We start from the raw sequence: 98,466 nt of genomic DNA on the forward strand, positions 1-98,466 counted from the left end.
CCAGGCGATATCACGTTCATAGCCAAAGTCCTGTTCATTACGTAGTCCTCGAACCAGGACTGTCGCGTGGACGCTGGTCATGAAATCAACCGTTAACCCGGTCGCAGCCTGCACCTCCACGTTCGGCAAATCGCTGACTTCCGCACTGATCATGGCAACCTTTTCGGCCATCGTAAATAAGGGTTGTTTGCTGGTATTGACCATCACGGCAACGATTAAATGATCGACAAACCGACTCGCGCGCTGAATCATATCCAGATGTCCCCGGGTAATGGGATCAAAGCTTCCGGGAAAAACTGCTGTCACCATAACTAGACTTCCTCCGTTACTTTTTGATAAATAGTAATGACTGTAATGCCGTAATCCTGTTGCCGAACCAAGGCAAAGCCAGGCAAATCTGCGGGCAAATTGGCATTCGTATCAGTCTCACACACGATGTGGCAACCCGGATTCAACAAGCCCAGGGCCGCACAGCGTTGAATGTCCTTGACAATTTGTTGCTTAGCGTACGGCGGGTCTAAAAATACCCAGTCAAAACGCTCATTTTGTGTGGCTAGTCGGTCTAGAACTCGCTGAGCATCACCTTTAATGACTTCAAACCGTTCTGGGGCCTTAGTCACCGCAATATTATCCTTGATCGTTTTAATGGCCTGATACTGACGGTCAATCAAAACGGCGCGGTCGACACCACGCGAGACTGCCTCGATACTCAGCCCACCACTGCCGGCAAATAAATCTAGTGATTGGCCACCATCGAAGTACGGGCCAATAATATTAAACACCGCTTCTTTGACTTTATCCGTGGTCGGTCGCGTCTGCATCCCAGGGACCGCTTTTAAGCGCCGGCCACCAAAGTCACCTGCTACAATTCGCATCTCTTTTTCACCAACTTAATCTTCTTCATCATCATCGTCGTCAGGTGTACCGGTCGTCGTCGGCTTGAAAAAGCCCTGATCCACCCGTTCACCAAAGTTCATAGCAACGTCCGGCCGGTACGACGGTTCTACCTTGCGGACAAAATTTAATTTTTTAATTTTCGTCGTGGCTGCCGGAATCTGATGTTCATCCATGTACAGCACGACGTAATGTTGCTTACGTGATTGATATTGAATCAATCCAAAACGCTTCAGTTGACGCACCTGCTTCATCGAATAAAGATACACGATCAACGAACGACGCGGCTTAACTGTAAAATCCATCGAACCTCACCTCTTCTACATAAATTACTGTTACGCGTTGTGTTAGTTATTATTTAGCATTGAAGATAATCAAAACGTGCCAGTTAGTGGATTCCTGTTCGTCAGCCAGTGATCGGCTTAATCCGACTTCCGGGGCTGGCTGACAATTGCTGGAACGTAAGCCGACATCGATTTGAACTCACGCAGAAAACCACTGCGCAATTTCAAATACGAGTCTTATTCTAAGCCGGAAGCAGCCCACTTCCGACTAAGAATAATTTGGCTACTGAGCATTGTCAGCCAACCCCTACAGTCGGGAAGCCACTCGAATGGCGGATGAACGGCCACCTAACTTGGTGCAATTGACCCATAGCTATTTAGTTATGGTACCTTCAAGCAAACTTTGAATCAGCATTACACTGATTTGTCGCATTTAAATATTGGCATTTAAACATTGGTAACAGGGTATGAAAGTAATTGATAGACTTGCCTTTCACTTAACATAAAGCTTTTTCGTCTCAGGTGAGTAGACAAAATCTATACAACCTCCAGTAATTCTGAAAGCTCTCAGAATTGAAGTACAGAAAGAAAACCTAGAAGCTTCCTAATCTTACAGTGGAATGCCAACATGGCGTGTACCAAATATCAACGACCAGTTCATTTAAAATTGGGTCCGCAAATGTCCGCCCTTCGAATACCATCCCGGCTGGAAGGTATTCTGGGCAAGGCCAAGTGGTGAAATTTCACTTAGCAAGCGTCTTGTGCTTGGTTAGTGAAAGACCAGTATTTAAGACGTGATTTGTCGGCTTAAATCTGTGTCCACCACGTTCCGGCCATTGCCCAGAATGCCTGTAAGCCGGAGTAGGACGCAACCATAAAACAGGTTTACGCTAACTTGCCGTGTTTCCAGCGATCCTTAGCTGGCGGTTTTGAACTTCATAAATGGCACGTTTGGATTATGATTCATGACAAATTAACTCGCACAATGCGTAATACTGTTGTTTAAATGTTAGGCTAGATTCTGGATTTCGTCAACTAACTTCTGAATTCCCGGCCTAACCTGTTTCTAACGTCTAAACCTAAAAATCATCAACAGCCATAGCCATTGATGATTTTGAGTCTGTACTGTTTGTTCGAAACGGATTAATCGTAATCCGCTTGCACCTGCACCTAGTGCCAATTACTGTGGCGCAATTTCCAATAACAAGTCATCCGTCTGAATAACGTCGCCCGCACTGACATAGATGTGTTCGATCAGACCATCTTCAGGCGCTTGAATCGTCGTTTCCATCTTCATCGCTTCAGTAACCAGTAGAGGTTCGCCCTTCTTAACGGACTGGCCCTTCTTGACAAGCAGCTTCAATACGGAGCCGCTCATGGTTGCCCCAACTTCATTTTCATTAGTTGGTTCCGCCTTGCGCGTGCTGGTTGACGATTGATGAACCGAATTATCCTTGATCATAATTTCTTGGTTTTGCCCATTAATGCTAAAGTACAAGGTTCGTACCCCATCCACGTCTGGATCACTGATTTGGTTGAGTTTGACGATCATCGTCTTACCCTTTGCCAATTCAATATTGACCGTTTCACCTAAACGCATGCCTTGGAAGAAGGTCGGCGTGTCTAACAGCGAGACGTGCCCGTAACGTTTGTGGCTTGCATCATAATCCATGAAGACTTTCGGATACAGAATGTAACTCAAGACTTCTTGATGGTTGGCCTCGTGACCGAGTTTAGCTGACAATTCAGTCTTGACTGCCTCAAAATCAGCTGGTTTGGCCAAACTACCCGGGCGAACCGTTAATGCCGGATTCCCCTTCAAGATGATCTGTTGCAATTTCTTCGGAAAACCACCGACTGGTTGGCCGAGATTACCAGCAAAGAAATTAATCACTGATTCAGGGAAGTCGAGCTTGTCACCATGATCGTAGATGTCTTCTGGCGTTAAGTGATTTTCCATCATAAACAGCGCCATATCACCGACCACTTTAGAACTTGGCGTCACCTTGATGATATCGCCAAACATGTCATTGACCGTCGCATACATCGCCTTGACTTCTTCCCAACGATCACCGAGGCCCATTGCCTTGGCTTGTTGTTGTAAGTTAGAATACTGACCACCAGGCATCTGCGTTTGGTAAATGTCGGTTTGTGGCCCAGTCATTCCATTTGAGAAGTCTTGGTAGTATGGCCGTACGCCTTGCCAGTAACGGTTAATTGCTTCAACGTTATTAATATCGATATCTGGTTGCCGGTCGTTATGGGCTAACGCATAGTAAAGCGTACTCATCGAAGGTTGACTGGTTGTGCCAGACAAAGCGCTGGCGGCAACATCGACCACGTCGACACCCGCATCCACAGCACGAGCATAGGTAAAGATACCGTTTCCGGTGGTGTCGTGCGTGTGTAAGTGCACTGGAATCGTTAAGGCATCCTTCAAGGTTGACACTAACTCATAAGCGGCCTCTGGCTTCAAGACACCCGCCATATCTTTAATGGCGATGATATCGGCACCAGTCGATTGTAAGTCTAACGCTAATTGCCGGTAGTAAGCCAAGTCATACTTTTGCCGGTTCGGATCCATAATATCACCGGTATAACAAATGGTGGCTTCCGCAATTGTACCCGTTTCTTTGACCGCCTGAATACTCTTTTCCATCTGTGGAATCCAGTTCAAACTATCAAAAATCCGGAAAACATCGATACCACTCTTGGCCGCTTCCAAAATAAATTCACGAATAACGTTATCCGGATAATTTTGGTAACCAACCGCGTTAGACCCCCGGAACAACATCTGGAACAAGGTCCGTGGCATGGCTTGGCGTAGCTCTTTGAGACGATTCCATGGATTTTCATTTAAGAATCGGTATGCCACGTCAAAGGTCGCACCGCCCCACATTTCATATGAGAACAATTGTGGCATCGCTTTTTGTGACGCCGCAGCAACGGCCAACATGTCCTTGGTCCGCATTCGGGTCGCAAACAGGCTTTGGTGAGCATCGCGCATCGTCGTATCTGTCAGCAAGACCTGTTTCTGATCAAGCAGCCAGCTCTGTAGGCCGCTGACACCCTTCGAATCCAGCACATCTTTGGCCGTCACGATTTCGGGCGCAATCGGCTTAAAGTCATCCTGAAATTCGACGTCGGGGTAATACTTCTTAGAATGTTGTGCCACGTCAGCAAAGCCGTTGACCGTCACGTTCCCGATGTACTTCAACATCTTATCTTCACGTTGCGTGTCATCCGGGAACTTGAACAATGACGGTGTTTGATCAATAAACCGGGTCCCCGCTTCGCCCGCTTGGAACGTTGGATCATCAATCACATTGAGCATGAATGGAATGTTAGTCTTCACGCCTCGAATATCAAATTCGACCAGCACCCGCCGCATTTTGTGAACGGCAGCCTTAAAGGTACGCGCTGCCACACAAGCCTTAACCAGTAAAGAGTCAAAGTATGGCGTCACGATTGCGCCCGAATAGGTATTACCAGCATCCAAACGAACGCCGTTACCACCTGGTGACCGGTACGTTTCGATTCGGCCGGTATCTGGCATAAAGTCGTTCGCCGGGTCTTCGGTCGTGATACGGCACTGAATGGCGGCCCCTTTATAGGTCAACTCATCTTGGTGTGGTAACCGTAAGTCTTTGAACAAATCGCCACCCATCGCAATTTTCAACTGCGCATGAACAATGTCGATTTCGGTAATCATTTCAGTAACGGTATGTTCCACTTGAACCCGTGGATTGACTTCCATGAAGTAGAACTGGTCGCCTTCCACCAAAAATTCTACGGTGGCGGCGTTTAAATAGTGGACGCTCTTCATCAAGTCGACTGCCGCATTACAAATTCTTTGCCGCAATTCCATTGGCAGCGCAACGGCTGGTGCGAATTCAATCACCTTTTGATTACGCCGTTGCACAGAACAGTCCCGCTCGAACAGGTGCATCACATTACCGTGGGCATCCGCTAAAATCTGAACTTCGATGTGCTTGGGATTAGCAATGAATTTTTCCAAATAAATTTCATCATCGCCAAAGGACTGCATTGCTTCAGAACGTGCCCGGTCAAAGGCTTCTTGTAGTTCAGAAGCTTCATGGACGATTCGCATCCCGCGACCGCCACCACCCATGGCAGCTTTGATCATAATTGGATAACCGTATTGTTGCGTGAATTGGAGTGCTTCGTTCAAGCTCGTTACCGGGTGCAAGGTACTAGGAATCGTCTGTACACCTGCGTCCCGTGCCACCCGTTTGGCTGTAATCTTATCTCCAAACATCTCTAGGTGTTCCGGCTTAGGCCCAACAAAAATCATGCCTTCTTCGGCAATACGCCGAGCAAAGGTGGCATTTTCAGCTAGAAAGCCATAGCCTGGATGAATTGCATCAACGTGATTTTCCTTGGCAATTCGAATAATATCTTCGATGTCTAAATAGGCGGCAATGGGCGCCTTGCCTTCACCAACCAGATAGGCTTCGTCAGCTTTGAAACGGTGAACGGAGAACTCGTCTTCTTTGGCGTAAATTGCGACAGTCTGCAAGCCTAATTCATGACAAGCACGAATGACTCGCGTTGCGATTTCGCCACGGTTAGCAATTAATACTTTCTTCACCAAAATCCCTCATTTCCAAATAATATCCTAATTAATCAGCTTGTCGAACGGTATTAGCCCGTTCAATTTTTTCAAGGGCACTAATATTTAAAACTAATCCTAGTGACAACGTCAGCACCATCATACTGGAACCACCATAACTCATGAACGGGAACGTAACCCCGGTAATCGGAATCAACCCAACGATCCCACCTACGTTAATAAACGCTTGAATCGTCAGGTAGGCAGCCACCCCGTAACAGACCAACGCATTGAAAGCGTGATGCGACCGGACGCCAATATAGATGATTCGCATGACGATCACTAACAGTAAGCCCATCACGATTAAGATCCCAATCAAGCCAAGTTCTTCAGCCGTGATCGACATGATAAAATCGGTGTTCGGTTCAGGTAAATAACCGCGCTTTTGCAAACTATTCCCAATACCGACCCCCGTTAAGCCCCCATTAGAAATCGCATAATAGGAATTTACCAGTTGAGTCCCGGCACCTGAAGCGGTCTTGAACGGATTCAAGAAACCCAGGAATCGCCGTAATTGGTAGGAGTTCGCAAAGGCACTCTGCGGTAAGCGACTGACGATGGGCACGAGGATCCATTCAAAGGCCCCGACAGCACCCAGAAAAGCCCCGACCCCGATCAAGTACGAAATCCCACTCGCAAATAAAATCACCGCTGCAATCGCCAAGTTGATGGTCGCCCCACCTAAATCGGGTTGGACAAAAATCAGCAACAGCATGGCGAACAACATCACCAACTGTGGGCCTAATTCACGAAACCGGGCCACGCCTAAAACGTCTTCACGCTGAGCAATGATGGCGGCTAAGTAAATGATTAAATAAAACTTACAAAATTCAGCCGGTTGAATCGAAACTGGCCCCAAAATAATCCAGCCAGCCGCCCCATTGATCGATTTACCGACCAATCGGAGCCCGACTAACACAACTAACATGGCGAACCCTAGAATCCCAAGCCATTTGGTCTTCTTAAAGTAGTCAATCTTTAAGTTCATACAAAATAAGGTGATGATTAACCCCAAGACGACCCAGATCAGTTGCTTAATTAAATAACCGGTGGGTGTCGAGCCGTTTTGTGCGGCCACGTATGAACTCGATGAATAAACCATGACAACGCCGATCCCGCTAAGAATCAAATACGGGATAAACAGCACATAGTCCATATAGTGTAACTTTTTCCACATGAGCTTAAATCCCACCCTAATTAATCTAACAGTCCGATGATATTCCCCACGATTGCTCGAACTGCTTGCTTGCAACAATTATAGCATAAGTCAGTTTTAACACAGTAATTTCACAGATTAATTTGCTGTTTTTTAACCAAGTTACGCTTAACCGCTTACAAACAGGGCATTCACGAATTACGATTACTTGGCGTACTGTTCGTCTGCCGGTATCCTTCCTATTCCGACTTCCGGGGCCGCTCGAATGGCCGATGAACAGCCACCTAACTTGGTGCAATTGACTCCTGAATATTAGGAGACAGGTCCTTCGAGCAAACTTTAAATCGATATTGATGATGCTTTATGGTATTTTAACACTGGGAAGATTCTGACTGGTCCAGTAAAGTTACTTGTCCGAGGGTTGAAACATGGGTAAGGAAGTTTAGCGATTGTTAGAAACCAGTCTGACTGTTGAGTATCAAAATTTCTTTGTACCAAGAAACCAACGACTAATTCAACAAAAAGTTGGGGCCGTAAATGTCTGCCTTTCGAATACTGCCCCGGCTGGCAGGTATTCTGGACAAGGCCCAGTGGTGAAATTTCACTTAGCAAGCGTCTTTTGCTTGGTTAGTGAAAGACCAGTATTTAAGACGTGGTTTGTCGGCTTAAATCTGCGTCCACCACGTTCCGGCCATTGACCAGAATGCCTGGAAGCCGGCGTAGGGTGCGTCCACAACTGCAGGTCTACGCAAAACTCGCTCCATTTTCCAGCGGTCCTCAGCTGGCCGCTTTTGGCTTTAAGAACCGGCACTTTTCAATCATAATTCAGGATAAATACTGACGGGCACAACGGATGGTCCGAAACTATTACTGACATCACCTAAAAAACCACCTTCAGCACAGCAGCCAAAAGTGGTTAATAATCAATTCGATTTAAAGCAATCATGGTCAATCATCAGCTGTCGACTTCGCTTCATCTGCCGCGATGGCTTGGGCTAATTTGCGGTGATACCAATCAGCCACTCGCCGCACATTGATGACGGCACGTTCGAAAGAAAAACTACTTAGTAATAGTAAACATGGTAAGTATTGAATCAGGTAACGACTCCGACCACCTTCAAAGGCTAGTAGGAAAAGAAAGCCACCAATCAGCGATAACCGCAATAATTGCGTTAGCTGCCAGCGCGGCCCAGTTCCAATGGCAATAATGACTAGCAATGTGATCCACCACAACTGGGCGACGTAACGGAAATCCGCGATGTGACGGCCATAGAGATAAATAAAGTTTTTGAGCCAATTGCTAAAGCCACGGTTACTTGGTTTTTGATTCTCGCGGAAGAAGTTTCCTTCCTTGAGCCAACCAAACGTTCCATCGGCCGTGTTGTTGCGCTGCTTCTTGATTAAAAAGGACACATATCCCATCGGCCCTAATTGCTTCAGGCGCCGTGTGAGCATCCGGATCGAATAATCTGTTTTCTGTTGTTCAGTGGGTAGAACCGCCATCTGAATCGCTTGTTTTTCACTGTAGCCACCACTGCCGTAGACCCCCATCGCCATGAAATGAATCGCTGGAATGGCACGGGATTTATCGAGTTTGATATACGTCTGGTCTTGAATCGCACGGTTAGTGTAATGATAAGTGAAGCCTGCACTTTCGACCATTAGGATCAGCATGGCGACGACGATAAAGACGCGCGGCCCCTTGAGTGGACCATGCCGATGTAATGCACCCAATCCTTCGATAATCACGATGGCAATCACGGGAATAATCGAAGAGGGTTTCATGAAATACGTCAAAGTGACACTAATTCCAAAACCGACCGCCGCAATCAATCGCGGTAACGGTGACCAATCAGTCTGCCGCATCACAAAATAGCAGCATAAATAAAATGAAACCAGTGGTAATCCCCATGCATCGGTGTACGGCATGATGATACTTGGAAAGACGGCTAACCAAGCAGCGTGCAAATACAGCGCGATGCCTAGCGCTTGTCGCCGAACGACCCACACACTGACCAGATTGAAAATGGCGGATAAATCGACAAACAACAACGTCAAATAATCAAAAAATTGCCACGAAGTCTGCCCTGTCACTTCTGACAGCCAATGCATCAATAACATGATTGGCATGTTATTTTGGTTGAGACTATAATAGGCCGTCACCCCGACTTCTTGGACGTGTTTGGCGCTAGTCGCTGCATAGTGCAACATGCCGGCATCAAAACCACTGACGGGATGAACAAACGTGACGAAGATAATTTGTCCAATCACTACTAACGCGAGTAGTCCACTTGCTGTCCAGAGCTGGCGGGTCACGAAGCCCGTCACGAACCAACGGTGGATTCGGGGATAAGTGGCGTTTAAGATAACCACCGCCACGATTGCAATGATCAAACTAGTCGTTAGCATCGTTGTACTGGTCCCAAACGTCGCATTGTCGCCCAGAATGATATTGGGTGACGTCACCGCAAATACTAACGTCAAGCCAAATAGAATCCACCAAATCACGCTGATTGTCGTGTGACTAAACCGATAAAAGTAATTTTTCATGCAACACCACCCCCATTTCCATCTCGCTAAATATCATCCCCGGCCAGGTACCGACACGAGACGCCGTTACTTTTCTTTGCGGCGCTGCCGATAATAATCGCGAACCGTTTGCCGATCATCACGTAAAACCGCGATGAGTTGGTGCCACTCTTCAGAAAAACCTCGCATCCGCCAAGTCGCATGGGTCGTCATCGCATTGATAACGCCGACCAAACGGATCCAGCCGGTCAAAAACATGTATATGGGCAGCGTCAAAGTCAACCACCATAGACGTGAGTAAAAACGTCGTTCAGCCGGATACGGCTTCAAAAGAATCCCCGCGCTGATAAAGTTAATCACACCTACCAGCACGTATAGCCCATAGATGAGTAGGTAGGACAAGCCCACGACCAGCGTTGAATAACCAAACGCAATCAAGACAAGTGTCGCAAACGTCCAAATCATCCGTGGAAACGTAAACGTATGGTCAATCATGATCCGCCGTACCAGAAAATCCTTGAAAAAGCCTCTGAGACTCGCCGTTTGTGCCATGTAGTTTTGAGCCACTTCCAGTTCACCGCGTTGCCAGCGCTGACGTTGGGTATAGAGTTCCGCAAAGCCGGAAATTGGTTCCACGTAGAAAATGGCATTCGCACAAATCACGACTTTTTTGCCCAAACGAGTCCGAATCTGAAACGTCATATCGGTATCCTCACCAATCGTGTCGGTATCATACAGAAAAGTTTCCATCAAGACTTCCCGTCGAAACGCAGAGAACGCACCGGACATCGTAAATAATTGGTCCCGAAAAGATTCAATCGTCCGGCCAGATAAGAAGGCCTGCGCGTACTCGTAATACTCATTTTTAGCTAGCAGTCGGTGCCACCATCCGGACACTTGCTGCACGAGTTGGCGCTGAGGCAGTACGGCGCCTGTCATTGCCGCGATACTGTTGTCACTCTCAAAACGTAAGACCATATTTTTTACCGCGTTTGGTTCCAGCAGGCCGTCACTATCAATATTAATTACATAACTCCCAATACGCTCATAAATCGCCGCGTTCAGTGCCCGTGCCTTCCCCTTATCCGTATTAACATAGCGTAAAAATAAGTTAGGAAAGGCATCTTGGACCCGTGCATACGCGCCAAAACTATCGTCAGTACTCTGATTATTCGCTAAAATAATCTGCATCGCCTGTTTCGGATACGTCTGCCGATCAATCGAACGAATACAATCAAATAAAGTGTCCTCAGAATTATAAACCGGAACAATAATGGTCACCCAGGACCATTTTTGCGGTGCTTTAAGTTTCGGCATCCGGCGCTGACGATGCATCAATTTAGCAGTCGAAACGATTGACGGGATGATTTCGACAACGATGGGAATCAATGCCCACGTAATCCAAAATCCCATCCTGGTCAACGCCAAGTTTAGCCAATACATCACCGTAAACGATCCCTCCAATCAGCAACCTGTTGATACAATCCTCGTGCCAGTTGTGAATACGTGAAGACGTTGTAGTACAGCACGATCACCAACACGTAAAAAATTAAGCGGCCAATCACCGAATGTGCTAGGAAAAAGGCTTCCCCACCGCCGAAATGGACGATTGTAATCACCACATTTAAACGAAGCACGTTAATCAGGTAAATATAAAGCAGTCCAAATACGCCATAAAAGACCTTTTCACGTCGCTGGTAAGCCGGATAAAAGACCACCAACGAAACGAAAGCACACGTTTCAATGATGCCAGAGCACTCATAATCGATCGACATAATAACTGGATTACCAACGTTATTGATATAAATCAGTCCCATTTTGAACATAATCTGACCCCAGTTAGTCAATTCCGTAAAAAGGGCCACGCCGTGAATCACCGCGTGCGTAAAGAACCAGACCCAGTACGGGCGACTAATCGCCGTTAGAATAAAAAAGAGCCCGGCGCTTCCCACAATAAAGTAGAAAGCTGATAGCCGAGCTCTTTTGAGCACTGACAGTCCATATAACCATATTACTATTCCTAGGAGAATCTTAAGATTCATCGTATATCAGTCCTATTAATTCACTTCTCGACCACGATACAACACTAATGGTCGGCAGTTTCACTCGTGTCAGTAAACTCATTTGTTATGAACGCCTTATTTTTGAATCTTCGGCGTATCAGTTGGCTTGAGCTGATGCCGTTTCCGGAGCTTGAAGTAGCCCCAGGCGACGATGACGACGCCAACACCAGAAATCAAATAAGGGCCAGTTGAACCACCAGCCACCGTTACTTTCTTATCACCAATATTCAGATTATACATCGTAATCGTTTGGCCAGTCATTGTCGATAAGTTAAACTTACTCAAATCAACTTTGAATTCAGCAATGGAATGCGAGCCGTCTTGAGCCACGTAGCCATTGCCAACGGTGCCGTACTGGCTACCTTCGTTCCATTTACCACCTGTGAAGGAAACGGCCTTGACCGCCCCATCAGCTTGCGAACTTGGCATATCACCAGACCAAACGTAGTAATTTTGACCACTAATATCAAAATTATAATCGCCATACCCTGGTACCTGCCCGTATTTCATTTTCACGTAGACGTACACATATTTACCGTCGCTGACCATGGCGGTATAGCCGTTATAGCCTTCTGTCAAACTGACATTTTTCCAATCATTAAACTTGCCATCGATCGTGATGTTCAAATTATCGTTATCATTATTGGCATCATTGTTAGTCGTGGACGACGCCTTGGACGCTGACTCCGACTTATCACTGACGACACCGTTGGAACCGACCGCTGCCGAACTGCTAGTGGTGCTCGTGCTGCTCGTTGTGGTGCTACTCGAAGTAGAACTGCTTGCCGTACTTGAACTTGAGGCAGCACTCGATGAACTAGCTGATGACGTACTCGTCGAATCAGTGATGGTCCCCGCAGTCGTTGTGGCACTGTCAGAACCAATATTCGGGTTCGCCATGGTAATTTCCTTGCCGCTGGCCGTCGACGTTAGCCCTAACTTGGTCAAATCAACTTGAAACTCGGCATAATTATGGTGGCCATCATTCGTGACATAACCAGTACCGACCGTCCCATACTGGGTACCATCATTCCACTTGCCCCCAGTCAGCGTGAATGATTTGACACTTCCCGAACTAACGGAACTCGGGATATTACTTGACCAAACGTAGTAAGTCTTACCATCGATTTTGAAGTTATAGTCCCCATAACCCGGGACTTGACCATTCTTCATCTTGACGTACACATCGACGTACTTACCCTGACTGGCCAACGCGGTATAACCGTTATAGCCTTCTGTCAAATTGGCACTATCCCAATCACTCATCTTTCCATCGATGGTCACGCTGGTACTCGCTTTGGCGCTCACCGACTGATTGACAACGGCACCACCGGTCACACCTCCAAAGCACTGATTAGGTTCATCATCAATCCTAGTAATGATGACCTACAAACAGGTTTCATTCTATAAACCAATATTATACTCTCAATAACAAATAATCAATCATTTATTTCCATGTAAACGAACATAATCAAGGGACAGCGGCTTGTTGACGGTCACCAAAAAAACACCTAGACCAATTGATAGCCCATCCGAATTCTCTAACTGCACTTGACAAGGCGCCTAAATCACCCACGCTAGTCCGAATGCCGCGTCAGTCCCGCTTACCGCTGAACCCACATGACATGTTGAGCCGAAAAAACACGCTCCCCGATTTGGAGAGCGTGTTAGTTAGCTGAAAATTACTTGTTCATTTTCCGCTTCTTGGCTTCTTTTTCACGTGAGTTCGTGTTCAAGATACGTTTCCGTAAACGAACGTGTTCTGGCGTGATTTCGCAGAATTCGTCGCTGTTCAAGAATTCAAGTGATTCTTCCAACGTTAAATGAGTTGGCGTCTTGATTGTCGCCGTCAAGTCCTTGTTAGAAGAACGCACGTTGGTCATGTTCTTACCCTTGGTAATGTTAACCGAAATATCATTTTCACGGCTATTTTGACCAACAATCATCCCTTCATAGACTTCAGTACCTGGGTCGACAAAAATCGTTCCCCGGTCTTCAATCCCCATCGTTGCATACGTCGTCGTCTTACCTTGGTTGATTGAAACTAAGGCACCATTCCGACGACCTGGGTTCCAGTTAGGAATAACTGGCAAGTATTCAGAGAAGGTATGGTTCATGATCCCATATCCACGCGTCAATGAAAGGAATTCAGTGGAGTAACCGATCAAGCCCCGTGAAGGTGCTAAGAAGGTCAACCGAGTCTGGTTGTTACCAGTACTTTCCATGTTCTTCATTTCAGCTTTACGCTTCGATAAGGTATCGATAATTGAACCAGTGTATTCGTCTGGCGTATCGATTTGAACAGATTCAAATGGTTCGCAACGTTTGCCATCGATTTCGCGATAGATAACTTCTGGACGGGAAGCTTGTAATTCATAACCTTCACGCCGTAACGTTTCAATTAAGATTGACAAATGCAATTCACCACGACCTGAAACGACCCATGAACCGGGTTCGTCAGTGTCGTCGACCCGTAACGAAACATCAGTTTCAAGTTCGGCCTTCAACCGCATTTCAAGTTGACGCGCCGTCACAAACTTCCCTTCCTTACCAGCAAATGGTGAGGAGTTGGTTCCGAAAGTCATTTGTAAAGTTGGTTCATCAATCCGCAAGATCGGTAAAGCTTCAGGGTTTGCTGAATCAGCAACCGTTTCACCAACGTTGATGTCTTCCATCCCAGAAACTGCAACTAAGTCACCGGCATGGGCTTCGTCGATTTCCAACCGTTGTAATCCGAAGAACCCGAATAACTTAGTGACCCGGAAGTTCTTCTTACTACCGTCGAGCTTCATAACTGAAACGCTGTCGCCGACTTTGATCGTCCCACGGAAGACCCGACCAATTCCGACACGACCAACATAATCGTTGTAGTCCAATAGGGCCACTTGGAATTGTAATGGTTCGTCAGAGTTATCGATTGGTGATGGAATCGTCTTGATGATGGTATCAAAGATTGGTTTCATCGTGTGTTCCTGCTTAGCAGGATCTGATTCGTAACTAGAAGTCCCGTTCAAGGCTGAAACATAAACTACTGGGAAGTCTAATTGTGATTCGTCCGCGCCAAGTTCGATGAAGAGGTCAAGCACTTCGTCAACCACTTCTTCAGGACGGGCACCAGGACGGTCGATTTTGTTAATCACTACGATTGGTGTTAAGTGTTGTTCCAAAGCTTTCTTCAACACAAACCGAGTTTGGGGCATCGTTCCTTCAAACGCATCAACGACGAGTAACACCCCGTCAACCATGCGCATGATACGTTCAACTTCACCACCGAAGTCGGCATGTCCTGGGGTATCCAGGATGTTGATTTGCTTGTCGCCGTAACGTACGGCCGTGTTTTTCGAAAGGATCGTGATACCGCGTTCCTTTTCAATGGCATTAGTGTCCATCGCCCGATCATCAATCTGGACGTGTTCGTCAAGGGTATCCGATTGTTTAAGCATTTCGTTAACCAACGTCGTTTTACCGTGGTCAACGTGGGCAATAATGGCAATGTTGCGGATATCATCTCTAAATTTCAAAATTGATCTTCCTTTCATCCTTCAAAATTCTCACTATCCTCGATAGCAGAAATCTTACATATATTAATACAATCTGCCGTTACTATCAAGTCATGACTGCGACCTGAATCGGCCGTAACGGCGCTTTCAGTGGTTTTCATCCATTGACATAAAAAAACTGTGACATATGGGTCACAGTCCCACTACTTACTAGACGATTGCCAAAATTGAACGTTGTGCACGTTTTGTCGCTATCAGTACAGCACCCGATGATAACATATCAACCGGACTGCCGTCAAGAGTTGTGACCACCAACCCCAGTGTTTCCGCTAGTACGCGACCAGCCGCAAAATCCCATGGTCGCAAGTATGAAAGATAGGCAATCAATTCCCCTGCCAGCACTTGACTGATTTGAATACCGGCACTACCCATGATGCGTGGCCCTAAGGAAGCAGCCACGATTGCTTGCATATTAAACCGGTCTTGAATGAGCAGTGGTGCACTGGCACCAAACAGGCCATCTGCTAGGTCGGCATCAGCTGGCGACTTCATCGGCTCACCGTTCAGTGTCACACCGAGCTGCGGACCGCCAGCATAGAGTTTATTGGCCATCACATCGTAAATATAGCCCAAGGTTGGCTCACCATCAACATAGAACCCAACCATCATCGCAAAATGATTGCGTTGATGGACAAAATTCATCGTGCCATCAATGGGATCCACGATCCAGACGTGCCCGGCCATGCTAGTGACTCGGTCGCCAGTACCCTCTTCGGCCAAAATATGAGCTGTGGGATCTAGTTGACGAATTTGGCTGATCAAAAAATCTTCGTTACTATGATCAACATTGGTCACTAAATCTCGTCGGCTGGTTTTTTCCGCCACCGTTAACTTGTTCCCCATCTTAGCCAAGACCTGCTCACGTGCCGTTCGCATCACCGTCTGCATGGCATCATTCAACTGTTTCACAACATTCGTTTGCACATTGGTCACCTAGTCTCGGTATTGAAATCGTTGCTTATTGGTTGCTCGTGCGGCTTGCATCGTTTGATAGATCCGATAACCTGAAGCGGCTTCATAATCACGTGAGAGTCGCTTTTCTTCAGATTTCGCCGGAACGACCGTCTTGAAATCATCATACGCCGCTAATAACTCCGCCGTTGCAATCGAGCTTTCATTTGCCGCTTCAATTGCCTGGTAGAAAGTCGTCACCTTGATGATATCAGCCGTCGTCCACGTTTCATCAAGCGGATATTGATAATTATCACTGTGCTTTGGCATCTTCATCCAACTCCCCTGCCGTGACCCGGGCTAGCTCTTCACGAACCTGTCCCGCAATCTCAGCATATTCTTTTTGCTCCTCATCGGACAAGACCATATCTGCCATCCGTTTAAGACCATTGGCACTAATCAGCACGGGTGAGGACAGTCCAACCAGCTGGTCATCATCGCCACTCGCTTGAATATTAGTCACCGTCCCAATGAAGGGCGTCTGCGCATAAAACGCGTTGAGTATCTGTACTAATGCTAACACACTCAGAGTCTGATTAGTAATCATCGTCGCGTCATCGATTTGATCAGTCGCAGCCGTCATCTCATCCATCCCAAAACTAATATCTTGGTTGGCCAAGTAGGTCATCACTGGCGCCGGACCGATATACGAGCGGCTCCAAGAAATCAAGTGGGCAGCTGCAGTTCCAACAACAAACGCCCGGACATCAGCCGGCCCAACACTCAATTGTTGCCGAAGAAGCTGTTCCAACAAGCGACTCTGTGGCAAGGTACCAACACCAATGACTTTGGAGTGGTCAATGCCACTAAACTTGGCAGCGAGTACACTTAATACGGCGTCATTACTACCTGCCAACACAATTTTACCGTTAAAACCGGCACCCATTGCATCGTTAACAAACGACCGGAATAATGGCAAGGTCGCCTTTAAATCACCACTAGCATCACCATCGGCAGCCAGTGGCACTAAATTTCCAATAATTAAACTATCGGCTTGTGAATAGTCTGGTTTGAGCTGTGCATCTAAAGTAAACTGACGACAAGTCAAACTAGCCGTGATGAGCGCCTGATAACGTGGCGCTTCATCCGCTTGCGTCGCGACAACCAACTTAATTGGTAAATCCTTAGCAATCGCAACCAAGATCAATTGTTGTACGAACTCGAATAATCCCCGAATAATAACTGTATTGATCATTTTAATCCCTCCAACCTTCGCTAATAATTGTACCTGAGCTGTCAACGAATTCAAGTAAATGTTAACAAAAAGCTTACCATTTTGTAACATTAACGCTAGCCCAATCCGAGTTCAGGTCACATTCCCCGCTCGCTGCCGACCTACCACAGTGTAGACCATTTACTGATAAAAGTTTGGCCCGAATATCTAATAATTACGCAAAATCTTCCCAATAACGCGTGACTCATTTCACTTAATGACGCATTGTACTTCTTGATTTGTCATGAATAATGATTAAAACGTGCTATTTTCTGAGTTCAAATGCAGCCAGCTGAGGCCCGCTGGAAACAGTGCGAGTTACCGTAAACTTTCTGTGGTAGATGCTTCCTACGCCGGCTTCCAGGCATTCTGGGCAATGGCCGGAACGTGGTGGACGCAGATTTAAGCCGACAACCCACGTCTTAAATACTGGTCTTTCACTAACCAAGCCAAAAACGCTTGCTAAGTGAAATTTCACCACTTGGCCTTGCCCCGAATGCCTTCCGGCCGGGACACTATTCGAAAGGCGAACATTTGCGGACTCAACTTTTTATTGAATTAGTCGTTGGTTCTTAACCCACGGTCATTTTGATAGTCAACTGTAAGGCTGGTTTTAAACAATAGCTGACCATTTTGACCCATGCTTTAGAACTTCTAACCAGCAGTTTCACTGAAATTGTCAGAATTTTCTTTGGCCGTTTGAGATGGCAAAGTCAGAAACTATAAACGAAGGCAATTTTATCGACTAAATTCAAGACTAGCGGCCGTGGATTTTGTGAATCATATTCGGTAACCTTCTCAGTATTAAAGCGCCATAAAGTATCATCGAATATCGATCAAAAGTTTGCTCGAAGGATCTGTCTCCTAACATTCAGTGGTCAATTGCACCAAAGTAGGTGGTCGTTCATCTGCCATTCGAGCGGGTTCCCGACTGGAGGGGCCGGCTGACAATGCTCAAGGGCGAAATTCTTCTTGTCCGGGTGGGGTTCCCGGGCTAGAAGAAGACTCGTATTTGAAATTGCGCAGTGGGTTTCTGCGTGAGTTCAAATCGATGTCCGCCCTGTTCCAGCGTTGTCAGCCGGCCCCGGAAGTCGGACTAAGACGCGCATCGGATTACGAACAGTAAGCCAAACAATTGGCACGTTTGAATCATCATTCACACCAAATTGGCCAACGTCATACGAGCTTAATCGAATTATTCACTGTTCACGCATGGGTCCATCCGGTTGATGGATCTCCCATTTTATCACGATTCAGTCTGCAACACCTGCCAGGTTGTTCTGACGATAGTGTTCAGCCGCGACTAATGCTATGTAAAACAAAAGTTTGAGGCTTGCACCTCAAACTTTCAGTCATTATTTAGATATGCGTTGGGTAACCCATCGCTTCATCCGCGGCTTCTTGGACAACTTCACCTAAGGTTGGGTGTGGATGAATCGTCAAAGCAAGGTCTTCAACGTTCATACCACCATTGACCGCAACACTCAGTTCAGAAATCAAGTCACTTGCACCAGGACCGGCAATTTGAGCACCGACGATGGTTCCTTCATCCTTGGTACTTACCAAGCGGAAGAACCCATCCATCGAGTTCAATGAGATGGCCCGACCATTCCCAGCAAATGGGAATTTCGACGTTTTGACTTGTAAGCCAGCTGCTTCAGCATCCGCCTTCGTCATTCCGACCGTTGCCAATTCAGGATCTGTAAAGCAGACCGCTGGAATCGAAACGTAGTCATTGGCTGTCTTCTTGCCGCTAATGGCACCGGCAGCGACTTTTGCTTCTGCAAAGGCCTTGTGTGCTAAGGCAGCACCAGCAACGATGTCACCAATGGCATAAATGTCTTCAGCAGCAGTCCGGCCTTGTTCGTCGACTTCGATCAAGCCCCGTTTTGTGAGCTTAACATCCGTGTATTCCAAGCCCATGTCATCGGTATTTGGCCGCCGACCAACGGTAACCATCACGTAATCAGCGTGAATCTCAGTTTCCTTACCGTCGACAGCGTACGTCACCGTTACACCGCTATCATCTTGTTCAGAGTTCTTAGCCATCGCATTAGTGATGACGTCGACCCCTTTCTTCTTAAAGCTGTTCAAGACGAGCTTGACCATGTCTTTTTCGAAGTTTGGCAAGATTTGTGGGGTACCTTCAAGAATCGTCACATGGGCACCAAGGTTGGCATAAGCACCGGCTAATTCAGAGCCGATGTAGCCCCCACCGATAACAACTAATTCTTTTGGTACTTCTGGTAAGTTCAAACCGCCAGTAGAATCGACTACTCGACCACTGAATTTAAACCCAGGAATTTCAACTGGGCGTGAACCCGTTGCAATAATCAAATGTTTAAACTTGTACGTTTGTCCAGTATGGTCACCATTCATGACCCGCAACGTATGGTTATCGTGCATGTAAGCTTCACCACGGACAACTTCTACTTTGTGCTTTTTAAGCAACATTTCGACCCCACCGGTTAGACGGTCCACCACTTGATGGTCCTTCCAATCCTGAGTGACCTTGAAGTCCAAGATTGGGTCTTGGATGTTCTTGATTCCAAAAATCTTGCTATCCTTAGCTTCTTGGAACCGATGTCCAGCGCTGATCAAAGCCTTTGATGGAATACAGCCAACGTTAAGGCAGACACCACCGATATATTCCTTTTCAACCACGGTGACTTTTTGGCCGAGTTCCGCGGCCCGAATCGCAGCGACGTAACCCCCAGGGCCTGCGCCGATGATCATTGTATCGCGTTCTTCAGCAAAATCTCCTACAACCATTCTGACCTCATCCTTCCATCAAAAGTAATTCTGGATCATGTAGCAATTGTTTCAATAAGTTCATGGCCCGTTGTGCAGTCGCCCCATCAATCAAACGGTGGTCAAAACTGAGTGACAACTTTTGCATCTTACCAACCACGATTTCACCGTCGTCATTAACGTATGGTTCTTTACCAATCCGGCCGACCCCGAGGATTGCAACTTCTGGTTGGTTGATAACTGGCGTGAACCAGCCGCCACCAATTGACCCAATATTACTGATCGTAATTGAGCCACCGCTCATTTCGTTGGCCTTCAACTTACCGTCGTATGCTTTTTGCGTATTGTCGGTAATTTCCTTGGCAATTGCAAAGAGTCCTTTGCCTTCAGCATGCTTGATATTTGGTACTAACAAGCCACGGTCGGTGTCGGTCGCAATCCCAATGTTGAAGTAGTGCTTGTAAACGATTTCCTTATTAGCATCGTCAATTGATGCATTTAATTCTGGGAATTGTTGCAGCACTGCAACTAAGGCTTTAACGAAGTATGGCAAGAAGGTCAAATGAATATCGCGATCTAACGCAATTTGCTTGTACTTCTTCCGGTGAGCCATCAAGGCACTCACTTCGACTTCATCAAATAAGGTAACATGTGGCGCCGTATGCTTACTGTTGACCATCGCTTTAGAAATTGCTTTCCGAATTGGGGTCATCTTTTCGCGAGTTTCTAATTCTGGTGTATCTGAAACGTACGGTTTAACTGGCGTTGGTGCTGGTGCTGCTGATTCTGCGGGTGCAGTTTCGGCAGGAGCCGCTGCTGGCTTAGCACCAGTAGCCGTTGGTGCGCCAGTGTAATTATCAATATCTTGCTTCGTGATTTGACCGTGAGCACCAGTTGGGGTCACTAAGGTAATATCAATATCTTTATCACGCGCATATTGACGAACAGATGGCATTGCCAAGACCCGTTTGTTAGGATCTCCAGCAGCCGGGGTGCCAGTTGGTTGCGCTGGTGCTGCTGATTCAGCAGGGGCCGAACTAGTGTCTGCAGTAGGGGCAGCTTCAGCCGCTGCTGGTTCATCCGCTTTAGCAGCGGGTGCCGCATCGCCAGAACCGTCATCGATTGTTACGATAACGTCACCAATCTTGGCAGTTTCACCTTCTGGAACTAAAATATCGATCACTTTACCACTCACTGGAGAAGGTAATTCCTCCACTGATTTATCATTTTGAATTTCAACTAGAGAATCGTCTTCTTTGACTTCATCACCAGGTTTTACGAGCCATGATGCAATTTCGCCTTCTTCAAGGCCTTCACCAAGCTCTGGTAATTTAAACTCGTAAGCCATTGGATAACTTCCTTTCCTGACAGTCTCAGGTGACTGTTTTTCGATGTCGCGTCTTGCTTAGTAGTTCAAGATTTCGCGGGTCTTTGCTTCAATTTCGTCTTCAGCAGGTAGCCAATCGTCTTCAGCTAACCCGAATGGATAAACCGTATCAGGAGCGTAAACACGGCCGACTGGCGCACTCAAGTATAAGGCGCCCTTTTCAGCAATCAGCGAAGCAACGTTGGCTGCGATCCCAGCTTGACGTTGTGCTTCTTGAATGGCAACTGCGCGACCCGTCTTTTGAACGGATTTTAGAATCGTTTCTTCATCTAAAGGAGACAAAGTCCGTAAGTCGACCACTTCAACTGAAATACCTTCTTTTTCAAGCTTTTCAGCAACCTTGAGTGATTGATTAACTTGAGCACTGTAAGCAATTAAGGAAATGTCCGTTCCTTCACGAACAACATTAGCTTTATCTAACGGTACTGTGTAGGCTTCATCAGGAATATCCGCCTTCATTGACCGGTATAACTTCAAGTTTTCCAAGAAGAAGACGGGGTCATTGTTACGGATTGATGAAATCAATAAGCCCTTGGCATCATATGGATTAGATGGTGTGACCACCCGTAATCCTGGGATTTGAGCCAGGTAGCCTTCCAATGAATCCGCATGCATTTCTGGAGTGTGCGTCCCACCACCATATGGTGAACGGATGGTGATTGGCATGTGCCGAGTGCCGCCAGTCCGGAAACGTTCCCGTGACATCTGGCCGGCAATTGAATCTAAGGTTTCAAAAATGAACCCAAGGAATTGAATTTCAGGAATTGGCCGGAATCCTTCTAAGGCTAGCCCAATTGATAAGCCGCCAATACCAGATTCTGCTAAAGGAGTATCGAAAACCCGATCTTCGCCGAATTCGGCTTGGAGGCCATCGGTTGCCCGGAAAACCCCACCGTTTTTACCAACATCTTCACCAAAAACCAAGGTCTTTTCGTCCGACCCGAGTTCTAATCGAAGTGCATCGGTGATCGCTTGGATATACGTTTTCTTTGACATGTTACTTCGACTCCTTTGCTTGGAATTCCGTAATTTGTTGTTGAATGTTTTGTGGTTGTTCTTCAAAGACATTCCCCAAGAATTCGGTCATTTTTTGCTTTGGTGCTTCATCCGCTTGTTTTACAGCGGCTTTAATATCTTCTTTAACTTGTTCAACGTATTCGTTTTCTTGATCTTCAGACCAAACACCTTGATCGGTCAGATACTTGCGGTAACGAATCAATGGATCATTATCGAACCATGGTTGTTCTTCATCCTTAGTCCGGTAACGCTTAGGATCATCACCCGCGTTAGTATGTGGTCCGAAACGATAAGTCAAGGTTTCGATCATCACTGGGCCATTGCCGGCAGCGGCGTATTCACGTGCTGCTTTGGTGACTTCGTAAACTGCTAAAAAGTCCATCCCATCAACTTGAACGCTTGGGATACCCGCAGCAACCGCTTTTTGTGCCAAAGTCTTGGCAGCAGTTTGTTTGCGACGTGGCACTGAAATCGCGTAACCGTTATTTTGAACAATGAACACTGCAGGTGCTTGGAAGGCGCCGGCAAAGTTCATGCCTTCATAGAAGTCCCCTTGCGACGTCCCACCATCACCGGTGTATGTGTAGGCAACTTTGTCTTCCGTACTATTCTTCTTGATACCAAGCGCAACCCCAGCAGCTTGAACATACTGAGCACCAATGATGATCTGTGGTGGCATCGCATGGAAATCTTCTGGATATTCGTTGCCAAGTACGTGACCCCGTGACCATAAGAAGGCTTTGTATACGGGGAGCCCGTGTTGAATCAACTGTGGGATATCACGATAGGCTGGCATTAACACGTCAGTCTTCTTCATCGCAGAATTGCTACCCATTTCACTGGCTTCTTGACCTTCCGTTGGTGCATAGAAACCCAACCGGCCTTGCCGTGTCAAAGCATTCGAACGTTGGTGTAACGTCCGTTCCCATAACATTAGTTTAAAGAATTCAACAAGTTGCTCGTTTGAATATTTAGAGACAATTTCTGGTTTGATTACTTTAGCTTGACCATCCATCACCTGCACGGGTTCAAAGTCTTTCCCAAGTGCATCCCGGATCGCACCAAAATCAACAATTGGTTTTTCGTTGTCCATAAATGACACATCCCTTTCATGAACGTACGAACGAGCACGATATGCCGCGTTCGTAATCGTTTTCATAATTACAAGTCTAATTTACCATTGCATTTCATCTTTTGCAAGCCCTTCCAAAGAGCGTGGAACCGGCTTTTTTTCGCAAGATGATTGTGAACTATTTAATTTGTCAGTTTTTTTGTTTTCATTCTTTTCATAGGTGACGCTACTTTTTAATTGTCGTGTATGCTAAACTAAATACTAAGTGTAAATTGCGCGATCTTAATTTTGGAGGTAATTGAAATTGATTAAAATGCGCGACATTATCCGCGAAGGTAATCACACGTTACGCGCGGAAGCAAAACCCGTTAAATTCCCATTAAGTGAAGCTGACCAAAAGTTGGCGCGCGACATGATGGAATACTTAGAAAACAGCCAAGACCCTGAATTGGCCAAAAAATATGGTCTACGTGCCGGTGTTGGTTTAGCTGCGCCGCAAGTTGACGTCTCTGAACAAATGGCGGCAGTGCTTGTTCCTAGTGAAAACGAAGATGACGAACCAGTCTTCAAGGACGTCATCATCAACCCTGTCATCATTAGCCATTCAGTTCAACCCGGGGCGTTAACTGAGGGTGAAGGCTGCTTATCCGTTGACCGGGATATCTCCGGCTACGTGATTCGCCACGACCGGATCACACTTCGTTACTATAATATGGCCGGTGAGCAGAAGAAAATTCGCCTGAAGAACTATCCGGCAATCGTCTGCCAGCACGAAATCGACCATTTGCATGGGATTTTATTCTACGACCACATCAATGAAGCAAACCCCTTTGCAGCTGACGATGACTTAGTACTCATTTCTTAATGAGTGTGTTAAAAAAGCAGTCCTGAGTGTGATCAGGACTGCTTTTTTGCTGTACTCGGATCTAATCGGCGTAGATCCTCTAAATATTCTAATGTCGCTTCATTCATTAAATACGCAATGTCCAAGTGCAATTGACCACTGCGCAGCCAGGCATCCGTGACCCGTAACGCTGGCCCCGCATTTTGAAACGCCACCACTTGATTGCTCTTAGCATAAACTTGTAATTGATTATTAAACAACCGACGAACTTCTGGCAAATCGGCGGCAACCATCCCTGGTGCATCCAGTACGTACTCGAATGCCATCACGCCCCGGCCCCAGACATCTGCGACCGGTGTCGAATGGATTGCACCAGCCACCTCCTGCACAGTCATCGTATTTGCCAGCACCTTAAAAGCCGCTGCCATGGCCTGATCCGCGACGCGTTGACCACCCCGCCTGATTTTCAAAGCCGCACGTTTTAAGACTTGGCGGCGCAAGACTTCATAAACAATCACTGCAATCAGCACGCCACCAATAATTGTTAGCCACGTTTGCATCCCGACACCTCGATTCTTTTTTTGTATATTCGTTCACAATTTTAGGAATTTTCAATCTTTTTGCTTATGTTTAGCATAGCATGTTTCATAAAAAAATTTTCTTTTTGTCACTTCAATTTTGTAGAAAGTTAACATTGTATACACCCATCTGAAATTATGCTAAAATGTAAGATAATTGTTGTGTTTACACAACCTGGTGTACGGATCAAACTTTTATTTTTGCTATCTATTCAGATCACTTTGCATCTGAATAAATCTTGTTTATATTAAGGAGTTTTACGAATGATTTACAAAGTCTACTACCAAGAAACCAAAGAACGGAACCCACAACGGGAAACGACCAAATCTTTGTATCTCGAAGCTGAGACCGAAGTTCAGGCGCGGACCTTAGTGGAAGATAATACGGATCACAATATCGAATTTATCGAACCGTTAGAAGGTAACTTCTTGGATTACGAACAAAAAAATCCAGAGTATCACCTAACGGAGTTCAATAAATGAAACGTTTAAACGTCAAAAATAACGAAACCGCTGTTTTTGCAGTCGGCGGTTTAGGAGAAATTGGGAAAAATACTTATGGTATCCAATTTCAAGACGAGATTATTCTGATCGATGCCGGTATCAAATTCCCAGAAGACGAACTTCTCGGAATTGATTACGTCATTCCAGATTATTCTTATCTAGTTGCAAATCAGCAAAAAATAAAAGCTTTAGTGATTACGCACGGTCATGAAGATCACATTGGTGGGATTCCCTTCCTATTAAAGCAGATCAACGTGCCAATCTATGCCGGCCCCCTAGCCTTGGCCTTAATCAAGGGTAAACTAGAGGAACACGGGTTATTAAAGACAACGGAGCTCCATGAAATCAATGAGGACACGGTGCTTAAATTCCGCAAAACGCGGGTCTCGTTCTTCAGAACCACCCACTCAATTCCGGATACTTTGGGGATTGCAGTTCAAACCCCACCTGGCACGATTGTGGAAACTGGTGACTACAAGTTCGACTTAACACCAATCACCAACCAGCCACCGAACCTTCAAAAGATGGCTCATCTTGGCGAACGCGGTGTTCTGGCGTTAATGTCAGACAGTACCAACGCTGAACGGCCAATCTGGACGAAGTCTGAACGCTGGGTGGCGCAATCTATTCGGCACATTTTTGAACAAGTCGAAGGACGCATTATTTTCGCCACTTTTGCTTCCAACATCTCACGGATTCAGGAAGCAGCCCAAGTCGCCCTAGAACATCACCGTAAGATTGCAGTCTTTGGGCGTAGTATGGAAGCCGCCATCGTCAATGGTCGTGAGCTGGGCTATCTTTATATTCCGGATGACGCGATGGTCGATGCCAACGACTTGCGTTCCCTGCCAGCTAATAAAGTCATGATTTTGTGTACTGGCTCTCAAGGTGAACCGATGGCCGCCCTCTCACGGATTGCTAACGGGACCCACCGGCAGATTTCAATCGAACCTGGTGACACCGTTATCTTCTCCAGTTCGCCAATTCCTGGTAACACGCTCAGCGTTAACCACGTGATCAACGAACTTGAAGAAGCCGGGGCCAATGTTATCCATGGTAAAGTGAATAATATTCACACCTCTGGTCATGGTGGTCAAGAAGAACAAAAACTAATGTTGCGGTTGATGAAACCTAAATTCTTCATGCCAATTCATGGTGAATACCGGATGTTGAAGATTCACACGGAATTAGCCGAACAATGTGGTGTCCCGCTGGATCACAGTTTCATTCTCGAAAACGGTGACGTACTCGCCTTCACCAAAGACTCCGCACGCGTTGCGGGTCACTTTGGCGCTGGTGACGTTTATGTGGACGGGTCTGGGATTGGCGATATCGGCAACGTTGTTTTACGTGACCGTCAAGTCCTCTCTGAAGAAGGGCTGGTTGTGGTCGTTGCAACGATTAACTTAAAGAAGAAAGAGATCCAAGCTGGTCCAGATATTCTATCACGCGGGTTCGTTTATATGCGCGAATCTGGTGATTTGATCAACGAAGCTCGGCGGCACGTTTTCCGCACGATTAGACGGAAGATGAAGTCGGATAAAGCGACTGAAGCGACTATCCGGAATGCCATTATTGATGACTTACAAAGTTTCTTATTTGATAAGACTGAACGTCACCCAATGATTCTACCGATGTTGATTATGAACTAACTACTTGCCGGAACGATCCTGTTCCGGCTTTTTATGGTGTAAGACTGATACGAGGTGTAACTTTGATTGCTGAATACTACATTATTATTAATGAACTCGCTGGTTCCGGCCATGGAAAACAAGTTTGGGAAACCATCAAACCCATTCTGGAGCAACGCCAAATTCATTTTGAATACCGGATTTCTGAATATGCTGGCCATACGATCCGACTCGCAGCGGAATACGTCAAAACGATTCAGCGTCGACCGAACATCACCCCGGTCATTTTAGTTGTCGGTGGCGATGGCACCCTCAACGAAGCACTGAATGGTATCATGCAAGTCCCACAACAAGACCCGATTCCAATCGCCTACATTCCAGGTGGCTCTGGAAATGATTTTGCACGGGGCCTGGGCATGGCCACTGATCCTGAAATTGCCTTAGCACAAGTGCTCAATAACATGCGTCCACGGACATTAAATGTCGGCTACTATCATGAAACGCTCAAAAATGAGCATCGCTACTTTGTAAACAATGTTGGTCTGGGCTTCGACGCGCAAATCGTCGACGATACGAACCGTAGTAAGCAGAAAGGCCGTTTGGGACGCTGGTCCTATCTCAGCAATATGTTGACTGCCTACTCCCAACAGGAGGGCTTCCCGCTCACCGTGCACGTCAATCGGAAGCGTGACTATTATCGACACGCTTTTCTCTGCACTGTGTCCAATATCCCCTATTTCGGTGGTGGCGTCAAAATTCTTCCCCAGGCGAATCTACACGACGACCAACTAGAATTAATCGTCGTTGAAGAACCACACTGGTGGACAATTGTTTGGCTATTCCTGCTACTGCTGTTAGGAGGTCGCCACTTAAATTCACGCTTTGTTCACCACTACCGCAATGCCGACTTGCACTTAGGCGTAAATTCCGTCGAAATCGGCCAAATGGATGGACAAATCATCGGCAACCGTAACTATGATTTGTATTTCTCGACCCACCCTTATCCGTTCTGGATTGATACGAGTATTCACGATCATCATTAGCTACAACACATTGTTTTAAAGAACAGCCCCCAATTCGACCTTGAATTGGAGGCTGTTCTTTATTTGAACCATGTTTAATACTCATTCCTGTGCATATATCCACGTTGTACAGGTTTAATTGTCATGACTTATGATTAAAACGTGCCAATCCTTAAAGTCAAAAGCAGCCAGCTAAGACCCGCTGGAAATAGTGCGAGTTAGCGTAAACCTGCTGTTTGAGGGACGTCGTACGCCGGCTTCCAGGCATTCTGGGCAATGGCCGGAACGTGGTGGCACAGATTTAAGCAGACAAACCACGTCTTAAATACTGGTCTTTCACTAACCAAGCACAAAACGCTTGCTAAGTGAAATTTCACCACTTGGCCTTGCCCAGAATACCTGGAAGCCGGGATGGTATTCGAAAGGCAGACATTTGCGGACTTAATTTTCAATGAATTGGTCGTTGATTCTTAGTAAATAGTACTTTGGCACTAAACTGTAAGTCTAGTTTCTGATGAAAGCTGCCATACTCGTATTCGATTGCCGGAGACAACAGCTATACTGAACATTGTCAGTATTTTCGCTAATTGCCTGCGATAACAAAGTCTCAAATCATAAACAGAGATAATTTTATCGACTAATTTAAAGATTCGTTGCCATTGAAATTAGTGAATAACATTCAGGAAATTTTCGCAGTACTCAGATGCCATAAAGCATCATCGATGTCGAATACAAGCTAGCCTGATCGTACAGACACTTAAATATTCAGTGGTCAATTGTACCCAGATAGGTGGCCGTTCATCCGCCATTCGAGCGGCTTCCCGACTGGCCGGCCCGCCGGACAATGCTCAGTAGCCAAATTATTCTTAGTCGGAAGTGTCTTTCTTCCGGCTTAGAATAAGACTCGTATTTGAAATTGCGCAGTGGGTTTCTGCGTGAGTTCAAATCGACGTCGGCTACGCTCCAGCAATTGTCAGCCAGCCCTGGAGGTCGGAATTGGACGCGCATCGGCTGACGAACAGCAATCCAAACAATTGGCACGCTTTAATCATAATTTATGACAATTTGATGCCCACAATAAATGTCAAAATGATACGTTCCCACCCTGTGATATCTGCTGCATTATTGGCGTTGCTCCTTAGACAATGATGTCGCGATATCATTGTCTGACAACAGAATCGGTTCGCTAAAACCAATCAAAAAGACTGGCTAACGGGACAACCCCATTTAACCAGTCCAAATTTCAGTTTAGTCTTCAGAAGCGTTAATTGCCTCTAGTAGCATATCCAGCTGTTCACATTTGCGAGATAAGTGACCAACACGTTCCTTTAAATGCGGGTAAATCGTGACAACCCGTGAGCGTTCCTGCTGCCGCGCAGCTAACGCCTTTAAATGATCAAGTTCCGTATTAGCTTCTTGATATTCTTCAAGAATTTCAAAACGATTACTCACTGATAACACTTCCTTAGAACAAATTTATCCATCAAATTTTTAATCCTAAAAAAACGACAAGATTAATATACCACAATTGTTAGTAAGTTTAAATCATGAAATCAAAAAAATAATCCGGAGCACTCAGTCAACCAAGTGTCCGGATTATTCGTATTTAATAACTTATTTAACCGTTCCGGCGAAACTTGGCATGAAGTACGAACTGATCGTTTGAACTTGCACGTTTTCACCTTCAGTTGGCGCCGCCACGTATTGGTTGTTACCAATATAGATGGCATCGTGATAAGTGGCACCACGGCTTCCCCAGAAGAGGATATCGCCAGGTTGCGCATCGGCTACGGAATGAGTCGTCACGTATGATTCTTGAGCAACCGTACTATGTGGCAACGTAATCCCAGCTGCGTGTTGGTAAACATAGGAAACTAATCCAGAACAATCCATACCTGAGAGACTTGCGCCACCCCAAACATAAGGAATGTTAGCACTAGCCAGCTTCAAGGCTAAACCAGTCACAGAACCAGTTGCTAAATCGCTTGAAGTAGTGGTTGAAGTACTACTGCTGGTGTTGGTCGTGGTTGCCGTGCTACTGCTTGCACTACTCGTGGCAGCTGATGAACTACTCTGACTCGTAGTGCTTGATGAAGTTGCAGCTGATGAGCTTTCACTAGCCGCACTAGTCGTTGAACTTGCAGTTGCTTGATGACTGGTCGTACTTGAACTAGTGGCAGCGCTAGTGATTGCTGCAGCATTGTATGCTGTTGAGCTAGCAGCACTACTACTACTACTGGTCGAGCTCGTTGCACTTTGGCTACTTGCGGTTGAGCTAGCAGCTGATGAAGAACTCTGGCTGGCAGTTGACGAGCTTTGGCTGGCAGCTGAAGTGCTTGAAGACGTGCTCTGACTAGTTGTTGATGAGCTAGTAGCAGCACTTGATGCACTCGCACTGGTTGCAGTGGTCGTGTCAGTATCAACACTGGCACTCGTCGCAACCGCCTTTAAAGTAGCCGTGGCAGTCGTAGACGTCGATGAGCTTGATGCACTCGTTGCGCTAGTCGAACTAGCATCACTGGCAGTATCCTGACTTACTGTCGTGCTGTTGACACTGGTAGCTGAACTGGAAGCAGCGCTGGCTGTTGAACTTGAGCTAGCAGCGCTGCTGGCCGTCGTCGTGGACGTCGTTGCAGCAGCCGTCGCAGTTTTAGCGGTCGTCTTGGTCGTTGCTCCTGGTACTTGTAGCTTCTGACCAACCAAAATTAAATTACCAGAGAGGTTATTCAATTGTTGGAGGGCATGGACGGAAGTATTGTACTTGTCAGCTAGCGCCCAGAGACTATCACCTGCTTTAACGGTATATGTACCCTTAGTTGCGGTTTTAGTCGTCGCTGACTTAGTTGTCGCTTTTGACCCACTAATCTGTAAATTCTGACCCACATAGATTAAATCAATGTTGGAATCAGACCGAGTAATCGAATTCAATTTTTCAATACTTTGCACGGAAACGCCGTGCTTTTGAGCGAGGCTCCACACCGTGTCATTGGCCTTGACGGTGACTGAAGCAGCATTGGCAGCTTGGCCTGTAGCAAGCAATAAACCAACGGCACCAACCGTACCGGCTAGGACCTTGCCCGTTGTATGTGCTTGTGACATTTAATTCACTCCTTAGATTTCAAATGTTATCGTAACAAAAACGCCTGACAGCATAAGATTAATAAAATCTTAATTTGCTTTTACAAATCATAATTTTATTGTAGCACAATTTGAGAAAATACAAACTAGAATCACTCACTTTTTTACAAAACAATCCGGTTATTTTGAAAAATAGTTGTCAATGCCAACGTGAGCTTAACAATTGACACCGCCGCGTTTATGTGGATAAACATAAAGTTAGTTTTGATGCTCACAAGCAATCATTTGCCTCAGTCAACCGCCCCAGTCAGATCATTAATGGCCAATAAAAAAACGTTAACGTATCAAGACGTTAACGTTCGTTGAATTTTAAGATTAAATGCGTGGGTCAAATAAACGATCGACCGGTTGTTGCTCATGAATCAATCTAATTGCATCACCCAATAATGGACCAACAGATAACTGAACCAACTTATCAAACTGCTTCGACTCTGGAATCTGAATTGTATCCGTGACGATGACCTTTTCTAGCTTAGAAGCCTGCAGTTTCTGTACAGCATCTTGTGAGAAAATCGCATGGGTCGCACAGCCATAGACAGTCGCTGCACCGGCTTGCGATAAGGCATCCGCTGAAACGTCGAACCGCGTCCCAGTATCAATCATGTCATCGATCACGATGGCAATGCGGCCTTTGACATCACCGATAATACTGTTTGGCACGATTTCATCATCATCTGGATGCCGATTATCGATGATTGCAATCGGCGCACCGAGCAGTTCAGCCATCTTCCGCGCACGGGAAACACCGGCATGGTCCGGAGAAACCACGACCAAATTATCCGTGATCCCCCGGTCCTTAAAGTAGCTTGCCAGCAACGGTGCCGCGTATAAATGATCAACTGGAATATCGAAGAAGCCTTGAATTTGTGCAGCGTGTAAGTCGACTGTGATAACCCGACTGGCACGGTCCTTTTCCAACAACGTCGCAATTAACTTCGCAGTAATCGGTTCCCGCGACCGGGCTTTGCGGTCTTGACGCGAATACCCATAGTACGGAATGACGACATTAATTTGACTGGCACTCGCACGACGCAAGGCATCAATCATAATCAACAATTCCAGAATCGTATCATTGACTGGTTCTGAGATTGACTGAACAACGAAGACCTCCGCACCACGGATACTTTCTTCGATATTAATCTGAATTTCACCATCACTAAAGCGCTTGACAGAACTTTTACCGAGTGGAATTCCCACCCGCTGCGCAATTTTTTTAGCCAGCGGTAAATTGGAATTCAGGGCAAACAGTTTTAGTTTGGCATAAGATTCGTCTGTTGACATAGTGACCTCCATAAAAGTTGTTTGATGATTTGCTACTTTGATTATAGCAGTTACCCGCCCGAAAAACTGCTAGGAAAGCATATTTTTGACTGAAACAGCACAACTTTGGGCGACGGACCAGTTCGAAATTATTAAGCAAAGACTTTTTGAAAATAATTCTCTAAATATGCCACAATACCGTCCCTACCGAAATTTGTCTATAACAATCAACCACTAATTAGTTGCTTGTGGCATGAAATCTGTTGGCTTAATGCCAGCCATACCAATCATCGGGTCAATCTGCCGACTTAACACGAGCGTAGGCGTTAATACCGTGGGGCCCTGGGTAGGCTGCGCTGCCGTACTAGCCCCGGATTCACCATCATCTGCCGCCGTCTCAACCGATTGGGCTGAAGTCACATCATCATCGTTTTCCGACTTGGCTTGAGTTGGTTCACCTTCTGTGGTGGTCTCAGCATCACCAGCCGCTGCTTCCACATCAGTTGCAGGTTCAGCCGACGCTTCCGGTTCATCCGCTTCGTCCCTCGTTTCTATTCCCCAAACTTGACGGAGTCGTTTCGTTAAAGTTGTTTGGCGATTGACTGATTCATTTGTGACACTACGTTCGAAGGATTGAATATCCCCAAGCAAAATCAGCATCTGTTCCGCACGCGTCACGGCCGTATAGAGTAAATTGCGTTGCAGCATTCTGGAAAATTGTGGCACCATCGGCAGAATCACCATTTTGAACTGACTCCCCTGTGATTTATGAATCGACATACTATAAGCCAGAGTCAATCTATTCCAGTCGCTTCGTTGATAAGTCACTTCGTTTTGGTCAAACGCAATCGTGATTTGGTCCTTTTTGGACTCATTATGGGGATCACCAGCCAGGTCAATCCCCACGATCCGACCGATATCGCCATTAAAGACGTTATCTTCCGGTGAGTTGACCAGGTGCAAGACCTTATCACCGACTCGAAAGTCCTGGCCATTGTAGGTTAGATGTTTCTGCCGCGCAGATTTGAGCGGGTTAAAAATGTTTTGTACAGTCGTGTTGAGTTGGTCGATACCCGCCGTTCCACGATACATCGGCGCTAGAATCTGAACATCATCTGCACTAAACCCCTTCGCCTTGGCCTTACCGACCACCTGTTCAATAATGTGGTTAACTTGATAAGCGTTACAGCTAATAAACGAACGGTCTGGCTGATTAACGGTGAAATCAGCAGGTAACTGACCATCCTTAATGGCGTGTGCCAACGGAATAATGCTGGAATCGTTGCCTTGTCGATAAATGGTCGTTAGCTCGATCTGCGGCAATTCACTAAACTGTAGTAAGTCATGGAAGACTTGCCCGGCCCCAACTGATGGCAATTGATCCTTATCACCAACGAAAATCACTTGCATTTCACTCGGAATCGACGTCAGCAACTGCTGAAAGAGCACCGTATCTACCATCGACATTTCATCAATGATCAGTAAGCCACCCTGAAGTTCCTTGCTAGGTTCCTCTGGGCCATCTTCACGACCAGTCAATCCTAATAGGCGGTGAATCGTACTGGCGGGCAACCCGGTGGTTTCAGCCATCCGTTTGGCAGCTCGACCAGTTGGCGCCGCTAACGAAATCGGAAATGGTTCATCTTTATACTGGTTAACATCGAGCACCACATCATGCAGTTCAGCGTATAGCGCAACCAAGCCACGAATGATAGTCGTCTTTCCAGTCCCGGGGCCCCCGGTCAGTAAAAAGACGTGCGACGTGATAGCCGCTTTCAACGCTGCTGTTTGGGAGGCGTCATAAGTGATGTTGCTAGCACGACTGACGTGCTGGATGGCACTTTCGACGGCTTTATCCGTCAACGGGTGCTCATCTTCCTCGTCCAGTAACCGTTTCAGTTGTTCGGCGACCCGCCACTCCGCTTCATAGAGCCCTCGCAGATAAATTCGGTTCTCATCGCCAACAATCTTATTCTCTTTGGCTAAAACAACGAGTTGGTCGGCTAACTTATCCGGATCGATCCGCACATGCCGAGCATTCTCCAGCAACTGTAAGGTTTGATTCAAAAGTGGCTTAGCAGTCGTATAAGTATCGCCGTTCGCCACACACAACTCATCGATTTCAGTGAGCAGCGCTGCTTTTAAGCGTTCATCCGCTTGCGGGTCGATATTGAGTTGAGCGGCAATCTGGTCGGCCTTCTTAAAACCAACCCCCTTGATATCTTCGACCAAGCAGTATGGATTCTCTTGAATTCGCGCCAGCGTGTCGCCTTGATAACGCGCGTATATGGCAGCAGCCAGGCGACTCCCAAAACCATACGCATTGAGGCCAATAATCGTCTGTTCGAGCCCGTTATTGACTGTCAACGTATCGACCAAGGTCGCCTGGACGCCGGCGCGTAATCCAATCGGCTTGAGCACCTTGGGATCGGCCAAAATCTTATCGATTGCATCTTCACCCAACGTATCCACGATGCGCTCCGCCGTGCGTTTACCCAAGCCAGGAAAATCATTACCTGACAAATAAGCAATTAAGCCGCTGCGCGTTGTCGGCGTCTCATTTTGATAATTATCGGCCTGGAATTGGACGCCATACTTGGGATGGGTCACAGTCCGACCTGTAAACCGATAAGTGGTCTCTTCCTGAATATCGGCAAAATTTCCGGTGACCACGATTTCATCTTCCGACCAATCGATGTTTTGCTCGGTCACTTTAACTAACAAAACTTTGTAGAAACTATCAGAACTACTAAAAAAAGTGGCAGCAACCTTGCCGACCACAAAATGGCTGACAGGGTTACGACCGACATCATCGGAAAATAAATTTGCTTGTTCGTCCGTCACGAAAAATCCTCCTTATTCATTAGACTGTTTATGTTCTGACTGACTCGCCAACATTTTTTCAATATCTGAGAGTTGTTGCTGATGGGCTTTAAAGTAAGCGGCATCTAGCTTTTCTGCTTTCTCAAACCACTTGGCATAGGGTTGACCCAGCACCATCGCAGTCAAGCCGATGTTAAACGCGGCTTTTCCAGATTGCGGGTCAATTTTAAACGCCTGATGGTAATATTCCGACGCTTGCTGATTATTGCCTAATGCAAGTAAAATATCTGCTACTAACAAGTTGGTATCGGCTTGCTTGGGCTGAGCCTCCTGAGCAGTGATTGCCCAGACCAGGGCGTGTTGATAATCACGTTTGGCCATTAACGCCTGACCGCTCATCATATACGCATCCGTCTTCAACTTAGGATCCGTGATTTGCTGATAAAATGGCAACGCTTTGTCGTACATCTCAGCTTGATAGTAGACGTTACCCAGCGCGTAGCGGAATAAATCACCAGCTGGTTGTTGCGATTCAAACTTGCCGAGGGCTTTCATTGCCAGTGCTTCGGCCTGCTCGTAATCTTTTCCGGCCGTCAGTAAGACCGTCAAATCATAATACGCGTGATAATCTTCTGGTCGGGCATCGATTTTGCCCACTAATTCATGAACTAACGCCTGTTGGGCCGCCTTATCTGGCCGCGTCTGCTTTGCCATACACACTCACATTCCTTTCATCATCAAATGGTATCCGTCGCATCTGGACGCCGTGATAAGTACGACGTATCATTCCAGTCTAATAATTTATAATGCCGGCCACGATCACGGGTCTCCAAAATAGTCGTCGACGTATTCGACAAGCCACCCCGTTGACGCAACGTTGCTAGGGATGCGCCAAGCAATGAATTCACTAGCGCATTCAATGCCGCCCCATGACTGACGATCAAGACGTTATCTTCACGACGCGGATTAGCCTGAACAATCTGGGTGATGGCAGGCGTCATCCGCTTCAATAACTGTTGAAAGCTCTCCCCTTGAATCGCCGTTGGATCGTATTGATCCGGATGATTGCGAAATGCGTCAAACTCGGCTGGATATGTCGCTTCCACCGCAGTAAAAGCCATCCCTTCCATCTTACCCAAGTTGAATTCGCGTAAGCGGCTCAGGACCGTTAACGGTAACTCTGGTTGATTCAAGTCATGGCGCAACGTCATCGCCGTGTCTCGCGCCCGTTTCAACGGACTCACGTATAAGTGACTAAAATGAATATCCTGCAATGCTGCGGCTAACTCATGAATTTCTTGATAACTCGCTGGCAACAACGGTGAATCTCCTTGTGACCCTTGGTAGCGGCCTTCAAGATTCCACACAGTTTTGCCATGGCGAATAAATAATAATTTTGTCAATTGCTTACTTCCTCGTATTGATAACCTATATATTTCGCCGATTGGTCCGCGCGGCAACCGCTAATTATCAGACAACTAGCGACGGTTTACTGGCCCCAAATCGTGTTCTGATCGACTAGCAGTACCACAGATGCCTGCTGGACAAACGACGACTACTTTATCCATTATGACAGTTTTCAGCTTGCTTTTCAAAATCTGTTCACCTATTTTGTCAATTTCCAATTAACTTAATAAAAATAAAATTATGTCAACTAGAACTCGCGACTTCTAGCCTGGCAATAAACCACCGATAGCTAATAAAAAAGAGTAGCCTGTCATCAAACAAGCTACCCTAAAATTCATGGTGCTGGAACCACTGCCAACGTCCAGGTAATGGTACTCTGATACTGTCCGGCTGAAGCTAACGGCGTTGCGGGTAAGGTCAAACTGCTTAGCGTTACATCAAAGGTTTGACTTTGACGTCCCGACTGGGTATAGACCGTCTGAGCAGTGCCATCCGCAACCAAACTTTGTGCCAGCTGGCCATCCGTCGCCTTCAACTCAACTTGCGCAGTTCGAATGGCGGCACCACTAGTCGTCGCAAACGGGCTGAGACTCGCAAGTAACTGCCAGTCCCCACCCACAGTTCGGTGGTCAACAACGGCCAATTGCTGGTCGTTATTGCCATCATATGTCGCACCGTTTGCAACGGACTGCTTGGCCAAAGCTAAGGTCGTCCCACGCGCAAGCGTATTCAGTGTGACCGTTCCAAAATTCAAATTAGGCACCGCCATCAGCGCTAACTGCCCACCAGACTTGACCGTTAAGCGGGCCGCATTAGTGGTGACCGTCTGCGGTTTGCCATTGACTGGATAACTCAAGCTCGCATAGTACGCCGTGCCATCATCATCCGCGTTCGTTGGTGTTTTAACCGTGTAACTCGTATCCGTCACATTCAAGGCAGTGGCTTTGCCGTTTTTGACACGGTACCAATTGGCAACCGTCACGCCCTCTGGTAACGCTGGCAAAGTAAATGTCGCTGGCGTGCCTTCAGTAACGGTCACGTCTTGTAGCGCACCAACTTGAATCTGAACACTGTCACTTAGACCATTAGAGGTACCCGTAATCGTGACTAAGCCATGATCATCGGCCAGCCCTGAGTTATCTTTGGCGACATCTGCAGCGATGACATTGCCGTAGTCATCCACAGAAGCTAAGGTTGGATCACTACTCTTCCACGTGACGGGATCCGTCGCAGTTTCGGGTGTCAGCGCGGCGTGAACCATTGTCTCGTCTGAATTATTCAGCAACTGTTCATCGCTGCTAACCTTAATACCAGTCGTCGGAACTCGTGACGGGGTTACCGTCACCTTTGCAATTTTTGACCAATAATCCGGAAAGGCCCCGATACCTGAGAAATCGTATTGAACTTGAAAATAAACCGGCGTCGTTGCCGTCACCTCGGGCGCGTTGTACGTGTAGGTCCGACTGTTCGTACCGACTTTTTGATAAGTCTGACCACCATCAGTTGATTGCCACCAAACGTATTTCCGACCACTGACTAGACTAGTCGCGGCTTCTAACGCACTGCGTTGGGCACGAACGGACAGCGTCACTGACTGACCACCAATCACATTACTATCGATGGGTTGTTGCGTAAAACCACCGGAAAGGTTCAAACCAACAATTGAAGTTGGCCGCGAAGTTGGTGGTTGCGGTGCCGTTTTGGCCGCTTCAACGACAGGAGTAAAATACCAGCAGACGAGTATGACGCTAAGTGTGAACCATACCCACCTAACCCATTTTTTCATCACGCCTCACTCCTTACGTGAACGCCGTTGACCGAACCAGTATGCCGCCATCAGCAAGGCTAACAGTCCGACTAGCGCTAAACTCCCCCATAACCACCAGTTCACTTTGTGTGGACCGACCAGTCGATGATTATGCTGACTGGCTCGTTGCGCAGTCAGGGTGAAGTTATGACTAAAGTTCCATACGCGTGTCCCGCTGGTTAAGTGCAGCTTCAATTGATAGTTACCGGCTGCTAACCGGTCAGATCCGAGCGCCACGTGGTAGTTAAACCAGCTATTTGGCGCCATTGAACCTGATTTCAGTCGTTGGGTTGCGACTGTCTTACGAGTTGCTCGGTCAATCACACGTGCTTGAATCGTCAACTGACCAAAAAGCGTTGGCGCCAGATTGCGCAGTTTGGCAAATAGAACTGGTTGACCATTGTCCGTTGTGACTTTAACTTGATCAAGCACCAGTTGGACGGGAATCGTTTCCTGTGGCTGACACCAGAGTGCAACCGCCGTCACTTCTGCGTAACGATTTTTCAAGACAAACCCTTGATCATTGGTTGGTTTAGTGGCACTGGCAGTTGGGTTGGTAACAAATAAGCCACCTAACACTTCACCTTTAAACCCATTTTTCGGAATCGTTACGGTGAAACCGACTGTCTTGGCCTGATGCGCAGCGAGCTGCACGGTGACCCCAGCTGAAGTCATGTCCTTAAACGTGGTGGTTGCCGATGGATCTTGCCGATTTGACGGCACATACGCAACACTACCAGCATCCGAAGTCGTGGCGTTCACCGGCGTCACTTCAAGGGTAATTGCCGATTTACTGGGATTGCTAACGGATACTTTCAGCTCCCGCGTACTTCCCGGCGTTACTTTTAAATTAAAATACCCGGCTTGTTTATCGAGCTGGTCTTTGGGCAGTAGAGGTGTCAACACAAAACCTGACGCGGGAGTGCTCGTCGCTGCATGGATTGGTTGCATTCCCAAGAGACCACCAAGCATTAACGCCAGCACTAACACCCACCACTGACTGATTTTTTTAAACCACATATCAACACCTCCCACGACTCATTGACTCATGTGACCTGTTAAGAAAGCACTACTGACTACGAAGCGGCCTTAGGTGCAGCGGCAGCGGCTGGCGCATTTTGTAGCGTCCAGTAGAGCGTCGCGGAATACGTCCCGGCCGAAACGTTGCTTTGCTTTGCAACTTGTAAGTTACTACTGGTGGCTGTTGTGGCGGTGTTGTCACCTTCACCAGTAGCAGCACTGGCGCTCCATAACGTTGCTGGGCTTGCGACCCAACCATTCGTGACCGTCGATTGACTCAAACTCAGTGCGGACGGTGCTGACGTATCCGTATTGTCGACCGTCCCCTTTGTCATATTCAAATTCAGAGTCGCCGTATCAATGGTTGCGGCGCCGGCACTGAATGGTCCCATTCCGACCGTCAAACTCCAACCAGCATGGTTACCACGATAATCGCTGATATTCAGATTGCCACGCCCATTACCATCGTACCCGGCACCACCTGAAGTGTTACCACTGGTTGCGTTCAAGGTCGTCGGACCCGAGGCAATGTTCTTGACGTTAGTTGAACCGAGTGCGATATTTGGCACGGCATTCAACGTTAATTCACCAGGCATTACTGTAAATTGGGCGTTAGATAACGCTTCAGCATTGCCAGTACTATCCGCAACGTAACCGGTGGAAACGGTCGTTAGGTTGCCATCCGCCGTTCCAGGTCCAGCAGCCAAGGCCGCCAGTGGCATTAACGCCAGTGATAGTAGGGTGACCCCACTACTAAGACCGGTCATCACTTTAAAAGTTCGCATGTTACTTCCTCCATTTCTCTCTTGACCAAATTGAATCGTTGTATCATTTTACTAATGACTTTATGATTACGCTTTCACCGTCCTCTTCCCCTGACGCCATCATCAGTTTAGCATGTACAATCAACGAAAGAGTTGGTAAAATCTTGATTCATTAAGTTTCCGTATCAACAACTTTTCCGTCCTACCGCGTGCTCGCGCAAGTTCTAAACAAGTTCCACGACAAAAAAGTCCGTCAAGGCAGAATTGTCTCGACGAACTTAACTTGATTAATTCAATTATTTTTTTAACGCGTCATCCAGCGCATTAACGCTCTTGATGGAACCGACAACGGTAATCACGTCATGCAAAGCCATCATGTCCGTTGGCTTCGGCGAAACGTTGATTTCCTTACCATGCTTGATGGCAATCACGGTCAGGCCGAATCGTTGCCGAATATTCAGATCGATCAAATTTTGATTAACAAAGTTTGGATCAGTAATTTCGATTGCCGCCAGCGTGTACTCATCACTTAAATCAATGAAATTGAGAATATGATTCGACAATAGTTTACGGACCACACTCTGGCCCATGTCACGCTCTGGGAAGATGACCTGATCGGCACCGACCCGTTCGAGCACCCGGCCTTGGTCGCTAGTCTCGGCCTTGGCAATCACTTTTTTGGCCCCCTGCTCCTTACTCAACATCGTCGTTAGGATACTGGCTTCCATATTATTACCGATACCGATGATGACATAATCAAACGATTCTACGTTCAAGTCGCGCAACACTTCTTCATCACGGGTATCCGCAATCATGGTCTGCGTCGCAACATCCATCAATTCATTGACCGGCTCTTCCTTAATATCCACGGCTAACACATCCTGATGCTCAGCCACCAATGTCCGGACAACCGCTTCACCAAAGCGTCCGAGTCCAAACACCGCAAAACTTTTTCTCATGTCGTCCTCCTTATCATTGCACTATTCACGCTACCCAATTAAGATGTTTTCAGCCGGATAACGAATCACGTTGACTCTGGCCTGACGTTTCGAGAGAGCGTACAACGACGTGAAGATCCCGACCCGTCCAATAAACATCAGCATCATAATGATAATTTTACCAATCACACTCAGGTTCGGCGTTAGTCCTAAGCTCAATCCAACCGTCCCAAAGGCGGACAAGGCTTCGAAGAGTACGTACTCGAGCCCAAAGCCCTTCGGAATACGTTCCGTCTGCGTTAGAATCAAGGTTGCGACCGTTAGCACGACACTGGCCAGAAAAATCAACATCAGTGCCCGGCTAATATTCTCCTGACTAAAGCGGCGATGACTAAATTCCACATCTTCACGCCCCCGTAGCTGGGCAATACTTTGAAACATCAACACGCCAAATGTCGTCGTTTTGATCCCCCCAGCCGTTGAACCGGGTGTTCCACCGACAAACATCAAGATCATGATGACAAATAAACTCCCTGCCTGCAGTCCCTGCGTCGGCATCGTAATCAGTCCCGCCGTTCGCGGTGTCACACTCAAAAACAGGGTATTGATCGTGCGGTTAAACCACGACGTCCCCGCTGGCAGCAGTTTTAAATCCCGTTCCGTCACGAGTAGCACCGCAAACCCAATCACGAACAAACTAATGGTCGTTAGCAACGTCAACTTTGAATTCAACGTCAACCGTTTACGGACGTGGAATAACAATAAGTCACGCCAGACTAAGAAGCCCAGTCCACCGGCGATAATCAAAATCATCGTCACAATCAGCACGTAAGGGTCGTTGCGAAAACTTTGTAGGCTGTTCCCAAAGACATCGAAACCAGCGTTACAAAATGACATCACGGCATGATACATCGCCGTATATAAGCCATGCCGCCAGCCAAATCGGGGCACGAAATCTATGGCCAGAAGTCCGAGCCCACCGAGTTGAAACAGCAGCGACAAACCGACGACATATTTCATCACACTCTTGGTATCACTGAGACTTTCCAAGTTAAGTGACGCTTTGACCATCAGTTGAGTGGACAACCCAATTTGACGGCGCATGATATTAAAAAGCAATACGGCAAATGTCATATAACCGAGGGCGCCGATTTCTGATAGGGCTAAAATCACTAATTGCCCAAAAGTGCTCCAATGTGCGGCAGTATTGACGACCGTCAACCCGGTAATACAGGTCGCGGAAACTGCCGTGAACACCACATCGATCAATGACGTGTGCACACCAGCTGGCGTCGCCCATGGCAAACTTAATAACCCCGTTCCAATCATAATTAAAATGATGAATCCCGCCACCATCTTCTTAGAAAGGGTATCAAAAAGTCTTAGATGTGCTAATTTCTTCATACTAACTAACTTCTCCTTCACGATTCCAGCAGCAACACTGAAACCTCACTCCATTTAGCTTAATCAACCCCAGTCAGAATTGCAACCCGCAGTTTTTAATTCGCGAACACCTAATAGACCACTCGTTGTGTTAGTTAATTTGTGTCATGAATGATGATTAAATCATGCCAGTTCTTAAGTTCAAATGAAGCCAGCTGAGACCCGCTGGAAACAAAGCGAGTTAGCGTAAACTTGCAGCGAATCTACGTCCTATGCCGGCTTACAGGTATTTCTGACAACGCTGGAACGCGATGGACACAGATTTAAGCCGACAACCCACGTCTTAAATACTGGTCTTCCACGTTCTATGCAACATTGCCGAAATGTGCTCGGGTCAGACTGGGACTTCCGGTTATCTACGCCAGAACGCCAAGCGGGAATGCGCCGCTTAACGCTCTAGCTAGGCTAATCCTCAGTCCCAACCCGTCTGAACCTCACACTCTAGAAGCCGCTGAGCATTGTCAGAAACACCTTCCAGCCTGGATTTCATTCGAAAGGCGGACATTTGCGGACTCAACTTTAGAACGACTGGTCATTGATTCGTAATAAACGGTACGTCTGTGATCTAACTGTCAGATTCGTTTTGATTTCCATTGCCCCATGCCTCGTTTGTCCATTGTTTGGCGTCCTCTCTACAGGAGTGGCAAAAATGCTAGCTCTTACAAGTTGAATCTTCGAGTCAGACTGAATATGAACCACCACCTCAATGGCTAGGAATCATTACTCCTGGCTCACAGTTAGCCTGAAGGACCAGGCATCTAATGTTCGGTGATCAATTGTACCAGAATAGGTGGTCGTTCATCCGCCATTCGAGCGGTTTCCCGACTTCCGGGGCTGGCTGACAATGCTCAGTAGCCAAATTATTCTTAGCTGGAAGTGGGCTTCTTCCGGCTTAGAATAAGACTCGTATTTGAAATTGCGCAGTGGTCTTCTGCGTGAGTTCAAATCGATGTCGGCTGACGTTCCAGCAATTGTCAGCCGGCCCCGGAAGTCGGACTAGGGTGCGCATCGGCTGACGGACAGAACACCCATCTACACTTTTTAATCATCTTCTATGCTAAGGAATAACCAGCACAACGCGTAAAAAAGCCCATTAGTAAGCATTGAGCTAACTAATGGGCTTCAACTGAACAGATAATTGCTGTTAGACGTACTGTAAGACGCGTTCGTCATTGTAAGCTGCGTCAATCATACCAGAGCCAAGGCACTCTTCGCCGTTATAGAAGACGACTGCCTGACCAGGGGTAATTGCGCGTACGGGTTCGTCAAACGTCACCGTAACTTCCGTGTGGTCGTCATTGAAATGCACCGTCACACCGGAGTCTTTCTGACGGTAACGGAACTTGGCCGTCACGTGGAAGTCGTTGCCGAGATCCTCGTCAGTAACGAAGTGCAAGTCGGACGCCTTCAAGTGAGTCGCATATAGGTGTGGATTGTGGTAACCCTTGCCGACGTAGAGAATGTTCTGCTTGAGGTCCTTACCAATCACGAACCATGGCTCGTTATCCTCACCATCGCCACCAATACCGAGTCCCCGACGCTGACCGATCGTATAGTACATCAAACCGGCATGCTCGCCTTTAACTTGACCATCAAACGTCATCATCTTACCGGGAGTTGCAGGTAAGTAATGGCCTAAGAATTCCTTGAAGTTCTTCTCACCAATGAAGCAGATACCAACGGAATCCTTCTTCTTAGCTGTTGCCAAACCAGCGTTTAGCGCTAGCTTCCGTACATCCGGCTTAATCATCTCGCCAAGTGGGAACATGACCTTTTGTAAGGTCTTGGAATCCAACTGGCTCAAGAAATAAGTTTGGTCCTTATTGCTATCAACGCCCCGTAATAAGTGCATCGTGCCATCTTCGTCATGCTGCAAACGCGCGTAGTGGCCGGTTGCGATGTAGTCCGCACCTAAATCCATGGCGTAATCTAGAAACGCCTTAAACTTAATTTCCTTGTTGCAAATGACATCAGGGTTAGGCGTGCGGCCCTTTTTGTATTCATCTAAGAAATACGTGAAGACCCGGTCCCAATATTCCTTCTCAAAGTTAATTGAGTAGTAAGGAATCCCAATTTTGTCGGCAACTTTTGCCACGTCTTTATAGTCCTCGGTCGCGGTACAGACACCATTTTCATCCGTATCGTCCCAATTCTTCATAAAGACGCCCACCACGTCATAGCCTTGCTGCTTTAAGAGCAGTGCCACAACGGATGAATCAACACCACCACTCATGCCGACAACGACACGCGTGTTACTGTGATCAGTCATACTTTTCACCATCATTTCCAAAAGATTCTGGAGAATCCACGATTTGAAGGTCGTTCAAGTCCAGTAAGTACCATTATAACAAAGAAAACGCCGGCTGCAAGCCAGGCGTTTCATTAATTAGCCCTCAGTGAGGACGTCCCGCTCAATAAAGTTGGCGAGAATATAGCGTAATTGTTCAACGGCTTCCGGATGCGCGTCATTTTTAAAAATATTGACGCGTTGAACGCCGTTACCCGTGACCGTTGTCATTTTAAAACCGGTTAAATCGGCATTGACCGTCACCTTTAATTTAAAGGCTGCTTGGTATGGCGATGTCGGATCCAATGACCGTTCAAAACTGAACGCACCTGACCGCCCCTTCACGAAGCCCAGGTCTAGCAACGTGTATTTCTTAACCGTTGCACTTAAGGTATAGGATGTCGTATCACCATCTAATTGAACTGTTTTTGTATAAGCCATTTGATGGGCCCCCTATTTCTTTAATAATCGTTGGGTCGTCTTCGTCAATACATCGATAAACTGGTCTAAGTCAGCCTTCGTCGTATAGCGCCCAAAACTAAGGCGAATTGATTCCGTGACCCGTGGCGAATCTTCACCAAACATTGCAATCAAGACGTGGGAAGGTTCCAGACTGCCCGCGGTACATGCGGACCCGCCAGATACGGCCACGCCACCCAAATCTAAGTTCGTTTGCATCGTATACGTTGAAATCCCTTTGATCCAGAGATTCAACACGTGCTGCAAGTTGTTCTCTCCGAGTGAACCGTTGACTTCAAAATCAACCCCGTTGGCCGTCAATTGGTCCACAACATACTGCTTGAAGTCCCGATATTTAGCCTGTCGGTGTGCTTTTTCTTCAGTCGTCAATTCTTGAACCGCCGTCGCAAAACCAGCGATTGCTGGCACATTTTCAGTCCCAGCGCGGCGCTTATCTTCCTGCTCGCCACCTTTGACGAAGCTTGGAAAGTTGACGCCATTACGTTTATATAAGAAACCGAGAAACTTAGGGCCGTTAATCTTATGCGCTGACGTCGATAACATGTCGATGTGGTCACGCTCAACGTCAATATCTAACAATCCATAAGCTTGGACGGCATCCGTATGGAACCACGCTTGATGATCCTTCAGCAACATCCCGATTTCGTGAATCGGCATCTGTGAACCGACCTCGTTGTTCCCCGTCATGATTGAGACCAAGATCGTATCTGGTCGCAACGCCGCCTTCAAGTCGTCCAAACTGATTTGGCCTTGCTCATTGACGGGCAAATAAGTAATTTCAAAGCCATGTTCTGCCAGAAAAGCCGTCGACTTTAAAATTGCCTGGTGTTCAATCGCCGTCGTGATAATATGCTTACCTAAATGTTGCCGGGTCCAGGCCGTCTGCATGATCGCCGTATTATCACTCTCAGTCCCACCACTGGTGAAAATAATATCATCGTCGGGGGCATTGATACTTTGGGCAATGACGTGCCGGCTATCATCCAATACTTGCCGTGCAGCCCGTCCAAAAGCATGGGTGCTAGAGGCGTTTCCGAACGTTTGCGTCATTTGCTCAGTCATCGTCTGAACCACCGAAGCAGCCATCGGCGTGGTGGCCGCATTGTCTAGGTACACTTGCTTCATGTCGTCATACTTCCTTCTAAAAAATCTTCATTTACTTCCTATCGTAACCAGTCCACAGTTAATTGCCATTCAGCTGTCGTCCTACCACTGTCACCGTACGGAAGTGTCGTCACGCGTCTATCGCGTGCCGCCGTGTTGGACAAGGTTACTCTCGTATTAATCTGTGGCTTGGTCTTGTGCCGCAAAGAGGGCCAATAACATGGCTGCTGATTGTTTACCCGCTTCTAGAATAAATTCGTCAAAACTGACACCGGCGTTTTCATCACCAACATCTGACATTGCCCGAATCACCACGTAAGGTGTCTTGAATTGATGGCAGGCTTGACCAATCGCAGCGCCTTCCATTTCACTGGACAGTGCGTCTGGAAAATGTGCCAAGATCTTATCCGTCGCCGCTTTTCCAGCAATGAATTGGTCTCCGGAAACAATCAAACCAGTCTTGGCATTCAAACCAGTAGCGGTTGCTGCTGCCATGATTTGTTTGACCCAGTTGGCATCCGTTTCGTAATATAGTGGTTGTTGTGGTAACTGGCCGTACTCGTAATCAAAGGCCGTCGCATCGACATCATGGTAAGCCGTGGCACTGGCCACAACGACGTCTCCGACATGCAAACCAGCACCGATTCCGCCAGCTGAACCTGAGTTGATAACGACATCCACGTCAAAGTTCGTAATCATCAACGCTGTCGTCATTCCGGCTTGAACCTTACCGATACCTGACTGCACTAAGACAACTTCTTGGTGGTCGATCGTCCCATCATAAAACGTGATGTCTTTGATTGGCACGACCCGTTCGTCTTGCAGTGCCTCCCGCAAAGTTTTGAGTTCCTCTTCCATGGCACAAATAATTCCAAATTTCATGTTGCGCTAACCCCTACTTTCTATGGTGTTAAAAATAAAATTAAAAAGACAATGATAATGCCTAGTATTAGTCCAGCAATCACCCAATTGAGCTTCCGTGCCAAGCGTTTGGTCTTTACTTCTTCCAGTGCACGATTATTTTCGGCCGCATAAGCCTGACGCGACGAACTGCTCGTCTCTGGCTCTGAGGGTTGTGTTGGTTCATCGTCTTCAACTGGTTGCCGGCGTTGTTGCCGATATTGCTGTCGGGTGACACGTTCGTCATCAGCCACTATGCTTCAACTCCTAACTCGGGGTGACTTTGCCAGTACCAAATCGCCATCACTGTTTTCGCATCCTGGATTTGTCCGGTCTGCACTTGTTCGACGGCGGTAGCCAAATCCAGCTTAATTAGCCCAATTTGTTCATCAGGGTCTTGTGGTAGCTCTGTCGCAACGGCTGTTAAACCGGTCGCCACGTACAATTTCATAAATTCATCGGTAAAACCAGGTGAGGTATAAAATTGGGCGACCGCTTCTAATCGGCTGGCGGTCAGTCGGGTCTCTTCATTGAGCTCCCGTGCGGCTGCTTGATCCATCGTTTCGCCGGCTTCGACCTTGCCAGCCGGAATTTCAAGCGTTAAACCACCCGTTGCCGCTCGCCACTGCCGTTCAACGATCATTTGGCGTTCTGCCGTAATCATTAGCATCGCGACCGCTGGCTGGTGCCGCACGATTTCGCGAGTCGCCGTCGTTTGGTCTGGCAACGTGACTTCTTGACGTTCAACTTGCACGAGTCCACCTTGATAGACCGTTTTGCGACTTTGAACGCGTTCTTCAAATGTCATCACTCAAGCACCCCTTTCAGTGTCTGCTCTCTCAATAAGGATACCGATTTTTAGGACCGAATGCAATTTTCAGTCGACCGATTACGATAATTTTAACGAACCGCATAAAAAATGACCCAACGAGCGGTCGTGACTGCTGGTCAGGTCATGGTTCCAGTTCATCAATTCGCGGTCGTGATGACCCCTTACACTTGTGCTAAATTCGACACAAAGTCTTCGTACGCAGCTTGTTCGCCGGTTTCGGTCGCAGTCGCCGTACTGTAATCTCCACGTAAAGCTTCCTCAAGTGGCAAGGTGACGATGCGAACAAAGGTGGCATTGCCAATCAGTTCCATCCAGTATTCTTCATCGGCACCTTGATGAACGACTGTCTTGACCATCCCACCAGGATTAGTAACTTGAATTTCTTGGTTGAAATCAGTACTTTCTTGATGCAATAAGACGTACATTAATGAAGATGCAGACATCGCAGTCCCACAAGCATTCGTAAAGCCAACGCCGCGTTCAAAGGTCCGCACAAAAATTGAGTTAGCGCCTAAGACTTCGACAAAGCTGACGTTCACGCCATCAGGAAAGATGCTGTTCTTGCCATCATTCATCCAGGCACCGATTCGTCCTAATTCAGGACCAACTAAAGTCTCGTGGTCAACAAATGCAATCAAATGTGGATTAGGTACAGCAACCGCTGAAAACTTCAAATCTTCAGATAGTGCTGGAATCTTCTCGTTAATAATCGTCGCTGCGTCATGGTTGGCGTGCATACCTAAAGTTTGCGCGTCAAATGAGACGGGTGAGATTTCAACACTGTATGCAGGCACATGAGCGGCAAAGTCAGCAACGGCCTGTACTTTTAAGTCCGCATACATGGTCTGGACCCGAAAATCTTCGACACTATTTTGGGTTCCCAAGTAGCGTGCCACCGTCCGTAGACCATTGCCACACATGCTAGCCTCGGTGCCGTCTGCGTTAATGACCCGCATGCGACCAAGGACTTGCGAATGTTCAGATTTATCGACGACTAACACGCCATCGGCACCATCATATAAACCAGCGCCGTCCCGCTTACAAACGTTAATTGCCAATTGCTTCAAATCCGCATCAGATAACGGTGCTTGAAATTGCGTTTGATCTAATAAATAAAAATCGTTCCCAGAACCGTGTACCTTGATCATTTTCACAGCCATCAACATCCTATCTATATAATCTTAATCCTAAATTAAACTACTTCATTATCATACTGACTTTTTCATGAAAATTCAATTCCAAAGGACCAATTCTCATGAAACCTGGTGATTAACCCTGCTAGTCTTGGTGTTGGTTCAAATTTTTTTGTCGTTCAACCAAGGCCTGATTGATTTTAGTGACTTCTAAAAACTGATAAAACCGGACGATTCCCCACAAAATCAGATAGCAGCCTAAAAACAGGCCCCAGAAGCTAGGAATGTGCCAGTGATTAAACCAAATCGTACCGATGGTTAACCCAAATGTACCCAGCAAATGCAGTCCTAATGCCACTAAATATGATAGCCGGTCCAGTTCAAACAAGTCTGTTAGCAGTCCAATCAACGCACTCATGATTAAGACACTCACAACATTCCTCATTGTAGGATGCGTGGGCTGAATGTTGAGTGCAATAATGACCAAATAGGCAACTGCGCCGTAACCACACCCAATCATCATTCGTTGTAAGCTTACTTTCATGGCGGCCCCCTATATTCCTAGGCTTTTCATCAGCGTCTTCACATATTTACGGCTGACCTCAGTCTTGATTTGATTCGTGAGGACCGCAGTCATATTACCAGAAAAACTATCACTCAGGCTCAATAAATGGTTCAAATTCAAAAATGCGTGTTTCGAGACCTGCACAAAATCCAGATTGGCCAGTCGTTGCCGCAAATGGCTAAGCGGTTCTTTGGACTGAATGAGATGTGCGGTCGTATAGACCAGAAGTTGCCCTTGTTGAACATCCGCCATAATAATATCGGCAGTCTTCACCATCATCAGTCGCTCGCTAGTCTTCAACGGGATAATAGTTGGATGTGCAGTTTGGAACTGGTCAATATACAGCATCAAGGCTTGTACTGGTTCACCTAGTTGAGACGCTTTGACCAGTACTTCTATCTGAGATGGCGCCAGTTGTTCATCTCGTTCAAATTGACTGTGAACCACATTGACCACCCTCCCATTGATAAAGCGTTACCGTCGCCATTGTAATTGTTGTCGCCAAACCGGAATCAGCACCAGTAACAAGCAACTGACCAAGATATCGTTTATTATCTGATAGGTCTGTGAGGCTGTCAACAAACCCGACCAGTTGATACGGACACCCATCAATCGCTCAAAATCGTTTTGGGCAATGCTGCTATGAGCAAAAACAGTATTTAAGGTGTCATTCATTAGTACCTGACGATACAGCGATGCCGCGTAACTTCCAGGCGTTAATTTGACTAAGGTCTGAGCTGCAGTTGGAAGCGAACCAACCGGTAGATACAGCCCAACCAGAGCCCGTCGCGGTGCCAATAATGGTCGCAAGTTTGCCAAAATTATCGATGGTATGAATACGGGCGATAATCAGTGCATTCACGACCGTCGCCAAACCCGCACTTATCATCATTAGGCCAACAACATCCAGCAACTGTGCCCCGCTAAACCTAAGACCATCAGTAAAACTAAAATAGCCCCACATGCCAGCGAACATGGCTAGTTGCATGACAATACCGACAATGGTCGCACTCACCAAATAACTTAATTCCAATCTGACTGGTCCCACATCCGTGAGCAATAAATCCCGGTCAACCTGGCGCTCACGGTCTGAGACGAGCTGGCCCAAACCAGCTAATGTCGTTGAGATGCCAGTCAAGACCAGAATACCGGCATCCAATAACTGATCCGTTTGTGGGAGCTGTGACCATTCTCGGTGCATTCCGGCTTTAAGAAACACTAAATACAGAACAAACGCAATTCCCGCGCTTAACAGTGACAACAGAACACCGCTGTGATTCCGAAAATAGAGCCGACAGTTGCGCTTAATCAAAGCAAGCATTTAAGTCAGCTCCTTTCCGGTCAAGGCCATAAAAGCATCGTTCAACGAGCTAGGGCGATACTCGAAATCAAGCAAATTTGGCTGGCAGATTGTCAAAATCTGTATTGCAGATGCCATATCGGTCGGTAGACAAATCACTTGATTGCCAGTAACGTGAAACTCGGTCTGTACCAAAGTTGCCAGCACAGTAGGTTGTGCGTTGGGTGCCACCGTCAAGACCAATTGTGGTCGGCCATAACGTTGCTTGATTTCAGCAGCTGACCCATGTGAACAAACACGGCCATTTGTCATAATATAAACATTATCAGCGGTGTCGGCTTCATCCAAATAATGTGTCGTCAGAACAATTGTTAATCCCTCTCGTTGTTGCAAATCATGCAATAATTGCCAAATTACCGTTCTTGTTTGAATATCTAGCCCAGTAGTCGGTTCATCCAAGAACAGAATTTCAGGATGATTGAGTAAAGCCCGTGCAATATCGACTCGCCGTTTCTGACCTCCGGAAAGTGTGTCGTATCGCTGGTGAAAAAAGCTGGTCAAACCAAGTTGTACCCGTAGTTCTGCGACTCGTTGCTTGGGAACATCACGGTATTGTTGGGCACGTAATCGTAAATTTTCTTCAACTGTCAGGGCATCATCCAGCACACTGCCTTGAAAGACAACGCCTGGCTGACGAGTGCGATTCATCTCAACGGTTCCAGCAGTCGGTGTTAACTGACCAATCAGCAACTTGATCAACGTACTTTTGCCCGCACCATTCGGCCCTAGAATGGCAGTCATACGACCCGCTTTAATTTTCAGGTTAATATCATTGACCGCAACGTGTTGCTTGTATACCTTTGTTAAATGCATCGTCGCAAGTAATACCACAATGACCACCTCCCATTTAAATACCGTCAGCTTACACACTAAATACAGATTTGTCTCGTCTTTTTAGCTAAGTCGTCAACTATACCGGCTAAGTGGTCAAATTTCAGTCATAACCGTCAGCACCATCTAGTCGCCTAACGATTGGATTAGCATACTGGCCCATAACGCAACGGCACGATTGAACTAACCCAGGTGCCGGCAGAAAGCAGTCAGTTTCACCCCACGTCCCACAAAAAAAGCCCCCAAGCAGTCCAACACGACCACTCAGAGGCAATTTTTACATCAAAAAATATTTAGATTAAGCTTCCAAACCAGTTGCGACTGATTCAGGGTAATTCTCACGAACGATGGCGGCACACCGCGCACAGAGCGTTGGGTAAGCATCGTCACTGCCGACATCCGTCTTGACCATCCGGCAACGGGCACAAACCTCGCCGTCAGCATGGCTAACTTTGATGGCAACCGTATCGCCAAAGGCTTCGGCATCAGCGGGTGCATCGCTCAATGCGTGCATATCAAGCGCTGAAACCATCAACATTTGCCGGACATTAGTGTTCAAACCGTCCAAGAAGGCTTGGGTATCCGCATCCACGTACAAGTCTAAGTGCGCTTCTAGAGATTTCCCAATCAGCTTGGCATCGCGAGCTTCTTCGAGGGCCTTCAAAACGTCACTCCGAAGATCCATGAACCGTGACCACTGAGCCGTTAATTCGGCACTATTGGCATAGTTTTGAACCGTTGGCATGTCGGTCAATTGCGCAAATTCTTCTGGTTCCTTCAAGAATGGCCAAATTTCTTCGGTCGTATGTGGCAACATTGGCGTAAAGAGCTTCGTCAAAGCAACCAGCACGTCGTAGAAGACCGTCTGCATCGAACGCCGTGAATGACTGTCTTCCGCATCAATATACATAATATCCTTCGCAATATCCAGGTAGAAGTTGGATAAATCAACCGTTAAGAAGTTGATCAACTTCTTGTAAATATCGAGGAAGTCATAGTGATCGTAATGATCTTTGATTTCAGCGACAAAGTCATTCAACCGGACAGCCATGTATTGGTCAACACTAGCTAAGTCTTCAAATGCGACCCGGTCCTTCTTCGGATCGAAGTCAGTCGTGTTGCCTAACATGAAACGCACCGTATTCCGGAACTTCTTGTAAGCATCCGCGACTTGTTTGAAGCTTTCCATGGAGACCCGCACGTCTGAACTGGTATCAACGGAAGCGACCCACATCCGAACGATTTCAGCACCCATTTGCTTGATGACATCTGCAGGGGCAATCGTATTCCCCAGTGACTTACTCATCTTGCGACCCTTGTCATCCAAGGTAAAACCTTGTGATAAGACTTGCTTGTAAGGTGCATGACCAGAAACCGCCACACTAGTGATCAAACTTGAGTTGAACCAACCACGATATTGGTCGGAGCCTTCCAAATACAGGTCAGCAGGATATTTGAGGTATGGCCGTTCCGCTAAGACACCTTGGTGTGACGAACCGGAGTCGAACCAAACATCCATAATATCAGTTTCCTTCGTAAAGGTCCCCTTTGGTGAATGTTCATTCGTGTAGCCTTCTGGTAATAAGTCCTTGGCTTCACGTTCAAACCAAATGTTCGACCCGTACTTGCCGAATAAATCAGCCACGTGATTGATGGTTTCTTCGTCCATGATGGCCGTGCCATCTTCGGCATAGAAGATTGGGAGTGGCACACCCCAGACCCGTTGCCGTGAGATGACCCAGTCACCACGGTCACGAATCATGTTGTATAGCCGCTTCTTACCCCATTCTGGGAAGAATTGAACATCGTCCATCGACTTCAGAATTTCGTCACGCATGTCACCGACCGAAGCAAACCATTGTGGCGTTGCGCGGAAGATGATTGGCTTCTTAGTCCGCCAGTCGAAAGGATAACTATGTTCGTATGGCATGTACTTGAGCAACAAGCCGGCGTCCTTCAATTTGCCTAGCGCAATTTCGTTGGCATCGTCATAGAAGACACCCGCAAAGTCAGCACCAGCCTCTTCAGTCAGTACCCCTTTGTTGTCGACTGGGGCAAAGATTGGCAAACCGTATTTTTGACCGATCCGGTAGTCATCTTCCCCATAGCCAGGTGCGGTATGCACAAGACCAGTACCAGAATCCAAGGTAACGAAATCACCAAGCATCGTCAATAAGTTGCGGCTGTGGTCAAATGGATGTTCACACAAGACGTTTTCGAGTTCAGCACCCTTGACCGTCTTGAGCACTTGAACATCTTCCCAGCCAAACCGTTCTGCGTTTTCATCCAATAATTCGGCTGCCAACACGAACTTCCGGCTTTCACCAGCTGGTTGAACGACCACGTAATCAAAACTAGCGTCAACGGTGATCCCTTCAGAGGCTGGAATCGTCCATGGCGTCGTCGTCCAAACCACGAGGTAAGTATCGTCATCTAAGACACCCTTGCCGTCGATGACCCGTTCACCGTAGAAGGCAGATGGTGACGTTACGTCATGATATTCAACTTCGGCTTCTGCCAAGGCTGATTCAGAGGACCATGACCAGAAGACTGGCTTTTTGCCCCGATAAATCAGGTGACGCTTAGCGAAGGCCCCAAAGACTCGCACTTGTGCGGCTTCAAATTCAGGCTTCAACGTTAAGTATGGGTTGTCCCATTCGCCGCTGACCCCTAACCGTTTGAATTCTTCGCGTTGGTGGTCAACTTGTTCTAAGGCATACTTGCGACAAAGTTCACGGAATTCATTATCCGACATCTTCTTGCGGTCGTAGCCAGCTTGTTTCAACTTTTGTTCGATTGGTAGGCCGTGGGTATCCCAACCAGGAACGTACGGTGCCCGGAAGCCATTCATTGACTTATAACGAACAATAAAATCCTTCGTAATCTTATTTAAGGCGTGCCCCATGTGGATATCGCCGTTTGCGTATGGCGGGCCATCATGTAAGATAAAGCTTGGCTTACCTTCATTCAATTTTTGCCGTTGTTCATAGACTTTGTTTTCAGCCCAGAGGTTTTGCCGTTCAACTTCCTTGACCGGTAAGTTCCCACGCATTTTAAACTTGGTCTTACCGAGGTTTAATGTTTCTTTAACGCGCATACTCTCACTCCTTAAATTTTTTATCAAACAATCATTGGTTTGGAGACACAAAAAAACTCCGCCCAGCCAGGGACGAAGTTATCGTGGTACCACCCAATTTTAGAATTGTTTAGATTCTCTCTTAGCATGGATAACGTTCATGAGACGGTCACCCTTACTCGCTTCAGGGTGACGTTCGGAGATGATGGACAACTGATGAAGGGACGACCGCCTTTCCATTATCGGCAGCTCTCTGGGCGTATTCATCAGTGTTGACTGTTCTCCTCGACACATTCATGTGCTTTAATTGTCTGCAATGATCAGCACTTAGTTAGCCGCGTTGTCATCGTCAGGGAAAATAACCACCGTTTGTTGTGGGGCTTGATCCCCACCATCGGCAACTGGTGTTTCGCCACTCGTTGCTTCCGTAATTTCAACGGTTGCTTCTGAGTTTACGCTCGCATCCCCCGAGTTGTCAAGACTATCTTCCTTCAAAACGTGTTGAATTTCAGTATAGTCTGCGGTATTGGTCTCGCTAAGTAGTTGGTCCCAATCCTTGCTCTTAACCACTTCCAATTGTGATTCTAACATCACTTGAAGGCGTTGACGGAAGACCCGTGTTTGTTTCTTCAAATCGTCCGTTTCAACAGATAAGCGCTTGGCCTTTTGTGAAGCGTCGTCAATCATTTGGTTCGACTTGTCAGTGGCTTCACTGACAATGTCAGAAGCTTGCTTTTGGGCTTCCCGGGTAATGATGTCGGCTTCCTTCTTCGAGTTGGTCTTAACCTTGTCAGCAGCTTCTTGGGCCACTAAAATCGACTGGTTCAAAGAATCTTTTAATTCGTTGAAATACTTCAACTTGCCTTCACTCGCGTCTAAACGTTCTTGGAGGTCCTTATTTTGTTTTAAGGTAATTTGATAGTCTTTGATAATCTGTTCCAGAAAATCATTGACCTCATCAATATTGTAACCACGTAGTTTCGTTGAAAACTCTTTGTTATGAATGTCATCCGGACTTAACACCATTAGAATTCCTCCAATATTTATTTACTATGAATAATATTTAACGTTATTCGCAGTCGCGCCTTCTTGGTCTCGCCGCTGATTTCGGCGAGTCGCACGCGGCCATAGTGGTTCACACTAAGCATATCGAGTAGCGCCAATTCATAATCGGCTTTAGGCAACTCTGCCCAGTTCAGGCGGACCTTGCCACCCTCGATCAATTCCTTAGCGTGATGCCGCGACAAGTTGAATGCGGCTTTGATGATACTATCCGCGCGTAGTGAGCTGACCGTCGTTGTGACAGGCTCCCAGTCATCTTCACGAGCAATTACTTCGGATCCTGCAACCGCCGTTAGATGCACTTTCGTCTTACCAAACCGATCAATCTGATCATTAAAGTAATCCGCCATCTCAGACTCACACACAAACTGCCAGTGCTCACCATCAGTGATAATATCACCAAAGACATCCCGCTCTACGCCGGCATTTGCCAACGTTCCCAGTATTTGACCATGTTTGAGCGTCGCAAACTTGACTGGGTAGACAATGTTGAATAATGTGATTTGAAAATCTGCGGCCTCGGGTTCGTAATATGGCGGATAAAATAAGATCCGCTGCAATTCTGCACCCTCAAAACCGCCGTACGCGCGCATCCGTACATCATCCAGCTGGTTAGCCAGTGTCTGGGCAATGTACACTTGACGTGGGTTCAAAAACGCCGTTAAGATCGGTCGGTACTGGTCCGCAACTTGGCGGAGCCACCCCGTGACCTGTTCAATAAATGGGGCTTCACTATCGCGAAAATGTTGTTTTAGATTATCATTCACGATACTATCCTCGTTATCTTAATTTAATACGTCAAAAAGCTTAATAGGTAAAACAAGCCACGTTCAGCAAATTGGAGCACTAACAGCGCAATGATTGGTGAAAAATCCAACCCGGCAATTGCGGGAATGAAGCGCCGAAAAATACTGAGAAATGGTTCACAGATCTGTCCTAAGAATTGCCCGATGCGCGTATTATAGGCACCTGGGAACCAAGACATCAGAATGTAAACCACAATGGCTAATTGGTACAGTTGAAATAACCGACTAATAATCGTCACTAACAGAGGCCACTCACTCCTTATAATTTGCTGGAATCAAACTGACTAGTTGTGCTTCCTGACACTTCGTAGTTTTCTGGAATGCAAAGGAAAATCTCGTCGCCGATGCGTTCGATCTCGCCATTGATGGCAAAGACCGTCCCAGTCAGAAAATCAACGATCCGGCGTGCCATCTCATCATCCACGTGGTCAAAATTCACGATCACGGCTTGATTTTTAAGCAATTGGGTCGCAATTTCCTTAACATCCGAATAAATTTTCGGTTCGAATAAGGCGATTTTACTATTCACTGATTTACCACCTTGCATGGGAACAACTTTCGGTGTCGAACGCGTGTTGGTCGCTGGTTCAGTGGGGGCCGCCGCTTGTGAAGCTTGGGTCGGTTCCTCATACTGATCATCAGAATCTCCAACACCAAAAAAGTTACTAATGAATCCGGCCATATGCTTGCGCTCCCTTCACTGTCTTACTTACGCCGACGCTTGAAGAATGGTGGCGTATCTAGTGAATCACCACTGTTGTCATCCTTGCTGTCGTCAGCTTGTGAATTATCATTAAAAACATCAAAATCTGTCTTTTCAACGTTGTTAAATTCTTGACCATTGTTGACTGGCCGTGAATTGTTTGGTTCGCGCCGGATATCCCAGTTACCGAATGGATCGTCAGCTTGAGATTCACTTGGTTGAGCCGCTTCGCTAGTTGCGGGTTGGTCTGTTGAGTTGTTGCTAAACATCCCACCACGTTGTTGGCTAGCAGCAGTCCGAGTTGATTGGTTACCCAATTTGAGTTCCCGTTGCTTCTGGTCGATACCAGTCGCAATGACCGTCACCCGAACTTCATCGCCTAAGCTTTCATCAATCGACGTCCCAAAGATAATATTAACTTCGGTCGTTGCAGCTTGGCTCACGATGTCTGAAGCAGCTTGTGCTTCATATAAGGACATGTCGGGACCACCCGTGATGTTCAATAAGACTTGTTCGGCACCATCGATTGAAACTTCCAATAATGGTGATGAAATGGCTTGTTTCGTCGCATCGGCAGTCCGATTTTCGCCAGTGGCAGAACCGATTCCCATCAATGCGGAACCTTGGTTTTGCATGACCGTCTTGACATCCGCAAAGTCCAAGTTGACGTAGCCTGGTGAAGTAATCAAATCAGAGATCCCTTGAACCCCTTGACGTAAGACGTTATCGGCTTCTTGGAAGGCTTCCATCATTGGGGTCTTCTTATCAACGATTTCAAGCAAGCGGTTATTGGCAATGACGATCAACGTATCGACGTTGTCCTTCATTTGGGCAATCCCTTCCGCCGCATTGCGTGCCCGCTTCGGGCCTTCAAACGTAAATGGACGTGTAACCACACCAACTGTTAAAGCGCCTGAATCCTTAGCGATTTTAGCCACTACGGGTGCAGCACCGTTACCAGTACCACCGCCCATTCCGGCAGTGACGAAGACCATGTCAGCGCCCTGTAAGGCTTCCGTCAAGGCTTCTTCACTTTCTTGTGCTGCTTTGGAACCAACATCAGGATTGGAACCAGCGCCAAGTCCTCGTGTTAATTTCGGTCCAAGCTGAATCTTAGTCTCAGCATTGGATGTTTGTAATGCTTGTACATCGGTGTTTGCAACGATAAATTCGACGCCCTTGACGTCTTCTGCAATCATCCGGTTAACGGCGTTTCCACCACCGCCACCGACACCAATGACTTTAATATTAGCCCCTGAGTTCTGGGTTGAATCTAAAGAAAATTCCATGTTTTTTCCTCCGTCATTTCTATCCGATTATTAATCAAAGAAGTGGTTGAAGAAGCCCTTGACCCGTTCAACGGTCCCCTTATGATTTGGATCAGCCTGTTTCGGTTGCTCCTGTTTAACTGGCTGTTTTTTAGTTGTTTGTTTCGGTTGTGGCGCGGTTGGTTCTGGTGCTGGTGTTACTTCTGAGAATTCTCGAGCAACACTCGCACGAGTATCTCCCGTCAAGGCACTCTTCACGAGCAACGTGACATCACTTAAAGCCGCTTGGTATTTGATAACAGCTAACGCTTCATCAAATGACGGATGCCTTAAGCCCATCTGGTTAGGTGTGAAGACCCGGACCCGCGTGCCAAAACGCTGTGAAGCAAGGTCCGTAATGCCAGGGATCGCGGCAACACCACCTGTTAACACGATGCCACCTGGCAATTCCAGAGCCCGAATCTCATCCAAATGTTGTTTGACCTTGTCGAAAATCTGATCAAGCCGTGCTTCGATGATTTCTGCTAAGTATTGCTCACTGATTTGTTCGGGGGTACTCTGCCCAACAACATCGACTGGAAATAGCTCATCATCCGAGGCCTGCTGAGCATCGGCATAGCCATAGTCTCGTTTGAGTTTTTCGGCATTTTCAATCGACGTATTCAAAACGACTGAGATATCCTTCGTAATATACTGGCCGCCTTCTTGATCAACATAAGTATATTTGAGTTGGTGATCATGGATGACCGCAGCGGTCGTTTGACCACCACCCATATCAACGATGATCGAACCAAAATCCTGTTCACCATCATTCAACACGAGTGAGCTCAACGCTAAGGGGGCAATCACGATTTGTTCAATCTGAAGGCCGGCCTTTTCGAGTGCCTTACGGGTGTTGTGAATGATCGTTTTCGGACCAGTAAACAGTGTCCCGTGCATTTCAAGCCGGACACCGACCATTCCGCGTGGATCCTTGATGCCATCAAAGCCATCAACGACGAATTCTTCTGGAATGACATCTAAGACTTCCCGTTCTGGTGGCAAGCTTTGAACCAATGCGGCCGCCGCAACGTTTTGGACATCTTCATTATTAATTTCTTTGGATTCATCCGCGACAGCAATCATGCCACGGCAACGTTCAATTTTGACCAGGTTAGCGGGAACTCCCGCAATCACCTTTTTTATTTCGATACTTGCTTTTTCTTCAGCTTGGCGTACTGCTGATCGAATCGTTTCGGCCGCCTTGTCAATATCGACAATGACCCCACGACTTAAACCATTAGAACGTGCGCTTCCCACACCAATAACGTTCATTTGCCCTTTAACACGTTCAGCAACAATGACTTTTATTGAGGTGGTCCCTATATCAAGTCCGACATAAATTCCTGAATTATCCATAATAGAGGAACCTCCTAGTAATTTACATAAATATTCAAGGATTCGCTGACATATCCAGTTAATCCCTAGTTTACCATATCCTAAGCGCTTTTAAAAAGGTCACACTTAGCATTCTATCAATTATTCTGATTCTTGAACGGATAGGAGTAAGCTCCCACCTCAAGATTGATGACACCCTTGGACTTCATCTTGGCTGAAATCCCCGGATAATAGGCCATCTTGCTAGCAAAAGTACTGATGGTCGCATACACTTCATTGCCATCATTCATATACAAGTGGACCCGTTCCGGATTCGATTTGTTCGGTGCAAACTTGATTTCAGAGATATTATGTTTGACCGCGGATGATAACTTCGCGTATTGGGCAATCATTTTCTCAAGCCGCTGACCACTCTTGAAATTGGCATAGATCGGCGAACCACCACCGGGCTGCGAATAAGTGCCCTTTAAAATCAACCCGTTCTCCAAGATGCGCCGGTAGTGTTGACCGGTTGATAGATAACCAGCGATGCGAATCTCTTTGACCGTCACCCGTACCCGATTATAACCAACTAACTGCGTGGTTACCTTGCCAATCTGAGGTTGCGCGTGACGGGCGCGTTTGGTCGTCTGTTGATCATGACCAATCACGGACCAAAGTGCGACGCCAGTATCGATCTTAGTAGCCGTTTTGACCTGAGCTGTCGTTAGCTGGTTGGTCCCACGAACTGTGACCGCTTGAACATGGCTTAGTGGTGAGATAAAGTAGCCGGCAACCGCCGCACCAACTAAAAAGATACTCATCAGAATCGCGACCCGCTTGAACAGTAGCCGCCGCCGCTGCGTTTTCAGCTTGGGCAACTTATCACCGATTCGGAGTCGTTTACCCGACCACCGATGATGGCGCTTCTGTTCGGCACGTTGGTTCTCGGCCGCTTCACGCTGAAACCGTTCCCATGGGGTGAGCTGCTCCGGGTGCTCGCGTTCTTTCGGCTTTTTACGGAAAATGGCCATCACACCCACCCTTTCACTCTAATCTCAGTGCGACTTAACGACTGATTCTAAAACATGTAATAATTGGTCCGCTGCATCTGGCATTCCAAGCTTCTTGGCATTTGCTGCCATGGCTTCACGATGCGTGCTGCTCTGCAATAATCGATCCAAAGCTGCGACCAGTGTTGCCCCGGTCAAGTCGGATTCTTTGATCAGCTCAGCAGCACCCGCATTAACAAGGCTCTGAGCATTCTTAGTTTGATGGTCGTTCGTCACGTATGGGCTTGGCACCAAAATCGATGGAATGCCCAACGCCGTAATTTCCGCAATACTGGTTGCGCCGGCCCGGCCAAGAATCACGGCTACCTCAGGCAAAATCGCAGGCATATTTTTGATATACGGTACGATTTTAACATTCGGTGCCAAGGCTGTCGCGGACAAGCCATCCTTAATCTTGTCATAATGAACCTGACCCGTTACGAAGAGCGTCTGATAATCGCGCTTGTCCAGCTCAGGTAAGGCTTCAACGGCCGCAGCATTGATCCGTGCGGCCCCCCGACTACCTCCAAAAATCAAAGCAGTCGGAATTTCAGGATCTAACTCAAACTGGGCCAACGCACCAGTCTTCTTAATATTCGCGACTTGTTGGGCGCGGGGATTACCCGTCATGACAACTTTTTGCTCTGGAAATTGTGACCGGGCACTCTCAAACGAAATCGCAATTTTGTCGACGAAGCGACTCAAAAACTTGTTCGTCACCCCGACCACGGAGTTTTGTTCGTGAATGACCGTTGGAATATGCATTTGGCTGGCCGCAAATACGACAGCCCCACTGACATAACCCCCAGTACCAACCACGACATCCGGTTTAAACGTCTTGATATATTTGCGAGCCGTGACCACACTCTTTAAGAACAGGTAGACCGTCTTCACATTTTGTAAGGATAACGACCGTTTGAAGCCTTGAATCTTGATCGTTTTAAAATCAATCCCGCGTTCGGGCACGATTCGGCTTTCCAGTCCGCGATGAGTTCCAACGAACTGTACTTGAGCTTCTGGATCGTGTGCTTTAAGCGCGTCGATCAGCGCCAAGGCGGGGTAGATGTGACCACCAGTTCCACCGCCAGAAATCATTAGTCGCATTAGTTTTCTTCCGCCTTTCCGGTTAATTGTTCGATGGCCTTGATAAAACGGTCACCGCGAACTTCAAAGTTAGGATACTGATCCCAGCTCGCACAAGCTGGTGAGAGCATGATAATGTCGTTGGCTTGACTGTGTTCCCAAGCAATCGGTACGGCAGTTTCACAATTATCGGTAAAGACAATGTCGTCGATACCGGCTAATTTACCAGCGTCCGCCACTTTTTGAGCCGTTTCACCAAAGACGATTAACGTCTTAACGTGTTCTTTCAAAGCTGGTGCTAGTTTTTCAAACGTATTGCCCCGGTCCAACCCACCGGCCAGTAGAATCACTGGTTGGTCAAACCCTTTGAGGGCCATTTCAGTCGAAACTAAGTTAGTTGCTTTGGAATCATTGTAGAATTGCCGATTTTGATACGTTTCCACGTATTGGGTCCGATGCCGAACACCTGAGAAAGTCTTCAATACTTGCACGATACCGGCCGTTGGCACCGCTTGGAGCTTGGCAACCGTAATTGCAGCCAATGCGTTCTCAACGTTGTGGTCGCCCGGAATCCGAATATCGGCTGCATCCATGATATATTCATCCTTAAAATACAGCTTACCATTTTCTTCGTAGGCACCAGCTTTCGTGTTCGCTTGCCGTGAGAATGGGACCACCTGTGCAGCTGACTGCTTGCTGAGTTCACGCCATTCTTCACTATCCCAGTTGATGACGAAATAGTCATCTGGCGTTTGGTTCATCGTAATCCGCATTTTGGCCTTAACGTAGTTCTCACGTGAACCGTGATAATCCAAATGGGTCGAATAAATATTCGTGATGACCGCAATATGTGGGTGTAAGGTCCGAATCCCACAGAGCATAAAACTCGAAAGCTCCGTGACCATTGTGTCAGCCGCAGTCGCTTTTTGGGCGATTGCCGAAGCTGGCACCCCAATATTACCTGCCACGTAGGCCTTACCAGCATCCGCGCGCTGGTTTAACATCATGGTGATCATGGTTGTGGTGGTCGTCTTACCATTGGTTCCGGTCACACCGATCAATTCACCTTCCAAAATTTGGGAAGCAAGTTCCACCTCAGTAATGACCGGAATCCCCTTGGCCAAAGCACCACTGACGATTGGGTTAGAATACGGAATACCTGGATTTTTGACAACGACCTTAAAATCCTCATCCAGTAATGACAGTGGATGGCCTCCCGTAATCACTTTGATACCGTCGCTCAATAGTTCCTGGGCGTCCGGATTATCATCAAATTCCTTTTTATCGTTAACGGTCACAAACGCGCCTAATTTGTGAAGCAATCGTGCGGCGTTCACCCCACTCTTTGCTAACCCTAGAACCAAAACTTTTTGGTTACGATACTGCTCAACCGACTTCATAAACCAAGATCTCCCTGTATTGTTTATAGATACTACTTAATCAACTTATTTGTGTTACCACTCGACCAAGCGTTGGTCAGTAGTTGTTTGCCCAACAGACTGTCAGCCACTAGTCCCGTCACATAATTTGCGGCCAACTTTGCGCCATCACTTGATGCAGATGACGATTCAACGGGAACTAGCTGTATTCACTTTAACGAAGATATGTGCTGACGACCACTGGATAAACTGGGTAAAATTGGCCCGCAAAATACAATTATGTACGGTTGACTAGGAGTTATTTCCTAATCAACCCATTAAATGACTTTAAATTAAACGATGCTTGCAACACTAATAATCGCTGCAACTAAACCGACTGACCAAAAGACAATGTCAATCTTCCATTCGCTCCAGCCCTTCATTTCGAAGTGGTGGTGAATCGGACTCATTAAGAAGATCCGCTTACCAGTCAACTTGAACGAAGCGACTTGTAAGATAACTGAAGCTGTCTCAATCACGAAGATAATCCCAATCAGTAACAAGGATAATTCATGGTGCAACAGAATTGAAACCGCGGCTAATGCACCACCGAGGGCCAAGGACCCCATGTCACCCATGAAAATTTTGGCTGGTTTGTGATTATAAACGAAGAAGCCCAGTAACGAACCGACAACGGCTAAACAGAAGAGCATCACGTTGTACTGGTGTTGGGCATGCGCAATGATGGCATACGCCCCAAAGGCAATCGTCGCCTGACCAGCAACTAATCCATCCAAGCCATCGGTCAGATTGACGGCGTTGGAGAAACCGACTAACCAGATGATGACAAAAATCATGTACCAGATGCCCAGTGACCAGTCACCAAGACCCGGAATACGTAGGGCCATTGGCAAGTGTTCGTGTTGATAAACGACCGTCAAAATGACAGCACCGACAATTTGGCCTAATAACTTTTGCCAAGCTTTCAAGCCTTCATTTTGTTTCCGCCATAACTTGATACTGTCATCCCAGAACCCTAAGGCCCCGTAGAGCACGAGAATGAATAACAGAATCCAAGTCGTCGGTTGCAGCTGGTGTTGCCATAACCCGACCCAGAAGGTGGTGATCAGAATCGCCACGATGAATAGCAAGCCACCCATTGTTGGTGTTCCTGATTTTTTCTCATGCCACTTCGGCCCTTCTTCGCGAATCATCTGGCCCTCTTTACGAGCGCGGAAATACCGAATCAATGACGGCATCAACGCGAATACAATTATAAAACCGCTGACTAGGGTTGCACCCCACACTAATAAACTCACAACAATTCTCCATTCTAAGACTTGATTACCTACTTCAATGTCACACTAATCGCTTGTTTGGCTTCAATCGGGTTGCCGGCCGTCACACTCTGCGTCTTGACATAACCGGTCCCACTCGTCGTGAGTTTGATCCCCGTTAAGGTTGCAAAATCAGCCACTTCACTGGCAGACCAACCAGATAAGTTCGGCATATACATCTGACCGTTCGTCACTAAGATGACCCGTTGACCACTTGAGACGACCGTGCCTGATGAAATCGACTGCTTGACCACACGGCTCCCTTTACCGACGACCACCACGTCTAAGCCCTGTTTCTTGGCAGCTTTTTCGGCTGCACTAGTCGACTGACTGGTCAAATCTTTCATCTTGACCGTTGCGGCCGTGGTTTCGCTGGCTTTTTGTTCTTCCAACGCACGTTTCATGACCGTGTCAAAGATCTCAGCCATGTCTTCTTCTGCGGAACTACCGTTAAGTGTCGGCTGCTTCATCGTAATGTACATAATGTACTTCGGATTCTTTGCCGGCGCCATCCCAACAACGGAATACAAGTAAGTATTATCACCTTGCTCGTAAGTACTCCCGTTGCTGACTTGGGCCGTACCAGTCTTAGCAGCGATTCGATAACCCTTGATTTTGTATGCCGTCCCGGTCCCATATGACTTGTAGACCACGTCTTGCATATGGTCAAGGACCTTGCTGGCCGTCTTCGAACTGATTGGTTGGCTGACGACCTTCTTTTTGCCCTTATAAACTGTTTTGCCAGTATTCGGATTAGTGATCTTTGAAATAAAGTATGGCTGTAACATCTTACCATGATTAGCGATGGCTGTGAATCCACGTAGCATTTGCATCGCCGTGACCTGAATCCCTTGTCCAAACGCTGTATCTGCTTGTTCGATTGGATACGTGAACTGAATCGACCCACTCTGTTCGTTGGCGAGGCCACTATTCGTACTCTCCCGCAGGCCAAAACGCTTGATATATTTCAACCAGGTCTTAGCACCCATCGTCTGTTCGAGTTGGGCCATCGCGGTGTTACTGGAAAGGGCAAATCCCTTAGCATAGGTGATGTTCCCCCAACCATTGGTGTTCCAGTCCGGCACCGTGCTCTTGCCAACCTTATATTCACCCGTTGGCACTGTCACGTTGGCGTTATACTTGCCACTATCAATGGCCGCCGCCATGGTGAAGACCTTCATCGTGGATCCCGGTTCGTAAGTATCTTCAACGAGCAAGTTTCGCCACATCTTAGATAAACCGGACTTAGTTTGCGCATTGAAAGTTGGCCGTTGGGTCGTGGCTAGAATCGCTCCCGTCTTGGCATTCATCAGCGTTGCGGTCATTGACTTTGGCGATACCTTGGAATTAATCTCTGAAACCTTGGTCTCGAGCAACGTTTGCAGCTTGGAATCGATCGTCGTATAGACGTTATCGCCATCCTTCGCCTTTTTACCCGTCTCGGTCGTGCCTTGATAGCCACTCTTGGTGACCGTCTTACGGCCGTCCGTGCCGGATAACTGCTTATTGAACGCTAACTCAATCCCCATCGAACCCGTCAAGCGGGTCTTATCCGTCCCTTTTTGTGACTTCGACGTGGTCAAGCCAATCAGTTGCGAGGCAAAGGTGCCGTTTGGATAGAGCCGTGCTTCTGATTCAATAAAGTGCAATCCGGGGACGTTCTGCGCGTCAATCTTGTCCTTGGTCGTTAACGAGATGTTTTTACCCGCAGTCCCAAACTCGATTTGGAACTTACCGGCACCCTTTTGTAGCGTCGCGAGTGCCTTTTTGTAACTAATTGGTAAATATTTGGAAAGTACCTTGGCAGCCTTGACGTTGTTTTTGACGTACAATGCCTTACCACTCGCACTCCGTTGGTTTTTGGCCATGATCGCATAAATCGTATAGGTACTCGTATCCTCAGCGATTGGATCACCGTTCGCCGTATAAATCGTGCCGCGTTTGGCCGTGATGGTTTGATCCTCGGTATATAACTTCTTGGTTGCCTCAACCAAATTAACACCGTTCACGTGGCGCACGATCGCAATATATGAAAAACGAATGACCAAAACGCCAAAGACGGCAATCGCACCGAAAAATAGCCATTGGCCAAAGATTCTACGATTTTGTTTTGGTGTCCGTTTCGAAGTCATTCGTTGTTTGTTCTTATTCATTTGTAAACATTCCTTATGCTACCGTTGTTGAGCGATAACCCGTACTGCTTAGCAATTTTATTTAAACGGCTTCGACTGGAAAGTTCACTGATTTCTTGGGCGGCCGACGTATTCTTCGCCTGCACCTTCGACACTTTCTCCTGCACCGTCTGTAATTCACTTTCAGCGTTAGTCGCCGTAATGTTGGTCGACACTAACATAATGGCTAAACTGAACACCACCAAACTCAAACCAACACATAATACTTTTTCGAACATTGAGAATGCAACGCGCTGCGTCTTGATCGACGGGTTGGGGGTTGCAACAGTTGTCGTCTTATGTACCGGGGTGGTTGCGCCAGGAGTCTGTTGCGGCAGCTCCCGCGCTAATCCATTTTGGGCCATGTTAATCACTCCTTTAATCAATCCTTAATATTAGTTATTCGTCATCTTAATCCGTTCGATGGCACGTAGCTTGGCGCTGTGCGCGCGTCGATTGGCCGCAATCTCGTCAGCACTAGGTAAAATCGGCTTGCGACTGACGAGTTGGTAATCTGGTTGCATCTCAGCGGGAATCACTGGCAAACCAGGTGGTAGTTCCGGTAACGCACTGTGTTCTTTGAAAATCGTCTTGACTAACCGATCCTCCAACGACTGGAACGTAATCACGCTGACCCGTCCGTGGACGTTAATCAAATCAACCGCCTGTTCCAAAGAGGTCTCTAGGACGCCGAGTTCATTATTGACTGCAATGCGAATCGCTTGAAAGACTCGTTTGGCTGGATGTCCACCGGTTCGGCGCGCACGTGCTGGAATCGCATTTTTAATTATTTCAACTAACTGGCCAGTCGTCTCGATCGGTTGCACGGCGCGTTCACGCTCAATCATCCGTGCGACTTGCTTGGAGAACTTCTCCTCACCATAGCGGTAGAAAATCCGCACCAAGTCGGCATATGGCCAGGTGTTGACCACCGTTTTGGCCGTCAATGCCTGGCTCTGATCCATCCGCATATCTAAGGGTGCATCATAACGGTAAGAGAACCCGCGGGAGGCGTCATCAAATTGTGGTGACGAGACCCCTAAGTCATAAACAATGCCGTCCACGTGGTCCACGCCTTGTTCGGCAAGCGCCGACTTTAAATTAGCGAAGTTATTCTTGATAAACGTGACCTGACCACGTTCTAAATACTCTGCTAAGTTCGACTGATTGTAGTCGATCGCCGTCTGATCCTGGTCAAAACTGTAGAGATGTCCGTCCGGTCCGAGCTGTTGCAAAATCTCTCGAGAATGGCCACCCCCACCTAACGTGCAGTCGACGTAGATCCCATCTGGTCGGACGTTCAGTGCCGCAATTGCTTCGTGTAAAAGTACCGTTGTATGTTCAAATGTCGCCACGCGTACGCCTCCTTTCAATCTATTCTAAAAGTCAATCAAATTCTCTGCCAAATCATCGAAGTTCGCTTCCGTCTCAGTCTCAAACTGTTGCCACTGTTCAGCACCCCAGATTTCAAACCGATCAGAAACCCCCACGATGACACACTGTTTCTCTAATTTGGCATACTGTCGCAACGTGGTTGGAATCATCACCCGACCCTGCTTGTCTAATTCACACTCAGCTGCTGCTGCGTAGAAAAAACGGACAAACGCCCGGGCGTCCTTGCGTGTTAACGGTAAATCATCCAACTGTGCTTGCAGTGTTGCCCACCGTGCGGCTGGATAACCGAAAATACAGCCATCCATCCCACGGGTAATTACAAATGAATCGCCAAGTAACTCGCGAAACTTGGCTGGAATGATTAGCCGACCCTTAGCATCCAAGGCGTGCTCAAATTCTCCGAAAAACATCTTAGACGCCACGGCCAATCAACCCCTTTCATTAATCATAATTTAAGTCTACCACACCCCCCCACTTCCTACCACATCGTTTTGTTACTTTTCCAAATTGTTAACAAAATGTCAAAAAAAGCCCCACCTAACGTTGCTTTCGTTAGGTGGGGCTTAGTGGGGGAACTTTTTTCATTGTAAAAAGAAATGGCTGCCCAGTGCGAGCAAATAGACGACTAGCGTTAACAATTCCGTCCCGCGCCAAAACAGCTTGAAGAAGCGCCAGTATAGGATTTCTCCGCGTTCAACTGCCTCGATGATCGTCAAACCAATACCCAAAATCATCAGCGATAGGACTTCATAGGGCGCTAGCGAACTATCCGTTGCTTGTAAGGTTAGATAATGGGTGAACACCATTAAAAATGGGGGCCAAAAATCCATTAATCTTAATCCGTGCGGCCAAAAACGGTGCAATACTCGTTTCAGCACTAAAATCACGGCTGAAACGGCCGCTAATAAAATCAATTGTCCGTACCAGGTGGTCCATAAATCACGCATGTCCGTTCTTGCCTCCCCCATCAATGTCAGAATTGATTATAGCCATTATTGTTTAACTTTTCAATCATTCTAAACAGCCCTATAATAAGCTTAAACGTTTCATAGGAGGGATGACCGTTGCTACAATACTTCGCGACTGGCAAAAATGGCCTGTTGACCACCCCTGACCATCAGCAAGATACGTCATATTGGATCAACGTTGAACGGCCAACGATTGATGAAATCGACCAACTCGTTGACCAATTCGACTTACCACGCGACTACTTAACGGCTGTCTTAGACGACGCCGAAGTTTCGCGCACCGAACAACTGAGCGCGACTGACGATGACCAACCAGTACTGATCGTGATGCAGTACCCCCAAGTTAACGACGAGCGATTTAGGCTACTTAGAATTTCAAGTCTATCCATTTGCATTGATTTTAGTCGACCAAGTCGTGCTCACCGTCAGTAATTATTCAGCCAGTTTCATTCAAGATTTCGTGATGGACCCTGAATCATCGAAACTCAGCCTGGATAATCATGAAGATTTCGTACTTGCCATTATGTGGTACATCGAGCACAGCTTCGTGACGGCCCTCAACTTGATCAATAAACGGACCACGACCCTTGAATCTCATTTAAACCAAGCGACTCACAACGCAGAGCTCTTTCGGATCATGTCTTACCAAAAATCACTGATTCGTTTCAAGGCCGCCCTGCAACAAAACGGCCCAACCCTCGATGCCATTGAATCTTCAGTGGGCTACTTCACGGCCGCTCATCATCAGTCATTGACGGCTGATATTAAAATTGAGACCCAGCAAGCGCGTGATATGACCGACACGACCAATCAAATTCTGCAGCAATATAGCCAGCTCGTTGGCTCAGTGATTTCCAATAACCTGAACGATGTTATGAAATTTTTAACCTCTTTGACCATGGTCCTCACAATTCCAACGATTATCGGCGGAATCTACGGGATGAACGTCAAGCTGCCCGGTGTGAGCCTCGTCCACGCCTTTACCTGGATCATGGCAGGCACCCATCGTCCTGTGTATCATTAGTATTGAATATTTACGAAATCATGACTATTTTTAATTTCAATTGAAAAAAAGTTGATTCCACGTTAAACTATGAAAGAATTACTCGAAAAGTGTGGTGCATACAAACAACATGAAGAAGAAATCAACCTTCCAAAAGATTACCATGGTCGTTATCTGGTTAATGATTATTTCAACAATTGGATCATTAGTTCTCACCGCCCTTTCTGGGTTGGGCTTACTGACCTTTTAATCAAGTCCAATTAACGGCTGCTATTCTCACAATCCTGTCAGTCCCACCGGTTGCCACGCGCATCCTGGGGCTGATTTTTTTGTGCGGATTTCTTTATGACAGATGGAAATTCAAAGTCAAGAGCGGCCAGCTGAAAACCGCTGGAAACAGGACCATCAACTAGATTGCTGTTCGTCTGCCAGGGACGCGCCTTATTCCGCCTTCCGGGGCCGGCTGACAATTGCTGGAGCGTAGCCAACATCGATTTGAACTCACGCAGAAGACCACTGCGCAATTTCAAATTCGAGTCTTATTCTAAGCCGGAAGCAACCCACTTCCGACTAAGAATAATTTGGCTACTGAGCATTGTCAGCCAGCCCCTCCAGTCGGGAATCCGCTCGAATGGCGGATGAACGGCCACCCATCTGGGTACAATCGACCGCTGAATATTAGATGACTGGTCCTTCAGGCAAAGTTTAATCGGTATCGATGATGATTGATGACATTTAAATGCAGAAAAGATTGCCTGAATATTATTGATTAATTTCAATGGCACTAGTTTCAACGGACACTATTCACTATTCTTGAATTTAGTCGATAAAATTACCTTCATTTATAATTCGAGACTCGGCTACCTTTGGCAACTAGGGAAAATACAGACAAGTTCCGTGAAGCCGCTGAATTAAAAAGTTAAAACATGGGTAAGGGAGTTTTGCTATCTTTAGTAACCAGTCTGACAATTGACTATCAAAATGACCGTATGCTAAGAGCCAACGATTAATCCAACAAAAAGTTGAGTCCGCACATGAAAAATCAACTACATAATGTGTGTCTAGCATTAAATTCGTGGCCACTTCAACTCTGATGCCGATTATTTTAGCAACTTACCGCTGTCTCATCGCAAACTTAAGACTACAAAAAAATCAGATGAACAGCCCCTAACAGGATTGCTCATCTGATTTAGTTTTAACGCTTATCGCTAAATTTAGACACTAGCCAACTGACTATGGTGTTTCACTAGTTGGTGCCTCGTCCGCCGTTTTTTGACGGTAGACCTTACGTGGTTTACTGCCCTCGGACGGTCCAACCACACCACGCTCTTCCATCTCATCGACGATCCGAGCCGCGCGGTTATAACCGATTCGGAAGCGGCGCTGTAACATTGACACGCTCGCCGACTGCTGCTCGGTGACTAATTCGACCGCGTCCGCATAATATTCATCTTCACCATCACGCGGATCACCAGAACCACCAGCATCCGCCTCATCATCTTTGACTAACATACTGTCGTCATAATCAGCGGTCTGTTGCGACTTGATAAAGTTGACGATGGCTTCAACGTCACTATCTGAAATATAAGCGCCCTGTACCCGCAATGGTTTGTTCATCCCCATTGGCTGGTAGAGCATATCCCCACGGCCCAGCAACTTTTCAGCCCCATTGGTATCAATAATGGTTCGGGAATCGGTCCCACTCGAAACGGCAAACGCCATTCGGGATGGCACGTTGGCTTTGATCAAACCGGTAATGACATCCACTGAAGGCCGTTGCGTGGCCAAAATCATGTGAATTCCGGCGGCCCGAGCCATCTGACCCAAGCGAATGATGGCATCTTCAACTTCACTCGAAGTCACCATCATCAAATCTGCTAATTCATCGACGACGACAACGATATACGGCAAGACTGGCCGATTTTGGCCATCCGCTGCATTTTGTTGCCGGATATACTGGTTATACCCTTGCATATTGCGTTGTTTAGAATCCGCAAACAGTTCGTAACGCCGCTCCATTTCAGCAACCACTTTATGCAAGGCCCGAGCCGCTTTTTTGGGCTCAGTTACGACTGGTGTCAACAGATGTGGAATCCCGTTGTACACCCCTAATTCCACCTTTTTCGGGTCAATCAACATGAACTTGACTTGACTGGGCTTCGTATTCATCAATAATCCCGTAATCATCACGTTAATCGCAACTGATTTCCCACTACCGGTTGAACCGGCGATCAACAGATGTGGCATCTTGGATAAGTCCGCAACGACCAGATTACCCGAAACATCGCGTCCTAATGGCACTGCCAGTGGTTTTGTCGAGTGAGCAGGCTGTGCTTCCACAATGTCACGGAATGACACCGTGGAAATCTGCTTGTTGGGCACTTCAATCCCAATCAGCGATTTACCTGGAATCGGCGCTTCGATTCGTAAATCTTTCGCCGCTAAGGCCAACGCCAGATCATCAGCCAAGTTAACGACCTTGCTAACTTTGACCCCGACTGCTGGGTGTAACTCATATTTCGTAACGGACGGCCCCAAACTGACATTTTTCACTTCCACTTGTACGCCAAAACTCGCCAGCGTTGTCGTGAGTTTCTGTGAGTTACTTTCAATCGTTGCATACTCATCACTTTGATCCGTTTTGGGAATCTTGGTCAGTAATGTTGGCGCCGGCAATTGATAATCCGCGTCATCCATGACCTCGGTCCCTTGCAAGGCTTGATCTGCTTCCGAGTCAGCACTTGACTCAGTCGTTGACGCCGCATTGGATACTGGCGTTGCTTCACGGTCACTAGCAACGGTAATATTCAGATCCGCCTGTGACTTAGCTGCCGCAGAAGTCGCAGAACTTGGTGCCGCGGTTGCGCTAGTCGGTGCCGTTGATTTGGGCGCTTCTGAAGTCACATCCGAGGCTGGTTTGGACTGATCCGCATCCGCCTGATTGGCACGAACTTGTTGATGGACTCGCCAGCGGGCAATCTGAACGCGAACCCAGTGTGCCAGTTGCTCGTAGCCAGACTGCAACTGATGCCCTAACTGAATCAGGGCTGTACGTAACGCCTGCATCGTTTTATGGAACGGCAGATCAAACGTTACATACACGCTGGTAATCATTAAAATCAGGGCAATTAAAACGGTGCCGACATTGGCTAACAATGGATACGTCACACTGTACCCCGCAGCGCCAACTAGGCCACCACCGAGATTGCTAGCCATCCCCCCTTTGGCAAAGTCGTTTTTGATCAAATTCAAAGTCACACGCCAAAAATCGGTGTGGCGATTGAGGGCGTTAAACATCGGAATTTCTAATAATAACAAATAGCTAAAGAAGAATAGATTACCACCGACCCACCAGCGCCAAGTTAACCGAGGCCAGCGCCCAAAAATCATTAAGTACCCCATTACCAACAACGTGAGGCCTGCAAATATCTGATAGGCATTCCCGGCAATTGCCCGGAAAAATTCGGCGAATACCATCCCCACTAAGCCGACTTTTAGCAATGCCAGCACGGTAATCAGGAGACCAATCAACCCAATCACATTTCCGGTCATCTGCCGCTTGGCCGCCCCCGTTGGCTTCTTTTTACGCGTCGAGGTTCGGCGCTTTTTCGTTGTCGCTTGTCTACGCGCCACGCTTCGTTCATCCTTTCTCAATCAATACTGCTTCCATTATAACAAACTCAAGTTCCCCCGTCCTCATCAAAAAATGGCGAAATCAGCTAACCACTTATTCACTTGCAACACTGGTTAAGCACGAGTTGTCGGACGATTTTAGTGATACAAACACGGTACCAACTCGATCGTGGCATTTAAACGGCTCGCTCAGTTTAGATTCTGGCGCGACGTCTGCATCTGGCTATCGACAATTTCACCTGACGAAGCCGGCCGCAATGACGCGAAAAAACGCACCCTAACGATTACCGCTAGCGCACGTTGGTGGTTACTTTAATTTGTCGTTTTCATAATGGTGCGACCGTTCCAGATTAGGAAAGTTTTGTTGCCGCAACGCTTCATAAATCACAATGGCTGCCGAATTCGAGAGGTTCAGTGCGCGAATATGTGAATCATCTTGTGGAATTCGAATCGCCTTTTCAGGATATTTCCGCATGAATGGTTCCGGTAATCCAGTCGTTTCCTTCCCAAATAGGAAGTAATGATCCTTACTCGTGTCGTGATAGTCGACATCGGTATAGTCATGTTCCGCGAATTTAGACACCAGGTAGAGTTGTGCCAAATCTGGAATGCTGGCTAAGAAGTCCTGCAAGTCAGCATGATAAGTAATATCAACACTGTCCCAATAATCTAAGCCAGCCCGCTTTAAATGCTTGTCATCGATTTTAAAGCCTAAGGGTTCAATCAAGTGTAAGGCCGTATCCGTTCCCGCACACGTCCGCGCAATATTGCCCGTATTAGCAGGCATCAAAGGTTCAAATAATGCAATATGGTTTGTCAAAATAATCTTCCTCGTTCAAATTTAGTCTCTGTGCGAGGTTGGCGTCTCGCAATCTCATTAATCATACCATGTCTCAGCGCTGACCGCGAATTTTGCGGTTAGTACTCATTGTTCGCCTTCTTAACTAATCTTCGCTATACTAATCGGCGTACCATGTTAAAAGGAGGAATTTAAAATAATGAAAATTATGATTATCGGTGCCACTGGCATGGCTGGTTCTACGATTACCAAGTTGGCACTTGAACGCGGCCATGATGTGATTGCCATCGGTCGTTCGGAAGAAAAGTTGGCGAACTTACCCGTCAATGCGCACTTGGAGACTCGCGCAAAGGACGCCTTCAGTTTGACCCTCCCAGAACTGCAAACGGTCGACGTTGTGGTTGACGCCATGGCAACTAGCCCTGACAAAGCCTATTTACACGTGGATCTCGCTACCAAATTGGTGAGTCAGCTGCGTGAACGCCAACAACCGCGGCTGGTCTTCATTCTCGGCGCGGGCAGTTTGACGACCGGTGACGACGCTCACCTCTTCGTTCATGATATCGAAAGTGACCCGGCCAATGCCGCATTCGTCGCCATTCCTCAAAATCAGTTAGCAGAATTGAATTTCTTGCGGACCGTTACCAACGTGGACTGGGTCGGCATCTCACCCGCCGCTAACTTTACTCCTGGACCCGCTACGGCCATCCAATATGGTCACGATACCTTGCTAACGGATGCTAATGGAGATTCAACCACCAACAGTGGCACGATGGCAGTCGCCTTGCTCGATGAGATTGAGCAACCACAACACCATCAAGAACGTTTCACGGTCGCCAATCAGTAAGCTTGATTTGGCGCTATTCTGAAATGGACCGCTTATTACAGCAAAATTAAATCAGATATAACTGGTAGTCGTTACAGCTGCACATCAATTTGCGCGGGTTGTAACGACTATTTTCGTCTCTGTCGGGTATCCCCCGTCCCTCACTGGTCTTTAATTAATTTTTCAGCAAAGCATGCTAAACTATTGCCATGCTAATTTGAAAGTGGGGATTTCATGCAGAACCGTTTATCAGGGCGCAATTTAGGCTTCATCGGAACCATGCTATTCGGCTTGTTCTTTGGTGCCGGCAATCTAATCTTTCCCATTTATCTGGGACAACAAGCGGGTCATCACGTCGGTTTAGCCATCATTGGTCTCTTGATTACTGGGATTGGTTTGCCACTCCTAGGGGTCATTGGTATGGGACTGACGCGCAGTCAAGGCGTGTTCGACCTTGCGTCCAACGTCAGCCGACCGTATGCTTATGGGTTTACCGTGCTACTCTATTTCACATTAGGCCCCCTATTTGCAATGCCCCGGCTTGCCACGACGGCCTTTCAAATCGGACTGGCGCCGTTTTTGTCAACTAATGTACAGCCAATCGTGTTGCTGGGCTTCTCACTAACCTTTTTCATCGTGACGTGGTTGCTGGCTCGCAATCCTGGCAAAATCATGACCTATGTTGGCAAATGGCTGACACCAGCCTTTTTGATTCTGCTAGGGCTACTGATGGTCGTGGCAATCGTCAAGCCGTTGGGGTCATTAAACGTCGCCGCTAGTGGCGCTTACGCCAACCACCCATTATTGACGGGCTTTACTGAAGGGTACAACACGATGGACGCCCTCGCGTCACTTGCCTTTGGGATCGTTGTGATTGATGCGATTCGTGATTTAGGCGTGACTGAACCGGGCCAAATCGCCACGGACACTATCAAAGCCGGCTTAATCAGCATGAGCCTGATGGCCGTCATTTACGGTCTGCTCGCAATCATGGGCACAATGAGCCTCGGACGTTTCAGCCACGCGGCCAATGGTGGCATCACGCTCGCACAGATTGCCAACGCCTATTTTGGGCCGTTTGGTAACCTATTACTGGCACTAATCGTGATCATTGCCTGTTTAAAGACCTCGATTGGCTTAACGACAGCTTTTGGCGACACATTACACGGGATGTTTCCGAAGATTTCTTATCACTGGCTGATTACGATTGCTTGCCTAATTCCAGCAATTCTAGCAAACGTCGGTCTTACAGAAATGATTCGCTACTCGACACCCATCTTAATGTTATTGTACCCATTAGCAATCGTCTTGATTCTACTAGCCGTCCTGGCACCCTGGCTAGGCCAATCCAAGTGGTTATACGCAATGACGACTGCTTGGACAATGATTCCAGCAATATTAGCCGGCATCAACGCGATGCCTACCGCCTGGTTACACGCCGCTTGGCTACAGGCGTTAATCAGATTAAATAGCTGGCTACCACTCGCCAACCTCGGCTTAGGCTGGAGCGTACCAGCACTAATCGGGTTTATCCTTGGCTTGCTACTGAGCCATCGCACGACCGTTCGCTCCTGAGCGACCTTAATACATTGAAACAACAAATAAGCAGACCAATGTCGCAATCGTGAAATTGATTGCGACATTGGTCTGCTTTCTTATCGTTACTCACGCAATATGATCGTTCTTATCTAGCATTGCTGATGATTAAATCATGCCCATTTTCAAGCTCAAAAGCAGCCAGCTGAGACCCGCTGGAAACAGTGCGAGTTGCAGTAAACTTGCAGCACATGTTCGTCCTAGCCGGCCTACAGGCATTTCTGACAATGCTGGAACGTGGTGGACACAGATTTAAGCCGACAACCCACGTCTTAAATACTGGCCTTCCACTAACCAAGCAAAAAACGCTTGCTAAGTGAAATTTCACCACTGAGCATTGTCAGAAACGCCTTCCGGCCGGGAATCACATTCGAAAGGCGGATATGTGCGGACCCAACCTTTGAGAAGCTAGTCGTTGACTCATAGTTAACAGCTATTTGACATCCAACTGTAAGACTAGCCCTTGATAATTGCCAAGTTGGCATACTCGTGTTTGCCTGAAGGACCAGTCACTTAATATTCAGTGATCAATTGCACCCAGATAGGTGGCCGTTCATCTGCCATTCGAGTGGCTTCCCGACTGGAGGGGCTGGCTGACAATGCTCAAGGGCGAAATTCTTCTTGTCCGGGTGGGGTTCCCGGGCTAGAAGAAGACTCGTATTTGAAATTGCGCAGTGGTTCTCTGCGTGAGTTCAAATCGATGTCCGCCCTGTTCCAGCGTTGTCAGCCAGCCCCGGAGGTCGGAATATGGCGCGCCTCGGCTGACGAACAGGAATCTAAATTGGCATGATTTAATCATAAATACATCCACATCGATAATACCTAAAAATGGACACAAAAAAACGTAGTATTTCGGTGTGGGCACGGCGAAACGCTACGTTAATGAAGTACAACTCGGTAGTCACCAACGACATGTCGATGTTAACTACCAAACGATTTCTCAAAGGTTATCTTAACACCGGTGTACCAATCATGCAAGCGCACGTGCTAACCTTTTTGCATCGTCAGTAAACTGACATCGACGGTGATACTGGTTAAACCTTGCTGTTTCGCGGTTGCGAGCTGTTCAGCATCCGCGCCCCAGTGTAACGGCGTCATGACCAATAAGTCATTGAAGTCGATGTCATCTAAGGTCACTTGGTAGCGAATCTGTTGCCGTGTCGCGGTTGGGTAGTGTTGTGCAAACAAGTCCAATACCCGTTGATTATCATATTGATACTGCCGATCAGTCGGTTTGAATAATAAGTGACGTAACTCGACTAAGTATTCTGGATTTGGAACAATTTTTAGTAGTTGCCCACCCGGTGCTAAGACCCGCTCGAACTCTTGATACGCAGATGGTGAGAACACGTCCATGATGGCGGTAAAGGCCGCATCCGTAAATGGCAATTGCGCCAGATCCGCCACGCAGTAATAGGCCGGCGTGGTTAATTGCGTCGCCAAATTCACGCCATCCTTACTGATATCAAAGCCAATTCCGACGTCTTGTGGATTGGCATGTAAGTATAATAGGTCAGCTAAAGGTGTCCCTTCACCGCTCCCAATATCTAATATTCGCTGGGGCGTCTCAGGCAACGCCGCATTGATTGCTTGAACGATTGGTCCAAAGAATCCGGCTTGTAAGACACGCCGCCGTGCTGCCAACATTGACGCATCGTATTCACTAGCGACTTGGTGCGTTAAAAAGTACAACGTGCCCTTCTTCGAGAAATCCACTTGATGCCCATTCGGACAACGTAAACTGTGGCCTTCAATCGTCTCATAGGCTTGGTTACAAACCAAGCACCGAAAACGGCTGATATTTTGTTGCACAAACTGAATACCACGGTCAATTTTTTTCACAGGTCTCACCTTACCTTGGTTATTTTTATTACTCGTGTCGTCTGACGATGTCTGCGATCACAGCGGTAATTCACCGACTGAAGATGGACATCCGACCATCGATTTTACTTTCTCAATCTGCGGCGTGAATCCCACCACAACGGATATTGCACGCTTCCTCTGAAAGTCCGTGCGTCCATCATACCATATTGTGACGGACAAAATAGTAGTCCTTACGATTTAGATGTGGTATCTTAATGACTGTTCTAAAGGCTGATTGAACTTGGCTAAATGAATTTGCGACTGCATGACATACATTTATGACATAAAGGAGACTTATTCAGATGGCAAAGAAATCCAAAATTGCAAAAGAAAAGAAAATCGAAGCAACGGTGGCAAAATACGCCGAACGTCGACAAGCATTGAAAGCTGAAGGTAATTACGCTGAGTTAGCTAAGTTACCGCGCAATGCATCCCCCGTTCGGATCCATCGGCGTGACATGCTCGATGGTCGGCCCCACGCCTACCTTCGTAAATTTGGCATGTCGCGGTTAAACTTCCGCCGTTTGGCCCACGCCGGCCAGATTCCTGGCGTTAAAAAAGCAAGCTGGTAAAGTGCAAGACCGTGCCATTATGACGGTCGACTGAACGGCTTTGTCGCAGACTAAATAAAAGGTTCCGGAGAAATGACGACACTTCTCTGGAACCTTTATTTTATCCATTTAAGACCACTGGCCAATCAATCACAGCCACAACCTATTTTTCAGTCTTATCCGCTGAAGCTGATGGCTCTGGCTCATATAGGCCGGACGAGCGCCGATACCAGCCGAATAAGTGGGTCCATAAAACTTTCAGGATTGCGTATCCCGGAATCCCAAAGATAACGCCCATCAAGCCAAAGATTTTTCCAGCGGCCAGCAGGACCACCAAAATCGTGATGGGATGGATATCCAAACTGCTACCTAAGACTAATGGTGAAATGAACCGGCCTTCAATCGTTTGTTCAATCACAAAAACGATCAAGACTTGCACGAGCATCCAGGGCGAGGTCACTAGCGCAATCACGACGGATGGCACCATGGCGAGGAATGACCCCAAATACGGAATCAAGTTCAAAACACCGGCAGCGATTCCCAGTGTCAACGCAAATTTAAGCCCGATAATGCTATAACCGACCGCAAACATCACAGCGACAAAGAAGGCAACCGTCAACTGGCCACGAATATAGTTACTGACCTGTGAGTTGATTTCAGTCAAGACATCTAAAAAACCTTGACGAGCCTTCGTTGGTACGAACTTTGCCATGTACTTTGGCAATTGATGCCCATCGCGGAGCAGATAGAACAAAATAAACGGCATCGTAATCAGGCCGATAATCACCGTTGTGACGGTGCTAAAGACCCCCGTCAACGAGGTGACCGTACCCGTGAGATATTTAGAGAAACGGCCACTGACCAACTTACTTAAATCAGTATTCCAACTTTCGAGCTGCTCGCGAACCCCACTCAGTTGTGGGTCATTGATCCATCGATTGACCTCGGTGCTGGCGTTTTTCCAATAGGTCGGCCAGTCATTAATAATCGACACCGTTTGGTCACGAATCGTCGGGATGATTGCGATGATTCCCAACACGATCAGCGCAGTAACCACGACAAACAATCCAATAATCGTCCAAGTCCGGCGTACATGATGCCGTTTTTCCAACCGATCGACTAGCGGATTCAATAAATAGTAGAGCACCCCCGCCAGAATAATCGGTAACCCGACGATACTGAAGAATTGACGCACCGGCGTTAACAACCAATCCACTTGTTTGCCCATAAAGAAAATCAGAAGCACGAGTAGGATAATCACCAAAATTTGAATCGCTCGACGCGGCGACCACCGCCGCTTTTGTGGGTCAGGTTTCAATTAATCCCCTCCCTACGATTGATATGTGATGACACTACCAACTTTAATCTTCGGTAATTGGTGTGGTGTCAAATAGAGACCGTTATCCATCGGCTTTTCTGGTACCGACTTGAAGTAGAGCGTCGCATGACCAATCGAAGTTAAATTGGCTTCGACTAACCCACCCGCGTATTCAACAGTATAAGTCTGTTGATCGATGGTAATGGTGCTACCGACAACCAGTGAGAGCTGCGTTACGGGCTGTTCGAATTGTTGGACGACCGCAATTTGTTGCAACGGCGCCGTCGCCGTTTCGTCAAAAAGCACTAAAATTGGTTCTTTCGGATCGATGGCATTGTCGCCAATCGATTGAACTGTTGCAGTTACTGTCATATCAAGACCCCCATCGTTTTTAATGATTGCTTTAATTGTAGCATAGTCCCAATCGCTGACGCCAATTTGTCATCGCTTACACCTTGATTATCTATGCTATACTAAAACTATCTATTGAGGAGGTCTGTTGCACAATGCAAGAACAAATTTTATTTGGAACTTATACGAAAAAGACAAGCCAGGGCATCTATCAAGGCACCCTCGACACAACTGCCAAGACGCTAACGAATGACGGTCTGTTAGCTTCGGCTTCGAATCCGACCTATTTGGCACTCTCAGCCAAACAACGCCTTTACAGTGTTGACAAGGAAGATGACGAAGGTGGTGTCGCAGCCTGGCAATTAGATGGTCAAACGGCTCACAAACTAAATACGGTCGTGGCACCCGGAACACCACCTGCATACGTTGCGGTTGATGAAGCACGCCAACTCGTCTACAGTGCCAACTACCATAAAGGAACTGCGGAAGTGATGAAGATTGCCGCTGACGGCGCTCTCACCTTGACCGACACCGTTCAACACAGTGGTAGCGGTCCGCGTCCTGAACAGGATGGCTCACACATTCACTACACTGATTTAACGCCAGACAATCGCCTCGCCGTCATCGATCTGGGTAGTGACAAGGTTTACGTTTACAACGTCAGCGATGCCGGTACATTGACTGAACAATCGGTCTTGACGATGCCCGCAGGCTTTGGTCCGCGGCACTTAGTCTTCAGCCCAGACGGTCAATACGCCTTTTTAGCCGGTGAACTCTCTAGCCAAGTGGCCACTTTGTCCTACGACGCAAAAACGGGGGCCTTCACTCAACTCGGCATCGTCAAAACGATTCCAGCCGACTATACCGCTCACAATGGTGCCGCTGCCATTCGGTTGAGTCACGATGGGCATTTCCTATACGTTTCCAACCGGGGATACAACACGCTGGCCGTCTTCGCGGTTGCGGCGGATGGTAGTCTCAGCCTTATCCAACAGATCAGTACGGAAGGCGATTTCCCACGCGATTTTGATCTAGACCCAACTGAAGCCTTCGTCGTTGTCGTTAACCAAAATACCGACAATGCCACTTTATATGCACGTGACCTCACCAGTGGTAAACTAAGTCTATTACAAAAGGATGTTAGCGTCCCAGAAGGCGTTTGCGTGCTATTTAAGTAAAGGATGAATCCCATGTTATTAAAAGAAGTCTGTGTTGAAAACTATACCAACATTCCGGCTGCCATCGCCGCGGGTGCCAATCGCATCGAACTCAACGACAATTTAGCCGTTGGTGGAACGACCGTTAGTCGCGGCGTCATGGCCGAAGCCACTAAGTATACCAGCGAACATCACGTCCCATTAGTTGCAATGATTCGGCCGCGTGGTGGCAACTTTGTCTACAATGACACCGAGCTGAAAATTATGGAGGCCGATCTGTTACAAGCCCAATCATTAGGTGTAGACGGCGTTGCATTCGGTGCGTTGACCGCTGATAATCAACTGGATGTCGAAGCCTTGGAACTCTTGATTGGCGCAGCCGGTGGTATGTCCATCACCTTCCACATGGCGTTTGATGAAATTCCAGTTGCTCAGCAAGCCGCAGCGATTGACTGGTTGGTTGACCACGATGTTGATCGCATTCTCACGCACGGTGGCCCGTTGACCCAATCGATTGAGGACTGTCTGCCACAGCTCCAAGCGACGGTGACTCAGGCGGCTGGTCGTATTCAGATTCTCCCCGGTGGCGGGATCACAGCCGACAACGTTGACCACATCACGTCGACACTCGGCGTTAACCAGGCCCATGGCACTAAAATCATTAAGTATTAGCATTTAACACACACTAAAGGCGCTACTCATCTTCTGATGAATGGCGCCTTTTTTGGTTATATTCAGTTAAATACGTCTTGTGGCAGTTAATTTGTCATGAATCATGATTAAAACGTGCTATTTTCTGAGTTCAAATGCAGCCAGCTAAAGACCGCTGGAAACAGTGCGAGTTACCGTAAACTTGCTGTGGTGGATGCTTCCTAGTTCGGCTTCCAGGCATTCTGAGCAATGGCCGGAACGTGGTGGACAACACAGATTTAAGCCGACAACCCACGTCTTAAATACTGGTCTTTCACGTTGCCCGCGATATTGCCGAAACATGTTCAAGCCAGACTGGGTTCTAACAATCGCTAAACTTCCTTACTCATTTCGAATCAGCAACTTCACAGAATTTCTCAGAAATTTCTCTAGTTTTCTGAATTAGCAAAGTCTTGAATTCTAAGCGAGGATAATTGTATCGACTAAATTCAAGGGTAGCGTTCGTTGAATTTAGTGAATCATATTCAATAATCTCCCCGTAATTAAATGTCATAAAGCAGCATCAACATCGCCTAAAAGTTTACCTGAAAGACCATTCACCTAAAATTCAGTGGTCAATTGCGCCCAGATAGGTGGCCGTTCATCCGCCATTCGAGCGGCTTCCCGACTGGAAGGGCTGGCTGACAATGCTCAAGGGCGAAATTCTTCTTGTCCGGGCGAATTTCCCGGGCTAGAAGAAGACTCGTATTTGAAATTGCGCAGTGTTTTTCTGCGTGAGTTCAAATCGATGTCCGCCCTGTTCCAGCGTTGTCAGCCAGCCCTGGAAGTCGGAATCGGACGATCATCACTGACGAACAGTAAGCCAAACAATTGGCACGTTTTAATCATCTTTCATGCTAAATAATAACTCGCACAACGCACCATATTAAGCATCAATACGACCCGCAACACTCAGGAATTTGCGCGCTGATTATTCGCAATTAGTTGCACAATGTCGGCCGGTAGCGGTGCAAACGTGGTCAGTGACTGTTCAATAAATGGATCATCAAACGTCAATTGCATGCAGTGTAGGGCCTGCCGGTTGAGCCAGGGATCACGTGGACCGCCATAGAGCGCATCTCCCACCAACGGATGACCGCTAGCGGCAAAGTGAACGCGAATCTGATGGGTACGCCCAGTGTGTAAACGCACCCGGACGACAGTCATGTTACGTAGTCGTTTGACGACCCAGTACTCGGTTAAAGACGGCTTGCCATCGGGACGCGTGGTTCGTTTGACAAATGAATCGGGCGCTCGTCCGATCGGTGCGTCTAACCAGCCATGCTCATCCGGCAAATCACCACTGACCACGGCTAAATACATCTTGCGCATCGCATGCGCCTTTAACTGATGATCGATGATCGAGTGGGCAAAATGGTGCTTGGCGAATAGCACGATGCCACTGGTGTCGCGGTCCAAGCGAGTCGTAATGTGCACGACCTCGTTATCATAACCAGCCGCGCGATAGTACCCTTTTACACGGTTGGCAAGCGTATTATCTGGCAACGCGTGGGCTGGCACTGAAGCCACGCCAGCGGGCTTGTTGACGATTAAATAGTCGCGATCTTCATACAAAATATCAATCGGCAAATTGGAGACGCCGAGGTGGTCGTTACCGACTTCTGCCGGGGTAACCATCGTGACGGTCTCACCACCAGTCAACATATGAATCGCAAGTACCGGTTGATCATCGACAAGAATCGCACCACCGTGAAACTTCACTTTTTTCAGCAAACTCCGCGTGACCCCGTGTTGGGAGAGCAGCGTCTTGACCTTCATCGGCTCAGGCGCGTGATTGATCCAAGTAAACCTCATTGTTCGTCCAACCCAATGAAGGACGTCCCGACCCGTTTCCAGAAGCGATTGTGCCGGTGCTGCGCAAAAGCGATGCGCCGATTCGCAATCGAATAGCGAATTTCTTCGATCGGACGTGGTTGGGTATCCAACTGGTCGGCCGTAAAGACAAAATGTGATTTTTGTTGCGGCCGAATCGTAATCGTTTCATACGGTGCCACGATGACTGGTGAGCCCAGTGTCCGGAACACGCGGTTGTTGATCGACGCGATTTCCGCCATCTGGAGCGCGTCCAATCGTGGATGAATGACCGCACCACCGACCGATTTGTTATAGGCCGTGGAGCCCGTTGGTGTCGAGACACAGAGGCCATCGCCCCTGAAACGTTCAAACAATTCATCCTGAATGTAGACATCCGCCACCATCGTACTCCCCAGCTTTTTGAGTGTGGATTCGTTCAACGCTAAGTAATGATCAGCCATCTGGTTGTCCGCATAAGTAATGTCCACTGCTAGCAACGGATAAGTGACACTCTGGCCATTATCCTCTAGTAGTCCAGTAATCAGTTGGTCAATCTCATAGTCGCGCCAGTCAGTGTAAAAGCCCAGGTGTCCAGTATGCACACCGACGAACCTGACTTGGTCAACCATGTGGCTGTAGTGATGGAACGCTGATAAGAGGGTCCCATCACCCCCAACCGAGAGTACGATATCAGGATGGGCATCGTCAATTTCAAACCCGGCAGCGAGTAATTTCGTATGCAGTTCACTGGCGACTGCCGTGGACTTCTCGCTCTCATTTGCAAAAATAGTTACTTTCATGAATTTTGATCTTCCTTTGTACTGTCAGGTTCATCATTACCTGGCCCTTTGCCGTATGAAAACAAGCTCTGAGCTTCCTGGATTTCCTCGCGAATTTCTGACATTTCTTTATCAAGACTGAAGGCCGCTTCGGCAGCGCGTTGCAATCGTTGACTCAAATTTTCGGGAAAGTCCCCTTGATATTTATAGTTAAGTGAATGTTCGATGGTCGCCCAAAAATTCATGGCTAACGTCCGGACTTGGATTTCAGCGAGGATTTTTTTCTCACCACCGACCATTTGAACCGGATATTCGATGACGATGTGGTATGAGCGGTAACCAGACGGCTTTTCATTGCTGATATAGTCCCGTTCTTCCAGAATCGTCATGTCGGTCCGTTTACGCAATAAATCGACGACTTGGTAAATATCTTCTACGAACTGGCACATGATTCTTAAGCCAGCAATATCCTGCATATCTTGTTCCAGCCGGTCTTCTTGAACCTTACGCCGGGTCATTTTTTCTTTGATACTATCGACGGGCTTGACTCGCCCCGTTACAAATTCAATCGGTTCGTGCTGATTTAAATCGCGAAATTGTTTCCGCATTCCCCGTAATTTAACTTTCAACTCATCAACGGCTTGTTGATAAGGCAGTAAAAAATGATTCCAATCTTCCATCGGGGCACCTCCGTTTCAATCCATACCCTAAAATTTTACCATAATTTGGCGGAATAGAAAGTTAACGTTCTCGAGAATGAACACTAAGCTTACGATTCTCGCCAAACTGCCATTGAGGAAACAAAATACTTTACGAATTTATCAAATCGGTGCATGATAACTGGTGAAGGTTTAATCTAAATAACGAGTTGAACTTAACATTAAAAAATTCATGAAATTAAAAGCTTGCAAATACCACGTTTGATTGGTATTCTGCACTATGACGCGAATAGAGAAAGTGGAGGAATTATGACGTGTTAGAAGTGTATTTATTTGTAAATCCGTTGGCAAACCAATGCGTACGCGACGAACAGAACGTGTTACGGTTGGCAAATGACTCAGACAAACAAATCCAATTTCAATTCGTACCGTTACTTAATATCAGTGTGATTCAACGGGCTTTGAAGTCCCAAGGCATTAAGACGACTGACTGGCATGCCCAGAATCAACAATCACAGACTTTGTATCGGGTTATTTTGGACTACAAAGCGGCCCTGTTCCAAGGCAAAAAACGTGGGCGTAACTTTTTAATTGCGCTCCAATCTGCAATGCTCAAAGCCGGGCAACATTATTCAGAGGAACTTGTCAAAACCGTCGCAACTGACTGTCGAATTGATTTGGACATGTTTATGGAAGATCGGAATAGTGAACTGGCTAAGCAGGCGTTCCATGCCGATCAACGACTCGCATCCGAAATGAACATTACCGAAGCCTCATCCGCGGTCGTTTTCGACTGCGATCAATATGATTATGGGGTCTTACTCGAGCATTTTAATTACGAGACGCTCTTTGACCTCGTCAACGGCAATCTGGATCCATTCCAAGAAGCCAACCGGACCACAAATACAAGTTGTGCCAACCTTTCCAGTGCACAACTACACGTTTTATAATTTCAGTAATTGCAATTATTCAACTGGACAACCAGTCAAAAAGCACCTGACGATCATTTTCGCCAGGTGCTTTTTGACGTTGTCACCACTAATTCCTATTGGGCAGCAGTCACCAATTGTTCAAATTCATCCAAGCGTTCAGCAAACACTTTGAATGCAGCATCCAAGTAATCCGGCTTAGTCATATCGACACCCGCACGATGCATCACATCGATTGGGAACGCCGAAGACCCTGCTTTCAGATAACCCAGATAATCCGTAACTGCGTCTGGTTGCTTACTACTGATCCGTTCAGCCAATGTCGAGGCCGCCGCGAAACCAGTCGCATACTGGTAGACGTAATAGTTGTAGTAGAAATGCGGAATTCGGGACCATTCATCCGCAATCTGCGGATCACTGACCACCGCGTCACCGTAGTAGCGTTGATTGAGTTGCAAGTAGTATTTCGATAGCCGGTCAGCGGTCAAAGCTTGCCCTGCTTGGTCTTGTTCATGAATCCATTGTTCGAATTCAGCAAATTGCGTTTGACGGAAGACCGTCCCCTTGAAGCCGTCGAGATAGTAATTCAAAACATACGCCCGCATCTTAGGGTCCTTTTCAGTCTCCAAGAAATAATTAGTCAGCAAGTTTTCGTTGGTCGTCGATGCAATTTCAGCCACAAAGATCGAATAGTCACCATACTGATAAGGCTGATTATGGGTCGTGAAGTATGAGTGCATACTATGTCCCATCTCGTGGACGAGCGTGTACAAGTTATCGATATTGTCTTGCCAATTTAAGAGCATATATGGCGCCGTATCATACATGCCTGATGAATATGCCCCACTCCGCTTACCTTGATTTTCAACCACATCGATCCACCGTGAACCAAAGGCCGTCTTGACGTGTTTGATGTAATCTGGGCCTAAAATCTTTAACGCCTGTAATGCCGTGGTCTGGGCTTGCTGATAAGTATATTTGATGGCAGGCTTCCCAGCCAATGGTGTATACATATCATACATATGCAATTGGTCTACCCCCAGCAGCCGTTTACGGAGGGCCACGTAACGATGTAATAAGTCCAGATGGTCATCAACCGATGTCACTAGCGCGTCATAAACTGACGTTGGAATCTGGTTGGCTGCTAACGCCGCTGCCCGCGCATCCGGATAGTGATGCGCCTGAGCGACAAAGTTATGCACCTTTACTTGACTCGCTAGGGTTGAAGCAAGGGTCCGCCGAAACTGGCTATAAACCCGGTATAACGCTTCAAACGCTTCGCGACGAACGGCTGGATGCACTGATTCTAGCAACACGCCATATAACCCCTGCGAAAGGGTCACTGGGTTACCGTCATCATCCTTGACTGTTGGAAACTTGAAGTCAGCATTATTCAAGACGCCAAAGGTCTTCGCTGACGCGCCAAAAATATCACTGGCACCAGCAAGTAATGACTCTTCGTTTTCTGATAAAACGTGCCCCTTCTGGAGCCGGACAGTATCGAGTAAGTGCCGATAATCACGTAATGTGACGTTTTGATCCAAATAAGTATCAAGTTCATCCGGTGTTAATTGCAAAATTGTCGGTTCAAACCAGGCAGTGGCGGCGGATACCTTGGCCGTTAAACTGCTAGCCTGATCGTCAAGTGCGGCGTTGGTGCTGTTGCCAGTGTCCTGGTCACTCTTCAAGCTCGCGTACACGGCGACCTTTTCAAGCCGTCGATAAACATCCAGGACGGCCTGAATCCCTGCTAATACGGTATCAGCGGAGTCCGTAAAATGTTCTTTCAATGCCGTCACAGCTGTCAGTGCGGCTTTAACCTGCGCGACATCCGCTTCATACGCAGCCTGAGTGGCGTAGATTGGGGTCAGATCCCAAGTCAGTTCTTCAGGAACGGCTGAACGGGTCGGCAATTGTTTGGTTGCTACCATGCGAAAACCTCCAATTAATTCAATATAGCACTAGATTACCACAGTTTGGACCGGTCGCCGCAGATTGTGTTCTAAAACTTAGGTTGTTCCCACTTAAGCGCTGCCTGATTCAAGGTCCAATCGCGCCCACGTCGTTGAATCACGTGCTGTTGATCCAGACGAGCCGTGACGGCTAAAAGCAACTGCCGATGCAGAGTACCTTGGTCACGCAAACAGGCTTGCCGCGCCAGTAATGGCTGTAATTCCGTCCATAATAACGCCTGAAGTCGTTCATGAGTGATAACGGTCGGCTCCTGCCGTAATTGACCAAAAACATGACCGTACCACACCAAATACGGTACCGTCAGCAATGGTAGTTCCGGCACCCTGGGAATCGTCCAGTCTGGCAGTTGCGCAATTGTTCCGCCGCGTTGATAGCAATACCGCTGCAAGTCATCAAAAGCATGCTGATGCCGTAATCTGGCCAGTAGTAACTGCCGACGATAATGCTCGAGATGTTCTTCCGGTGGTGTTGGATTACTGACAATCGGTTGGAACTGCTGAAATGCTGCCACCGGTTGACGGGCTGATTTCAGTGACCAGCGCTGATATGTCAAGGGTTCAGCATCCAGCGTAAGAATATGGTGAATCAATTGTAAACTGGCGGTTTCCACCTGCCAGAATAAGAGATGAACGCCCCAGTGCGGGTGATATTGCAGAAATTTCAAGGCTTTGCTGGTCGACCGTAACTTGCGCTGATAGGGTTGGCCGAGAATCCAGAGCACTTGATAGCCATGTCGCCAATAGCCCTGCGTACGGGCTGCCAACCGCGTCACGGATAAGGGTGAGCACTGAAATTCAATAGCCAGCGGTGGTGTTACATCCGTCTGCACCAACAAATCTGGTCGCTGATGCAACGCTGTTAAACCCGCTTCAAGTTGGACTGAATAGCCGCTAGCAGCGAACCAGGCAGCTAATTGCTGCTTGCCAGTCACGTGCTCGTGCGTTTCGCCCTCAGAGAACACCTGACAGTCGCTGCCTCGAAAATGGGCAAAGTGCGCCGTCATCACGCTTCCCCGTTTGAGCCGAACGGGTCCTTGGCACCCTGGGCAAATATATGGAATCTGCCGACCAGCTTGACTCGCATTGACCAACTGATGATGCGGGTCTTGTGCAATTAGCATTGTCAGCCGCCCCCCTTTCAAGAAATAAATACGCAAAGAACTTGAAGTTCCGTGAAATTTTTGAAATCTGCCACCAATGGCACCAGCACGCGATTACCCATCCTTTTCGGGAAGCCCTGAATAACTAGCACCATATCGGAAACGACGTCGTCTCGATTCAACATGTTCAAAAAGTTAGCCCCTTATCGGCTTCAATTGACTGCAGTGACGCACGTCAATGAAAATGCGTATTCCAATTGTCACACCAGGGAATACTCAGTTGTTGTCGTCGATTCAGCGGCACAAAAAAAGCCCCAATCTGGCAATCACTTGTCAAATCAAGACTGTTTAAGCTTAATGAAAATAGTGGCGAATCGTTTCAAGTGCGGCGTTTGACATGATTTTTTCACCATGTTCAAGCAACACGTCAGCTGAGATATTCGCTAAGCGGGCATATTCTAAGGCAACTGCAACATCATCTTTGATGGTTGCCGTTGAAGATTGGTCCACGAAGAAAACCAATTCTAGATAATATTGATCACGATACTTGAACAAGTTGGAAGCCAAACCTTCTGGCCGGAATAACTGTGCCAGCGAGACCAAATCTTCAAACTGGTCAAATTTCAACACGTATTCTTTAGTTGGCGTATCAGGATCATCGATATATGGATCTAAATCGTTGGTATCCTTAGTCGGATTATGACTAACACCTTGTCCATCTTCCACTCGATTTGTATCGGTCTGCATTAATTTGCGTTTCAAGTAATCCGAGACGTCATCTTGTGAATCACCATCATCCGACTGATTAGGCGACTGGGTCGCTTTGGCAATCGTATCTTGTAAATTATCACTATTTTTACTAATAAATAATTCTAGGCCATTGCGGTTCGGTAGTACTTGAAAAGTCACCGCATCGTTGTCTTGAAATTGATGATCAACATCAACTTCCTCCAAGATGCTATAAAAGAAACTTTCAATTTGCTTATGATTCCCTAGTAAATCCAACACGCGTATCCCGCGCTCATTGAGATCATCATTTCCAATAACGACGCGAATCGTATCTTCGTTGATGCGTTCCATCTCCATTACAGATCCACCCCTTTCTAAGTGTCAAGGGACATAATCACTATCACAATTCTAACTTATTTTCCTTTATTGTAAAGTAATCTATCTGAAAATACAAAAATTGGCCAATTAGTTAAGCTAACTAGCCAATTATCGTCACATATTTGCTAACTGTTGTGCTCGCAATAGTTCTAAAGTGCGAATTTTCCGTGGTAAGAAGCGTCGAATTTCATCTTCATTATAGCCCACTTGCAACCGTTTCTCGTCCAACATAATTGGCCGGCGGAGCAAGCTTGGATCATGAGTAATCATATCAAATAATTCATTAAGCGATAAATCATTAATATCCATGTTCAGCTGTTGAAAGGCCTTCGAACGCGTTGAAATGATTTCCTCAGTCCCCGACTCTGTCAATTGTAAGATACGTTTGATATTCTCAATTGAAATTGGTTCAGTAAATAAATTGTGTTCTTGAAAATCAATGTCGTGTGTCTGTAACCAGGCCTTGGCTTTGCGACATGAGGTACAACTTGGTGCGGTATATAAAATAACCATACTGGGTCCTCCTTGGCATCGTTAATCAATTTATATAACATAATTCATTATACGCTACCGATATTTAATTGTGAATAGATTTAACAAAATTCGTTCATTTAAAATCAATATTTTAATATACATAATACGACGATGTGTCAATTATAACTAAAATAAATCGCTTTTATTATAAATTTTGTTATTAACAATATCGTACACAATTCACTTTCACCTTATAATTTCAATAATCAGTTTACAGAAAACTGAACTTGCCAGCTTATGATTCATTTAAGTGAACTGAATACTTCCAGCAACCGCCATTATGATTAAGACACTGCGTCTTTCTCCACAGATTCAATTCTTAAAGTTCGGTAGTCTTCAAATGGTAAGCGTCTCCTACAAATTAATACAGCTTATTAGACGACAACAATTAGCCGAAACAAAAAGATGTACAGCGCTATCCCGCCGTACATCTTCTAAAAATATTTGCTTGAAACACTTAATTAAGTCCTACTCCCGACGTCATATCCAACATCACGCGAGATCCAGCTGCAGAAACTTCTGAGCAACCACAACTTTAACGGCACTACCTGCTGCGGCCTGAGCTTCCTGACGTAACTGTTCAAACGGCACATCTTGCGGCAAGTGCGTCAATAATAATCGATTGACCTGGGCCTGTTTGGCAATTTCACCCGACTGTGCGGAGGTCATGTGCCAGATTTTACCCGTTTTTTGTGCGTCAAAGTTCGTATCAGTCATTAATAACTGTGCACCCTGCGCAAAGCTGGCTAAATCAGGTAAATAGGCGGTATCCGCAGAAAAGACTAGCGTTTGACCCGTCGCGCGTTCGACTAACTTAACGGCATAAGCTGGGACCGGATGCTTCGTCGGCAGGAAACTAACGTTAAATGGCCCAATCTCATTAACCGTCGATGGATCATAAGCACGGCCTTCCGTCGCCCCAGCCCAAGTTAAAGCGCCAAAGTTTAACGGATCGGCAGTATGCCCATAGATTGGTAACACTGGGACGTGGCGTTTTCCCTGACGAAGCTGCCAGTAATATTGTAATACCCCAACATCAGCAGTATGGTCATGGTGATAATGACTCAAAAGCACACTATCCAGTTGTATGGGGTCTAAAACTTCCTCTAAGGCGTTCAGCGCACCCGAGCCACAATCAAGCAGCAAATGGTAGTCTCCCGCTGTGATCAAGTAAGAACTCGTCCCAACCCCATCATATGGATACCCACCATAGTAACCAAGCACAGTTAGTTTCATCTTCACTCTTCCCTTCAATTTTATCTTTCCACCCTATTCTAAACTAGGCTGACGAAAAAATGAAACTAACAACTTAACATATTTTCAATTGTTTTGAAAAAAACGTATAATAATAAGTGTAATAACTAAGGAGTGATATTGATGAGTGGAAAGATTTCAGCAACATTTGGGACGCGTAAAATTCTTACCATGATCCAACAACAAAACGCCGATCGCGACTTGCTACTGATGCAAGCTAATGCAACTGAAGACCGGTACATGTTACTCGATTTGACTGGTGAAGAAACGGTCTTCTCCAGTCCAGTCACATATGATGTCTTGCTTTCAAAAGGAACTGCAGATTGGCACGGAATGACCAGCTTTATTTTCATCGACCTACCCGTTGAGGAACAAAAGGTCTTCAATTCAAAATTCAGCAGTTTCCGGCATGATTACAACAAACCCGATGGCCTCAAGCACTTTTGGATTCTTCGTAAATCCAAGAACGACGCAGCTTTTGTGATCGTCACAAACTGGCACAGTGATTCTGAGTATGCCGTTTGGTTACGGAGTGAATCCTTCAAACCTTTCGCCAAATATATGAACTCAGATTATGGTTACCATGAAAGCCGGTATTCATTCGTCCGTTCATTAAAATCATAGTTCAATTATGGCTAAAAGTCGTTGCTAGCGTGCAGCGGCTTTTTTTGACTAATTATTTAAATCGCCAATTATGTGCGATCACTTGCATAGCGAATTTTTAACACTAATACATGATAATTATTGACCAGAATGCACTAACATGATTATGCTTCGACTCAGAATCATACGTTATTAGCCTATCAGGGGGCTCACAGATTGTTTTAAAATCAAGTTTAACCGATTTAGCCTGCTGCTGTGCAACTGCATTATACGATATTTATTCGGCCATATGGACGTTTCATTTTACGGTTATTACCATTGTAATGGGTTCAAGCCAAAATCTAGGTCAAGATGAGGTCCTGGCTGTCATAACGTGTGCTGCAAATCACTGATTCCATGCTTTATTCTTGACAGCTTACGCTCAATAAAAAGCGTATTCTAAACTTCTCGGCTTTTGAGATATTTAGAACACGCCTCTCCTCTAACCGCTATTGTAGAACCTTTGTATTTTATTAAAACTAATTTATTACGACACTAATTTATTACGACTCAAAAAACTGACTTTTTTAATACTTTCCATTCATCATAAGTCCAATCAATAGGATCAAAAATCCGTTGCTTTTGTAAAAAATCGGTTGCTTTCAATACTAACGGCGACGAATTTTCAATTGTAAGTTTCTCTAAAGGTATTCTGACCGCACCCAAAGAGTCCTGACCAATAAATTGAGAGACAGAATAGTTTAAATCGCCTGTACTACTAACAACTTCATAGAAGACACAGATATGTTGATTATAACGCCAACGTTCATAAGACCACGGATATTTGAAACTTGTAACTCCTAATTGTGTCAATTTCTCTGGCTCTAATCCTGTCTCTTCCTTGATTTCTCTCACAATGGCGGACTGCAACCCTTCCCCATTTTCTAGACTACCACCTGGCAAGTCAAATCTATTGATATAAGGCCCGCCGTTTTTCTTAATTACCACCAAACCTTCATCATTTCCGATAATGCCATACACACCAAAAGCGCGATGAAATTTCTTAGGTAGATTGTAAAATTAATCCGAACGCTGTTCGGACAAAAAAGATCAGCTTCCTTTAAAATGGTGTTTACCACAAACCCATCTTTTAGGAGCTGATCTTTTGTCTAGTATAACCTATTCCGAACGAATTAAAATCGAAACCTTTTGTGAACTAGGGCTGTCCAATATCCAAATGGGCGTTCGGCTGAACCGATCACCGTCAACAATTTCTTATGAATTATCTCGATGTCAACCTTATCAGGCTGAATTAGCACAAACAGATGCCGAATACAAGCGATCACGATGTGGTCGGAAAACTAAGCTGAGCGATGAGTTAAAGCAAACAATTCTCAACCATTTACATCTAAGCTGGTCACCAGGAATGATTGCTCACGAATTTAAACTAGCTACTAAATCTCTTTATAATTGGCTAAATCAGGGGAGAATTGGTTTCTCCTTGAATGATCTACCTGAACATGGCGTACGCCAACGGCGTAACGTTGACCAACGATCCAAATATAATCAATCTTTGGGGCGATCAATTGAACAGCGTCCCATGATGATTAATCAACGTAATCACATCGGCGATTTTGAACTAGCTACAGTCGTTGGTCCTCGTGGGCATAGTAAGGCAGTTTTATTAACTTTAATCGATCGCAAATCACGGTTCCTTTGGGCATACCGGTTAAAAGATCGGACGACAGCGACTGTTAATGAAGCACTAACTAAGTTCCTAACCACTTTTAATGGTCCGGTGCACAGCTTTACTGTGGACCGTGGCACTGAGTTTAGTGGGCTAGTATCACTTGAATCACAATATGGTATTAAGACCTATTACTGCCATGCTTATACGCCAGCTGAACGTGGTAGTAATGAACGCTTTAATCGGAATTTACGTTATTTTTATCCTAAAGGGACTCGTTTTGAGCACATTAGTGCTCAAGATTTAACGACGACGTTACTCCAAATTAACCAGCGACCGCTTAAAATACTCGACTGGCAAACACCGTATCAGGTTATGCTGACAAATTTGTCCAAAAATTCGGATTAAATTTGCAATCTACCCTTAGTCATTGTTTTCTACCTCATATTTAACCAAATGTCTCTAAACTTCCTCAAAAGCCGAGAAGCTTAGTACACTCTTTTTGTATTGGAAATAATCTCTAAAGCATAAATCAATATGGTCAGTTATTTACTGCTTACAGATCCTCAAGGCAAGTTGCCTATCCGCCCCAAAACCTGTGTAGCATCCAAAATTCAGAATCCCGTGTTCAATCGAATTTCACGTAAAAAAAGACGCCATTCATAATGAATGACGTCATCGACGGTCCGTACGAGACTCGAACTCGTGATCTCCTGCGTGACAGGCAGGCGTCCTAAACCAACTAGACCAACGGACCCAATTGCGGGAGCAGGGTTTGAACCTGCGACCTTCGGGTTATGAGCCCGACGAGCTACCAGACTGCTCCATCCCGCGATAATATAATGACCCCTACGGGATTCGAACCCATGTTACTGCCGTGAAAGGGCAGTGTCTTAAACCACTTGACCAAGGGGTCATATTTTTAATATGGAACAACGGAGAAGGAGGGATTCGAACCCTCGCACCGCTTGCGCGATCTATACCCTTAGCAGGGGCACCTCTTCAGCCACTTGAGTACTTCTCCAAAATGGGCCTAAATGGACTTGAACCATCGACCTCACGCTTATCAGGCGTGCGCTCTAAACCAGCTGAGCTATAGGCCCAAAAAAGCGGGTAACGAGAATCGGACTCGCGACAACAGCTTGGAAGGCTGTGGTTTTACCACTAAACTATACCCGCATAAGACAGATGGCGCGGGACGGAATCGAACCGCCGACACATGGAGCTTCAATCCATTGCTCTACCGACTGAGCTACCGAGCCATTGTAGCCATTTAGAAACTATTAACTTAACGGTCCGTACGAGACTCGAACTCGTGATCTCCTGCGTGACAGGCAGGCGTCCTAAACCAACTAGACCAACGGACCAAATTGCGGGAGCAGGGTTTGAACCTGCGACCTTCGGGTTATGAGCCCGACGAGCTACCAGACTGCTCCATCCCGCGATAATAAGGAGGATGAGAGATTCGAACTCTCGCGTGGTTTGACCCACCTGACGGTTTTCAAGACCGTTCCCTTCAGCCAGACTTGGGTAATCCTCCATAAGTTGTAACTAGGAAATGTCCACTATCAATAGTAGATGGACCTTGTAGGGCTCGAACCTACGACCGGACGGTTATGAGCCGTCTGCTCTAACCAACTGAGCTAAAGGTCCAAGCTCTTATTCCTATCGCGGCAGGGGGAATCGAACCCTCGACCTCCCGGGTATGAACCGGACGCTCTAGCCAGCTGAGCTACACCGCGATGTGTTAAATAATCGTAATGACTACTTAATCGGGAAAACAGGATTCGAACCTGCGACCCCCTGGTCCCAAACCAGGTGCTCTACCAAGCTGAGCTATTTCCCGTTATATGCACCCAGTAGGAGTCGAACCTACAACCTTCTGATTCGTAGTCAGACACTCTATCCAATTGCGCTATGGGTGCTTCATAAAAAAAGTGCCGAGGACCGGGATCGAACCGGTACGGTTATCACTAACCGCAGGATTTTAAGTCCTGTGCGTCTGCCAATTCCGCCACCCCGGCAACACTTGGAACAAAGCGGAAGACGGGATTCGAACCCGCGACCCCCACCATGGCAAGGTGATGTTCTACCACTGAACTACTTCCGCATAATTATTCAGTTAATGCCGACTAGAGGATTCGAACCTCCGACCCCCTGTTTACAAGACAGATGCTCTGCCAGCTGAGCTAAGTCGGCATGACGATTAACACAACTATAACATCATATCATGCTCAGTCACATAAATCAACAATAACTTTTTATGAACTTATTTACTTATGAGCCGTAAACAATGAGCCGTGACAGTCTCGAACTGTCGACCCTCTGATTAAAAGTCAGATGCTCTACCAACTGAGCTAACGGCTCATAATGGAGGATACAGGGCTCGAACCTGTGACCCTCTGCTTGTAAGGCAGACGCTCTCCCAACTGAGCTAATCCTCC

At 46.9% G+C, this 98,466-nt stretch carries 83 protein-coding genes, 19 tRNA genes and 2 pseudogenes (1 of these 104 cut by a window edge); 15 read left to right on the top strand and 89 right to left on the bottom strand.

Annotated elements, in window-relative coordinates; genetic code table 11:
* The 17 genes from coaD to pdhA form a co-directional block, all read right to left on the bottom strand.
* Positions 1 to 309, bottom strand: the 5' portion of a protein-coding gene (gene coaD, locus KGF70_RS00275) for a pantetheine-phosphate adenylyltransferase (protein WP_101873309.1). Its footprint begins 180 nt before the window's first position; only the first 309 of its 489 coding nucleotides appear in the window; its start codon is at positions 307 to 309; its stop codon lies beyond the left edge, outside the window.
* A 2-nt stretch (positions 310 to 311) separates the two neighbouring features.
* Positions 312 to 875, bottom strand: a complete 564-nt coding sequence (rsmD, locus tag KGF70_RS00280) for a 16S rRNA (guanine(966)-N(2))-methyltransferase RsmD (protein ID WP_216767988.1) — start codon at positions 873 to 875, stop codon at positions 312 to 314.
* Positions 876 to 890: 15 nt separating this feature from the next.
* Positions 891 to 1,199, bottom strand: coding sequence for a YlbG family protein (locus KGF70_RS00285; RefSeq protein ID WP_216767989.1), 309 nt, complete (start codon positions 1,197 to 1,199; stop codon positions 891 to 893).
* Between the two features lie 1,159 nt (positions 1,200 to 2,358).
* Positions 2,359 to 5,790 (bottom strand): pyruvate carboxylase, encoded by a 3,432-nt coding sequence (locus tag KGF70_RS00290; protein ID WP_216767990.1) that lies wholly within the window; start codon positions 5,788 to 5,790, stop codon positions 2,359 to 2,361.
* Between the two features lie 31 nt (positions 5,791 to 5,821).
* Positions 5,822 to 6,988, bottom strand: coding sequence for an FtsW/RodA/SpoVE family cell cycle protein (locus KGF70_RS00295; protein WP_050338432.1), 1,167 nt, complete (start codon positions 6,986 to 6,988; stop codon positions 5,822 to 5,824).
* A 927-nt stretch (positions 6,989 to 7,915) separates the two neighbouring features.
* A complete protein-coding gene (locus KGF70_RS00300) occupies positions 7,916 to 9,517 on the bottom strand; it encodes a TIGR03766 family XrtG-associated glycosyltransferase (protein WP_216767991.1) in 1,602 nt (533 codons plus the stop codon).
* Positions 9,518 to 9,583: 66 nt separating this feature from the next.
* Positions 9,584 to 10,939 carry a TIGR03111 family XrtG-associated glycosyltransferase gene (locus KGF70_RS00305; RefSeq protein WP_216767995.1) on the bottom strand — a complete coding sequence of 452 codons (1,356 nt, stop codon included), beginning with the start codon at positions 10,937 to 10,939 and terminating at the stop codon, positions 9,584 to 9,586.
* Complete coding sequence (gene xrtG / locus KGF70_RS00310; RefSeq protein ID WP_216767992.1) at positions 10,939 to 11,538, bottom strand: exosortase family protein XrtG; 600 nt, start codon at positions 11,536 to 11,538, stop codon at positions 10,939 to 10,941. Before xrtG ends, KGF70_RS00305 begins: the two co-directional genes overlap by 1 nt.
* 96 nt (positions 11,539 to 11,634) lie before the next feature.
* Positions 11,635 to 12,897, bottom strand: coding sequence for a Firmicu-CTERM sorting domain-containing protein (locus tag KGF70_RS17705; protein ID WP_367114984.1), 1,263 nt, complete (start codon positions 12,895 to 12,897; stop codon positions 11,635 to 11,637).
* 344 nt (positions 12,898 to 13,241) lie between these two features.
* Positions 13,242 to 15,080: a translational GTPase TypA gene (typA, locus tag KGF70_RS00320; protein WP_082230221.1), complete on the bottom strand. Its 1,839-nt coding sequence runs from the start codon at positions 15,078 to 15,080 to the stop codon at positions 13,242 to 13,244.
* Between the two features lie 189 nt (positions 15,081 to 15,269).
* The gene (locus KGF70_RS00325) at positions 15,270 to 16,043 is read right to left on the bottom strand and encodes an inositol monophosphatase family protein (protein ID WP_216767993.1); all 774 of its coding nucleotides are present in this window, start codon (positions 16,041 to 16,043) and stop codon (positions 15,270 to 15,272) included.
* Between the two features lie 9 nt (positions 16,044 to 16,052).
* Positions 16,053 to 16,346, bottom strand: coding sequence for a UPF0223 family protein (locus KGF70_RS00330; RefSeq protein ID WP_050338425.1), 294 nt, complete (start codon positions 16,344 to 16,346; stop codon positions 16,053 to 16,055).
* Entirely contained in the window at positions 16,324 to 17,265 is a 942-nt protein-coding gene (locus KGF70_RS00335; RefSeq protein WP_105924007.1) for a lactate dehydrogenase, read from the bottom strand. Before KGF70_RS00335 ends, KGF70_RS00330 begins: the two co-directional genes overlap by 23 nt.
* Before the next feature lie 1,377 nt (positions 17,266 to 18,642).
* Positions 18,643 to 20,055, bottom strand: a complete 1,413-nt coding sequence (lpdA, locus tag KGF70_RS00340) for a dihydrolipoyl dehydrogenase (protein WP_003639042.1) — start codon at positions 20,053 to 20,055, stop codon at positions 18,643 to 18,645.
* Between the two features lie 7 nt (positions 20,056 to 20,062).
* Positions 20,063 to 21,382 (bottom strand): 2-oxo acid dehydrogenase subunit E2, encoded by a 1,320-nt coding sequence (locus KGF70_RS00345; protein ID WP_101873301.1) that lies wholly within the window; start codon positions 21,380 to 21,382, stop codon positions 20,063 to 20,065.
* A 57-nt stretch (positions 21,383 to 21,439) separates the two neighbouring features.
* The gene (locus KGF70_RS00350) at positions 21,440 to 22,417 is read right to left on the bottom strand and encodes an alpha-ketoacid dehydrogenase subunit beta (protein WP_003639044.1); all 978 of its coding nucleotides are present in this window, start codon (positions 22,415 to 22,417) and stop codon (positions 21,440 to 21,442) included.
* Between the two features lies 1 nt (position 22,418).
* Positions 22,419 to 23,531: a pyruvate dehydrogenase (acetyl-transferring) E1 component subunit alpha gene (gene pdhA / locus KGF70_RS00355; protein ID WP_216767934.1), complete on the bottom strand. Its 1,113-nt coding sequence runs from the start codon at positions 23,529 to 23,531 to the stop codon at positions 22,419 to 22,421.
* Positions 23,532 to 23,814: 283 nt separating this feature from the next.
* On the opposite strand from pdhA, the gene def reads away from it, so the two are divergent.
* Entirely contained in the window at positions 23,815 to 24,375 is a 561-nt protein-coding gene (gene def / locus KGF70_RS00360; protein ID WP_003639046.1) for a peptide deformylase, read from the top strand.
* A gap of 32 nt (positions 24,376 to 24,407) precedes the next feature.
* Here def and KGF70_RS00365 read toward each other — a convergent pair whose 3' ends face one another.
* Positions 24,408 to 24,914 (bottom strand): hypothetical protein, encoded by a 507-nt coding sequence (locus KGF70_RS00365; protein ID WP_105921557.1) that lies wholly within the window; start codon positions 24,912 to 24,914, stop codon positions 24,408 to 24,410.
* A 282-nt stretch (positions 24,915 to 25,196) separates the two neighbouring features.
* Here KGF70_RS00365 and KGF70_RS00370 point away from each other — a divergent pair, with 282 nt between their 5' ends.
* From KGF70_RS00370 to KGF70_RS00380, 3 genes are all read left to right on the top strand, one after another.
* Positions 25,197 to 25,415 carry a DNA-directed RNA polymerase subunit epsilon gene (locus KGF70_RS00370; RefSeq protein ID WP_003639048.1) on the top strand — a complete coding sequence of 73 codons (219 nt, stop codon included), beginning with the start codon at positions 25,197 to 25,199 and terminating at the stop codon, positions 25,413 to 25,415.
* Positions 25,412 to 27,088: a ribonuclease J gene (locus KGF70_RS00375; protein ID WP_216767935.1), complete on the top strand. Its 1,677-nt coding sequence runs from the start codon at positions 25,412 to 25,414 to the stop codon at positions 27,086 to 27,088. The genes KGF70_RS00370 and KGF70_RS00375 overlap by 4 nt, the downstream gene beginning before the upstream one ends.
* A gap of 62 nt (positions 27,089 to 27,150) precedes the next feature.
* Positions 27,151 to 28,110, top strand: a complete 960-nt coding sequence (locus tag KGF70_RS00380) for a diacylglycerol kinase family protein (protein ID WP_050338419.1) — start codon at positions 27,151 to 27,153, stop codon at positions 28,108 to 28,110.
* 1,227 nt (positions 28,111 to 29,337) lie between these two features.
* Here KGF70_RS00380 and KGF70_RS00385 read toward each other — a convergent pair.
* From KGF70_RS00385 to KGF70_RS00570, 38 genes and pseudogenes are all read right to left on the bottom strand, one after another.
* Entirely contained in the window at positions 29,338 to 29,541 is a 204-nt protein-coding gene (locus KGF70_RS00385) for a hypothetical protein (protein WP_216767936.1), read from the bottom strand.
* Between the two features lie 162 nt (positions 29,542 to 29,703).
* Complete coding sequence (locus tag KGF70_RS00390; protein WP_216767937.1) at positions 29,704 to 31,188, bottom strand: C40 family peptidase; 1,485 nt, start codon at positions 31,186 to 31,188, stop codon at positions 29,704 to 29,706.
* Between the two features lie 354 nt (positions 31,189 to 31,542).
* Entirely contained in the window at positions 31,543 to 32,508 is a 966-nt protein-coding gene (locus KGF70_RS00395) for a ribose-phosphate diphosphokinase (protein WP_088771100.1), read from the bottom strand.
* A 213-nt stretch (positions 32,509 to 32,721) separates the two neighbouring features.
* Positions 32,722 to 35,331, bottom strand: coding sequence for an ATP-dependent RecD-like DNA helicase (locus KGF70_RS00400; protein ID WP_216767938.1), 2,610 nt, complete (start codon positions 35,329 to 35,331; stop codon positions 32,722 to 32,724).
* A 12-nt stretch (positions 35,332 to 35,343) separates the two neighbouring features.
* On the bottom strand, positions 35,344 to 36,024 hold the full coding sequence (locus KGF70_RS00405; RefSeq protein ID WP_050338415.1) for a lipopolysaccharide assembly protein LapB: 681 nt from the start codon (positions 36,022 to 36,024) through the stop codon (positions 35,344 to 35,346).
* Positions 36,025 to 36,047: 23 nt separating this feature from the next.
* Positions 36,048 to 36,713, bottom strand: coding sequence for a histidine phosphatase family protein (locus tag KGF70_RS00410; RefSeq protein ID WP_216767939.1), 666 nt, complete (start codon positions 36,711 to 36,713; stop codon positions 36,048 to 36,050).
* A 338-nt stretch (positions 36,714 to 37,051) separates the two neighbouring features.
* Positions 37,052 to 38,503, bottom strand: a complete 1,452-nt coding sequence (locus tag KGF70_RS00415; RefSeq protein ID WP_216767940.1) for a WxL domain-containing protein — start codon at positions 38,501 to 38,503, stop codon at positions 37,052 to 37,054.
* A gap of 6 nt (positions 38,504 to 38,509) precedes the next feature.
* Entirely contained in the window at positions 38,510 to 39,544 is a 1,035-nt protein-coding gene (locus KGF70_RS00420; protein ID WP_088771097.1) for a DUF916 and DUF3324 domain-containing protein, read from the bottom strand.
* 56 nt (positions 39,545 to 39,600) lie between these two features.
* On the bottom strand, positions 39,601 to 40,329 hold the full coding sequence (locus tag KGF70_RS00425; RefSeq protein ID WP_050338412.1) for a WxL domain-containing protein: 729 nt from the start codon (positions 40,327 to 40,329) through the stop codon (positions 39,601 to 39,603).
* A 275-nt stretch (positions 40,330 to 40,604) separates the two neighbouring features.
* Complete coding sequence (locus KGF70_RS00430; RefSeq protein WP_050338411.1) at positions 40,605 to 41,267, bottom strand: TrkA family potassium uptake protein; 663 nt, start codon at positions 41,265 to 41,267, stop codon at positions 40,605 to 40,607.
* A 30-nt stretch (positions 41,268 to 41,297) separates the two neighbouring features.
* Entirely contained in the window at positions 41,298 to 42,650 is a 1,353-nt protein-coding gene (locus tag KGF70_RS00435) for a TrkH family potassium uptake protein (RefSeq protein ID WP_216767941.1), read from the bottom strand.
* 1,183 nt (positions 42,651 to 43,833) lie between these two features.
* Positions 43,834 to 44,979, bottom strand: coding sequence for a tRNA 2-thiouridine(34) synthase MnmA (mnmA, locus tag KGF70_RS00440; protein WP_301554421.1), 1,146 nt, complete (start codon positions 44,977 to 44,979; stop codon positions 43,834 to 43,836).
* Between the two features lie 96 nt (positions 44,980 to 45,075).
* Positions 45,076 to 45,417, bottom strand: a complete 342-nt coding sequence (locus KGF70_RS00445) for a DUF1831 domain-containing protein (protein WP_003639063.1) — start codon at positions 45,415 to 45,417, stop codon at positions 45,076 to 45,078.
* Positions 45,418 to 45,429: 12 nt separating this feature from the next.
* The gene (locus tag KGF70_RS00450) at positions 45,430 to 46,581 is read right to left on the bottom strand and encodes a cysteine desulfurase family protein (protein WP_050338408.1); all 1,152 of its coding nucleotides are present in this window, start codon (positions 46,579 to 46,581) and stop codon (positions 45,430 to 45,432) included.
* A 156-nt stretch (positions 46,582 to 46,737) separates the two neighbouring features.
* Positions 46,738 to 47,442, bottom strand: a complete 705-nt coding sequence (locus tag KGF70_RS00455) for a 5'-methylthioadenosine/adenosylhomocysteine nucleosidase (RefSeq protein ID WP_050338407.1) — start codon at positions 47,440 to 47,442, stop codon at positions 46,738 to 46,740.
* A gap of 20 nt (positions 47,443 to 47,462) precedes the next feature.
* A complete protein-coding gene (locus KGF70_RS00460; protein WP_050338406.1) occupies positions 47,463 to 47,714 on the bottom strand; it encodes a hypothetical protein in 252 nt (83 codons plus the stop codon).
* Entirely contained in the window at positions 47,714 to 48,268 is a 555-nt protein-coding gene (locus KGF70_RS00465; RefSeq protein WP_050338405.1) for an NUDIX hydrolase, read from the bottom strand. The genes KGF70_RS00460 and KGF70_RS00465 overlap by 1 nt, the downstream gene beginning before the upstream one ends.
* A 185-nt stretch (positions 48,269 to 48,453) precedes the next feature.
* Complete coding sequence (gene dapF / locus KGF70_RS00470) at positions 48,454 to 49,452, bottom strand: diaminopimelate epimerase (protein ID WP_088771094.1); 999 nt, start codon at positions 49,450 to 49,452, stop codon at positions 48,454 to 48,456.
* A 118-nt stretch (positions 49,453 to 49,570) separates the two neighbouring features.
* On the bottom strand, positions 49,571 to 49,969 hold the full coding sequence (locus tag KGF70_RS00475) for a DUF3021 domain-containing protein (protein ID WP_159258465.1): 399 nt from the start codon (positions 49,967 to 49,969) through the stop codon (positions 49,571 to 49,573).
* Between the two features lie 9 nt (positions 49,970 to 49,978).
* Positions 49,979 to 50,338 (bottom strand): LytTR family DNA-binding domain-containing protein, encoded by a 360-nt coding sequence (locus KGF70_RS00480; protein WP_165861018.1) that lies wholly within the window; start codon positions 50,336 to 50,338, stop codon positions 49,979 to 49,981.
* Between the two features lie 126 nt (positions 50,339 to 50,464).
* Positions 50,465 to 51,311: pseudogene (locus KGF70_RS00485) on the bottom strand (ABC transporter permease).
* Positions 51,312 to 52,163 (bottom strand): ABC transporter ATP-binding protein, encoded by an 852-nt coding sequence (locus KGF70_RS00490; protein WP_216767956.1) that lies wholly within the window; start codon positions 52,161 to 52,163, stop codon positions 51,312 to 51,314.
* A 316-nt stretch (positions 52,164 to 52,479) separates the two neighbouring features.
* Positions 52,480 to 55,278, bottom strand: a complete 2,799-nt coding sequence (gene ileS, locus KGF70_RS00495; protein WP_105961404.1) for an isoleucine--tRNA ligase — start codon at positions 55,276 to 55,278, stop codon at positions 52,480 to 52,482.
* Between the two features lie 306 nt (positions 55,279 to 55,584).
* Positions 55,585 to 56,283 carry a DivIVA domain-containing protein gene (locus KGF70_RS00500; protein ID WP_050338399.1) on the bottom strand — a complete coding sequence of 233 codons (699 nt, stop codon included), beginning with the start codon at positions 56,281 to 56,283 and terminating at the stop codon, positions 55,585 to 55,587.
* A 17-nt stretch (positions 56,284 to 56,300) separates the two neighbouring features.
* Positions 56,301 to 57,086, bottom strand: coding sequence for an RNA-binding protein (locus KGF70_RS00505; RefSeq protein ID WP_056952344.1), 786 nt, complete (start codon positions 57,084 to 57,086; stop codon positions 56,301 to 56,303).
* Positions 57,087 to 57,109: 23 nt separating this feature from the next.
* Positions 57,110 to 57,370, bottom strand: coding sequence for a YggT family protein (locus tag KGF70_RS00510; RefSeq protein ID WP_253954732.1), 261 nt, complete (start codon positions 57,368 to 57,370; stop codon positions 57,110 to 57,112).
* Between the two features lie 14 nt (positions 57,371 to 57,384).
* Complete coding sequence (locus tag KGF70_RS00515) at positions 57,385 to 57,807, bottom strand: cell division protein SepF (RefSeq protein ID WP_050338396.1); 423 nt, start codon at positions 57,805 to 57,807, stop codon at positions 57,385 to 57,387.
* A gap of 23 nt (positions 57,808 to 57,830) precedes the next feature.
* On the bottom strand, positions 57,831 to 59,117 hold the full coding sequence (gene ftsZ / locus KGF70_RS00520) for a cell division protein FtsZ (protein ID WP_003639075.1): 1,287 nt from the start codon (positions 59,115 to 59,117) through the stop codon (positions 57,831 to 57,833).
* Positions 59,118 to 59,147: 30 nt separating this feature from the next.
* Positions 59,148 to 60,494: a cell division protein FtsA gene (gene ftsA / locus KGF70_RS00525; RefSeq protein ID WP_050338395.1), complete on the bottom strand. Its 1,347-nt coding sequence runs from the start codon at positions 60,492 to 60,494 to the stop codon at positions 59,148 to 59,150.
* A gap of 116 nt (positions 60,495 to 60,610) precedes the next feature.
* The gene (locus KGF70_RS00530; protein ID WP_050338394.1) at positions 60,611 to 61,486 is read right to left on the bottom strand and encodes a cell division protein FtsQ/DivIB; all 876 of its coding nucleotides are present in this window, start codon (positions 61,484 to 61,486) and stop codon (positions 60,611 to 60,613) included.
* Positions 61,487 to 61,510: 24 nt separating this feature from the next.
* Complete coding sequence (gene murG, locus KGF70_RS00535) at positions 61,511 to 62,608, bottom strand: undecaprenyldiphospho-muramoylpentapeptide beta-N-acetylglucosaminyltransferase (protein ID WP_105961402.1); 1,098 nt, start codon at positions 62,606 to 62,608, stop codon at positions 61,511 to 61,513.
* The gene (gene murD / locus KGF70_RS00540; RefSeq protein WP_056952347.1) at positions 62,608 to 63,987 is read right to left on the bottom strand and encodes a UDP-N-acetylmuramoyl-L-alanine--D-glutamate ligase; all 1,380 of its coding nucleotides are present in this window, start codon (positions 63,985 to 63,987) and stop codon (positions 62,608 to 62,610) included. Before murD ends, murG begins: the two co-directional genes overlap by 1 nt.
* 311 nt (positions 63,988 to 64,298) lie before the next feature.
* On the bottom strand, positions 64,299 to 65,264 hold the full coding sequence (gene mraY, locus KGF70_RS00545; protein WP_003639080.1) for a phospho-N-acetylmuramoyl-pentapeptide-transferase: 966 nt from the start codon (positions 65,262 to 65,264) through the stop codon (positions 64,299 to 64,301).
* A 29-nt stretch (positions 65,265 to 65,293) separates the two neighbouring features.
* Positions 65,294 to 67,435: a penicillin-binding transpeptidase domain-containing protein gene (locus KGF70_RS00550; RefSeq protein ID WP_216767944.1), complete on the bottom strand. Its 2,142-nt coding sequence runs from the start codon at positions 67,433 to 67,435 to the stop codon at positions 65,294 to 65,296.
* Positions 67,432 to 67,818 carry a cell division protein FtsL gene (ftsL, locus tag KGF70_RS00555; protein WP_050338390.1) on the bottom strand — a complete coding sequence of 129 codons (387 nt, stop codon included), beginning with the start codon at positions 67,816 to 67,818 and terminating at the stop codon, positions 67,432 to 67,434. Before ftsL ends, KGF70_RS00550 begins: the two co-directional genes overlap by 4 nt.
* 30 nt (positions 67,819 to 67,848) lie before the next feature.
* Complete coding sequence (gene rsmH / locus KGF70_RS00560; protein WP_050338389.1) at positions 67,849 to 68,808, bottom strand: 16S rRNA (cytosine(1402)-N(4))-methyltransferase RsmH; 960 nt, start codon at positions 68,806 to 68,808, stop codon at positions 67,849 to 67,851.
* A 24-nt stretch (positions 68,809 to 68,832) separates the two neighbouring features.
* Complete coding sequence (mraZ, locus tag KGF70_RS00565) at positions 68,833 to 69,258, bottom strand: division/cell wall cluster transcriptional repressor MraZ (RefSeq protein WP_031267795.1); 426 nt, start codon at positions 69,256 to 69,258, stop codon at positions 68,833 to 68,835.
* Positions 69,259 to 69,429: 171 nt separating this feature from the next.
* Positions 69,430 to 69,795: a DUF3397 domain-containing protein gene (locus KGF70_RS00570; RefSeq protein WP_050338388.1), complete on the bottom strand. Its 366-nt coding sequence runs from the start codon at positions 69,793 to 69,795 to the stop codon at positions 69,430 to 69,432.
* Positions 69,796 to 69,912: 117 nt separating this feature from the next.
* On the opposite strand from KGF70_RS00570, the gene KGF70_RS17140 reads away from it, so the two are divergent.
* The 3 genes from KGF70_RS17140 to KGF70_RS00580 all read left to right on the top strand — a co-directional run bounded on the left by KGF70_RS17140 (position 69,913) and on the right by KGF70_RS00580 (position 71,069).
* Positions 69,913 to 70,248, top strand: coding sequence for a CorA family divalent cation transporter (locus KGF70_RS17140; protein ID WP_253954729.1), 336 nt, complete (start codon positions 69,913 to 69,915; stop codon positions 70,246 to 70,248).
* Entirely contained in the window at positions 70,211 to 70,840 is a 630-nt protein-coding gene (locus tag KGF70_RS17145; RefSeq protein ID WP_253954730.1) for a magnesium transporter CorA family protein, read from the top strand. Before KGF70_RS17140 ends, KGF70_RS17145 begins: the two co-directional genes overlap by 38 nt.
* Positions 70,841 to 70,949: 109 nt before the next feature.
* The gene (locus KGF70_RS00580; protein WP_003645940.1) at positions 70,950 to 71,069 is read left to right on the top strand and encodes a DUF4044 domain-containing protein; all 120 of its coding nucleotides are present in this window, start codon (positions 70,950 to 70,952) and stop codon (positions 71,067 to 71,069) included.
* Positions 71,070 to 72,052: 983 nt separating this feature from the next.
* Here KGF70_RS00580 and KGF70_RS00585 read toward each other — a convergent pair.
* Together KGF70_RS00585 and KGF70_RS00590 are read right to left on the bottom strand one after the other, a co-directional pair.
* Positions 72,053 to 74,452 carry a DNA translocase FtsK gene (locus tag KGF70_RS00585; protein ID WP_216786381.1) on the bottom strand — a complete coding sequence of 800 codons (2,400 nt, stop codon included), beginning with the start codon at positions 74,450 to 74,452 and terminating at the stop codon, positions 72,053 to 72,055.
* A gap of 307 nt (positions 74,453 to 74,759) precedes the next feature.
* Positions 74,760 to 75,272 carry a tRNA (cytidine(34)-2'-O)-methyltransferase gene (locus KGF70_RS00590; protein WP_050338386.1) on the bottom strand — a complete coding sequence of 171 codons (513 nt, stop codon included), beginning with the start codon at positions 75,270 to 75,272 and terminating at the stop codon, positions 74,760 to 74,762.
* A gap of 178 nt (positions 75,273 to 75,450) precedes the next feature.
* Between KGF70_RS00590 and KGF70_RS00595 the strand changes: the two genes are divergently transcribed.
* Positions 75,451 to 76,098, top strand: coding sequence for an NAD(P)-dependent oxidoreductase (locus KGF70_RS00595; protein WP_216767946.1), 648 nt, complete (start codon positions 75,451 to 75,453; stop codon positions 76,096 to 76,098).
* Between the two features lie 213 nt (positions 76,099 to 76,311).
* Positions 76,312 to 77,652, top strand: coding sequence for a branched-chain amino acid transport system II carrier protein (gene brnQ / locus KGF70_RS00600; protein WP_216767947.1), 1,341 nt, complete (start codon positions 76,312 to 76,314; stop codon positions 77,650 to 77,652).
* Positions 77,653 to 78,660: 1,008 nt separating this feature from the next.
* On the opposite strand, the gene KGF70_RS00605 is transcribed toward brnQ, so the two are convergent.
* The gene (locus tag KGF70_RS00605; RefSeq protein WP_216767948.1) at positions 78,661 to 79,515 is read right to left on the bottom strand and encodes a methyltransferase domain-containing protein; all 855 of its coding nucleotides are present in this window, start codon (positions 79,513 to 79,515) and stop codon (positions 78,661 to 78,663) included.
* Between the two features lie 323 nt (positions 79,516 to 79,838).
* Between KGF70_RS00605 and rpsN the strand changes: the two genes are divergently transcribed.
* On the top strand, positions 79,839 to 80,108 hold the full coding sequence (gene rpsN / locus KGF70_RS00610) for a 30S ribosomal protein S14 (protein ID WP_050338382.1): 270 nt from the start codon (positions 79,839 to 79,841) through the stop codon (positions 80,106 to 80,108).
* Between the two features lie 142 nt (positions 80,109 to 80,250).
* Here the strand turns inward: rpsN and KGF70_RS00615 are convergent, their stop codons facing one another.
* Positions 80,251 to 81,405, bottom strand: a complete 1,155-nt coding sequence (locus KGF70_RS00615; protein ID WP_216767949.1) for an AI-2E family transporter — start codon at positions 81,403 to 81,405, stop codon at positions 80,251 to 80,253.
* Between the two features lie 12 nt (positions 81,406 to 81,417).
* A complete protein-coding gene (locus tag KGF70_RS00620) occupies positions 81,418 to 81,777 on the bottom strand; it encodes a PTS glucitol/sorbitol transporter subunit IIA (RefSeq protein WP_050338380.1) in 360 nt (119 codons plus the stop codon).
* A gap of 134 nt (positions 81,778 to 81,911) precedes the next feature.
* Here KGF70_RS00620 and KGF70_RS00625 point away from each other — a divergent pair, with 134 nt between their 5' ends.
* Both KGF70_RS00625 and KGF70_RS00630 read left to right on the top strand, forming a co-directional pair.
* Positions 81,912 to 82,934 carry a lactonase family protein gene (locus KGF70_RS00625; protein ID WP_021338026.1) on the top strand — a complete coding sequence of 341 codons (1,023 nt, stop codon included), beginning with the start codon at positions 81,912 to 81,914 and terminating at the stop codon, positions 82,932 to 82,934.
* Positions 82,935 to 82,946: 12 nt separating this feature from the next.
* Positions 82,947 to 83,585: a copper homeostasis protein CutC gene (locus KGF70_RS00630; protein ID WP_152705674.1), complete on the top strand. Its 639-nt coding sequence runs from the start codon at positions 82,947 to 82,949 to the stop codon at positions 83,583 to 83,585.
* 930 nt (positions 83,586 to 84,515) lie between these two features.
* Here the strand turns inward: KGF70_RS00630 and KGF70_RS00635 are convergent.
* Genes KGF70_RS00635 through KGF70_RS00645 form a run of 3 tightly spaced genes read right to left on the bottom strand, consistent with a single transcriptional unit; the run spans position 84,516 to position 86,877 of the window.
* Positions 84,516 to 85,418 (bottom strand): RluA family pseudouridine synthase, encoded by a 903-nt coding sequence (locus tag KGF70_RS00635; RefSeq protein ID WP_216767950.1) that lies wholly within the window; start codon positions 85,416 to 85,418, stop codon positions 84,516 to 84,518.
* A complete protein-coding gene (locus tag KGF70_RS00640) occupies positions 85,415 to 86,218 on the bottom strand; it encodes an NAD kinase (protein WP_105920324.1) in 804 nt (267 codons plus the stop codon). Before KGF70_RS00640 ends, KGF70_RS00635 begins: the two co-directional genes overlap by 4 nt.
* Positions 86,215 to 86,877, bottom strand: coding sequence for a GTP pyrophosphokinase family protein (locus tag KGF70_RS00645; protein WP_050338376.1), 663 nt, complete (start codon positions 86,875 to 86,877; stop codon positions 86,215 to 86,217). The genes KGF70_RS00640 and KGF70_RS00645 overlap by 4 nt, the downstream gene beginning before the upstream one ends.
* Before the next feature lie 293 nt (positions 86,878 to 87,170).
* Between KGF70_RS00645 and KGF70_RS00650 the strand changes: the two genes are divergently transcribed.
* Positions 87,171 to 87,806, top strand: coding sequence for a DsbA family protein (locus KGF70_RS00650; protein WP_101873274.1), 636 nt, complete (start codon positions 87,171 to 87,173; stop codon positions 87,804 to 87,806).
* Positions 87,807 to 87,901: 95 nt separating this feature from the next.
* Here the strand turns inward: KGF70_RS00650 and pepF are convergent, their stop codons facing one another.
* From pepF to KGF70_RS00675, 5 genes are all read right to left on the bottom strand, one after another.
* Positions 87,902 to 89,716: an oligoendopeptidase F gene (gene pepF / locus KGF70_RS00655; RefSeq protein ID WP_216767951.1), complete on the bottom strand. Its 1,815-nt coding sequence runs from the start codon at positions 89,714 to 89,716 to the stop codon at positions 87,902 to 87,904.
* A gap of 71 nt (positions 89,717 to 89,787) precedes the next feature.
* Positions 89,788 to 90,879, bottom strand: coding sequence for a competence protein CoiA (locus tag KGF70_RS00660; protein ID WP_216767952.1), 1,092 nt, complete (start codon positions 90,877 to 90,879; stop codon positions 89,788 to 89,790).
* A gap of 333 nt (positions 90,880 to 91,212) precedes the next feature.
* Positions 91,213 to 91,944 (bottom strand): adaptor protein MecA, encoded by a 732-nt coding sequence (locus KGF70_RS00665; protein ID WP_216767953.1) that lies wholly within the window; start codon positions 91,942 to 91,944, stop codon positions 91,213 to 91,215.
* Positions 91,945 to 92,079: 135 nt separating this feature from the next.
* Positions 92,080 to 92,478: a transcriptional regulator SpxA gene (gene spxA, locus KGF70_RS00670; protein WP_050338372.1), complete on the bottom strand. Its 399-nt coding sequence runs from the start codon at positions 92,476 to 92,478 to the stop codon at positions 92,080 to 92,082.
* A 513-nt stretch (positions 92,479 to 92,991) separates the two neighbouring features.
* A complete protein-coding gene (locus tag KGF70_RS00675; protein WP_216767954.1) occupies positions 92,992 to 93,735 on the bottom strand; it encodes an MBL fold metallo-hydrolase in 744 nt (247 codons plus the stop codon).
* A gap of 141 nt (positions 93,736 to 93,876) precedes the next feature.
* On the opposite strand from KGF70_RS00675, the gene KGF70_RS00680 reads away from it, so the two are divergent.
* Complete coding sequence (locus KGF70_RS00680; protein ID WP_050338370.1) at positions 93,877 to 94,377, top strand: hypothetical protein; 501 nt, start codon at positions 93,877 to 93,879, stop codon at positions 94,375 to 94,377.
* A 528-nt stretch (positions 94,378 to 94,905) separates the two neighbouring features.
* Here KGF70_RS00680 and KGF70_RS00685 read toward each other — a convergent pair.
* A pseudogene (locus tag KGF70_RS00685) lies at positions 94,906 to 95,406 on the bottom strand (NUDIX hydrolase); the annotation flags it as partial.
* Between the two features lie 94 nt (positions 95,407 to 95,500).
* Here KGF70_RS00685 and KGF70_RS00690 point away from each other — a divergent pair.
* The gene (locus tag KGF70_RS00690; protein ID WP_216786383.1) at positions 95,501 to 96,430 is read left to right on the top strand and encodes an IS30-like element ISLpl1 family transposase; all 930 of its coding nucleotides are present in this window, start codon (positions 95,501 to 95,503) and stop codon (positions 96,428 to 96,430) included.
* A 274-nt stretch (positions 96,431 to 96,704) separates the two neighbouring features.
* On the opposite strand, the gene KGF70_RS00695 is transcribed toward KGF70_RS00690, so the two are convergent.
* The 19 genes from KGF70_RS00695 to KGF70_RS00785 form a co-directional block, all read right to left on the bottom strand.
* A tRNA-Asp gene (locus tag KGF70_RS00695) sits at positions 96,705 to 96,779 on the bottom strand.
* A 3-nt stretch (positions 96,780 to 96,782) separates the two neighbouring features.
* Positions 96,783 to 96,856: transfer RNA gene (locus KGF70_RS00700), tRNA-Met, on the bottom strand.
* Between the two features lie 9 nt (positions 96,857 to 96,865).
* Positions 96,866 to 96,938 (bottom strand) — tRNA-Glu (locus KGF70_RS00705).
* Between the two features lie 20 nt (positions 96,939 to 96,958).
* A tRNA-Ser gene (locus KGF70_RS00710) sits at positions 96,959 to 97,046 on the bottom strand.
* A gap of 4 nt (positions 97,047 to 97,050) precedes the next feature.
* A tRNA-Ile gene (locus tag KGF70_RS00715) sits at positions 97,051 to 97,125 on the bottom strand.
* Positions 97,126 to 97,130: 5 nt separating this feature from the next.
* A tRNA-Gly gene (locus KGF70_RS00720) sits at positions 97,131 to 97,201 on the bottom strand.
* Between the two features lie 10 nt (positions 97,202 to 97,211).
* Positions 97,212 to 97,284, bottom strand: a tRNA-Phe gene (locus KGF70_RS00725).
* Positions 97,285 to 97,314: 30 nt separating this feature from the next.
* Positions 97,315 to 97,389 (bottom strand) — tRNA-Asp (locus KGF70_RS00730).
* Between the two features lie 3 nt (positions 97,390 to 97,392).
* Positions 97,393 to 97,466, bottom strand: a tRNA-Met gene (locus KGF70_RS00735).
* A gap of 6 nt (positions 97,467 to 97,472) precedes the next feature.
* Positions 97,473 to 97,562, bottom strand: a tRNA-Ser gene (locus KGF70_RS00740).
* A gap of 39 nt (positions 97,563 to 97,601) precedes the next feature.
* A tRNA-Ile gene (locus tag KGF70_RS00745) sits at positions 97,602 to 97,675 on the bottom strand.
* Between the two features lie 15 nt (positions 97,676 to 97,690).
* Positions 97,691 to 97,764 (bottom strand) — tRNA-Met (locus KGF70_RS00750).
* 30 nt (positions 97,765 to 97,794) lie between these two features.
* Positions 97,795 to 97,868, bottom strand: a tRNA-Pro gene (locus tag KGF70_RS00755).
* A gap of 5 nt (positions 97,869 to 97,873) precedes the next feature.
* Positions 97,874 to 97,947, bottom strand: a tRNA-Arg gene (locus KGF70_RS00760).
* Between the two features lie 13 nt (positions 97,948 to 97,960).
* Positions 97,961 to 98,046 (bottom strand) — tRNA-Leu (locus tag KGF70_RS00765).
* Between the two features lie 14 nt (positions 98,047 to 98,060).
* A tRNA-Gly gene (locus tag KGF70_RS00770) sits at positions 98,061 to 98,132 on the bottom strand.
* A 16-nt stretch (positions 98,133 to 98,148) separates the two neighbouring features.
* Positions 98,149 to 98,221: transfer RNA gene (locus KGF70_RS00775), tRNA-Thr, on the bottom strand.
* Positions 98,222 to 98,316: 95 nt separating this feature from the next.
* Positions 98,317 to 98,389 (bottom strand) — tRNA-Lys (locus tag KGF70_RS00780).
* Positions 98,390 to 98,393: 4 nt separating this feature from the next.
* Positions 98,394 to 98,466, bottom strand: a tRNA-Val gene (locus tag KGF70_RS00785).

This window comes from Lactiplantibacillus sp. 7.2.4 (assembly GCF_018991185.1).
GTDB classification, from domain to species: domain Bacteria; phylum Bacillota; class Bacilli; order Lactobacillales; family Lactobacillaceae; genus Lactiplantibacillus; species Lactiplantibacillus pentosus.

Bases quoted from the DNA above. Each gene is read 5' to 3' on its own strand.
- rsmD (WP_216767988.1), bottom strand. From the start codon at position 875: ATGCGAATTGTAGCAGGTGACTTTGGTGGCCGGCGCTTAAAAGCGGTC.
- KGF70_RS00285 (WP_216767989.1), bottom strand. From the start codon at position 1,199: ATGGATTTTACAGTTAAGCCGCGTCGTTCGTTGATCGTGTATCTTTAT.
- KGF70_RS00295 (WP_050338432.1), bottom strand. From the start codon at position 6,988: ATGTGGAAAAAGTTACACTATATGGACTATGTGCTGTTTATCCCGTAT.
- KGF70_RS00300 (WP_216767991.1), bottom strand. From the start codon at position 9,517: ATGAAAAATTACTTTTATCGGTTTAGTCACACGACAATCAGCGTGATT.
- KGF70_RS00305 (WP_216767995.1), bottom strand. From the start codon at position 10,939: ATGTATTGGCTAAACTTGGCGTTGACCAGGATGGGATTTTGGATTACG.
- xrtG (WP_216767992.1), bottom strand. From the start codon at position 11,538: ATGAATCTTAAGATTCTCCTAGGAATAGTAATATGGTTATATGGACTG.
- KGF70_RS00330 (WP_050338425.1), bottom strand. From the start codon at position 16,346: ATGAAGATGCCAAAGCACAGTGATAATTATCAATATCCGCTTGATGAA.
- KGF70_RS00335 (WP_105924007.1), bottom strand. From the start codon at position 17,265: ATGATCAATACAGTTATTATTCGGGGATTATTCGAGTTCGTACAACAA.
- lpdA (WP_003639042.1), bottom strand. From the start codon at position 20,055: ATGGTTGTAGGAGATTTTGCTGAAGAACGCGATACAATGATCATCGGC.
- KGF70_RS00345 (WP_101873301.1), bottom strand. From the start codon at position 21,382: ATGGCTTACGAGTTTAAATTACCAGAGCTTGGTGAAGGCCTTGAAGAA.
- KGF70_RS00350 (WP_003639044.1), bottom strand. From the start codon at position 22,417: ATGTCAAAGAAAACGTATATCCAAGCGATCACCGATGCACTTCGATTA.
- pdhA (WP_216767934.1), bottom strand. From the start codon at position 23,531: ATGGACAACGAAAAACCAATTGTTGATTTTGGTGCGATCCGGGATGCA.
- KGF70_RS00365 (WP_105921557.1), bottom strand. From the start codon at position 24,914: ATGCAAACGTGGCTAACAATTATTGGTGGCGTGCTGATTGCAGTGATT.
- KGF70_RS00370 (WP_003639048.1), top strand. From the start codon at position 25,197: ATGATTTACAAAGTCTACTACCAAGAAACCAAAGAACGGAACCCACAA.
- KGF70_RS00375 (WP_216767935.1), top strand. From the start codon at position 25,412: ATGAAACGTTTAAACGTCAAAAATAACGAAACCGCTGTTTTTGCAGTC.
- KGF70_RS00390 (WP_216767937.1), bottom strand. From the start codon at position 31,188: ATGTCACAAGCACATACAACGGGCAAGGTCCTAGCCGGTACGGTTGGT.
- KGF70_RS00395 (WP_088771100.1), bottom strand. From the start codon at position 32,508: ATGTCAACAGACGAATCTTATGCCAAACTAAAACTGTTTGCCCTGAAT.
- KGF70_RS00405 (WP_050338415.1), bottom strand. From the start codon at position 36,024: ATGGCAAAGCAGACGCGGCCAGATAAGGCGGCCCAACAGGCGTTAGTT.
- KGF70_RS00415 (WP_216767940.1), bottom strand. From the start codon at position 38,503: ATGAAAAAATGGGTTAGGTGGGTATGGTTCACACTTAGCGTCATACTC.
- KGF70_RS00420 (WP_088771097.1), bottom strand. From the start codon at position 39,544: ATGTGGTTTAAAAAAATCAGTCAGTGGTGGGTGTTAGTGCTGGCGTTA.
- KGF70_RS00425 (WP_050338412.1), bottom strand. From the start codon at position 40,329: ATGCGAACTTTTAAAGTGATGACCGGTCTTAGTAGTGGGGTCACCCTA.
- KGF70_RS00430 (WP_050338411.1), bottom strand. From the start codon at position 41,267: ATGAGAAAAAGTTTTGCGGTGTTTGGACTCGGACGCTTTGGTGAAGCG.
- KGF70_RS00435 (WP_216767941.1), bottom strand. From the start codon at position 42,650: ATGAAGAAATTAGCACATCTAAGACTTTTTGATACCCTTTCTAAGAAG.
- KGF70_RS00445 (WP_003639063.1), bottom strand. From the start codon at position 45,417: ATGGCTTATACAAAAACAGTTCAATTAGATGGTGATACGACATCCTAT.
- KGF70_RS00450 (WP_050338408.1), bottom strand. From the start codon at position 46,581: ATGAAGCAAGTGTACCTAGACAATGCGGCCACCACGCCGATGGCTGCT.
- KGF70_RS00455 (WP_050338407.1), bottom strand. From the start codon at position 47,442: ATGAAATTTGGAATTATTTGTGCCATGGAAGAGGAACTCAAAACTTTG.
- KGF70_RS00465 (WP_050338405.1), bottom strand. From the start codon at position 48,268: ATGACATTTGAAGAACGCGTTCAAAGTCGCAAAACGGTCTATCAAGGT.
- dapF (WP_088771094.1), bottom strand. From the start codon at position 49,452: ATGGCTGTGAAAATGATCAAGGTACACGGTTCTGGGAACGATTTTTAT.
- KGF70_RS00475 (WP_159258465.1), bottom strand. From the start codon at position 49,969: ATGAAAGTAAGCTTACAACGAATGATGATTGGGTGTGGTTACGGCGCA.
- KGF70_RS00480 (WP_165861018.1), bottom strand. From the start codon at position 50,338: ATGCTGTATATTGACCAGTTCCAAACTGCACATCCAACTATTATCCCG.
- KGF70_RS00490 (WP_216767956.1), bottom strand. From the start codon at position 52,163: ATGCATTTAACAAAGGTATACAAGCAACACGTTGCGGTCAATGATATT.
- ileS (WP_105961404.1), bottom strand. From the start codon at position 55,278: ATGCGCGTTAAAGAAACATTAAACCTCGGTAAGACCAAGTTTAAAATG.
- KGF70_RS00500 (WP_050338399.1), bottom strand. From the start codon at position 56,283: ATGGTGTTAAGTCCGGATGACATTCATAACAAAGAGTTTTCAACGAAA.
- KGF70_RS00515 (WP_050338396.1), bottom strand. From the start codon at position 57,807: ATGGCCGGATTCATTAGTAACTTTTTTGGTGTTGGAGATTCTGATGAT.
- ftsZ (WP_003639075.1), bottom strand. From the start codon at position 59,117: ATGGAATTTTCTTTAGATTCAACCCAGAACTCAGGGGCTAATATTAAA.
- ftsA (WP_050338395.1), bottom strand. From the start codon at position 60,494: ATGGATAATTCAGGAATTTATGTCGGACTTGATATAGGGACCACCTCA.
- KGF70_RS00530 (WP_050338394.1), bottom strand. From the start codon at position 61,486: ATGGCCATTTTCCGTAAAAAGCCGAAAGAACGCGAGCACCCGGAGCAG.
- murG (WP_105961402.1), bottom strand. From the start codon at position 62,608: ATGCGACTAATGATTTCTGGCGGTGGAACTGGTGGTCACATCTACCCC.
- murD (WP_056952347.1), bottom strand. From the start codon at position 63,987: ATGAAGTCGGTTGAGCAGTATCGTAACCAAAAAGTTTTGGTTCTAGGG.
- KGF70_RS00550 (WP_216767944.1), bottom strand. From the start codon at position 67,435: ATGAATAAGAACAAACAACGAATGACTTCGAAACGGACACCAAAACAA.
- ftsL (WP_050338390.1), bottom strand. From the start codon at position 67,818: ATGGCCCAAAATGGATTAGCGCGGGAGCTGCCGCAACAGACTCCTGGC.
- mraZ (WP_031267795.1), bottom strand. From the start codon at position 69,258: ATGTTTTTCGGAGAATTTGAGCACGCCTTGGATGCTAAGGGTCGGCTA.
- KGF70_RS00570 (WP_050338388.1), bottom strand. From the start codon at position 69,795: ATGCGTGATTTATGGACCACCTGGTACGGACAATTGATTTTATTAGCG.
- KGF70_RS00580 (WP_003645940.1), top strand. From the start codon at position 70,950: ATGAAGAAGAAATCAACCTTCCAAAAGATTACCATGGTCGTTATCTGG.
- KGF70_RS00595 (WP_216767946.1), top strand. From the start codon at position 75,451: ATGAAAATTATGATTATCGGTGCCACTGGCATGGCTGGTTCTACGATT.
- brnQ (WP_216767947.1), top strand. From the start codon at position 76,312: ATGCAGAACCGTTTATCAGGGCGCAATTTAGGCTTCATCGGAACCATG.
- rpsN (WP_050338382.1), top strand. From the start codon at position 79,839: ATGGCAAAGAAATCCAAAATTGCAAAAGAAAAGAAAATCGAAGCAACG.
- KGF70_RS00620 (WP_050338380.1), bottom strand. From the start codon at position 81,777: ATGACAGTAACTGCAACAGTTCAATCGATTGGCGACAATGCCATCGAT.
- KGF70_RS00625 (WP_021338026.1), top strand. From the start codon at position 81,912: ATGCAAGAACAAATTTTATTTGGAACTTATACGAAAAAGACAAGCCAG.
- KGF70_RS00630 (WP_152705674.1), top strand. From the start codon at position 82,947: ATGTTATTAAAAGAAGTCTGTGTTGAAAACTATACCAACATTCCGGCT.
- KGF70_RS00635 (WP_216767950.1), bottom strand. From the start codon at position 85,418: ATGAGGTTTACTTGGATCAATCACGCGCCTGAGCCGATGAAGGTCAAG.
- KGF70_RS00640 (WP_105920324.1), bottom strand. From the start codon at position 86,218: ATGAAAGTAACTATTTTTGCAAATGAGAGCGAGAAGTCCACGGCAGTC.
- KGF70_RS00645 (WP_050338376.1), bottom strand. From the start codon at position 86,877: ATGGAAGATTGGAATCATTTTTTACTGCCTTATCAACAAGCCGTTGAT.
- pepF (WP_216767951.1), bottom strand. From the start codon at position 89,716: ATGGTAGCAACCAAACAATTGCCGACCCGTTCAGCCGTTCCTGAAGAA.
- KGF70_RS00660 (WP_216767952.1), bottom strand. From the start codon at position 90,879: ATGCTAATTGCACAAGACCCGCATCATCAGTTGGTCAATGCGAGTCAA.
- KGF70_RS00665 (WP_216767953.1), bottom strand. From the start codon at position 91,944: ATGGAGATGGAACGCATCAACGAAGATACGATTCGCGTCGTTATTGGA.
- spxA (WP_050338372.1), bottom strand. From the start codon at position 92,478: ATGGTTATTTTATATACCGCACCAAGTTGTACCTCATGTCGCAAAGCC.
- KGF70_RS00675 (WP_216767954.1), bottom strand. From the start codon at position 93,735: ATGAAACTAACTGTGCTTGGTTACTATGGTGGGTATCCATATGATGGG.
- KGF70_RS00680 (WP_050338370.1), top strand. From the start codon at position 93,877: ATGAGTGGAAAGATTTCAGCAACATTTGGGACGCGTAAAATTCTTACC.